Below are 112,196 nucleotides of genomic sequence, written 5' to 3' on the forward strand. Positions count from 1 at the left end.
CCGGCGCACGAAACGGTCCTTCCAAAGGCGGTGCATCCCGCCCGACATCGCGTCGTTCATCACGTCGTACTTGGCAGCGACGGACGAGAAGACGTCGCCGACGCGGCGGGTCTTTTCCTGCGGGTCCACTTCCTCGTAACCGAAGGAAACAGTGTCGCGCGAATTTGCAGCTTCGTTCATGTGACAGCCTCTAGGGCCGGATGGCCTTCAGGAAAAGCAACTTGTGGACCGCAAGCCGGTTCCTAGCGTTGGCAGCGGCGGCAGAAAAAGGTGCTGCGCCCGCCCTGCACCACGCGTTCGACGGTGCCGCCGCAATGGCACGGCTGCCCCTCGCGCCCGTAAACCTGCCACTGCGTCGCGAAATAGCCGAGTTCGCCATCGGGCTTGGCATAATCGCGCATCGACGATCCCCCCGCCGCGATCGATTCGAGAAGCACCTCGCGGATCGCGGGGACCAGCAGCTTCAGCTTGGCATAACTGACCTTGCCGCCCGCCTTGTCCGGCCGGATCCCGGCGCGGTGCAGGGCTTCGCAAACGTAGATATTGCCGAGGCCCGCCACGATCCGCTGATCGAGCAGAAGCACTTTTATCGGCGAGATACGGCCCGCAAAGGCATCGGCCAGGTGGCGCGCCGTCAAGCCTTCGCCCAGCGGTTCCGGCCCCATGTCGGCGAAAGGGCCGAAACCGTCGAGATCAGCCGTCTCCCAAAGATCGACCGAACCGAACCGGCGCGCGTCGTTGAGCGCGAGGACGTGCCCCGCCTTCGTTTCCAGCACGAGGTGATCGTGTTTGCCTAGTTCTTCGGGATCGATCCGCCAGCGCCCGCTCATGCCAAGGTGGAAGATCATCGTCTGCCCGCGATCGAGATCGACAAGCCCGTATTTCGCGCGGCGGCCCAGCCTTTCGACCCGCGCGCCGGTCATCATCTGGACCAGTTCGGGCGGGAACGGGCGGCGCAGGTCCGGGCGGTTGAGCTGAACCCGCGAAACGGTCTCGCCCTCAAGATATCGGGCAAGACCGCGTACGGTTGTTTCGACTTCGGGTAATTCGGGCATCGCGCGGCAATATGGGAACGCGGCGGGATGCCCGAAAGGGGTCTCAGCTTTCCAACTGGCGCAGAAGGCTGCGCACGTCGCCGTCCATGTCGGCATCGCGGGTGCGCAGGTCTTCGATCAGGCGCACCGCGTGGATCACGGTGGAGTGATCGCGCCCGCCGAACTTGCGCCCGATTTCGGGGTACGAACGCGGGGTCAGCACTTTGGCGAGATACATCGCCACCTGACGCGGACGCACGACCGCGCGGGCGCGGCGCTTAGACGCCATTTCGCTGCGGTCGAGCCGGTAGAACTGGCAGACCGTACGCTGAATCTCGTCGATGGTGATGCGGCGGCGGTTGGCCGACAGGATGTCGGTCAGCTGTTCCTCGGCCAGTTGCAGCGACACCGGCTGACCGGTGAGCTGGGCATAGGCGATCAGCTTGTTCAGGCCGCCGACCAGTTCGCGCACGTTGCGGCTGATGGTGCGGGCCAGGAATTCGATCACGTCGCCGGGCACGTCGTTCGAAGTGAAGCGCGCGAGGCGATGTTCGAGAATCTTGCGGCGCAGATCGATGTCGGCAGGCTGAATGTCCGCGACAAGACCCATCGACAGGCGCGAAAGCAGGCGTGGTTCGACACCGTCCAGGGCCTGGGGCGCACGGTCGGCGGCAAAGGCGAGGCGCTTGCCTTCCTGAAGCAGGGCATCGATCGTGTAGAGCAGTTCTTCCTGTGCGGAAGCCTTGCCGATGATGAACTGGATGTCGTCGACCAGAAGCATGTCGAAGCCGCGCAGGCGCGCCTTGAACTCGATCATCTGGTTCTGGCGCAGGGCCTGGACGAATTCGACCATGAACCGTTCGGCCGAACAGTAGAAGATGCGCGCGCCGGCCTTGGCGGCGGCAAACTGGTGGCCGATCGCGTGCAGAAGGTGCGTCTTGCCCTGGCCGGTCGCGGCCTTGAGGTAGAGCGGCGAGAACTGCGGAGCTTCGGTGGCGGCCATACGCTGTGCCGCGTTGTAGGCCAGCACATTGCCTTCACCGGTCACGAACGTGGTGAACGTCAGCGAGGGATCGAGGCCTGCCGAACCCATCTCGGTGATGGCCTCGACCGGGCTCGGCGGGGGAACGTGATCGTTGGCCGCTGCCGGACCGACGCGCAGGTCGACCATCTTGCGGCGACCGGGGTGGACCGAAACGCGGACGTTGCGCACTTCGCTGCGCGCGATCTTCCACGCCAGCGACAGGCGATCGGAAAACCGATCGTTGACCCAGTTGGCGGAAAATTCGGTCGGCAGGAAAAGATCCAGCGTACCGGTTTCCTGGCAGAACGAGCCCAGTTCGATCGGGCGAATCCACTGCGTGTAAAGCTGGTGTCCAAGATCCTTTTTCAGGCCGGTGCAGATATCCGACCAATCCGCTGCCAATGCCTCACGTTCTTCCTCGAACATCTCGCCCGCCTTGTCCTTATGTGGCGTACGCCCAGCAAGCGAGCCGAAACCCCCCGTCCGTGTCATGCGTCCATTGCCTCCGTCCATACCACTCATATAGGTCTCCCGACGCCAGACAAAAGCCGAGCGTCGTCCGCCGAACCCCCTTCGGCAGGAGACTTATTCGCGCTGTTTCATGATGCCGGTCACGACCAATGCCCGACGACTCATTTTGTAGGGCTGTGGATGGCGTACCGGCAAGGGTTGTGGCGTAAAAAAAATGAAATAATGGCGCTTGACTCGGCCAAGCCCGCAGAAAGCCTTCAGTCCTCTTTCAAGTCACTGAAAAGGTTCGATTTTCGCAATCTGCGCTTTCCGAATCGCGGGTTATCCTAGGGTTTACCGCAATCGCAGCATGATCGGCGGCAAATGCTGCAGCGCAACAAAAAGGGCCGCCGGAAACCCGGTCGGCCCTTTTCGTACCCGTGGCCGGGCATCCTGCCGTTGCAGGTCGCCCGAATCGCCCGTCAGGTTCAGCCCAGCGCGGCGACGCGCTTGGTGAGTCGCGAAAGCTTCCGCGACGCGGTGTTCTTGTGCATCACGCCGCGTGCGACGCCGCGAGCCAGTTCGGGCTGCGCGTTGCTCAGCGCGGTCTTGGCCGCGTCCTTGTCGCCGCTTTCGATTGCAGTCTCGACCTGCTTCACGAAAGTGCGGATACGGCTCATGCGGTTGCCGTTGATTTCGGCGCGACGCTCATTGCGGCGGATGCGCTTGCGGGCTTGCGGCGTATTGGCCATGCTCGATCCTTATGCTGCCGCGTCCAGTTGCGGCGAATTACTGTTCAACCTGTTCGTGCTTCCCGCGCAGGCCCTGCGCCGACAAGCAGCGTAGCAGGACCGATTCGGGTGCTAAAATCCCGTGCAGGAGCGCAGCCTTATCGGCACAATCCCGCAAGAAAGCGCGGCGCATAGCGAGCGAAGGGCGAATCGTCAAGCAAACTGAACCACAACGCTGGCGCATTGCCCGGATGCCCGCCTCGTGCCCTCGATCCCCCTTGCCCAAGGCGCCGCGCAAGGGCAAGGCACGCCCCATGCTGGAATCCGACAGGCTTGAGCGTTTTGCCCGCCATATCGTCCTTCCCGAAATCGGCGGCGCGGGCCAGGCGCGCCTTGCCGCATCGCATGTCGTGCTGATCGGTGCGGGTGGCGTCGGTTCGCCCGCGATCCAGTACATGGCGGCGGCGGGCGTCGGGAAACTGACCGTGATCGATTCGGACCGGGTCGACCTCAGCAACCTGCAGCGCCAGACGATCTTCACCCACGACGACATCGGCGTATCGAAAGCAGCGCAGGCGGCCTCCTGGGTCCGCGCCTTCGATCCCGCGATCGAGGTGACCGCGATCGACCGGCGGGTCGATGCCGAAAATGCCCGCGCCGCTGTGACCGGGGCCGACCTCGTTCTGGACGGTTGCGACAACTTTGCCACGCGCCTTGCAGTCTCCGACGCCTGCGTGGCCGAAGGCGTGCCGCTGACCAGCGTGGCCGTGGGCCGCTTTCAGGGACAGGTCGCGAACTTCGCCGGGCACCGCGACGACCAGGCCTGTTATCGCTGCTGGGTCGGCGATGCCTTTGATGCGGACGACTGCGACACTTGCGCCGAACAGGGCGTGCTGGGTGCGTTCGTCGGCATGGCGGCGACGATGGGCGTGATGCAGGGCCTGCGCGTGCTGCTGGACGGCGTATCTACGCTGGGCGACCCGCAGTGGGGCAAGCTCGTCCTGATCGAGGGGCTGAAACCGGCAATGCGCACGATCAATGTCGCCAAGGACCCGGCCTGCAAGGCGTGCTCTTAGGCGCGGCTCGACACATCGGACCACACGCCCCATATCCCTGACATGACGGACAAGCCTGAAATCGAGATGCCGACCGGCCTGGTCGAACAGCTGGAGCCGCTGGTGCGCCGCGTGCTCGCGCCCAATCCCTCGCCCTTCACTTATACCGGCACGCAGACTTATCTTGTCGGCACAGAGGCCGAGGTCGCCGTCATCGATCCCGGCCCGGACGATCCGGACCACATCGCCGCCCTCGTCGCCGCGATTGGCGATGCGAAAGTGACCGCGATCGTGTGCACGCACACCCACCGCGATCACTCGCCCGCCGCCGATCCGCTGCGAGCAGTGACCGGCGCCCCGGTCATCGGCTGCGCGCCGCTGGTCATCGAAAGCGACATCCCACGCGCCGACGCCCCGTTCGACCAGACATATGCGCCGGACCGCGTGCTGCAGGACGCCGAGAGCATTTCGGGCGAAGGCTGGACGCTGACCGCCGTCGCCACGCCGGGCCATACCTCGAACCACTTGTGCTTCGAGCTGGAGGAAACCGGCGCGCTGTTCACCGGCGATCACATCATGGGCTGGTCCACCACGGTCGTCGTACCGCCCGATGGCAACATGGCCGATTACATGGCCTCGATGGAAAAGATCTACGAACGCGAAGATCGCATCTATTACCCCGCGCACGGCCCCGCCGTCGAAAAGCCAAGACAACTGGTACGCGGGATGATCGGCCACCGCCGCCAGCGCGAGCGGCAGATATTGAAGCACCTGTCGGACGGCCCCGCGACGATCCCCGACATGGTGGCCAAGATGTACGTCGGTCTCGATCCCCGGCTGGTGCCCGCGGCGGGGCAGTCGGTTCTGGCCCATCTCCTCGATCTCGAAAGCCGCGACGTGGTGCAGGACACCGGCGAAGGCTGGGGCCTTGCCTGACAGCCTGCCCCATCCGTCGATGGCAATCTGATAGCAGTTGCCTCCCTCTTCCGAACGGCTAATCTGTCGGCCGGGGACGACGAAACAGGGGGGCAACGTGGCCACAACATTCGAAACACCCGAAAAGGCGGATGGCGAACGCCGCTTTTTCCTGATCCTGACCACCATCATCACCGTGGCCATAGTCGCGGGATTTTCGGTCAACCTCGGCATGGGCCGGTCCACGTTCGCGGTGCCGCTGCCCTATCATCTTCACGCGGTCATCTTCTTCACCTGGGTCGTGCTGTTCTTCACGCAGAATGTGCTGATCACGAAGAACCAGGTCGGCCTGCACCGCACGCTGGGCATGGTCAGCATCGTTTGGGTGCCGTTGATGGTTGCGGCGGCGATCTATCTGATGTTCGTCGTCATGCAGCGCACGGGCGGGCCCTTCTTCTTTGCCCAGAACGTGTTCTTCTTCTCCAACCTTACCGAGGTGCTGTGCTTTGCGGGCCTGACCTTTGCCGGGCTTCGCGCGCGGCGTCACACCGGCTGGCACCGGCGCCTGATGCTGTGCGGCTTTGCACTGCTGTCCAATCCGGGCTTTGGACGGCTGCTGCCGCTGCCGCTGCTGATTCCCTATGCATGGCACGTCATGGTGATGGTCGTGCTCGCCTTCCCGGTTGCCGGGATGATCCGCGACAAGGCAAAGCTGGGCCATGTCCATCCCGCGTGGTGGTGGGGCGTGGGCGCGATCGTAGCCTCGCAGATCGTTGCCGACCTCGTGGCGATGAGCGGGTTCGGCATCGGCATCGTCGAACAGCTGGTTGCCGGCACGCCGGGCGGGGAAAGACCGATGGAGGCGTTCCTGCCGCCGGGTTTCTCGCTGTAAAATCTCGATGTATTCGCTTGAACTCCAACCCTGCTGAGGCCATCTGCAGGCGCAGGAATGGAGAACGCTGAATGACCGCGCACGAAAACCTCACCGGCCTCGACCTTCGCGAGGAGATCGAGAAGCTTCGCAAGGAACGCAACGCGGTCATCCTGGCGCACTATTACCAGAAGCCCGAGCTTCAGGACCTGGCCGATTTCGTCGGCGATTCGCTGGAACTGTCGAAAAAGGCCGCAGCCACCGATGCCGACGTCATCGCCTTTTGCGGCGTGAAGTTCATGGCCGACACCGCCAAGATCCTGTCGCCGGAAAAGATCGTGGTCCTGCCCGACATGGACGCCGGGTGCAGCCTCGAAGACAGCTGCCCGCCCGAAAAGTTCAAGGCTTTCCGCGAAGCGCATCCCGATCACATCGCGCTGACCTACATCAACTGCTCGACAGAGGTTAAGGCCCTGTCCGACGTGATCGTCACGTCCTCCAGCGCGGAAACGATCCTGGCGCAGATCCCGGAAGACCAGCCGATCATCTTCGGCCCCGACCGGCACCTTGGCGGCTATCTCAACCGCAAGTTCAACCGCGACATGCTGCTCTGGCCGGGCGTATGCATCGTGCACGAAGCTTTTTCCGAGACCGAGCTGCTAAAGCTTAAGGAGCAGCACCCCGAAGCGCCGGTTGCCGCGCACCCGGAATGCCCGCCGCACATCATCGACCATGCCGATTACGTCGGGTCGACCAGCGGCATCCTGCAGTTCGCAAAGACGATGCCCGGCGACAAGCTGATCGTCGCGACAGAACCGCACATCATCCACCAGATGGAAAAGGCGCTGCCCGAAAAGACCTTCATTGGCGCGCCCGGTGCGGACGGCAACTGCAACTGCAACATCTGCCCGTACATGGCGCTCAACACGATGGAGAAGCTCTACATCGCGCTGCGCGACCTGGAACCACGCATCGAGATCGAGGAAGGCCTTCGCCTGAAGGCGAAGCAGAGCCTCGACAAGATGATCGAGATGGCATCGGGCACGATCGGCAAGGGCGACCTCGGCCGGGCGTGACGTGAGCGGGGCCACAGCGACTAGGCACCAACCCTGCTCCCGCGCGTTGATGCCGCTATGACCGCGCGACTTCTGACAATCTGGAACCGTATCAACGCCAGCTACTGGTTCTGGCCGGCGACGTTCTGCATCATTGCGTTCTTCCTCTCGCTCTTCACCATCTGGCTCGATCGCAACGGTGCGTCGGACTGGCTTTCGAACAGCGATGTGCTGGCGCCTGCGCGGCCGAGCGGTGCGACAACGATGCTGCAGGTCATCGCCGGATCAATGATCGGCGTGGCCGCGACCGTCTTTTCGATCACGATCGCCGCCGTCGCCTATGCCAGCGGCACTTATGGTCCGCGCCTGCTGACCAATTTCATGGAAGACCGCGGCAACCAGCTTTCGCTCGCCACGTTCATCGGCACGTTCGTCTATGCCATCATGGTCTTGCGCGTCGTGCGGCACGAAGACGAACAGGCGAGCACTTTGAAAGGCGCGCTGGCCAGCGATATTCCCGGTTTCGTGCCGCAGTTGTCGCTGCTGGTGGCGACCGCGATGATGCTGATTTCGGTCGCGGTGCTGGTCTTCTTCCTAAACCATATTCCCTCGAAGATCCGCATCAACAAGGTGCTGGAAAACATCGGCCGCCGCCTGATCGCGCAAATCACGGACCGCTTTCCCAAGGAAGGCAACGGCAGAGACGAGGACGAACTGCCCGAAGGCATGCCCGTCACCGCGGGGCGCAGCGGCTATATTGAGGTGATCGATTTCGACGGGCTGGAAGATGCCGCGAAGAAGTTCGAGGGACGTATCGTCCTGATGCAGGAAGCCGGTGATTTCGTCCATCCGCTGATCCCGCTGGCCAAGTTCAGCGACAATGCTTGCGACGATGGCTGCGCCGATGCGATCCGCAACTGTTTCGTCCTGACCGGGCTGCGCACGCCGCAACAGGACTTGCGTTTCCTGATCGACGAGCTGGTCGAGATCGCGCTGCGTGCCCTGTCGCCGGGGATCAACGATCCCTTTACCGCGATGACCGCGCTGCACTGGCTGGGCGCGGCGACGGCGGAACTGGGACGGCGCGAACTCCACGTGTCGCCCAACGACATGGACAAGCACGACAAGCGGCGCGTCTATCCGCTTCATTCCGATTTCGCCGACTACGTCGCACACGGCTTCGGCGCGGCGCGATCCGCGGTAGCGACCAGCCCCAAGGCGACCCTCGCGATGTTCGACGTGCTTCAGGACTGTGCGAGCGCCGTCACCGGTGCCGAACGCGTCGGCGTGCTGCGGTCAGAGGGCGACCGGCTGATGGACCAGTGCGCCACGAACCTCAAAGGGCCGGACCTGTCCGAAGTGCACGACCGGCACCGCGAGTTCCAGTCTGTCGTTCCGCGCTACACGCCCGCCTAGGGCCGCGCCGGACCGGCCCTTGGCCCCTCGATCCGCGCCAGCACCAGGGCGGCGGCCATCAGCACCATGCCCAGCACGTCCCCGGCAGACAACGTTTCGGAAAAGGCGATCCACCCGGTAAGGGCAGCTATCGCAGGCTGGGTCAGCAGGGCAAGGCCGATGACCAGCGGGCGGAACCAGAACAGCGCCCAGATCAACACGCCCTGCCCCACGATCTGGCTGAGCAGCGAGAGCATCACAAGCGGGGTCCAGTTGCCGGGCACAATCCTTTCGCCAAGGCCATAGGCGATGGCGAACAGCACCGGCACACCCGCCAGTACAGACACCGACAGCAGGCTCCACGATCCGACCCGCCCGCGAATGTGGCGCAGCAGCAGGATGTAGATCGCATAAAGAATCCCGGCGAGCAGGGCGAACAAGTCTCCGACGAGGTTTTCCGACCCGATCTCCAGCGAACCGCCCATCAACAGGGCCGCCCCGCACAGGGCGGCGGCGATGGCGGCCAGTTCCGCGCGCAGCGGCATGCGGCGTGCGGCGATCAGGCCCCAGATGACGAGGATGACACTGCCCGAATTGCCGAACACCGCCGCATTACCCAGCCGCGTGCGTTCGATCCCGATGTGCCAGGCCGCAATGTCGAGCGCGAAGAACACGCCCGCCGCGATGGCGAACCAGATGCCGGTGCGCCCGAAGCTGCCTTTTTCCCATCCCCGCCAGCCAAGCACGAGGATCACCGGAAGCGCCAGCGTCAGCCGCCAGAACCCCGCCGCGACCGGCCCCGTATCGGCCAGCCGCACCAGCAGCGGCCCGGTGGCCAGCGCCGCATTCCCGCACAGCAGCAGGCCCAGCCGCCACGGGCCGGCGCGCGGTGCATCGTCTGTCACGGGAGCTGCGATCCTTCCGATCACATTCCGGTCACTGGCTGGGGGCTTCGTCCCCGCCTGCCGCCTCGTCGGGCGATTCGCCTGCGGCGTCGGCAGCCTCGGTTTCGTTCCCGGCACCGTTATCCGCCGCGTCTCCGCCATCCCCTTCGGAATCGCCTTCCGCATCGGCCGACTGGCCCCGGCTCTTGAGCTGGTCGAGCGGGATCATGTCGTCGGTGATCGTGCCTTGCAGCACTTCGCCGCCCGCTTCCCGGTTGTCGTCGACAGGGGCCGCGCTGTCCGAACCGCAAGCCGCAAGCGCGGTTGCAAGGCCGATGGCGACAAGGGTGCGAAAGGCTGCAGGCTTCATGTCGGTAATCATTGCGTTGGTGTTCCTTGCGTGGGGCACGCCGATTCCAGCTTGGCGAAAAAGGCCGGGGCATGCCGCGCAAGCGCGGCGTCCCACTGATCCGCGCTGACCTCATGCCCGAGGCGGGCCATGCTCGTCACGCCATATTCGCTGATCCCGCACGGCACGATGCCGGTGAAATGCGACAGGTCGGGCGACAGGTTGACCGAAAAGCCGTGCATCGTGACCCACTTGCGCACGCGCACGCCGATCGCGCCGATCTTCGCCTCCCGTCCGTCGATGTCGCGGGTCCAGATGCCGATGCGCCCTTCGGCGCGCCATGCCTCCACCCCGAAATCGGCCAGCGAGTCGATCACCCAGCCTTCGATCGCATGAACATATCCGCGCACGTCGCGCGCCCGGTTGCCAAGGTTCACGAGGACATAGCCGATGCGCTGGCCCGGCCCGTGATAGGTGAACTCACCGCCGCGGCCCGCCTCCACCACGTCGAAGCGCGGGTCGAGCAGGTCCTTTTCCTTCGCGCTGGTGCCCGCGGTGTAGACCGGCGGATGTTCAAGCAGCCAGACAAGCTCGTCCGCCTCGCCCGCGTGGATCGCGGCATTGCGGTCCTGCATCGCGGCAAGCGCATCGCGATAGGGCACGAGCGTGCTCTCCCGCCGCCACTCGACGCCCTCGATCAGGGGAAAGTGCGTGTTATCAACTGTCATCGCCACGTTGCGTGGCGGCAAACGTCGTGCCAATCAAGGCCCATGACGAAGATCGAAAGCGATGGGCCCGGTTTGCCCGGCAACGGCGGGCCGATTCCGCCCCGGTTCGACGCCTCTGCCGCGTGGAGCGCGGCTATGAAGTTGATCGGCAAGAACCGCGAGATGCTGCTGGTGCTGGGCGGCCTGTTTTTCCTCGTGCCGCAAATGCTGCTGGGCATGCTGCTGCCCGATGTACCGCAAGGCCTTGAGGAAGAGGCCGCGACTCAGGCGGCGATGGACATCTTCGCGGTCTGGTGGCCACTGGTGCTGGGCGTTGCCGTCGTGCAGGCGGCGGGTATGCTGACGCTCATGGTGCTGCTGTGCGATCAGGGGCGGCCCGTCGTGCGCGATGCGATCCGCACCGGCGTGAAGTCGCTTGCCCCTTATATCGGCGCGACGCTGGTCCTGGTGGCGGGCATGGGCATCCTTGCGCTGCTGATCCTGTTGCCGATCACTTTGGCGATGGGAGAGGCCGCCGCTGCGGTCGCCGTGATCCCGATCCTGGCCGTTGCGCTGTGGATCAACGTGCGCACCCTGACGCTGGCCCCCGTCATTTCGGTGGGCCGTGAACGCAATCCGTTCGAGGCACTGAAAAAGGCATGGGCCCAGACCAGTGGCAGCGGGCCGCGCATCCTGATGATGGTGATCCTGTTCGTGCTGGCCGCGCTCGTCATCTCCATCGTGACGACGGCGGTGCCGGGCACGCTCCTCATCGCGGCGCTGGGGCAGGAAACCGGCCAGGGCATCGTCGGCGTGATCGAGGCGTTCGTGTCCACCATCCTGATGGTCACGTGGTCGGCGATCATCGCGGCAAGCTACCGCCAGCTGGCGGCAACCTGATCGGGGTCAGCCGACAGCGGCGACTTTGGCTGGTTCCACTTCGGCCTGGGCGACGAGCGGCTCTGCATCCTTCCAACCCCAGAACAGGCGGCAGGGCAGGACGTTCAGCGGTTCGAATCCGCAAGAAATCCGCTTGAACCGGCGCGCCATGAAATCGCGCGCCTTGGCCGAGAACTGATATACGAGAAACGCCCCGCCTTCGCGCAGGATGTCATAAGTGCCATCGACGATCGCCGGTCCGACCCCTTCGGGCAGGGTGGAAAACGGCAGGCCTGACAGCACGTAGTCCGCCCCGTCATGCCCGTGGTCGCGCACGATCTTTTCGACATCGGCGGCAGAGCCAAGCACGGCGGTAAAGCGCGGATCGGTGATCGTGCGCTTAAGGTAGTCGATATAGAGCGGGTTGGTGTCGATCACGATCAGCGCGCCATCGGGGCGCAGCTTGTTCAGCACCGGCTGACAGAACGTGCCGACGCCGGGCCCATATTCGACGAACAGGCGGCAGCGGTCCCAGTCGACGGGGCCAAGCATCTTGTCGATGGTAAAGCGTGAGGACGGGATGATCGAGCCGACCATGACCGGATGTTCGACGAACCCGCGAAAGAACACGCCCCACGGGCCCAGCTTGGCAGCAAGGCCGCGTTTCGCTTTCGGCGCGGCAGTGCCCTGCGCCAGATCCGTACCCGTCATTTAGGTCAGCAACCTCTTGATTGTCCCTGTCTAGCCTTGGCGTCGCAAATTGACCGCGGCATTGCAAGGGCGCTGCGGGACTTGTCCGACAAGGTACCGCTCAGAGGATTTCGTGGACCTTTTCCTGCGGACGGCACAGGCGCACGCCCTTGTCCGTTTCCACCAGCGGACGTTCGATCAGGATCGGTTCGGCCTCCATCGCGGCCAGGACGGTCGCGTCGTCGGCGTCGGGAAGGCCGCGTTCAACCGCATCGGTGCCGCGCGTGCGCAGGCCCTCTTGCGGAGTGATTCCCGCATCCTTGTAGAGCTGGGCCAGCTTGTCGGCGCTCGGCGGGGTCTTGAGATATTCGATCACCTCGACCTCGACGCCCGGCGTTTCTTCCAGGATCGCCAGCGTCTTGCGCGACGTGCCGCACTTGGGGTTGTGCCAGATGGTGGCCTTCATTCTTCGCTCTCCTCTGGTGGCAGGGGCGCCGCGATGGCGGGCACGTCCTGCGATGCTTTTGCCGGATCGATCCCCGGAACGGGCAATGCGTCCAGCCGTTCGCGGCTGCGGATGGCCCGGCCCGCGCGTTCGATGGCGCGCAAGATGCGCGGGCCCGCACCGCAGGCGCAGATGTTGGGAATGGCGCTGGCGATGTCTTCACGCCCGGCGCGCGGATTCTGCGCCAGCAGCGCCGCCCCCGCCATGACGAACCCAGGGGTGCAGAAACCGCACTGGATCGCGCCTTCGGCGACCATCGCCTGTTGCAAGGGGTGCGACCGGTCGCCCGACAATGCCTCGATCGTGGTGACGTAACGCCCTTCGACCTCTTCCAAGGTGACAAGGCATGACCGGATCGCCTGCCCGTCGATAATGACGGTGCACGCGCCGCAATCGCCGTTGCCGCAGCCGTATTTCGCCCCCGTAAGGTTCGCCGCATCGCGCAGCGCCCACAAAAGCGGGGTGTCCCCGTCCATGAGGAAGTGTACCGGGCGGTCGTTGACGGTCAGACGGGTCATCGCGCCGCCCTGTTAGCGTGTGTTCGGCCCGCGCGGAAGATCACGCGGACAGCAATCCCCGCTGCACCAGATCCGCCTGCAGCGCGTCGGCCCCGTCGAAATGGTGGACCTGCCAGCCCAGCGCCTCTGCCGCCTTCACGTTGTCAGGGTTGTCGTCGATGAACAGCGAGGTCTCAGGCTTATTGCCGAACCGCTCTTCGGCCAGCTGGAAGATCGCCGGATCGGGCTTTGCAAGTTTTTCGACGCCGGACACGACGATGTCGCGGAAGCGGCCGAATACCGGCCTGGTGGAGCGGAATTCCTCCCAGAACCCGGCGGCAAAATTGGTGATGGCAAACAGCGGTACGCCCGCATCGTCCAGCCGTTCGACCAGTTCGATCGAACCGGGAACGGGGCCGGGGATGCTTTCCTCGAACCGGGTTGCATAGGCCTCGATCAGGTGCGCGTGATCGGGAAAGGCCAGCTTGCGCTCCGCCACCATCTCGCCAAGGTCGCGGCCTGCGTCGTGTTCGAAGTGCCACTTTTCAGTGACGACATTCGACACGAACCATTCCAGTTCGTCCGCATCGGCGATCAGCTTGCGGTACAGATATCGAAAGTCCCAGCGATAGAGCACGCGGCCCACGTCGAAAACGACGGTATCGATCATCTGCGCAAACTCCCGCCTTGCAAACGCGAAAACGCCGCCCGAACGGACGGCGTATCATCACCTAAGTGATTGTGATGTATTTCGGTTCCGGGTGGAGCGAGGATGGTGCCGGTTCGAGCCCCGGCGCGCAGCGACCTTTTCGGTCGTGAGCACCGGAACGTTCAAAACGGTGCCTTCCGCAGCCCTCCCGGGAGCGAAAGACGCCGCGATCAGCCCTGGCGCGCCTTGAAGCGGCGGTTGGTCTTGTTGATGACGTAAGTCCGGCCGCGACGGCGGATCACGCGGTTGTCGCGGTGGCGGTTCTTGAGCGACTTGAGGCTGTTGCGAATCTTCATCTGTCTAAATCCGTCGGCTAAAGGGGTTTCGGGCCGCCGCCGCCAGATGGGGCGCATCCCTGTAAAATCAAGGCTGGCCCGTTACGGTGAGGCACAACCTGAGTCAAGCGATTCACCCTTCCGCGGCGCGAATCCCGGTCAATTTCTTTTCCCAGGCCAGCGCGTGGCCGATGATCTCGGCCAGATCGGCGTGTTTCGGCTGCCACGGCACGGTGGCCAGGATCCGGCTGTTGTCCGATACCAGGCTGGGCACGTCCCCGGCGCGGCGCGGCTCCATCCGGCGGGGCACAGGCTGGCCGACGACCGTGTCTACCGCGTCGAGCACTTCGAGCACCGAGAAACCCCGGCCATAGCCCACGTTCATCGTCAGGCTGCGCTCTGGCTGTTCGATCAGCGCCTCCAGCGCCAGGACGTGCGCCTCGGCAAGGTCGGACACGTGGATGTAGTCGCGCACCCCCGTACCGTCGGGCGTGGCGTAATCGTCGCCAAACACCGCGACCCCGTGCCGCTTGCCCAGCGCCGCTTCGACCGCGACCTTGATGAGGTGTGTCGCCCCTTGCGTCGATTGCCCCGACCGCGTCCGCGGATCGGCGCCCGCGACGTTGAAATACCTTAGGACGCAGTGGTTCATCGGATGGGCCCGGCTGACATCGGCAAGGATGCGCTCGGTCATCAGCTTGCTCATGCCATAGGGGTTTACCGGGACGAGCGGATCGTCCTCGGTCAGCGGCTTGCACTCCGGCTCACCATAGACGGTCGCGGTGGAGGAGAAGATGAAGTGCCCCACCCCCGCGTTCACCGCCGCTTCCATCAGCGTCCGGCTCTTGGCGGTGTTGTTCTCGTAATACTTAAGCGGGTTTTCGACCGATTCGGGCACGATGATCGATCCGGCAAAGTGCAGGATCGCCCCCCTGCCCCCGCCCATGCCGCGTTCGGCGAAGATCCGGCTGAGCAGTTCGGTATCGGCAATATCGCCTTGATAGAGCGGGACGCCATCGGGGATGGCCCATTCGAACCCGGTCGACAGGTTGTCGATGACCGCCACGTCCCAACCGCGATCGACCAGCGCGAGCACCGCGTGGCTGCCGATATATCCTGCCCCGCCCGTCACAAGTACCGGTATAGTCACGTCGATTACGACCCCTTGATGCAACCCTGTATTCTGCCCGGATAACGCCTAGACCCTGTCATGGTAAGACCTGTCAGGCGAACTCTTTGGTATGATCGCTGCCGGAAGCGTGGAGCCTGAATTGCCCGCTTTGTCCGTGCCTCTTGCGATTCAGGGGGAGAAACCCCAAGTTTTGTCGGTAATTGAGCGCCTTGCGCCCACTGCCTACGCCTTTCGGGAGACGATATGATGCTGAACAGGAAAGCGATCCTTGGCGCGGCTTGCCTCGTGCCGTTGATGACGCTGGGCGCATGCGTGACCTCCACCGGCCCGGTGGAGGTCACGCGCTTCCACGCCGAGGACAAGGTCGCCCTGCTGGGCCGCGGGTCCATCGCGGTAGAGGCCGCACCGGGCATGGAAGCAGATTCGCTGGAACTGGGCACTTATCGCGCCGCCGTGGGCCGCGAACTGGCAAGGCTGGGCTATAACGAAGTGCCCGCCGGCGAAGGTTCGCAAGTCGCCGAAGTCCGCATCCGCCGTGCCATCATGTCGCCCGTGCGCGAAGGCGGCCCGGTCAGCGTCGGGGTCGGCGGATCGACCGGAAGCTACGGTTCCGGCGTTGGCGTGGGTGTCGGCATCGACCTGTCAGGCAGGCCCAAGGACGAGGTCATGACCGAATTGGCCGTTGTCATCCGGCAGCGCTTGACCGGAGAGCCGCTTTGGGAAGGCCGCGCGCAGTTCGCGGTGAAGGCCGGTGCGCCGCTTGCCGAAACGCAGCTTGCCGCCGCACACCTTGCCGAAGCACTCTTCGTGGACTTTCCCGGCGAGTCGGGCGAAACCATCGAAGTGAAACAATAGGCAAGCAGCAGGTTCAACGCGTGGCCGACCCGATCCGCATCGACGCCGCTTTCGACAGCGGCAATATTGAAATCCTTGGTATCGACCATGCCGAGGCGATCCTTGCCATCCGCAAGGACCGCGAGAGCGATTTCTACCAGTGGTTCCACTTCCGCGCATCTGGCGTGCGCGGCCGCGAACTGGTGCTGAAGATCACGGGCCTGAACAAGAGCGCCTATCCCGGCGGCTGGCCCGGATACGACGCGCGCGTGTCCGAAGACCGCGCCGACTGGCGCCGCGCGGCGACTTCTTTCGATGCGCAGGAGCGGGATGGCACTTTGACGATCCGGCACCGTCCGGTCGGCGACGTGGCATGGTTCGCCTATTTCGCGCCCTATTCGATGGAGCGTCACCACGACCTCGTCACCCGCGCCGCACAGGCAGAGGGGGCCAGCCACTCGGTCCTGGGTCACAGCCTCGACGGACAGCCCATCGATTGCCTGACATTCGGTTCGGGCGAAAAACAGGTGTGGCTCTACGCACGGCAGCATCCGGGCGAATCGATGGCCGAATGGTGGATGGAAGGCGCGCTGGACGTTCTGGCCGACGGATCGGACGACCTGACGCAGCGGCTGTGCAAGGCGGCGACCGTCCATGTCGTGCCAAACTGTAACCCCGACGGGTCACGGCGCGGTCACCTGCGCACCAATGCAGCGGGCGTGAACCTCAACCGCGAATGGCACGAACCCAGCGCGGAAGGATCGCCCGAAGTGCTGGCGATCCGCAACGCGATGGATGCGACCGGCGTGGATTTCGCCATGGACGTCCACGGGGACGAGGCGATCCCCCACGTCTTCATCGCCGGGTTCGAAGGCATTCCCGACGTGAAAGTCACACAGCTCGACAGCTATGACCGCTTTCTCGCGCTGCTGAACGCCGAAACCCCGGATTTCCAGCGTGAGAAGGGCTATCCCACCGCCGCGCCGGGCAAAGGCAACCTGTCGATGTCGACCAACCAGGTCGCCCATCGCTTCGGCGCAACGGCGATGACGCTGGAAATGCCGTTCAAGGATCATGACGATGCGCCCGATGCGGCGCGCGCTTGGAGCCCGGAGCGATCACAAGCCTTGGGCCGTTCGTGCCTCGCCTCCATCGCCGACTGGCTTGACGGCAAGGACCCGCGTTAACGCCTGGGTAGCAGCCGATAACACGCATTAAGGATTTGGTAGGAAATCGGGTCCATATTGGACCCATGGCAAAGAGAATCGCCCGCGCTGTTTCCTACCCGCTCCACCACGGTGGTGACGTGGCGACGAACACCGTACGCTTCGTGATCGTGGCCGGCTCCGCCGTCGCCGTGATCATGGCCGGTCCGTTCCTGCCCTTCTGAACTTTTCCGACATTTCGGCACCGGCTACCTCGGTAGTTCCCTTGGCGCGCGCCTTGCGCTAACCGCTGCGCATGTCCGATGCATCCCCGCTTGCGCTGGCTCAGCGCCTGATCGCCTGTCCCAGTGTAACACCTGCCACCGGCAGCGTTTTCGATGCGATGGAAGCGATGCTGACGCCGCTGGGCTTCGAAGTCCTGCGCACCATCGATGGCGAAGCGCCCGACGGCCCCGTCGAAAACCTGCTGGCGACGCGCAACGGCCCGGAAGGTTCGCGCCATTTCGCCTTTGCCGGGCACCTTGACGTCGTCCCGCCGGGCGAAGGGTGGACCAGCGATGCCTTCGAACCCGAAATCCGCGGCGACCTTCTTTACGGGCGCGGCGCGGTCGACATGAAGGGTTCGATCGCCTGCATGGTCGCGGCCCTTGCCGACATTCCGGCAGAGGCCGGCACGATCAGCTTCATCATCACCGGGGACGAAGAAGGCCCGGCCCGCCACGGCACGCTGGCGCTGATGGATCACATGGCGACACGCGATATCGTGCCGGACCTGTGCCTTGTCGGCGAACCGACCAGCGTGAACCGGCTGGGCGACATGATGAAGATCGGGCGGCGCGGTTCGGTGAACATCTTCCTCGGCGTCGATGGGGTGCAGGGGCACGTCGCCTATCCGCACCTTGCCGACAATCCGGCTCCGAAACTGGTCGCCATGCTGGCCGAACTCGATGCCCTCGTGCTCGACGAAGGGACCGACTGGTTCCAACCGTCGAACCTGGAAATTACCGAGATGGCCATCGGCAATCCCGCGCACAACGTGATCCCCGCCAAGGCGGAGGCGCGGATCTCCATCCGCTTCAACGACCTGCATTCGGGCGCCAGCCTTTCGGAAAAGGTGATCGCCATTGCCGAAAGCCATGGCGGCTGGGCGCGTCCCGTCATCAGCGGCGAACCATTCCTGACCGCGCCGGGCCGGTTCTCCGACATGCTGGCCGATGCGATCCGCGCCGAGACCGGGGTGGAACCCGAACTGTCGACCGGCGGCGGCACCTCCGATGCCCGTTTCCTGAAGAACGTGTGCCCGGTGATCGAATTCGGCCTCAACAACGCAACGATGCACAAGCGTGACGAGGCCGTGGCCGTGGTCGATCTCGACGTGCTGACCCGCATCTACGCCCGCGTGGCAAAGGCCGCGCTGGCCTGATCCCCGTTCGGGGCTGAGGGCACTCGCCCCGGCCACCCTTGCAGGTCGGGCCCGGTGCGGGCACAACCTGCGCTTCGTCACCTCTGCGCGAAGGGCCCCCGAAATGCTTCGTTTCTGGTTTTCGATTCCCCTGTGGCAACGCGTCATCGGCGCGCTCATCCTCGGCGTTGCGCTGGGGCTGTTCTGGGGGCCGGAGGCAGTGGCGATCAAGTGGATCGGCGACTTCTTCATTGCCTCGATCAAAATGCTGGTCGTACCGCTGATCTTCTTCAGCCTCGTGTCCGGCGTGACTTCGATCGGCAACCTGAAGAAACTCGGCTCGGTCGGCGGGCGGGCGCTGCTCTTCTTCCTCGTCACCAGCCAGATCGCGGTATGGCTCGGCCTGCTGCTCGGCACCCTGTTCATGCCCGGCGTGGGGCTGGACCAGAGCCGGATCGAAATGGGCAACATTCCCGAACCGAAGTCCGAAGGCTGGCGCGAGATGATCCTGTCGATCGTCCCGCAAAGCCCGGTCCAGGTCATGGCCGACGCCAATGTCCTGCCGTTGATCGTCTTTGCGCTGCTGATCGGCATCGGCATCCTGATGGCGAAGGAAGAAGGCCAGCCGCTGACCCGCATTTTCGATGCAGGCTCCATCGTCATGCAGAAGATCACGATCCTGGTCATGGAACTGACCCCCTTCGGCGTCTTTGCGCTGATGGCGTGGGTCGCGGGCAGCTTCGGGGTCGATGCGCTGTTCGCGCTCGCCAAGCTGGTTGCGCTCAATTACGCGGGCTGCCTGATCCTGATCGGCGTGGTCTACGTCGGCATTCTCAAGTTCTTTGCCAAAGTGCCGGTCGGCGATTTCTTCCGCGGCATGATCGACGCGATGGCGGTGGCCTATTCCACCGCATCGTCCAGCGCGACCCTGCCCGTCACGCTGCGCTGCCTGCAGCGCAACATCGGCGTCAGCCCGTCGGTTTCCAGCTTTACCGCATCGCTGGGCGCGACGATCAACATGGACGGCACGGCGATGTACCTTGGCCTTGCCACCGTGTTCGGCGCACAGATCTTCGGGGTGCAGCTCGACATGGTCGACTACCTGATGGTCGCGATCACGGCCACGCTGGGCTCCATCGGCGCGGCGGGCATTCCGGGCACGGGGCTCATCATGATGACCTTGGTCTTCGGTACCGTCGGCGTGCCGCTGGAAACGATCGCCTTCGTGGCGGGCGTGGACCGGTTGATGGACATGATGCGCACAGTGACCAACGTGACCAGCGATTCGACCGTCGCAACGGCGGTTGCCGCCTCGCTCGACGAACTCGACCGCGCGGAACTGGTCAGCCACGACGACGTCTGATCGATGGCGTAGCGGTTCAAATCGCGCCCGATCTTCCTAGATAGGCGGGCATGAACGAGCCTGAACTTCCCGCCATCCAGCGTTTCAAATCGAGCGACGGGCTGTCGCTGGCCTATCGCCATGCGCCGGGCACGGGACCGCTGATCGTGTTCCTGCCGGGGTATATGTCCGACATGGCGGGCGGCAAGGCGACTGCCGCGATGGCCGACGCGATGGCACGGGGTCAGGCCTGCCTGTTGCTCGACTACTCCGGCTGCGGCGAGAGCGAGGGCGACTTCGCCAACGGCACGCTGACCCGTTGGCGTGACGAAGTGCTGTCACTGATCGAGCATGTCGGCGCGGGCACGGCAGACGATCCCGTCGTCATCGTCGGGTCCTCCATGGGCGGATGGCTGATGTTCCTGGTGGCAGAGGCGCTTTGCGAGCGCGCCGGGCCGGCGGCGCTGGCGGCGCTGGTCGGCATCGCGCCCGCGCCCGATTTCACCGACTGGGGCTATTCGGCAGAGCAGAAGGCGACGCTGGAAAAAGGCGAGATCTGGTTCGAGGACAACATCTACGGCCCCGAACCCACGCCCTATCACCCCGCGTTCTATACCGATTCCGCCCGTCACCGGATGCTGTCACGCGGAATAGCCGTGAACTGCCCGGTGCGCGTGCTTCAGGGGCAGCGCGACCCCGACGTGCCGTGGGAACTGTCGCTGAAGATCGCCGATGCGCTGGCGGCGCAGGACGTGCGCCTGCAGATCATCAAGGACGGCGATCACCGCCTGTCGCGTGAGGGAGACATCGCGCTTCTTCTATCCACCATCGCGGAGGTTTCGGCATGAAGCTCTCGGTACTCGATTTCGTCTCGATCCCCGAAGGTGGGACGGCGACGCGCGCACTGGCCGATACGGCGGCCTATGCGAAACTGGCCGAAGATCTTGCCTGTCACCGTTTCTGGATGGCCGAACACCACGGCATGCCCGGCATCGCCAGTTCGGCGGTTTCCGTGTGCCTTGCCCATGTCGGCAGCGCGACGTCGAAGATCCGCATCGGTTCGGGCGGCATCATGCTACCCAACCACAGCCCGCTGGTCATCGCCGAACAGTTCGGCACGCTGGACGCGCTGTTCCCCGGCCGGATCGACCTGGGCCTTGGCCGCGCGCCGGGTGCGGATTCGCGGATCGGCCAGATGCTGCGCAAGGATCTGCATTCGGCCGCTGAACGCTTTCCGCAGGACGTGACCGAACTGCGTGCGCTGCTTTCGGGCGATGGCCGCATGCCGCTGCCCGCCGTTCCGGGCCAGGGCGCGAATGTCGAGATGTGGATCCTGGGTTCCAGCCTGTTCGGCGCGCAGCTTGCCGCCCTGCTGGGCCTGCCCTACGCCTTTGCCTCGCACTTCGCACCGGCCGCGCTGGACGAGGCGTTGGCGCTTTACCGCGAAAATTTCCGGCCGTCCGAAGACTGCGAAAAGCCGCATGTCATGGTCGCGGCGAACTGCTTTGCCGCGGACACGCGCGAAGAGGCCGAACTGATCGCATCGTCGATGGACCAGTCCTTCGTCGCGCTGCGCACCGGCACACCGGGCAAACTGCCCCCGCCGGTCCCCGGATATCGCGAAAGCCTGCCGCCGCAGCTTCTGGCCGGGCTTCGCGGCCTTCGCCGGGTCAGCGCCATCGGCACGCGCGAGGACGTGCGCGAAACGCTGACCGATCTTGCCGCCCGTACCGGCGCCGACGAGATCGTGCTGTCGGGGTCAACTTTTGATCCCGCAGCCCGGCGATATTCGCTGGAACTGGCGATGGATGCGATGTCGGCCAGCATTGCTGCCGCCAATTGATCTTCTCCGGCCAAATTCGGCAGCGCGCGGTTTTGTGACTTGAACCGCTCGCCCCACGCCTATAGCGCGTGGGGTCCGGATCAAGGGAGATGATATGGAACACGCCGACGTACTCATCGTGGGTGCAGGTCATGGCGGCGCCGCGGCTGCAGTCGCGCTCCGCCAGCAGGGCTTCGAGGGCAGCATCGTCATGGTGGGCCGCGAAAAGGAACCCCCGTACGAGCGTCCCCCGCTCTCCAAGGAATATCTCGCGCGCGAAAAGGAGTTCGAGCGCCTTTATATCCGCCCGCCGCAGTTCTGGGCGGACAAGGACGTCGCCCTGCGGCTTGGCACCGAAGTGATCGCCGTCGAACCGATGGGCAAGGTCGCGACGCTGACCGGCGGTGACGAGATCAGCTACACCAACCTCATCTGGGCCGCCGGCGGCGATGCGCGCCGCCTGTCCTGTTCGGGCGCGGACCTGAAGGGCGTTCACTCCGTTCGCACCCGCGCCGACGTCGACCGGATGATGGCCGAAATCGATGCGGGCGCGAAAAAGGCCGTGATCGTCGGTGGCGGCTACATCGGGCTTGAGGCCGCGGCCGTCCTGCGCAAGCTGGGCGTCGAAGTCGTTCTGCTCGAAATGCTCGACCGCGTCCTGGCGCGCGTCGCCGGAGAGGAGCTTTCGCGCTTCTACGAAAAGGAACACCGCGAACACGGCGTCGACCTGCGCCTTGAAACCGGGGTCGATTGCATCGAGGGCGACGGTGAAAAAGTCACCGGCGTAAAGCTGGCCGACGGCAGCATCGTCGCTGCCGACATGGTGATCGTCGGCATCGGCATCGTGCCCAGCATCGGTCCGCTGATCGTTGCGGGCGCTTCTGGTGCGAACGGCGTCGACGTTGACGAATATTGCCGTACCTCGCTCGACGACGTCTATGCGATCGGCGACTGTGCGGCCCACGCCAACGGCTATGCCGACGGCGCGGTCATCCGCCTCGAATCGGTGCAGAACGCCAACGACATGGCCAAGACGGTCGCGATGAAGATCGCGGGCGACAAACAGCCCTATCAGTCGACGCCGTGGTTCTGGTCCAACCAGTATGACCTGAAGCTTCAGACCGTGGGCCTGTCGATCGGGCACGACGACACCGTGCTGCGCGGCAATCCCGACGATCGCAGTTTCTCGATCATCTATCTCAAGGAAGGTCGGATCATCGCGCTCGACTGCGTGAACAAGGTCAAGGACTACGTCCAGGGCAAGAAGCTGGTCGAGAGTCAGGCCGTGATCGACCGCGACGTGCTGGCCGACGATACGCTGGCGCTCAAGGAGATGGCTTCGGCCTGACGCCCGCTGGGGCCTGAAGCCGGGCGAAAGCCCACTCCGCCGCTTCGGCAACGGTTCCGTCGGGGTCCTGCAACAGGGCCCCGACCGGGGCGCGCAGGTTCGAATCCCCGCTGTTGCCCGCCGCGATCAGGCAGTTGCGCACGAACCGGTCGCGCCCGATTCGCTTGATCGGAGAGCCGGAGAAAAGCGAGCGGAAGCCCGCATCGTCGAGCGCCAGCAGCTCGGCAAGGCGCGGCGCGGCCAGTTCCGCGCGCGGCAGGAACGCTTTGTTCGCCGCCGCCTGAGCCGCAAAGCTGTTCCACGGACAGACGGCAAGGCAATCGTCGCAGCCATAGATCCGGTTGCCCATCGCCTCGCGGAATTCGTGCGGGATCGGGCCCTTGTGTTCGATGGTAAGGTACGAAATGCACCGCCGCGCATCGACCACGCGCGGGCTTGGAAAGGCATCGGTCGGACAGGCATCGAGACAGCGGGTGCAGGAACCGCAACGGTCGGCGTGCGGATCGTCCACCTCCAGCGGCAACGTCGTGTAGATCGCGCCAAGGAACAGCCACGAACCTTGGCTTCGGCTGACAAGGTTGGAATGCTTGCCCTGCCAGCCGATGCCCGCCGCCGCGCCCAGCGGTTTTTCCATAACCGGCGCGGTATCGACGAAAACCTTGACCCCCGCATCGACGCCCATCTTGCGCGCCTCTTCCACCAGCCAGCGGGCCAGCCGCTTCAGCGCCTTTTTGACGACATCGTGATAGTCGCGCCCCTGCGCATAGACCGAAATGCGGCCCACCCCGCCCTCGTCCGCCAGCGACAACGGATCGGTTGCGGGCGCATAGCTCATGCCCAGCGCGATCACCCGCTGCGCCTCCTCCCACAAGACCTGCGGCGCGGCGCGCTGGTCTTTGCGGTCCTCCATCCACTGCATCGATCCGTGACGGCCTTCGTCCAGCCATTGATCCAGCCGAACCGCACGCGCAGGATCGGTCCCGGCATCGGCGATTCCGGCCGCGACGAAACCTTCCTCGCCCGCCCGTTCGAGCAGTCGGCGGCGCAGGTCGGTCAGGTCATCGGGCCGGATTTCTCGCATTCGGCGTTAACTCTATCTTGCAGTATGGCGGCGCATGGGGCGATTGTAGAAACGGATGGATATGACCAAAAGCCCCGACAAGGCGGAATTCGACCGCGCAGTGCAAGCAGACAGCGGCACTCTCGCGATAGAAGCGCGCGATCTCGTGAAGCGTTTCGACGGCACCATTGCGGTGGACGGGGTGGACATATCGGTCCCTGCGGGCACGATCTACGGAATTCTTGGGCCCAACGGCGCGGGCAAGACCACGACGCTGCGCATGCTGCTGGGTATCATCGACCCCGATAGCGGAACCCGGCAGGTACTGGGCAGCGACAACCCGCACGCCATCGCGCACCGAATCGGCTATCTGCCCGAAGAACGCGGCCTCTATCCCGCGATGAAGGCGGTGGACGCCATCGCCTTTGTCGGATCGCTGCGCGGATTGCCGCGGGCAGAAGGGCGCGAACGCGGGCGCAAGCTGATGGAAGACTACGGCTTCGGCCATATCGCCGACCGCCAGATTCGCCAGATGTCGAAAGGGCAGGCCCAGACGGTGCAACTGCTGTCCACGCTGGTGCACAAGCCCGATCTCGTCGTGCTGGACGAACCGTTTTCGGGCCTCGACGCGATCAGCCAGGGCCGCCTCGAAAAACTGATTCGCGGCCTTGCGACCGACGGGACGACGGTGATCTTCTCTACCCACGTCCTCGCCCATGCCGAACGCCTGTGCGAACGGATCGCCATCATCGCGGGCGGCAAAGTGCCGTTCGAAGGGCTCGTCTCGACGGCAAGGGATCGCCTGCCGCCGCAGGTTCACCTGGAAACACGCAACGTTGACGGCCCGTGGCGCAGCGCCCTGCCCGCCGATGCGGAACCGCAGGTCAAGTCGTCGGGCGGCGCGCTGTTCGATTTCAGCCTGACCGGAGAGGTCGAGCCGCTGCTGACCGCCCTCATCGAAGGGGGCGCCGGGATCGAGGCTCTGTCCATCGAACGGGCCGGGCTGCACGATGCCTTCGTCGCCATCGCGGGCGAGGCTGCGGCCCGCGCGCTTGAACAGGGGACGAGCGAGGGAGACGTCAAATGACCAGCCGGACCTCGCGCTTCTGGCGCTCCATCTTCGTCATCGCGCGGCGCGATTACAGCGCGATCCTGTTCAGCCGCTCGTTCATATTCTTCCTTCTGGGCCCGCTGTTCCCGATCTTCGTCGTCGCCATGGCGGGCGGCATCGGTGCCAGCGTCAGCGGCCAGTTACAGAACCCCAAGCTGGGCATTGCCATGCAGGCCGAAGACGTCGACGCCTTCGTCGCGGCGCGTGACCGGCTGGCGAAAACGGTGCCGAACACGCCCGAAGTCGTCGTGGTCCTGCGCCTGAAGCCGGGCGAGAACGTAATGACCCGGTCGCTGCTCGATCGCGTCAAGGACGGAAGCCCGATCGTCGCGATCCTGAGCGGTCCGCTGAAAAATCCCAAACTGACGGGTGCGGGCGGCCAGATCGACCGTTGGGAAGGCCCCGTCACCCTGATCGCGGCAGAGGCGATGCGCGGCGATACCGGCGCGCTGCCGGTCGTGAACATGGAACGCACGATCACCGCCAAGGCCGATATCGCGCGCAAACGCATCCGCACGGCACAGGCGTCGCAAACGCTGCTGTTCCTGCTCACCATGCTGCTGGCCGGGATGGTCATGTCGAACATGGTCGAGGAAAAGGCCAACAAGATCATCGAGGTGCTGGCCGCTGCCGTTCCCATGGATGCGGTGTTCTATGGCAAGCTGATCGCGATGCTGGGGGTCAGCCTGACCGGCCTTGCGGTCTGGGGCGTGTTCCTGTCGCCGATTGCCATCGTCGGCGCAGCGCTACCGACATTCGCGGCCCCTGCCGTGGGCTGGCCGTTGTTCCTGCTGTTCGGGCTGATCTATTTCTCGTTTGCCTACCTTTTGCTGGGCTCGCTGTTCCTCACCATCGGCGGTCTTGCCGCAACGGTGCGCGAAGTTCAGACGCTTTCGATGCCGGCGACGATGCTGCAGCTGATCGTGTTCTTTTTCGCCAGCTACGCACTTGGCGCGCAGGGAGAGCCGATCGAGTGGGTCGCCATCATCTTCCCCCTGTCGTCGCCTTACATCATGCTGGCGAGATCGGCGGTGGACGCGACGCTGTGGCCGCATTTCCTCGCGATCCTGTGGCAGGCGTTCTGCGTCGCTCTCATCATCAAGGGCGGGTCGACCCTGTTCCGCAAGACGGTGATGAAATCGGGGCCTGCGCCCGCGAAGAAAAGCCTGCTGCAACGCATCCGGGGCAAGCGCAAACCGGCCTGAAACCGGCCTGAAACCGGCCTGAAACCGGATTCTTGTGAAACCGGTTGCCCTTGTCGAGCGTATATCGTTCATCCCCGCCTAAGCGGCGGCGCGGTAGGACGGAACGTATGGGACTACTCACGCGACGCAATACACTCGCCCTCTTGTGCGCAAGCGCCATCACGCCGATCATCGGCGCTTGCGGATCGCGCCCGGCAGAGGCGCGCACTTATCCGCTGCAATTGTCCGAAGACGAATGGCGCAAGCGGTTGAGCCGCGAAGAATTCCGCATCCTGCGCCAGGCCGGGACCGAACGTGCCTATTCCAGCCCGCTCAACGATGAAAAGCGCAAGGGCAAGTTCGTTTGCGCCGGTTGCGGACATGCACTTTTCTCGTCCGCGACCAAGTACGATTCGGGCACCGGTTGGCCTTCGTTCTATGCCCCGCTCAAGGGCGCGATCGACACGGACAAGGACTACAAGCTGGGCTATCCGCGCATCGAAGTGCTTTGCTCCAACTGCGGCGGGCACCTGGGCCACGTCTTCAACGACGGGCCGAAACCCACGGGCAAGCGCTATTGCATGAACGGCGTCGCGCTCGACTTCAAACCGGCATGACGAAAGCGTCATTCTTGGGTTCGACAGACGCGTTCTATCTGGCTAAGACAGCCCCATGACTGCCGAACCGGCCACCCCCCTGCTCGATACCGTCAACACGCCTGACGACCTGCGGAAGCTGACGCGCGAGGACTTGCGCCAGCTTGCCGATGAACTGCGTTCCGAAATGATCTCTGCCGTCGGACAGACGGGCGGGCATCTCGGGTCCGGTCTGGGCGTCGTGGAATTGACGACGGCCCTCCACTACGTCTTCAACACACCGGAAGACCGGCTGGTCTGGGACGTCGGCCACCAGGCCTATCCGCACAAGATCCTGACCGGGCGGCGCGACCGTATCCGCACCCTGCGCCAGGGCGGCGGCCTGTCGGGCTTCACCAAGCGGACCGAGAGCGAGTACGACCCCTTCGGCACCGCGCACTCGTCCACCTCGATCAGTGCGGCGCTGGGCTTTGCCATCGCCAACAAGCTGACCGGAAAACCGGGCAAGGGCATTGCCGTGATCGGCGACGGCGCGATGAGCGCGGGGATGGCCTACGAGGCGATGAACAATGCCGAACAGGCCGGCAACCGGCTTGTCGTCATTCTGAACGACAACGACATGTCGATCGCACCGCCGGTCGGCGGGCTTTCGTCCTATCTCGCGCGGCTGGTGTCCAGCGGCCAGTTCCTGGGCCTGCGCGAACTGGCCAAGAAATTTGCCCGCAAGCTGCCGCGCCCGCTGCACAATGCCGCGCGCAAGACCGACGAATTCGCCCGCGGCATGGCCATGGGCGGCACCCTGTTCGAGGAACTGGGCTTCTACTACGTCGGCCCTATCGACGGGCATGATCTCGACGCGCTGGTGCCCGTGCTGGAAAACGTGCGCGATGCCGCCGAAGGGCCGTGCCTGATCCATGTCGTGACGACCAAGGGCAAGGGCTATGCCCCGGCCGAGGAATCGGCAGACAAGTATCACGGCGTTGCCAAGTTCGACGTCGTCACCGGCAAGCAAAGCAAGAGCAGCGGCGGACCGCCGAACTATCAGAATGTCTTCGGCGACACGCTGGCAAAGCTGGCCGAAACCGATGACCGCATCTGCGCCATCACCGCCGCCATGCCGAGCGGGACGGGCGTTGACCGTTTTGCCAAGGCGCACCCCGAACGTTCATTCGACGTCGGCATCGCCGAACAGCACGCAGTGACTTTCGCGGCCGGGCTTGCAGCACAGGGAATGCGGCCTTTCGCCGCGATCTATTCCACGTTCCTGCAGCGCGCCTTCGACCAGGTCGTCCATGACGTCGCGATCCAGAACCTTCCCGTCCGCTTCGCGATCGACCGCGCCGGTCTGGTCGGCGCGGACGGCGCGACGCACGCCGGTTCGTTCGATGTGACGTATCTTGCAACGCTGCCCAACTTCGTCGTGATGGCCGCAGCGGACGAGGCAGAACTGGTCCACATGACTTATACCGCCGCGTGCCACGACAGCGGGCCCATCGCGTTCCGCTATCCGCGCGGCGCGGGCATCGGCATCGACTTGCCCGAGGTTCCGGAGCAGCTGGAAATCGGCAAGGGCCGCGTGGTGCGCGAAGGCACGAAGGTCGCGATCCTTTCGCTCGGCACCCGCCTTGCAGAGGCGTTGAAGGCCGCCGACCAGCTTGAGGCGAAGGGCCTGTCGACGACGGTCGCCGACATGCGTTTCGCGAAGCCGCTGGACGAAGACCTGATCCGCAAGCTGGCCGCCAGCCACGAAGTCGTCGTGACGATCGAGGAAGGCTCCATCGGTGGTCTGGGCGCGCACATCCTGACGATGGCGAGCGATGACGGATTGCTGGATGCGGGCCTCAAGATCCGCACCATGCGCCTGCCCGACATGTTCCAGGACCATGACGCGCCCGAGAAACAATATGACGAGGCTGGCCTCAACGCCCCTCAGATCGTTGATACGGTTCTGAAAGCTTTGCGCCACAATAGCGCGGGCGTGGAGGAAGCGCGGGCCTGACCATGCCGGACTGGCTGCTGCCGACCGGTTTCGTTGTCGGCGGTCTGTCTATCTGGTTTGCCATCGCATACCGGAACACCCGACGAAAGATCGCCGCGACAAGGGCGCGTCGTCCCAATCCTTCGCGCGCGGGGTTCATGGCGATGATGGCACCAGACTGCTCTGAAGCTGCAGCGGCATTTTCCCTGGGAAACGGCGTTATTCTACCTGGCGCCGGATCTCACGCCTCATCCCGACGATGATTTGGTTCGCGACCTCCCGATCGACGAGGATGACTGGTCATTGGACTGGCCGCGCGACTTTGCGCGCCACCACGGGTTCGATGAGAGCGATTTGCCCGACTGGCCCGAAGGTTGGCCGGTCACGATCCGAAACTACGGTCGCTGGCTGAACATGCGGCCGCGCTAACCCAGCCAGCGCCAGACACCCGCCGGAATTCCGCCCAGCGGCATGTGTGCGAACGTGATCGCCAGCCAGAGCGCAACCGCGACAAGCCACGTGACCACGCTCGCCGCCGTTAATCCGGACAATCTGGGCCAGTAACTCGTCTTCGCCTCCCACTCGGGCCATGCCGGGTCGAGCCGTTCCTTCTTCTTGTCCTGAAACGCCGCGCCGACCAGCGCGAGGACGATAAAGGCGCCCATGAAAACGAACGTCCGCGCATCGGGCATGACGAGGATATGCGCCGCGCCCCAGATCGCGATGCCCCACATCATCGGGTGGCGCGTGACGCGGAACACGCCTGCTGGCTCCTTGCCCGCCGCTGTCCCTTCCGCTCCCGGCAGCGCCGGATTGCCGCGAAAGCTGCCGACGAGGAGGACGAGCGCGGCGATAGTCAGCACGCTGGCGACGATCCATGCCCAATCGCTCATCGGTTCGAACAGCCACGGCCCGCGCGGCGCCTTGCCGAACGCATGGCCCATCCCGCCAAGCGTGATCAGCGCGACCAGCGAGTAGAGAGCGAGAAAGCCCTTCTCACCCAGCTTTGCGACCAGAGGCGCGCGGGCCGGATGAGAGAGGATGAAATGCGTACCGACGAAAAGGACGGCGGCGGAAACCAGTGCGGAAAGTCCCAAGGGCATCGCTGCCTCCCGACGTTGATGGCACGTCGCGGCAGGCTAGCGACAAGGGGGCGGCGCGCAAGACCCCGCCCACCGGACCCGCGTTATTTTCGTTCGGGATGGATGCCCGCCGCCTGCGGCTCGCCCAGTTCGGCATCGCCTGCCAGTTCCTCGTGCGCCTCGTGATCGCCCAAAGTGTCGAGGTGCATCCACTTCTTCACGATGGGGCTCAGCAGCAGGACGATGCCGCCTATGCCAATCGTCCACCAACCGATCTCGTTATAGATCGACAGCGTGAGCTCCTTGCTCATCTCGCCCGATTCGCCGCCGGTCGCTTCACCGATCTTGCCCGCGACGAAGCTGCCGACCGCGGTCATGTAGAACCACGCGCCCATGATGAAGCTGCCCAGATGCAGCGGGGCAAGGCGCGTCATGGCCGAAAGACCCACGGGCGAAAGGCAAAGCTCGCCCGTGGTGTGCAGCAGGTAGATCAGGAAGACGAACACGACGCCCGTCATCACCGCCGGATCGCCGGTGCCCGCACCCCAGACGAAGACGAGAAAGCCCGCGCCGACCTGAAACAGGGCAAGGGCGAACTTGGCCGGGGCCGAAGGTTCGAGCCCCCGCTTGCCCAGGAACTGCCACAGCGCTGCGAACAGCGGGGCAAAGATGACGATGTAGATCGGGTTGATCGACTGGAACAGCGAGGTCGGCACCCCGCCCTTGTCGACGAACTTGTCGGTGTAGAGGTTCAGCGAACCGCCGGCCTGTTCGAACAGGCCCCAGAACACCGGGTTCAATGCGATCAGGAACAGGATCGCGAAAATGCGTTCGCGCGGCTGCTTGGGCAGCTTGAACGCCTCGTACAGCGTGTAGGTCAGCATCACGATGCCGCACACGATCAGAAGGCCCTGAATGACGTCCTGGTACTGGATCAGGAACCAGATCACCGCGACCGATGCAGCACCCACGACGTAGAGCGTGGTTTCGACGCGCTTGGCCAGCGGCTTGGGCGGCTCGCCCTGCCCCTTCAGCGCGGGCTTGCCGAGGACGAAGATGATGAGGCCCAGCACCATGCCAATACCCGCAAGGCCAAAGCCCCACGACCAGCCGATCGTTTCACCCAGGTAGCCGACGAGAATCGTGCCCAGCGCCGCACCGACGTTCACGCCCATGTAGAAGATCGTGTAGGCCGCATCGCGGCGCGTGTCGGTCCGCTTGTAGAGCTGGCCGACGATGACGGAGATGTTGGCCTTCAGAAAGCCCGAGCCAACGATGATCAGCGCCAGCGCCAGCCAGAACACGTTGATCGCGAAATCGGCCTGCTTCACCGCCGCGTCGGTCACGCCCTGCATGCCTTCATAGGCCATGGCCAAGTGACCCAGCGCCAGAACCGCCCCGCCGAACAGGACCGCCTTGCGCTGGCCCAGCCAGCGGTCGGCCAGATAGCCGCCCAGCACGGGCGTGATGTAGACTAGGCTGCCATAGGCACCATAGATCAGGCTGGCCTTACCATCTGAAAACAGCCAGAATTTCGTGAGATACAGGATCAGCAGGGCACGCATGCCGTAGAAGGAGAACCGCTCCCACATCTCTGCATAGAACAGCACGAAGAGCCCGCGGGGATGGCCGATGACCTCCTCGCTCTTGCGCATGGAGATGACGCCGCCGACGGCGAGCACGGCAAACAGGGCGACGGCGGCGATGGCCGCGATCCAGTCGCCCTCGGTCCAAAGGGTGATGTCCTTCATGTCAGCTCGTCTTCCCCGGTATCTTCATTGTCTCGTTTCGTGGTGCAGAGCCTTAAAGCGCTTTGCCGCATTGTGAAGGGTTTTGTTGCAATTGAGACCATCTTGCCCGACCGGAATACGACCGTGCCGCAAGCTTGACCCGACACGCTGTATTATGGCACTAGACCACCTATGCCACGCCCCACCGGAACCCAGGCCACGCGCCCCGTTTACCTGCGATTGCGGGACCTGATCGCCGCCGCGATCATCGACGGAAGTTATCGGGAAGGCGAACTGCTGCCATCGGTCCGCGCCTTCGCCGCCGAACAGGGGGCCAACCCGCTTACCGTGGCCAAGGCCTATCAGCAGTTCCAGGACGACGGCCTGCTCGAAGTGCGCAGGGGTATCGGTATCGCGGTGGTTCCCGGCGCGCGCTCGCGCCTGCTCAAGGCAGAGCGTGACCAGTTCCTGACGGAGGAATGGCCCGCCGTTGCTGAGCGGATCCGGCTGCTCGATCTCGATCTCGACATGCTGATGGCCGGGTCCTGACATTCCGGCCCGCCCGCCCGGACACAAAACTGTCCCGGAATATTATCAATTTTAATAGATATTGCGCGTTCCCCGCCGCGATGGCACACTTGCGCCAAGTGGTTGTGGGGTAACGGATGTTCATTTTCCGGCTCCACGGTCTCTGACTCCCCGCGGCAAAGGGGCGCTGCGGGTTTTGGCAATGTTACCGTCGTCCTTGGCGGTATCTGTCGCAAGGGGGTCGCGATCTCTTCGACAGGCGGGGTAAAAATGATCAGATCGGAACTCATCGAAGCGTTGGCACAGGAAAATCCCGAACTTCGACCGGAAGAGGTCGAGGCCGTGGTCACCTGTTTCTTCGACACGATCGCCGAACGGCTGGCCAGTGGCGGCCGGGTGGAACTTCGCGGCTTCGGTGCCTTCTCGACCCGTGAACGCGCCGCGCGCACGGGCCGCAACCCGCGCACGGGCGAAACGGTCGAGGTTCCCGGCAAGCGTGTGCCCTATTTCAAGGCCGGCAAGGACATGCGCGACCGCCTGAATTCGGACTGATCCGAACGCGGCGATTTCGTCTGGCGGCGTCTCCGCGCCGGACAGGAATTTCACAACCTGCCGATTTCTCGCCATTGCATGCCGCCTTTGCGGCCCCTAACGCTGCGCCGAGTGCGGACGTGGCGGAATGGTAGACGCCGGGGACTTAAAATCCCCTGATCCTTGATCGTGCGGGTTCGAGTCCCGCCGTCCGCACCACCTTCCCGCATCCGTCGGACACGCCTCGTGCGTTAACGTATCCCACTGGAGATACGCGAAAACTACGCAAGTACGCCCTGCCGCCGCCGCACGCTAACTTAACGAATTGGTTGCATCTTTCCGGGTATCAGGGACCCGTAAGCAGCGCCGGTTCGGATCCCCTCAGAAACCGTGGGCGGCGCGAAAGGAAGATCGGGCAGCGTGAACGACCTCAGTCCCTCGCATTTCGACGGCCACCCCGCCGGTGGTGATCAGGCGAGCCGCAATCCCGAACGCATTCCGATCATCCGCACGGCAAAACTGGTCTTTCCCGATGCCGAATACCCCTGCGTCCTGCGCGATATTTCCGGCAGCGCCCTTCGCGTGAAGCTCTATGGCGCCCCGATCGAGGAAGGGGCCAGCGGCTTTCACCTCGAATTCGGCGACGGGGACCGTTTCGAAGTCAGCGCCATCTGGGTCAAGGACGACCAGGCCGGCCTGTCCTTTGCCAAGCACAACGACCTCATGTCCCTGATCGGCGAACATGGCCCGTTTCGAAAGCGCGCCATCCGCATCGCGGTGGAGCTTCCCTCCGCCGTGAAGTCGCTGGGCGGCCGGGTCGACGTGGTGATCCGCGACCTCTCGCACGAAGGGGCGCAGATCAGCAGCGACAAGATGTTCTCGATGGATCAGCAGGTCCGGATCGAAATCCCCTGTCTTGGCGAAGTCTATGCCAAGGTCCGCTGGCGTCAGCATCCTGCCTATGGTCTCGCCTTCGTCGAAACCTTCCAGTTCGGCCAGATCGCCGCGGTGGCAGGCGACCTGCAGGCGCTTTCGCGTGAATGGCGACAGGAAAGGCAAAAGACCGCCGGCACCGGCCCCCGCCCCGACGACATCGCGGCCTGATCGGCGCGGCCCACCCACCGCGCGTTCGAAAATCCGCAAAAAGAGGCCGCGAGAGCACCGCGTTAACGTCCTCTTAGCCATTTTCCTGCACGAATTGCCTTGGGTCGCCGCTTGGCGGCCGAAGTTTTGCACAAGGGGGCACCGTGCAGCAGGGCACCGAAATGAAGCAGGCCAAAGCCGACCTGGATGTAGATGTCGTGATCATCGGCGCGGGACCGGCCGGGCTGACGGCAGGATACCTGCTGACGAAGGCCGGAAAATCGGTCGCCGTGATCGAGAAGGATGAAACCTACGTCGGCGGCATCAGCCGCACGGTCGAACACGAAGGTTATCGCTTCGACATCGGCGGCCACCGCTTCTTTTCGAAATCGAAAGCCGTGGTGGACCTGTGGAACGAGATCCTGCCCGACGACTTCATCTCGCGCCCGCGGATGAGCCGCATTTATTACGAGGGCAAGTTCTACTCCTACCCGCTGCGCGCGTTCGAGGCGCTGCGCAACCTGGGCTTCTGGCGCTCCACCTTGTGCATGATGAGCTTTGCCAAGGCGCAGGTTTTCCCGCGCAAGAACGTGAAGAGCTTCGAGGACTGGACCGTGAACCAGTTCGGCCACAAGCTGTTCTCGATCTTCTTCAAGACCTACACCGAAAAGGTCTGGGGCATGCCCTGCGATGAAATGAGCGCCGACTGGGCCGCGCAGCGCATCAAGGGCCTCTCGCTCTGGGGTGCGGTGACCGACGGGCTCAAGCGTTCGCTCGGACTCAACAAGCGCCCGAACAACGGGATGCAGGCCAAGACGCTGCTCGAGGAATTCCGTTATCCGCGCCTTGGCCCCGGCATGATGTGGGAAGCCGCGCGCGACAAGGTCCGCGAAGGCGGCAACACGGTCCTGATGGGTCATGCCCTGCGTCAGCTTGCCGCCGACAACAATGGCGGCTGGCGATTGAGCGCGACGCTGGCCGACGGCAGCGAGCGCGTGATCCGCGCCCGCCACGCGATCTCCAGCGCGCCGATGCGCGAACTGGCCGCACGCCTTGCGCCGGTCCCGGCCTCGGTTCTGGATGCCAGCGGCCTGAAGTATCGCGACTTCCTGACCGTGGCGCTGAAGGTCCGGTCGAAAGACCTTTTCCCCGACAACTGGATCTACATCCACGACAGCAAGGTGCAGGTCGGACGTATCCAGAACTTCCGTTCGTGGTCGCCCGAAATGGTGCCTGACAGCGACGTCGCCTGCGTCGGCCTCGAATACTTCTGCTTCGAAGGTGACGGCCTATGGGCTACGTCCGACGACGAACTGGTCGAACTGGCGACGAAGGAAATGGAAATCCTCGGCCTTTGCGATCCGGCGGACGTCATCGGCGGTTCAGTCGTGCGGCAGGAGAAGGCCTACCCCGTCTATGACGAGGATTACGCCGAACGCGTCGATGCGATGCGCCGCGAACTGGAAGCCAAGCATCCCACGCTGCACCTCGTCGGGCGCAACGGCATGCACCGCTACAACAACCAGGACCACGCGATGATGACCGCGATGCTGACGGTCGAGAACATCATGGCGGGCGAACGCATCTACGACACCTGGTGCGTGAACGAGGACGCGGAATACCACGAGGCCGGAAACGAGGGCGACGAGATCGAACTGCCCCGCTATTCCGCCGATGACCGCGCCGCCGCCCTGTCCAGCATGCGCGACGTTCCCGAACAGGTCGTCGCCGAAAAGAAGGACGCGGCATGATCGAGCCCGCGGCCATCCGGCGCTTTGTCGCCTACGGCTTTGCCAGCGTCGCGGCGCTGGGCGTGGACCTTGCCTGCTTCTTCGCGCTGATGGCCGTTCACGTCGCGGCACCGGCCGCGGCGGCGGGCGGCTATGCGGCGGGCATCCTGGCCCACTGGTTTGCATCCAGCCGCTTCGTCTTTACCGGGCGCGTGGCAAGCGAGGGCAAGGCGCGCACGGCGCAGCAAGGGCTGTTCGTCGCCTCCGCACTTGTCGGACTTGCGCTGACATGGGCGATCGTCTCCGCAGCGACCGCGATGGGCCTCGACCCCCGCATTGCCAAGCTGATCGCCATCGGCGCCAGCTTCTTCGCCACGTTCCTTCTGCGCCTGCGCTTCGTCTTCACCGAAGACCAGGCCGCTCCGGCCGGCACAAGCTGACGCGGTGGTGGAGGGGACCATGATCGGAGAGCGCCGCCGCCACGGATTCGAACGGGCCATGATTGCCCGGATCACGCTGGTCTGGGCGATCGTCTCGGCTCTCCTCCTCGCCACGCAATTCCGCAATATCGCGGCGGTCATCTATCCCGACGGCGACGATATCCTGCGCCTCCTGCAAGTGCGTGACTGGCTGGCCGGGCAAAGCTGGTTCGACGTCACGCAATATCGCGTCGATCCGCCCGAAGGCACACCGATGCACTGGACGCGGCTGGTCGATCTTCCGCTTGCCGCCGTCATCGTGATCCTGACGCCGATCATCGGCAGCGCGGGGGCGGAAATCGCGGCATCGGTCATCGTGCCTCTCGTCACGCTGTGGCTTGTCCTCATGCTGATCGGGCGGATCAGCTTCAAGATATTCGACGAGGAAGCGACCGGACTTGCCTGTCTCGTCGCGGCCATGTCGACATCGCTGCTCAACCAGATCCGCCCGATGCGGATCGATCATCACGGCTGGCAGGTCGTCTGCGCACTGGTCGCGGTCAACGCGCTGATGGCGCGCAATGCACGACAGGGCGGCTGGATCGCAGGGCTTGCCATGGCGGCCTGGCTGTCGATCAGTCTCGAGGCGATCCCGATGGTCGCGGCGATCATGGCGGTCGGCCTGTGGCGCTGGATGCGCTGCTGGCACGAACGCACCTGGTTGGTGTCGATGTTGCAGTCCACGTTCGTCAGCTCGCTCGTGATCTTCGTCGCCACCAAGGGCCTGCCCTTCGGCCCGTCGGTCTGCGATGCGATGGCCCCGGCCCCGCTTGCCGCGATGGGAATCCTCGCGATCGGCGCTACCGGGCTCGACCGCGCCACGCACCGCCCGTTCAGCTTCGTCCTGATGGCATTCGGCGCGCTGGGCGTGGCCGCCATCGCGGTGGAATTCACGCTGGCGCCGCAATGCACCGGCGGCACGTTCGCCGAACTCGACCCGCTGACGCGGTCGCTCTGGCTGGGCAATGTGGCCGAAGGTCGCCCGATCTGGGAAGGCGGGATAAAGCTGGCCTTGTTGAAGGTGATCCCGCCGCTGATCGCGTTGGTCACCATGTGGAACCTCATCCGCACCACCAACGACTGGCTGGGCCGCTGGCATCAGGAATATGCCTTCCTGCTGGTCGTCGCGCTGGTCATCGGCTGCCTTGTCGCGCGCACCAGCGTCTATTCCGCCGCGCTCGCCGCCGTACCGCTGGGCTGGCAGCTGAAAGTCTGGCTACGCTCGGTCCGCACCTTGAAGGAACCGGGCAAGCAGGCCGCCGCCGCCGCGGGCATCATCACCGCGCTGGCCCCGGCCGTGCCCATATCGCTGCTGATGGCGGCTGCACCGACGCAGGCATCGACCACCACGTCATCGCCGGTCGTCGCGGTTGCCGATTGCGACGTGCGCGCGGCGCTGCCCGCACTCGGCACGACGCCAGCACGCGTCTTCGCACCCATCGACCTTGGTCCGCGCATCCTGCTCGACAGTCGGCATTCCGTCCTGTCGACCGCGCACCACCGGGCCGATGTCGCCATCGCCGATACGATGCGCGCCTTCATGGGATCGCCCGAGGACACCCACGCCATGCTGCAGCGGCGCGATTATGATTACATGATGCTCTGCACCAGCATGAACGAAGTGAACGCCTATGCCGCGATGGAGCCTGACGGCTTTGCCGCCGATCTTCAGAAAGGCGAGATTCCCGATTGGCTTGAACCGGTCGAGAACGAGAGCCAGAACGTCCTCGTCCTCAAGATCAGGGACTGATCAGCCGCGACAGGCGGCGCAGACGCCCCGCAATTCGACGACCGTTTTGAGATCCGCAAATCCGGCCGCTCCCGCCGCGCCGCGCAACCCTTCTGTCAGGCGGTCGTCGTCGATGTGTTCGGCAATGCCGCACTTGTCGCAGATCAGGAAGATACAGTCGTGGCGGCAACCGGGGTGCCGGTTCACCAGATAGGCGTTCGCGCTTTCGATCCGGTTGGCAAGGTTCGTGCGGACGAACAGGTCCAGAATGCGATAGACGCTGTTGGGCGCAACCCGCTTGCCGCGCTGTGCAGACAGGGCATCGGCAATGTCATAGGCCGATGCCGGAGCCTCGTGCACGGCCAGCGCGTTGAATACGTCGGCGCGCATGTCGGTCCACTGCTCCCCCGCATCGGTCAACGCCCCGCGCGCCGCGCGGACGAGTGCTGCGCCTTCGTGTTCGGCGTGGGAATGGTCGTGCGTGTCCGTGCAGGTCATGCCTGCGATATAGGACGCCCGAGCGCGCAAGTCATCCCGCCCGTCATGCAGGCAAGCATCAGCCCTTGCGGAACGTCGCGGAATAGTCGGCGGGGAACAGGGTCTTCAGCGCCTGAACCTTGGGCCGGTCCCAGCGCAGGATGTAGCCGTGGTTCGGGTTCTTCACCATGAAGTCCTGGTGATAGGCCTCTGCGGGATAGAATCGGTCCTGCTTCTCGATTTTCGTGACGATCGGCCTGTCCCACAGCTTCGCCTTGCCCAGCTGCGCAAGATAAGCCTTGGCCACGCGGGCCTGTTCCGCGCTGGTGGGGACAAGAGCGCTGCGATACTGGCTGCCGTGATCCGGCCCCTGCCGGTTCAGCGTCGTGGGATCGGCGACAACTGCGAAAAAGATGCGCAGCAGTTCGTCATAACGCACGACATCGGGATCGTAAGTGACCTTCACCGCTTCGGCATGGCCGGTCGATCCGGTGGTCACCATGCGGTAATTGGCATTGCGCTTGCTGCCGCCGTGATAGCCGGAAACCGCGCTCTTCACGCCCTTCACGTGGCTGAACACGCCCTCGACGCCCCAAAAGCAGCCTCCTGCGAAGATCGCGGTCTTCAGACCGCCGTCTTCCTTGGCGCGAATCGCGGCAGCAGGGGTCGCCACCGCCTTCTCACCCGAAGCGGCAAGCGCGGGCTGCTGGCACGCGCTCAACACCGCGGCGCCAGCCAATGTTACGACGATGGAGCGGAAAGCGTTCAGCCCAGGACCGAGGCGATCGCCTGCGATTCGACCGGAAAGCCCGACACCGCGAAAAGCCCGGCTGCACCCAGCACGAATCCGATCGCGAAATTGCGCACGAGGCTGCTGTCGATGAGTTTCATGGCGATGGTTTTCCTTGCCGGCGTCGGCGGGACTAGCGTTTCTGAACTTGGTAATCACAGTGTTAACCCTGGTCCGCTGAAGAAAGAATGAATCCTACATCATGCTTTCGTTCAGAAACCTGAACCGGTTACACCGTGCTGCCAGAAAATCAGTGGCGGAAGTGCCGCATCCCGGTGAAGACCATGGCCAGACCCGCATCGTCAGCGGCCTTGATCACGTCGTCGTCGCGAATCGAACCGCCCGGCTGGATCACCGCGGTCGCGCCCGCTTCGGCAGCGGACAGCAGCCCGTCGGCAAACGGGAAGAAGGCGTCGGATGCGACCGCGCTGCCCACCGTCTTCGCCTCGGACCAGCCGTAGGTTTCGGCAGCTTCAGCCGCCTTGGCCGCGGCGATGCGCGCCGAATCGCGGCGGTTCATCTGGCCCGCGCCTATACCGGCGGTCTGGCCGTCCTTGGCATAGACGATGGCGTTCGATTTCACGTGGCGGGCGACCGTCCACGCGAACAGGCAGTCCTTCAACTCCTGCTCGGTCGGTGCACGCTTGGTCACGACCTTGAGATCCGCCTCTGTCACAGCGGCGCTGTCGCGGTCCTGCACCAGCAGGCCGCCTGCGATGACGACCTGGTTGACGCCCGCGCGGCGCGGATCGGGCAGGCCGTCGGCCAGCAGCAGGAGGCGCAGGTTCTTCTTGCGCGCAAAGACCGCCTTGGCCTCGTCCGTCGCGTCGGGCGCGACGACGACTTCGGTGAAGATCTTCGTGATCGCCTCTGCCGTTGCGGCATTGAGCGGGCGGTTCACGGCGACGATGCCGCCGAACGCGGAAACCGAATCGCAGGCCAGCGCCTTGTCCCACGCCTCTTCCAGCGAGTTGGCAGTCGCGACACCGCAAGGGTTGGCGTGTTTCACGATGACGACGGTGGGCGGTCCGTCACGGAATTCGGCGCACAGTTCCAGCGCCGCGTTCGCATCGTTGTAATTGTTGTAGGACAGCTCCTTGCCCTGCACCTGCACCGCCTGCGGCAGGCCCGATACGTGCGGGCCTTCGGGCAGGTACAGCGCTGCTTCCTGGTGCGGGTTTTCGCCGTAACGCAGGGTACCCGCGATCTTGCTGGCCATCGAACGGCGCGGCGGGAATTTCTGGCCCTGATCGGCATGGGCGAACCACTGGCTGATCGCGCTGTCGTATGCGGCGGTGGCGGCGAACGCCTTGGCGGCCAGCATCTTGCGGAAATCGTATCCGGTCGCGCCGACGCCTGCGTCCATTTCGGTCACCAGCGCGGCATAGTCGGCAGGGTCGGTGACGATGGCGACATATTCGTGATTCTTCGCGGCGGAACGGACCATCGAGGGGCCGCCGATGTCGATGTTTTCAATCACGTCGTCACGGCCCGCGCCCTTCTTCACCGTTTCGACGAAGGGATAGAGGTTCACTACCACCAGATCGATCGCGCCGATGCCGTGTTCTTCCATCGCGGCGGCGTGTTCGGGATTGTCGCGCACCGACAGCAGCCCGCCGTGGACCATCGGGTGCAGCGTCTTGACCCGGCCGTCCATCATTTCGGGAAAGCCGGTGATGTCGGACACGTCCTTCACCACAAGCCCAGCCTCGCGCAGCGTGCGAGCCGTGCCCCCGGTCGAAACCAGTTCAACCTTGCGATCGGCCAGCGCCTGACCCAGTTCGACGAGACCGGTCTTGTCCGAAACGGACAGGAGCGCACGACGAATTGTGATCGGTTTATCCATGAAAAGCGGCCTTTCGCGAGGGAAACGGTAGTGAGTCCGCTGCGCCTCTAGGCCGTGGGCCTGCGGTCTGCAAGCACCCGGGGGACCGATTGTGTGCCTGCAGCGCCCGGCATCAGCCCATTCGCTTGAAGGACCAGAAAACCTTGCCCCCATCGCGCCCGACCGAACCGGTCAGGACCAGCTGGTGAATCCCGCGCGGATGGCCGCCCGCATCGATCCATAGCGATTCTTCGACCGTCAGGCCCGGCGCGCCAGTACGGAACTGCCAGTACGACCCGTCGGGCAGGGCCAGGGCAAAGCCCTTTCCCCCTTCGGATTCGAGCTGGTGGCCGATCTCTATCCCCTGTCCCAGGTGGAAACGGATCGCATATCCGTGATCCCCGCGCTTCGCCTTGCGCCCGCGCGGCAGCAGGACGTCGGCCCCTTCCAGCAAGGTTCCGTCCGCCGACAGGGCAAGGCGGCGTTCGTGGTACAGCCCGTGGCGCGAAACATAACCGTCGTGCGACGCCGTCAGGACCGAGGCGCTGCCGTCCTTCGACCGATCGAGCGTCACCGCCTTCACCCCCGAACCAAGCCGCCCGCCTTGTTCGATCGGGGTGGAATCGTGTTCGCCCAGCATCAGCGTGCTGTGCGCCGCCGTGCTGCGCAAACCGTCTTCGATCCGGCGCGGCACGGCCGTACCTGCCAGCGCCGCACCGCCGCAATTGACGACGATGCGCTGGTCCTTGTGGCTGAATTCGAAAGCCAGCGTCGATGCGCAGCCGCCATGCGCCTGCCGTCCCGAAGGCGGCGGCGCCGCATCGAGCTGCACCACCGATTGCCGCACGGCCAGCCGCTGAAAACCCCAGTGCCGTACCTCGTGCAGCGGACGGGCGCGCGGGTCCGCCGCCTCGACCAGCATGGCAAGCCGGTCGGCCGAAAGCGGCGCGCTGCCCTGCCAGCTGCCGAGCGTGCCGTCCGAATGGGTCAGCGTCAGCAGCGCGGGCATCATCAGCGACAGCATGACCTGTATCTGCGCAGGCGGATCGCGGCGGCAGGCGCGATAACAGGCCGAAAGGCGCAACAGAACCGCGATCGTTTCCACCTGATCGAGCGGAGAGCGCGAGAGCATGCCTCCATCCTCGCCCACCGTATCGCCCAGTGCCGCGATCAGCCCCGCCTCTCCATAGAGACGGCGCGGCTTGCCATCGGGCAGCAGCAGTCCGGCAGCCGTGATCGCGGCCCATGCGGGGATGACTTCGTGCGCTGCGCCGCCGCGCGTCGCGTGCTTGTCCAGCCAGAGCGCGGTTTTCGACAAGTGACGCAGGACGCTGGCGCGGAAGGAACGGTCATTGCCCGACAGGATCAACGGCGCATGAACCAGCCAGTTCAGCACCCTGAGCCCGACATGACCGAGATTCCATGCAGGCCCGGTGCCGATCTCCGAATTGGCCAGCATCCAGCGGCGCATGATGTCATCAGCCACCGGCGCGACCTTGTCCCGCGTGCCCGCCGCCTCAAGGTCCGCCAGCCAGGTGAAACCGTGCACCGTCCGCGCGATCGGCTGGGCAAGCGACGTGCTGCCATAATCGGCCGCCTCGACACCCAGCCGCTTGCCGGACACGAGGAAATGTCCCGCCCGCAGCGCCATGCCCGCAGACCGTTCGCCCGGCAGCGGTTCATCCACCGTGGCAAGGATGCGCAGGCGCGACGGTTTGTGAAACGGGCGGACCAGATTGCGCGCCGACACGCCCCGCGCATAGAGAAAGCGCATCGTGCCATCGATCACGCCAAGACGGGGCGGCGACAGGTCGGCAAGCTCCGGCTCACCCGAAAGCGTTGGCTCAGGCGTCAGCGGCGCCGGTTCGACCAGCCCGTTATCGGTTTCGCTGTCATTCAACGGCAGTGCCCGGTTCCGGGGTTCGATCCGGACCGGCTCGTCAGGGAGGCGGGACGGTTCGAAGCCCATGGAAGCATCAGCCTCCCGCCGCCTTCAGGGCGGCGATGTTATCGGCATACTTGCCGGGCCCGCCCTTGAAGGTCGCAGAGCCCGCGACCAGCACGTCGGCACCTGCCTCCACACAAAGTTTCGCGGTTTCGGCGTTGACGCCGCCGTCCACTTCCAGATGGATGTCGCGGCCGGTCTTGTCGATCATCTTGCGCACCGCCTCGATCTTGCGAAGCTGCGAATGGATGAAGCTTTGCCCGCCGAAACCGGGATTGACGCTCATCACCAGGACAAGGTCGATGTCGTCGATGAGGTAGTCCAGCATCTTGGCAGGCGTTGCCGGGTTCAACGAAATGCCCGCCTTGCAGCCCAGCGCCTTGATCGCCTGAACCGTGCGATGGACGTGCGCCCCGGCCTCAGGATGAACAGTGATGATGTCCGCGCCCGCCTTGGCGAAATCTTCGAGGTAGAGATCCACCGGACTGATCATCAGGTGCACGTCGAACGTCTTTTCGGTGTGCGGGCGCAGCGCCTTCACCACGGCGGGGCCGATCGTGATGTTGGGCACGAAGTGGCCGTCCATGACGTCGACATGGATCCAGTCGGCGCCCGCTGCGTCGATGGCGCGCACTTCTTCGCCAAGCGCGGCGAAATCTGCAGAAAGGATGGAAGGCGATATAAGAGGTGTGGGCATGAGAGCCGAATTACTCCACCCGGGATAAAGGCCACAAGGCGCATTGGCAGCTTTATTCACATCGCTGAGAAAAAAGGACCACGAGAAGGTCGTGAATGACCTGCAAGGTTAACACGGCCCTGTACCGGATCGCGCCAGAGCCGATGCGCGCGCTTGAACGCGGGGAAGCGCTTGGTTAAGCGCAGATATCCCGTAAAACAGGGCGCACCCCCAGCGCCATGAGACGGGCCGGAACCACGATGCCCCAACCCGACGCCATGACCGTGATGCAGCGCGAAAGCCGCGTAAGGCATGGCGTGGTCGATCCCGTGATCGGCGGCGAAGAGGTCGCGGCCGGCTTCAACCGCATCGAAGGCGATGAATTCGTCCTGCGCGATGAAGGGTTCGCCTGTCGCTATCGCAAGGGCGAAGGCATTACGGTGCAACTGGACGATCCTACCAAGGCGGGTCTTCTCGATCTTTTCCTTGCCGGATCGATCCACAGCGCGGTCGCGGCGATCAACGGGTACACGGCGCTCCATGCTTCTGCGGTCGAGGTGGACGGCAAGGCCATCGCCTTCACCGGCCCGCCGGGTGCGGGGAAATCGACCACCGCCGCCGCGATGCGCGCGAGGGGCCTCGCAATCGTTGCCGACGATACGCTGGTCGTCGACATGGCCGGGCCGCATCCCATGTGCCTGCCGGGACACAAGCGATTGAAGCTATGGCCGGATTCGGTGGCCATGACCGGAACGCCCGCCTTCGAACAGGTGTCGGAAGATTATCCGAAGATCTTCGCCGCAGAAGAGCCGAGCGAGATCGACATGCCCTTGCCGCTGGGCGCGATCGTCACGGTCGAGGCGGGCGATGAACTTGCTTTCGATCCCGTCCGCGGGGCCGCGCGCATCGCCGTGCTGGACGACGATCACTATACCGCGCAGCACCGCGTGATGGCGCAGGGGCAGGACCGGGCACGCCGCCTGACCGATCTGGCCCGGCTGGCTAATGCCGTGCCCGTCTACCGCTTCGTCCGGCCGCTCGACGCCGGGCGCTTCGGGCCGACCCACGACTTTCTCGCCGCGCAACTGGCACGGATCGAACAGGACACAAGATGATCAGCAAGTGTGAAGCCAGGTTCGTCGAAACCGAGGTCGACGGCGAAGTCGTCCTGATGAACATCGACAGCGGCCTGTTCTATTCGCTCGACGGAACTGCCCTTGCCATTTGGCGCGCGATCGACGGCACGCGCGACGAAGCGGCCATCGTCGCCGTTCTCGCCCCCGGTTTCGACGAGAGCGAGGCGCAAATCGCGGCTCATGTGCGCGAATTCATCGCCTCTTTGGCCGACGCCGGGCTGGTGGAGACCGCCAAGGCATGATGCAGGTGCGCCTTCGCACGCTGGAGGCGATGGCGCTGCTGCTTGCGGCGCGTTTCCTGGTGAGGTTCGTGCCGCTGCGCCGCTGGAACCGGCTGCTCGGCAAGTCGTCGCCCTATTCGCCCGCGACAGGGAAGGAGATGACCGATCCGGCAGAGGAAGAACCCGTGCGCCAATGCGCCGCGGCCGTGCGGCGGGCCACCTTTCGGCTTCCTGCCACGCTCTGCCTGCCGCAAGCGATCGGGCTGCACTGGATGCTGCGGCGGCGCGGAATTGCCAATGCCGTCATCGTCGGCATCCGCCCGGCGAGCGAGCGTGGAACCCTGCACGACCTGCATGCATGGGTCGAGTGGCGCGGCCGGACCATCCTTGGCGACAGCGGCGGAAACCATGCCAGTCTGTTACAATTTCTGAGTTAATTTGCGGCGACGATTGCATTTATGCCGCGTCGCAATATAGTCGCGCCGCACACGTTCAGGAAGGTTAATGGTCGCCAACCCGAACTAGACAGAAATGTACCACGGGAATTTTTACGGACATGTCGCAGAACGAACGCACTTGGGCAAAGCCTGAACTGAAGCTGGTGGGCACCCTTCGCGATGTCGCCGGTTCCATGAACCCCGCCGACCAGAGCGGTGGCAACCAGCAGGGCGTCGGCAACGGCCGTAGCTGAGCGGGTGCCTTGCAGGGCACTCCCGAAAATCTGAACTGACATGATCGCGGCGGGAATCATCTGGGGAGGCAATCCCCGGTATGACCTGTCGCGCCTGTCGTTCGGCGATGCGGCTGCGTCGCGGGGCGAACAGACATTGATACGGGCCGGGAACGGTGTAGCTCTGCTGCGCCATCCGGCCCGACAGGCCAATGGCCTCATCGCGCGGATGCCGTCGGGCGCTGTAGTCCTGTTCAACGGCTGGATCGACAACGCCTGCGAAATCGCAGGCGAATTGTCCCTCTCGGCTGAGTGCGACAACGCGGCTCTTTATGGTGCCGCGGTCGAGGCCTGGGGACTTGCCGCCGATCGCAGGATCATCGGCGACTATGCCGCGATCGTGATCCCAGCCGATGGCGCAGCCCGCCTGTCCCGCGCGCCCTGGTCGAAACACGGGCTGTTCTACACTATCGCCGATGGCTGCGCGGTCGCGGCATCGGTTCCGCGCGTTCTTTTCGAACTGGGGCTGCCGCGCAAAGTCGATCCCGTCCGCTATGCCGAAATGCTCTATGGCCTCGCGCCGACCTGGGGCGGTGAGACCTATTACGACGACGTCTGCCAGGTCGAACAGGGCAGCATCGTCACGATCGAGCAGGGCCGGGTGGCCAGGACGCAGTGGTACGATCCGCACGCCCTGCCCCCGACACGGCTTTCAAGCGACGAGGAGTATGTCGATAAGGCCAATTCGCTTTTGGCCGATGCGGTGCGCCACGCGCTGGCCCCCGCAAAGCGGCCCGGCATCCTGCTTTCGGGCGGGCTCGATTCGCCGATAGTCGCCGCCGAAATCCTGCACCAGCTTCCACCCGGCCAGGGCCTGAAGAGCTTTACGTTCGAGCCGATGCAAGACGGGAGGGAGCCCGTCCTTCCCGCGCACTTCCATTCGGACCGACCGGCGGTAGAGGCCTTTGCCGCGATGTACCCCGCGCTCGACCCGCAGTTCGTGGACAATCGCGGCATCGCCTTCGGGCACATGCTGGACGACACCTTCCGCGCCAGCGACGGGGCCTATCCCGCGCTCGTCTCGACCGAATTTCACGGGCCGTGGCAGGCCGCATCGGACGCGGGATGCGACTGGGTCTTCACCGCCGACATGGGGAATCAGACCTTCAGCTGCGAAGGCAACTGGGCCTTTGTCGAATACTTGCGCACCGGACGGTTCGGCGAACTGATGCACTTGCTGCGCGATGTGCCGGGCGACGATCGGCCGATGTGGCGGCGGCTTGCCGCGCGATCGCTGCTGCCCAACTTGCCGGGCACGCTCCGCGCCGCGCTGCGCACACTGGTTCATGGCGAAATGGCGCGTCCGCTGGTCCGCAAGGATGTGCGCGACAGGCTCGACCTCGACGCCCGATATCGCGCCCATTACGGAGAGCGGGAATGGGTTCGGACCCGCCGTGATTTCATCGACGATGCCTGGTCCATGACGTCTGCCGGCACCGAGATGACTGCGGCGGCGGAAGACCTTTACGGCTTTCGTTTTCGCACCATCCCGCAGTACCGGCCTCTGATCGAATTCTGCCTGACGATCCCGACCGAGCAGTTCGTCCGGCGCGGCGAACAACGCTATCTCGCGCGGCGCATGGCGATCGGCCGCCTGCCAGAGGAACAGCGCACCAACCGGCGCTATGGCCGCCACGGTGTCGACTGGCACGCGCGCGAAACGCCGCGCCTGGGCTTCATGCGCGAGGAACTGGAACGGATCGCCGACGATCCGGTGATGGCGCAGGTCATCGACATCGACCGCGCGATCGACATGCTGGACAACTGGCCCGAAACGCCCGGCTATCGCGCCAAACTGGACGTTTTCATGCCGCTGGCCGCCGCCATCGTGGCGGGACGCTTCGCCCGCTATGTCGAAGGGCGCAATTGATTTTGCATTGCCTGTTCGCAGCAGGTGACGCGGTGCCGGCGGGGCAGTAGGACGAGCGCAATGAAAGGCATGTCCGTCACACTCTTGCGCAGCGTTCCTGCACCGCGGCTGCTGGCACTGCTCGCGGTCATGCTGGGCAGCGCGCTGACCGAGGGCGCCGGAATCATCGCGCTCGTCCCGATGCTGGCGCTGCTGTCCGCCGATGCGGGCGCTATTCCTGCCTGGGCGCAGCCTTTTGTCGAAACCCTGACATTGCCGGTCCTGCTGGCCTTTTTCGTCGCGCTCGTCGCGCTTCGCGCCGTGCTGCAATATGCGGTCAACGTGCTGCAACGCCGCCTTCAACTTGACGTGATCGATCTGTGGCGCGGCCGGATCTTTGCCGCGCTGGTGCGCGCGGACTGGCGCACGCTTTCGGGCTTGCGCAATTCGGACCATGCCAGCCTGATCGTCACCGGGGTGGACCGGATCGGTTTCGGGTTCGCCAACCTGCTGATCCTGATTTCGGGCGGGGCGACGCTGGGCGCGATCTGGATTGCCGCGCTCTGGCTTTCGCCTCTCCTCGCCGCCGTTGCTGTCATCGGCGGGCTTTTCGTCCTTGTCGCCTTCGTGCCCTTGCGCCGAAGAGCGCATCGTCTGGGCGAGCGGCTGGGCGACGACTACCGCCGCGTTCAGGCCGTACTGGACGATACACTGCGCGCGATCCGGCTGGTGAAAAGCCACGGGCGCGAAAGCGCCGCCAAGGCCGAAATGAACCGCTCCATGCGCGAACTGCGCGACGCACAGATCGCCTTCGCAAGGGCCGCGGGGCGCAGCCGGGTCCTGCTGCATACCGGCGCGGCGCTACTGCTGGCCCTGATCGTGGCGCTCGCCTCGGCACGCGGGATCGCCCCGGCAGTCCTGCTGCCGCTGATCGTCCTGTTTGCGCGGTCGGTTCCGTTGCTCGATTCGCTGCAGCAGGCCGCGCAGCAATGGGTCCATGCCGCACCCGCGCTTGGCGAGGCGCAATCGCTCTTGCGCACGATGCAGGAGGGTGCGGAAAGCACGGTTTCGGATGCTCCGCGCCTGCATCCGGCGCGTGCCGTTTCGCTCGACGGCGTCACGATCCGCCATCCGGGGCGGGACCACGCCGCGATCGAGGGTGTCTCGCTTGAACTTCGCGTCAATACCACCACCGCCCTGCTCGGCCCGTCGGGCGCGGGGAAGAGTACCCTGGCCGATCTGCTGGGCGGCTTGCTGCAACCCGATGCGGGCGCGGTCTGCATCGACGGGACCCCGCTGGCGCCTGAAGAACTCGTCGGCTGGCGCGCATCGGTCGCCTATGTTCACCAGGAACCGGTCCTGTTTCACGGATCGGTGCGCGACAATCTGCTCTGGGCCCAACCGGACGCGGACGAGACTGCTATCGACGCTGCGCTGCGGGCGGCCAGTGCCCGGTTCGTTTTCGACCTTCCCGACGGAATCGATACCGTCGTCGGCGACGCCGGACGCCAGCTTTCGGGCGGAGAACGTCAGCGCATCGCGCTGGCCCGTGCCCTGCTGCGCGACCCGGCGCTGCTTATCCTGGACGAGGCGACAAGCGCGCTCGACACCGCGAACGAGGCCGCGATCAGCGATGCGATCGAGAGCATGGCAGGGTCGCGCACGATCCTCGTCATCGCCCATCGCGGCAGGCTGGCCGAAACGGCGGACAGGCTGGTCCACATGCACGGCGGGCGGATCGAACGAATAGAGGAGCGGTCGTGACCGGCGATCTCGACCGTCAGAAGTCGGTACTGCTGTCGCTGATCGGTCCGGCGCGCACGCTTTCGCCCGCCGATTGGGAGGCGCTGGACGATGCCGACTGGCAGGCGATCTTGGCAATGGCCCGGCAGCACCGGCTCGAACCATGGCTGCACCACCGACTCCGTTCGGCGGGGGCCGGGTGGCCGGTGCCTGCACCCGTTTCCGCAGAGTGGAAGGAGGCCTATCGCAATGCCTCGTTCGGGGCGCTGACCGCGCAGGCCGCGCTGACCCGCCTCGCGCGCGCCTTTGCCGAAGCGGATGTGCCGATGGTCGCATTGAAGGGTGCGCGCCTCGCCTTCTTCGACTATCCCGAAGCGGCCCTGCGCCCGATGCGCGATATCGACCTGCTCGTCGCCGCGGAAGACCTGCCCCGCGCGGTGGAGGCTATGGCGAATGCGGGATGCGACGTGCCTGCCGACCGTGCGGGCGCCATCACAAGGGCGCTCGACGGGGACAAGCACCTTGACCCTATCCTGCTGCCCGATTGCGAGCGTTACGTGGAACTGCACCACCGCATCGCCGAACCGGGCCTGCCCTGCATCGAGACCGAGGCGATCCTGTCGGGCGCGAAGGTATCGCAGCTTGGCGGCACAAAAATCGCGTTTCCGGGCGACGAGGATATGCTGGGCCATCAGATCCTGCACGCCGCGTACAACCACCGCTTCGATTGCGGCCCGCTGGCGCTGGTCGACATCGCACAGATGCTGTCGCGCACCCGGATCGATGCCGCGCGCTTTGCCGCCATGGCGGAAGCAGGCGGCTGGCTGGCGGGGGCAAGGCTGGTGATCGCGCTGGTCGACAAGGTCATGGGCGAAACCAGCCTCCATATCGGGCAGGAGCAGGTTCCCGCCGATGTGCTGTCCGAGGCGGAGCGGCTGCTGCTGCAGGATTTCGACCAGAGAGCGCAAGTTGTCCTGGCATCGCAGAGCGCACGGCAGGGCTTGTTCGCGACCCTCGCCGCGCGGCTGAAACAGGGGCTTGCCCGCCAGCACGACGAAGGGCTGCCCCGCTGGCTGTTCAGCCGCGCGCTTCGCACGGTGCGGCAGGGCAGCAATGCGCGCTCGCGCTCAGAGGCGGCATCGGGCGCGGTCGTGGCGCGTTGGCTGGACCGTTCGTAACACGGCTGCAAACTCTTCGATTAAGAAGGAATTCAGCGCCTATTCACCCCTCCGCCACTAGTTCGGCATGTGAAATTGCCGTTATTGCCGCGAACCTGTAGGGCGTCACGGAACGGCTTTCGGGGGCGATACGTGGGGGTTGAAAGCGCAAGTCGGCGCGTCCACCTTCACGTCATCTTCCCCACAGACATGAATTCTTACGTATCGGAGATACCGATGAGTGCACTTAAACTCGGCCTTGGCAAAAAGAGCCTTCTTGTCGCTCCCGTCGCCGCGATGGCGGGGCTTGGCGCGCTTGCCGCAGCCCCTGCCCCCGCGATGGCCGCACCGGCGCAGTGCGAGGGCGATCTTTCCGGCGCGTCCTGGCTCAACGTCGAAGTTACCGGCGTCAGAAATTCGTCCGGCATCATGGCCGTCACGATCTATGCCGACGATTCGCGCCGTTTTCTGGCCAGCAAGGGTTCGCTCGACGTCGTGCGTTTCCCGGCAAAGCAGGGCACCTGGCGCGGCTGTGTGAAGCTGCCGAAGAACGGCGTCTATGCCATCGCGATCTATCACGACGAAGATGGCAGCCGGAAGATCAACCGCAGCGGGCTGGGCCTGCCGACCGAAGGGTTCGGCTTTTCCAACAACCCAAGCACGCTGGCCGGCATCCCTGCGTTCCGTTCGGTTCGCCTGAACGTGCCGAAGCCGGGTCTGACCACCCGGATCAACATCACTTACCCCTAAGGCTTTTACGCCTTTGATACGGGACTTGCGCCCCGGCCGCTCGACATGGCGGCCGGGGCGCTTATCTTGGGGGCCATGAACCGCATCACCAACGACGAACTGACCGCCGCCGCAGAGGCCATCGGCCCCGAAATCACCGCCCTGCGCCGCGCGATCCATGCAGAGCCCGAGCTGGGCCTCGAAACCCCCAGAACGATGGCCAAAGTGCGCGAGGCGCTGGCCGACCTGCCGCTGGAATGGCGCGAAGGCCCGCAAACTACCGGACAGGTGGCGATCCTGAAAGGCGGCGCGGGCGAAGGGCGCCGGGTCCTGCTGCGCGGCGATATGGACGCCCTGCCCATGGGCGAGGAAACGGGTCTCGAATTCTCCTCCACCATTCCCGGCCGGATGCATGCCTGCGGCCACGATACGCATACCGCGATGCTGGTGGGCGCGGTGAAGCTCCTGGCCGAACGCGCGGACAGCATCCGGGGCGAAGTCATGTTCATGTTCCAGCCGGGCGAGGAAGGCTTTGGCGGCGGACGCATGATGATCGAGGACGGTCTGATCGATCCCCTGCCCGAGGCCGCCTTTGCCTATCACGTCATTCCGAACGCGCCGCACGGGTTGTTCGTGTGCCGCGAAGGCCCGCTGATGGCCGCGTCGGACGCGATGGAGATTCGCGTGAAGGGGCGCGGCGGTCATGCCTCCATGCCGCATTTTTCCGCCGACCCGCTGCCCGTCGCGTGCGAGATCGTCACCGCGCTTCAAGCGATGGTCACGCGCCGTTTCAACGCCGCCGATCCGGTCGTCGTCACCGTGACGCAGTTCCGCGCCAGCGATGCCGACAACATCATTCCCGACACCTGCATCCTGCGCGGCACGATCCGCACGCTTTCTGCCGAAACGCGGCAGCGCGTCCATGCCTCGTGCCAGGAACTGGTCGAAGGCATCGCCTCTGCCCACGGAATGGCGGGCGAATTCATCGTCGAGCACGGCTTTCCCGTGACCAGCAACGATGCCCGCGCCGTCGCCCTTGCGCGCGAAGTGGTGAAGGACCGCTTCGGCGAAGAAGCATGGTACGAGCTGCCCGACCCGCTGATGACGGCAGAGGACTTCTCATACGTCCTCGACGCGGTGCCGGGCGCGATGATCCTGCTGGGCGTCGCGAAACCCGATGCCGACTGGCAGAAAGCGCCGGGCCTGCACAGTTCGCGCATGCACGTCGACGAGAGCGTGCTGCCGCGCGGTTCGGCGCTGCTGGCGGCGCTGGCGATGGAAACGCTGGAACGCGGATTGCCTGCCTGATCGCTGGCCCGATCATCACTGGCCGGACAGGATTTTCAGCAGTTTCCTGAACATCGCTGGACCCCGCCCCGCCCGTCGGTTAAGGCGAGCGCGCCATGAGAATCCCCCGCTTCACCATCCCGATTCCCCAGCGACTGGGCGAGGAAATGGGGGACTGGCGCCGCCGCGTGGCGACCTTGCTGGGGGCCGTTGCCATCGGCCTCGTCGCGCTGGTTTTCGCCAAGGCGGGCGACATCGCGCTCGACATGTTCCACGCGCTTGAAGCCCGATGGTTCTGGCTGCCCGCGATCCTGACGCCCGCGATCTTCGTGATCTGCGCATGGCTGACCCGGTTGCTGGCGGCAGAGGCGGCGGGATCGGGCATTCCGCAAGTTATCGCCGCCGTGCGCGACGAACGCGCGACGGAGCGCCTTTTTTCGCTGAAAGCCGGTTTTGCCAAGATTTCTCTGACCGTGCTTGCCCTGCTGGGCGGCGCATCGGTCGGGCGCGAAGGTCCGACGGTGCAGGTCGGTGCGGCAATCATGACCGCGACCCACCGCTGGACCCAGGCCGCCGTGCGCCGCAGCGTCCTGATCGCAGGCGGCGCGGCGGGCGTTTCGGCCGCGTTCAACACGCCGCTTGCCGGGATTGCCTTTGCCATCGAGGAACTGGCCATCGCCTATGAACAACGCATGGCAGCGCTTGTCATGGGTGCGGTCATCATCGCGGGTATGACCGCGCAGGGCATTGCCGGCGACTATACCTATTTCGGTTCGATCGATGCGACGCTGCCACTGCACACCGTTCTGATCGCGGCGCCCGTCGCGGGCCTGCTGGGCGGCGCGCTGGGCGGGATTTTCGCACGCACGCTGATCGCGTCGCGACAGGCCGCACGGCAAAGCCGGATGTTCGGCAAGCGCCCTATCCTGCTCGCCCTCGTTTGCGGCGCGGCCGTCGCCGCGGTCGGCATCGCCTCGGGCGGGCTGACCTGGGGCACGGGATACGAACCGGCCAAGATGGCGCTCGAAGGTCAGATGATGAGCGAATGGCTGGGCCCGGCAAAGTTCGCCGCCACGCTGGCAACTTCGCTCAGCGGGATTCCCGGCGGGATCTTTGCCCCCTCGCTCGCGGTGGGTGCAGGCTTCGGGCAGTGGCTGACCTGGCTGTTCCCCGGATCGACGACGGGCGCGATCGTCATGCTGGGCATGGTGTCCTATTTCACCGGCGTCGTGCGCGCGCCGCTGACGGCCGTGATCATCCTGACCGAAACGACCGGCAATATCGGCCTGCTGCTGCCGCTGTTCGCCGCTGCGCTGTTCGCCGACTGGGCCGGGGCCATGGTCTGCCGCGAGAGGCTTTACCACGCGCTGGCCAAGGATTTCATGCCGCCGGCCGAGGGTGAGGCAACGCCGCCGGACCAGCCGCCTGCCGACAAGCCTGCCTGAACGCTTTATCGCCGACGCGCGCTCGCCTATGCGTGGCGGCATGAAAGACAAATGGGTCATCGGCATTATCGGCGGGTCCGGTCTCTACGAGATCGACGCGATCGAGGATGCGCAGTGGATCGCGGTGCGATCGCCGTTCGGAACGCCGTCCGATGAAATCCTGTTCGGCAGGATCGGCGACGTCGAAGTGCGCTTCCTGCCGCGCCATGGCCGGGGCCATCCGGTTTCTCCCACAGAACTGAATTCGCGCGCCAACATCGACGCGATGAAACGCGCGGGCTGCACCGACATCCTTGCGATCAGCGCGATCGGGTCGCTGCGCGAAGAGCTGGAGCCGGGGCGCTTCGTCGTGGTCGACCAGTTCATCGACCGCACGGTAAACCGCGCTTCCACTTTCTTCACCAGCGGCATGGTCGCGCACGTTTCGATGGCGGATCCGGTTTGCGAACGGCTCTCGGGCCTTGCCGGAGCGGCGGTGAAGGCTGCGGGCGGCAAAGTCGCCAACGGCGGCACCTATCTCGCGATGGAAGGTCCCCAGTTTTCCAGCCGCGCCGAAAGCCACATGTACCGGCAGTGGGGCGCCGACGTCATCGGCATGACCGCCATGCCCGAGGCGAAGCTGGCGCGCGAGGCGGAGCTTCCCTACGCGCTGGTCGGCATGGTCACCGATTATGACTGCTGGCGCGAGGACGAGGCCGCGGTCGACGTCGCTACCGTGCTCGGCCAGATGCGCGCCAATTCCGAAGTGGCCCGCCGCGCGGTCGTCGAACTGGCCCGTTCGCTGCCCAAAACACGCACCGCCTCACCCATCGACACGACGCTCGACACCGCGCTTATCACAGCCCCTTCGGCGCGCGATCCGGCGCTTCTGGCGCGGCTCGATGCGGTGGCGGGGCGTATCCTGAAAGACCGGCAGGGCGACACATGACAGAAAATGTCATCCTCGTGACGCCATCTTTGCCTGTGTCAGGGCAAGATTTGGCGTAGCATCCGGCAGGGGCCCCGTGCGGACGCGCCGGGCATATAGGGGGAAAGTGCATGGCGGATGGCCTCGACATCCTGCACATCGAAGACGATTCACGCACCGCGTCGGACCTGCAACAACTGGTCCGCGCCACGGGTGATCGCATCACCTGGGAAGCGAACGGCGCCGACGGCCTTCGCCGCGCCGGGATCGGCGATTTCGACGTCATCATTCTTGATCGCATGTTGCCCGATATCGACGGGCTGACCGTGGTGAAGCGCATGCGCGAAAGCGGGATCGGCACTCCGGTCCTGATGCTTTCAGCGCTGGGCCGCACGGTCGACCGGGCCGAAGGGCTGGACGCGGGCGCGGACGATTACCTGGCAAAGCCGTTCGAGGCGACGGAACTGCTCGCCCGCCTGCGCGCCCTGCATCGCCGGGCGGCGGGCCATGCGCACAGCGCGGTGATCATCCACGGCGTGTTCGAATGTCACGTAAAGGCCCGCACCGCTTTTCGCGGGGACAAGCACTTGGCGCTCAGCCCCAAGGAGTTCGAGCTTTTCCGATACCTGATGGAAAACGCGGGCGAGGTCGTGACCCGCGAAATGCTGCTGCGCGATGTCTGGAAGATGAGCTTCGACCCGCAGACCAATGTCGTCGACGTCAACATCGGCCGCCTTCGCCGCAAGCTGGAGGACGGTTTCAATTCTCCCGCGCTGGAAACCATCTGGGGGACCGGCTATCGCCTGCTCGACGGCAAGTGATCGCGCCTGACGGCGTGACCCGCCCGTCGCTTGCGGGGGATAGCGTGGCGTGACCCAGGTCAGACTGTTCGATTCGATCTTCACCAGGCTTGTCGCCTGGTCGATCGCGGTCTGCATCGTCGTCGTGCTGGTGCTGGGCGCGCTGGTCGGTGCGAAATTCGAACAGCTTTCCACCGCGACGCAGGAAGCGGCCGTCAACGCCGACGTCGCGACCCTAGCAGAAGCCTATCGCGCGAACGGCGTCACCGGCCTTGGCCGCCGCATCAACGAACGCCTCGCCTTCAGCGCTCCTGCGGGTGCGGCACCCCACTACCTCCTCGTTGACGCCGACGGCGCGACTGTCACCGGCAACGTGCCCGCCTGGCCCGAAGCGATGGAGATCGGCGAAGAACCGACTCCCATGGTCCTGTCAGACGGCACACGGGTCTATGCCCGCGCGCTGATGCTGGCCGAGGGCAAGCTGTTCGTGGCGCGCGAATCCAGCCTCGACGAAATGATCCTGAACGAGATCGGCTTCGCCTTCGTCGCGGGCGGCCTGTTCGTCGTTTTCGCCGTGGGCGTTGCCGGTCGGATCACCACCGCGCGCCTGTCCCGCCGCGTGGACCACATCATCGAGGCCTTTCAGAACCCCGATGAAAGACGGCTCGAACGGCTGAGCAAGGACCGCAAGGCCGAGGACGAGATCGGCGAGCTGACCCGGCGGACGAGCGAGACGCTGACCCGGCTCAACCATCTCGTCGATTCGCAGCGCGAGACGACCGACCTGATCGCCCACGAGATGCGCACGCCGCTGATGCATCTCGACAGCCGCATTCTCAAATCGCTCAAGACCGCGCCCGACGACACCACGGCACAGGGGTTGAGCGAGGCGCGGGCCGACATTCGCGGCGTGATCACCATGCTCGAATCGCTGCTCGACATCTCGCACAGCGAAGCACACCGCGGCGATCCGCGCGGCCTTCACCCGGTGGACCTGTCGGACCTGCTTCAGCACGTGGCGGAAATCTACGAGGCGAGCGCGGAGGAGACCGGCCACCATTTCGAGTGGGACATCGCCCCCAACATCACCTTTCCGGGCGAGGAGATGCAACTCACCCGCCTCGTCACCAACCTGCTCGACAATGCGTTCAAGTACGTGCCCACGGGCGGAACCGTGATCCTTTCCCTGGCAGAGGGGCCGGAAATCACCGTGTCCGACACCGGGCCCGGCATCCCGCCGGAGGACCGCGACGCGATCTTCGACCGCTTTCGCCGCGCCAAGGGCAACGACGGCAGCAGCGGCGGATCGGGTCTCGGCCTCGCGCTTGCCCGCGCCATCGCGCGCCGCCACGGGCTCGACATCCGGCTGAAACCGACGCTGCGCGGTGCGACTTTCATTGTCGGGCGCGAGAAGGAAAACGGCGAAAACGTTTCTTGATCAGAGGGTAGGCTGATCAGATGGGAAGCCGTGTCGTGACCTTGACCCGGCGCAGCGCAAAGCTGGAATTGACCGCGGCCACCCCCGGCATGTGGACCAGCTCTTTCTTCAGGAAACGCTCGTACTCCTCGATCGAACCGGCGACGACACGCAGCAGGTAGTCGCTGTCCCCGCCGACCAGGAAACATTCGACGATATGCGGATGGCCTTCCACCGCATTGGCAAAGGTTTCCAGCGTATCCTCGTCGTGCCGGGTCAGGCGCACATTGGCGAAAACGTCCACGCCAAGGCCGACCTTGCGCTGGTCCAGCACGATTTCGCGGCTGGCGATCACGCCGTCTTCTTCCAGCTTCTTCAGCCGCCGCCAGCATGGCGTGTGCGACAGGCCGATCTTGTCGGCCAGCGCGTTGATCGAAAGCTCAGGCTCTGCTTGCAGGGTGCGCAGGATTTTCCAGTCGGTGTCGTCCATGCCATTTCGCAATTGCATCATTTGGGAAAATGAATCTTATCCCAGGGACGCATAAAAAGGAAATTCTTCCTAACAGACCCTTTGACAGGCCAGATTCAGGGAAAACATTCCTCTACATCTGCGTTACAATGGGGCGAGCGGCAAAAGCCCGCCGCGAGAGGATGCCAGCGTGACGAAATCGAACCTTCCCCGCCTAGAGCTTCACATCCCGGAGCCGCCTGCCCGTCCCGATACGGAAGTCAGCTTCACGCACGTCAATCGCGGAGAGGCAGGCGCCGTGCGCCGCCCCGACATTGCAGAGCATGAAAGCAACATGCGCGATCTGCCTTACGAGCTGATCCGCGTGCTGGACGACGATGACAAAGCCGTCGGCCCATGGGACCCGAAGCTCTCGCCCGAAACGCTGATCAAGGGCCTTCGCGCGATGGTCCTGACCCGCATGTTCGACGAGCGCCTGTTCCGCGCCCACCGCCAGGGGAAGACCAGCTTCTACATGAAGTCCACCGGCGAGGAGGCCATTGCCGCCGCGCAGTCGCTGGCGCTGGACAAGGGGGACATGTTCTTTCCCACCTATCGCGCATCGGCATGGCTGCACGCGCGCAATTATCCGCTGACCACGATGTGCAACCAGATTTTCTCCAACGCGGAAGACCCGCTGGCGGGCAAGCAGTTGCCGATCCTCTATTCGGCGCGCGATTATGATTTCTATTCGATCTCAGGCAACCTGGGCGTCCGCTTCGTCCATGCCGTGGGCTGGGCGATGGCGTCGGCCTACAAGAACGACACCAAGATTTCCCTCGCCTATGTCGGTGATGGCACGACGGCCGAAGGCGATTTTCACGAAGCGATGACGTTTGCCGCCGCCTACCGCGCGCCGACGATCCTGTGCGTGACCAACAACCAGTACGCGATTTCCAGCTTTGCCGGTTTCGCCGCGCCAGAACGCCTGCCGTTCGCGGCCAAGGCGCTGGCCTATGGCTTCCCCGGCCTCAAGGTCGACGGCAACGATTTCCTCGCCGTCTGGGGCGCGACGCAGTGGGCCGCCGAACGCGCGCGCACCAACAACGGCCCGACCCTGATCGAATTCTACACCTACCGCGCCGAGGGGCACTCCACTTCCGACGATCCCAGCGCCTATCGCCCCAAGGACGAGGCGAAGCACTGGCCGCTGGGCGATCCGGTCGAGCGTCTGAAGGACCATCTTATCGCGCTTGGCGCATGGGACGAGGAGCGCCACGCCGCATTGGAAGCCGAACTCAAGGAAAAGGTCAAAGTCGCCGTCAAGGAGGCCGAGGCCATCGGCACGCTGGGCCAGTCGAAGCCCCCGATCGAGGAAATGTTCGAGGACGTCTTCGCCGAAAAGGACTGGCGCCTGAAGGAACAGCTGCGCGAGCTGAAGCATCGCCGCGCCGGAGAAGGCGCATGACCGAGACCCAGAACCAGACCATGACCGAGACAAAGCGCATGAACATGATCCAGGCGCTGAACAGCGCGCTGGACGTGAAGATGAGCCAGGACGAGGACGTTCTCGTCTTTGGTGAGGACGTCGGCTATTTCGGCGGCGTCTTCCGCGTGACCGAGGGGCTGCAGGCCAAGCACGGGCTGAAACGCTGTTTCGATGCGCCGCTGACCGAAGGCGGCATCATCGGCAGCGCCATCGGCATGGCGGCATACGGGTTGAAACCCGTGCCGGAAATCCAGTTCGCAGACTATATCCTGCCCGCGTACGACCAGCTCGTGTCCGAAGCGGCGCGCCTGCGCTATCGCTCGAACGGCGAATTCTGCTCGCCGGTCACGGTCCGAACACCCTATGGCGGCGGCATCTTCGGCGGCCAGACCCACAGCCAGAGCCCGGAGGCGCTGTTCGCCCACGTGACGGGCCTGAAAACGGTGATCCCTTCGAACCCTTACGATGCCAAGGGGATGCTCATCGCCTCGATCGAGTGCGAGGACCCGGTCATCTTCCTTGAGCCCAAGCGCCTTTACAACGGCCCGTTCTACGGCCGCCCGGACGACGAGCTGAAGACTTGGGCCAATTCGGGCCTTGCCACTGCCGACGTGCCCGTGGGTCATTACGAAGTCCCGCTGGGCCGCGCCTCGCTGGTGCGCGAAGGCAGCGAAGTGACCGTGCTGGCCTATGGCACGATGGTCCACGTGGCAGAGGCGGGCATCGCCGACGCCGGTGTCGATGCCGAACTGCTCGACTTACGCTCCATCGTCCCGCTCGACATCGATGCGATCACCGCTTCGGTGCGCAAGACGGGCCGCTGCGTCATCCTGCACGAGGCGACCCGATTTGGCGGCTTCGGCGGAGAGCTTTCCGCGCTCGTCCAGGAACGCTGCTTCGACTACTTGCGCGCGCCGATCGAACGCGTCGCCGGTTACGACATGCCCTACCCCCACGCCTTCGAATGGGATTACTTCCCCGGGCCGATCCGGCTTGCCGAGGCGATCAAGAAAGCCGTGGAGTACCGCTGATGGGTACGTACAAGTTCCGCCTGCCCGACATCGGTGAAGGTGTCGCCGAAGCAGAAGTCACCGCATGGCACGTGAAAGTCGGCGATCGGATCGAGGAAGACGATCCCCTCTGCGACGTCATGACCGACAAGGCGACGGTCGACATGACCAGCCCGGTCGGCGGCACGATCAGTGCGCTGCACGGCGAAGTGGGCGAGATGAAGCCCGTCGGCTCGGTCCTGGTCGAGCTTGAGGTCGAGGGAGACGGCAACTCGGTAGACGAAGTGCCCGCCCCGGCCACCGCCCCGAACGAAGCGCCCGAAGGCCCGACCCCGCCGCCTGCCGAAGACAAGGCTGCTGCGCCCACGCCTGCTCCGGCAGCCCCCAAGCCTGCACCTGCACCCGCGGCGCGCCGCCCTGCACCCGCGCCGACCGGCGAAGTCGATCACGCCGGTTTCCCGCTGGCCGCCCCTGCCACGCGCCGCCGTGCGGCGAAGCTGGGCATCGATCTTGCCAAAGTGCCCGGCACCGGCCGCAACGGCCGTGTTACGCCCGACGACATCGAGAATTATCTCGGCGGCGGCGACCCGCGTTACGCCACGCGCGGCGGTGTCGAGGAGATCAAGGTCATCGGCCTCAGGCGCAAGATTTCGGAGCGGATGGAGGAAACCTGGCGCCGCATCCCGCACATTACCTACGTCGAGGAATTCGACGTCACCGCGCTCGAAGACTTGCGCGCCGTGCTCAACGCCTCGCGCGAAGAGGGTCAGCCCAAGCTCACTTTCCTGCCGTTCCTCGTGCGCGCCATCGTCAAGACGGTGCCCGATTTCCCGCACATCAACGCGCATTACGACGACGATACCGGCGTCCTGCGCCAGCACGGTGCGGTCCATGTCGGCATCGCCACGGCAACGCCAGCGGGCCTGATGGTCCCTGTCGTGCGCCATGCCGAACAGATGGACGCATGGGCCACCGCCGATGAAATCACCCGCCTGTCCAAGGCCGCGCGCGATGGCGGGGCCAGCCGCGAGGAGCTTTCCGGCTCCACGATCACGATCACTTCGCTCGGCCCGATCGGCGGCGTTGCCACCACGCCGATCATCAATCGCCCCGAAACGGCGATCGTCGGCCCGAACAAGATCATCGAGCGTCTGGAACGTCGCAACGGCGAAATCGTGACCCGCAAGATCATGCCGGTTTCCTCCAGCTTCGATCACCGGATCGTCGACGGATACGAAGCCGCGCAGTTCATGCAGGCGCTGAAGCGGCTGATCGAAAACCCGGCGCTTCTCTACATGACGTGAGGTTGCCCGAACGCGGCTTTCCCAACCGACACTTTCCAAAACGGAATGGTCACGCTAGGGGCCGTGGCTTCCAGTCAAAGGGAGCCGCGTACCCATCATGTCCGCCACCAACCTGATCCTCGTCCGCCACGGCCAGTCGCAGTGGAACCTGGAAAACCGTTTTACCGGATGGTGGGACGTCGACCTCACCGAAAAGGGCGAGGTCGAGGCCAAGGCAGCCGGTGAGCTTCTGGCCGCCAAGGGCATGCTTCCCGACGTTGCCTTCACCTCGTTCCAGACCCGCGCGATCCGCACGCTGCACTTTGCGCTCTATGCCGCGAACCGCCTGTGGATTCCCGAAACCAAGGACTGGCGTTTGAACGAGCGTCACTATGGCGGGCTGACCGGCCTCGACAAGCAGGAAACCCGCGAAAAGCACGGCGACGATCAGGTCCACATCTGGCGCCGCAGCTTCGACACGCCGCCCCCCGTCATGGACAAGGGCAGCACCTTCGACCTGTCGGCGGACCCGCGCTATGCCGGGATCGACGTGCCGATGACCGAAAGCCTGAAGGACACCATCGCGCGCGTGCTTCCCTATTACCAGGCGGAGATCGAGCCGGTCCTCGCATCGGGCAAGACGGTCATCGTCTCGGCCCACGGCAATTCGCTGCGCGCCCTGGTAAAGCACCTGTCGGGCATTTCGGACGATGAAATCACCGGTCTTGAAATCCCGACCGGCCAGCCGATCGTCTATCCGTTCGAAGGCGGCAAGCCGTCGGGCGAACGCTATTACCTCTCGGACGCCTGAGGAGACAACAGCGATGAGCGCACCTGTCGCGATCGTCATGGGCAGCCAGTCCGACTGGCCCACCATGCGCCATGCCCGTGATGTCCTGGCCGATCTTGGCGTCGAAACCGACTGCCGGATCGTGTCGGCCCACCGCACGCCCGAACGCATGTTCGATTTCGCCAAGGGCGCGGCCGATGCCGGATTCAAGGTCGTGATCGCAGGTGCCGGCGGCGCGGCGCATCTGCCGGGCATGATCGCGTCGATGACGCACTTGCCCGTGCTGGGCGTGCCGGTGAAGTCGAAGGCGCTTTCGGGCAACGATTCGCTGCTCTCCATCGTCCAGATGCCGGGCGGCGTTCCGGTCGGCACGCTGGCCATCGGCGATGCCGGCGCGAAGAACGCAGGGCTTCTGGCCGCATCCATTCTTGCCACCAACGACGATGCCTTGGCCCAGCGGCTGAAGGCATGGCGCGCCGCGCAAAGCGACAGCGTCGCCGAGCGCCCCTCCGACGAGGCCTGAAGAAAGACATTTTGAGATGAGCGACAAGCCGGTCATCCCACCGGGCAGCACGATCGGTATCCTGGGCGGCGGACAGCTGGGCCGGATGATGGCGATGGCCGCGGCGCAGCTGGGCTATCGCTGCCACATCTTCGCGCCCGAAGACCACAGCGTCGCCGCCGAAGTCTCGGCCGCCTTCACCAAGGCCTCGTTCGAGGACGAAAGCGCGCTGGCAGCCTTTGCCGCCGATTGCGACGTCGTGACTTACGAGTTCGAGAACGTGCCCGTCGCGCCGCTGGCCGCGCTGGGCGACGTGCCGCTGCGCGCTCCTTCGCGCGCACTGGAAATCGCGCAGGACCGGCTGGCCGAAAAGGATTTCGTAACCGATCTGGGCGGCACGCCCGCACCCTATTTCACGTTGGAAGACGAAGCCGGACTTTGCGCCGCGATCGAGAAGATCGGCACCCCCGGCATCCTCAAGACCCGCCGCGACGGATACGACGGCAAGGGTCAGTGGCGCATCAAGCGGCCAAGCGATGCGGAAGAACTGACCGTTCCGCCCCTGCCGCTGATCTACGAAGGGTTCGTGACGTTCGAGGCGGAGTTTTCCGTGATCCTCGTGCGTGCGCTCGACGGGCAAATCCGTTTCTGGGACAGCGCGCGCAACGACCATTCGGGCGGCATCCTGTCACGCTCCACCGTGCCGGGCGGCGACATCGTGGAAGCGCAAGTGCCCGAAGCCCGCGAGCTTGCCGCCAAGGTCGCGCAGGCGCTGGACTATGTCGGTGTCCTCACGCTCGAATTCTTCGCCACCGCCGATGGCCCCGTGTTCAACGAAATGGCACCGCGCGTGCACAATTCGGGGCACTGGACGATCGAGGGGGCGACCACCAGCCAGTTCGAAAACCACGTCCGCGCCATCTGCGGATTGCCGCTGGGCGATTGCGGATTGCGCGTTCCGGGCGCGGTCATGGACAATCTTGTCGGCACCACTGCACAAGAATGCCTTCCCGTGCTTGACGATCCGAGCGCACACCTGCACCTCTACGGGAAGGGAGAGGCGCGCGAGGGGCGCAAGATGGGTCATGTGACCCGCCTGATCCTGCATGAGGAAACCGAATGAAGGGGCCGGAACTGTTCATCGTCGTCGCGCGGGCTGCCAATGGCACCATCGGCGCCGACAATCGCCTGCCCTGGCACATTCCGGCCGACCTTGCCCATTTCAAGCGCCTGACCATGGGTGCCCCGATGATCATGGGGCGCAAGACGTTCGAATCGCTGCCGGGCACGTTGCCGGGCCGCCGCCACATCGTGCTGACCCGCAATCCCGAATGGATGCCGCCCAAAAGCGACGAGGATGATGACGAGGACGAGGACATCGAAGTCGCAGTCAGCCTTGACGATGCGATGCACCGTGCCAACGGCGCGCGGATCGCGGTGATCGGCGGGGCAGCCGTCTTTGCAGAAGCCCTGCCCCGCGCCCGCCGGATCGAGCTGACCGAGATTCACCGTGACTATGACGGCGATGTCGCCATGCCCGCAATCGATCCTGCCGAGTGGGAGGAGATCGCGCGCGAGGATCATCCCGAGAGCGGCAAGCACCCGGCTTTCAGCTTCGTCACCCTGCGACGCAAGGGTTGAGGATCGGATTACCCGGGGCCTAAGGCCAAGCCAACGATGATTCGCCTCACCTCTCTCGATCCCGTGCCCGATGCCTTGCGCGGCGCCGTCATGGCGCTGGGCAATTTCGATGGCATCCACCGCGGACACCAGTCCGTGATCGGCAAGGCGGTCGAACTGGGCCGGGCGCAGGGCCGCCCCGTCATCGTCGCCACGTTCGATCCGCACCCGGTGCGCTTTTTCAAACCCGATGCCCAGCCGTTCCGCCTGACTTCGCTCGACCAGCGCGAGGCCCGCTTCGCCGAACTGGGCGCAGATGCGATGATGGTCTTCGAATTCGGCGCAAGGCTTGCTGGCACAACCGCGCAGGAATTCGTGGCCGACCTTCTGGCGCGCGACATGGGCGTGAGCGCGGTCGTGACCGGCACCGACTTCACTTTCGGCAAGGGCAAGCAGGGCGATGTCGCCATGCTCGGCACGCTGGGCCGCGAAGTCGGGATCGAGGCGATCGGCGTCGCCCCGATCGAGGAAAACGGCGATGTCGTGTCCTCCAGCCGCATCCGCGACGCGCTGTGGTCGGGCGACCCGCAGACGGCGGCGCGCCTGCTGACCCGCCCTTTCGCGATTCGCGGCAAGGTCCAGCACGGCGACAAGGTGGGCCGCACGATCGGCTATCCCACCGCCAATATCGATCTCGGCAGCTATATTCGCCCGAAGTACGGCATCTACGCCGTGACCGGCCTGCTGCCCGACGGGCGTTTGCTGAAAGGTGCGGCCAACCTTGGCATTCGCCCCACGTTCGACCCGCCCAAGGAACTGCTGGAGCCCTATTTCTTCGATTTTTCCGAAGATCTCTACGATCAGGAAATCGAGGTCGCGTTCCATCACTTCATCCGGCCCGAGGCAAAGTTCGACAGCCTCGACGCGCTTGTCGCGCAGATGGAAAAAGACTGTGACGAGGCGCGCAGGCTTTTAGACGCTTAAGGGCGCTTTATCCGCGCGCCGCTTTGTTCTAGGTGCGCCGGTCATGACCGAAAAGCACAGCGCCAAAGACAGAGATTTCAAAGACACGGTTTTCCTGCCGAAGACCGACTTTCCCATGAAGGCCGGGCTTCCTGCGAAGGAACCGGGCATTCTGGCGCGCTGGCAGGACATGAACCTCTATGAAAAGCTGCGCGAGGCGCGCGCAGATCGTGAAAAGTTCATCCTGCACGACGGCCCCCCGTACGCGAACGGCGACATGCATATCGGCCACGCGCTGAACCACGTGCTGAAGGACATGGTTGTCCGCACGCAGAGCCTGCTTGGCAAGAACGCGCCCTACGTTCCGGGCTGGGACTGTCACGGCCTTCCGATCGAGTGGAAGGTGGAGGAGCAGTATCGCAAGAAAAAGAAGAACAAGGACGAGGTTCCGGCAAAGGAATTCCGCGCCGAATGCCGCGCCTATGCGCAGCATTGGGTGGACGTTCAGCGCGAACAGCTGAAGCGGCTTGGCATCAACGGCGACTGGGACCATCCGTACCTGACGATGCAGTTCGAGAGCGAGGCGACGATCGTTGCCGAACTGCTGAAGTTTGCCGAATCCGGCCAACTCTATCGCGGCGCGAAGCCAGTGATGTGGTCGCCGGTCGAAAAGACCGCGCTGGCGGAAGCCGAGGTCGAATACGAGGACATCACCTCGACCCAGATCGACGTGGCGTTCGAGATCACCGACGCCCCTGCCGAGGATCTCGTCGGAGCCTATGCGGTCATCTGGACGACTACCCCATGGACGATCCCGGTGAACCAGGCGCTCGCCTATGGGCCGGACGTCGATTATGTCCTGCTCACCATCGGCGATCTGCCCGAAGATGCCCCCGACACGGCATTGACGCTGGTATGGCGCGCGCTGGCGCAAGATGGCACCCGCATTCTTGCTGCCGAGCAGCTCGTAGCTCCGTTTGCACAGCGCCTCGGCAAGATGCTGGGCGCCACGCCGACGTTTGATGTCGTTCGCTCGCTCAAAGGCTCCGACCTCGCCGGCACCGTCGCCCGCCATCCGATGCACGAACTCGGCGGGTTCTACGCCGCGCCGCGTCCGCTGTTGCCCGGCGATTTCGTCACAACCGAGTCCGGCACCGGTCTCGTCCACATGGCGCCCGATCATGGCGAGGACGACTTCGACCTCTGCAAGGCGCACGGCATCGAACCCAAGTTCGTGGTCGAGGGCGATGGACGCTACCGCGAGGACTGGCTCTGGCTGCCGCGCACCGATGAACGGTCGATGTCGGTCATCCATCCCAAGTTCAACGCGCCTGATGGCCCGGTCTGTTCGGACTTGCGTGAAGTCGGCGCTCTCCTCAGCGCGTCCACCGACTATCAACACTCTTATCCACATAGCTGGCGGTCGAAGGCCAAGGTCATCTTCCGCTGCACGCCGCAGTGGTTCGTGCCGATGGACCAGAAAGAGGGTGACGAGCGCACGTTGCGTGAAAAGGCGCTCTCCGCGCTCGACGAAACCCGCTTCGTCCCCGCCAAGGGCCGCAACCGCATCGGTTCGATGGTCGAAGGCCGTCCCGACTGGGTCCTCTCGCGCCAGCGTGCGTGGGGCGTGCCGATCACGCTCTTTGTCGACCGCAAGACCGGCCAGTACCTTGTCGATCCGGCGGTCAATGCCCGGATCGTCGAATCCATCCGCACGCACGGCGTCGACGGGTGGGACGAGGAGCATGCCGCCGCGATCCTCGGCCCCGACTATAATCTCGACGATTACGAGCGGGTCACCGACATCCTCGACGTCTGGTTCGATTCGGGTTCGACGCACGCCTTCGTGCTCGAATCGGGTCGCTGGCCAGACCTCACGTGGCCAGCCGATCTCTATCTGGAAGGCAGCGACCAGCATCGCGGCTGGTTCCAGTCTTCGCTGCTCGAAAGCTGCGGCACGCGCGGCCGCGCGCCTTACAAGGCAGTGCTGACCCATGGCTTCACCATGGACGCCAAGGGCATGAAGATGTCGAAGTCGCTGGGCAACACGATCAGCCCGCTCGACACGATGCGCGACTATGGCGCGGACATCATCCGCCTGTGGGCGCTCTCGGTCGACTATACCGAGGATCACCGCATCGGGCCGGAAATCCTGAAGGGCGTTGCCGACAACTATCGCAAGCTGCGCAACACGTTCCGCTATCTGCTCGGCGCGCTGGACGGTTTCACTGAGGCGGAGCGTCTGCCGGTTGCCGAAATGCCGGAGCTGGAACGCTACGTTCTCTCGCTGCTGGGCGATCTGGATGCGAAGCTGAAGGCTTGTGTCGACGATTTCGACTTCAACACATACACCCGCGCGCTGTCGGATTTCTGCAACGAGGACTTGTCCGCGTTCTTCTTCGACATCCGCAAGGACAACCTCTACTGCGACGCGCCCACCGACACGGGCCGCCGCGCATATCGCACCGTGCTCGACACGCTGTTCCACGCGCTGGTCCGCTATGCCGCGCCGGTTCTGGTCTTCACCAGCGAAGAGGTATGGGGCACGCGTTATCCCGATGAAGGTAGCGTCCACCTCCTCGAATGGCCCGAAGTTCCCGCTGCCGATGCAAACAACGCACGCTGGGACGCGCTGCGCGATCTGCGCGAGAAAGTGACCGAGGCGATCGAGCCCTATCGCCGCGAAAAGACCATCCGATCGAGCCTCCAGGCCGAAGTCGAAGTGCCCGCAAGTGCGGTGCCCGAAGGCTTCAGCGATGAGGATCTGGCCAACCTGTTCATCACCGCGACAGTCACGCGCGGGCAAGGCGACGCCGTGATCGTGAAGCCTACCGACATGGCCAAGTGCGGCCGCTGCTGGCGCCATCTTCCCGAAGTGGCCGAAGACGGCGACGCCTGTCACCGCTGCGAAGCCGTGCTCGAAGGAATGGAAGCGGCCTGATGGGCATCGTCACGCCCAAACGGGTGCAGGGCCTGATCATCGCGGCTGCCGTGGTGATCGTGGACCAGTTCGTGAAATGGTTCGTGCTGTCGATCCTAAAACTGCGCGAGGTCGGCGTTGTCGACCTGCTGCCGTTCTTCGACCTGCGCTATGCCGAAAACCGCGGTATTTCGTACGGATTGCTGACCGCGGACAGCCTTGAGGGGCGCATCGGCCTGTTCCTGCTCACCGGGATCATCGCGCTGGGCGTGCTGATCTGGATGTTCCGCGAAAACAAGATGGGCGATATCGTCGCGCTGGCACTGGTGCTGGGCGGCGCGCTGGGCAATATCATCGACAGGGTGCGGTTCACGTACGTCGTGGACTACGCCGACTTTCACCTTGGAACATGGCGGCCCTTCGCCGTGTTCAACGTCGCCGACGCGGCAATATCGGCAGGCGTCGTCTTGCTGCTTGCCCGTTCGCTCTTCATAAGCGACAAGCCTTCCGACGAAGGCAAAGACTATCAGGCCGGTGCGGCCACGGAGAACAAATGATGCGTCTGAAATCCGCCATGCTCGTACTGGCTTCCTCGGCGATGCTGGCCGGGTGCACCAGCGGGCTCAACATCTTTGGCCGCGACCGTCCCGATGAAATGGCCGTGTCGCGTCAGGCTCCGCTCGCCGTCCCGCCGGACTTCGCGCTGACCCCGCCGGAACCGGGCGCCCCGCGTCCGCAGGAACCCACCGCCAGCCAGCAGGCACTGGAAGCCCTTTTCGGCGGCCCTGCTGCCCGCAGCGGCGTCGAAACCAGCGCGGTGATGAAGGCCGGCAGCGCCGATGCGGGCATCCGCTCCGCCGTCGGCGATCCCGACACGCACACCGTCGACAAAGGTGTCGTCACCCGCGACATCGTGGCCGCGCCCGAAGGCGATGGCCGCAACGCGCAGGCCGTGATCCCCGGCTGATCGTCGGGGTCAAAGGCCCTTAAAATTCAGGAATTTCAGTCGGCGTCCGGGTCAGTCTCGGGCGCCGACTTTTCACGTATGGCCAGCAGCTTGTCGATGCGGCGACCGTCCATGTCGACGATCTCGATCCGCCAGCCCTGGTCGATGAAGTATTCGCCCTCCACCGGCAGCTTTTTCAGCACCCAGAGCACGTAACCCGCCGCCGTTGCGAAATCGCGCGGTTCGGGCATGTCGATGGCCAGCCCCTCGGCCAGCCGGTCCACCGGCAGCGCACCCGACAAAAGGAGCGAGCCGTCCTCACGCTCCACGATCAGCGGATCGTCGCCATCGTCGCTATGCGCGGCAAACTGGCCGACCAGCGCATCGAGCAGGTCGGCAGGCGTCACGATCCCTTCGAAGTGCCCGTATTCGTCGTGGACCATCGCCATCGCCACATCGCCGCCCCGCATGATGCGCAGCGCGTCGAGCGCGTCGATCTGGTCGGGGATGATCTCGGCCTTCTTCATCAGGCGCGTCACGCTGGGCTTGCGCCCCTTCATCAGCGCGGCAAGCAGTTCGCGGACCTTGACCACGCCGATGATATTCTCGACCGAACCGTGGCCCACCGGCAGCAGCGAATGGGGCGAGGACGCGATGGCCTTGCGCATGTCCGCCTCGCTCGCGCGGCGTTCGATCCAGTCGATCTCGGTGCGCGGGGTCATCAATTCGCGCACGGGACGTTCGGCCAGTTTCAGCACTTCGGCCATGATCGTGCGTTCGGCTTCCTCGATCGCGCCGGACCGGGTCGCCTCGGTCATGATCAGCTTCAGCTCTTCGGCGGTCATGCCTGCATCGCCGGTCTTGCGCATGCCGATCAGGCGCAACAGCAGGCTCGTGCTCTTGTCTAGCAACCAGACCAGCGGGGCGGCCATGCGCGACAACATCTTCATCGGCGGGGCGGCAAAAACCGCGATTTTCTCACGCGAGCGGAGGGCGATCTGCTTTGGCGCCAGTTCACCCACGACGAGCGAGACATAAGTGGTCAGGACGATCACCAGCGCAAAACCCGCGGTCTGCGCAGTGTCTGGGTCAAGCCCGAGCAGGGCGAGCCGTTCGCCCACCGGCTTGCCAAGGCTTGCGCCCGAATAGGCGCCCGCGATGATCCCGATAAGCGTGATGCCGATCTGCACGGTGGACAGGAACTTGCCGCTGTCTGCGACGAGTTCGAGCGCGATCTTCGCGCGCTTCGATCCGTCTTCGGCCATGTGCCGCAGGCGCGCCGTGCGCGAGGAAACTATCGCGAGTTCGGAAAGCGAGAACAATCCATTGAGCAGGATCAGGCCAACGATGATGAGGACGTCGGTCCACGGAAAGGGTGACAAGCTTAAAAGCCTCGCCCAGGAATATTTTTCATAGCCCAGCCAGATAGCGGCATAGGACCGCTTCTAGCAAGAGAGCGCGCAAGGCCTGAAGCATGTCGCCAGCCCGTCGCGCGAAAACAATTCGCCGTCTTCGTCTCGTCACATGGAACAACGATGCCATGTTGCGCGTTTGGAAATTCGAACGCCGGGCATGGCGTGATTGCCTCTGCCCGGTCAAAGAACAACTTCGGAGGAAAAACCTCATGGCACGTCGCCGTTATCTTACTGCTGCAATCGCAACCGTCTCGCTGCTGGGCGTGTCCGCCTGCGTCACCGACCCGAACACGGGTGAAAAGAAGGTGTCGCGCACCGTCCTCGGTTCTGCCGGCGGCGCGGCCGCAGGTTACCTGCTGGGCGGCATCATCGGCGGCAAGACCGCCCGTATCGTCGGCGCAGGCGTCGGCGGTGTTGCCGGCGGTGTCGTCGGTTACAAGATGGACCAGCAGATCAAGGAACTGAAGGAACAGACCGCCGGTTCGGGCATCGATGTCACCGACGAAGGCGACTACATCAAGGTCAACCTTCCCGACGGCGTGACTTTCGCCACCGACAGTTCGACGATCTCGCCCTCGTTCAAGGCGGTTCTCGACGATATCGCCGCGTCGCTGATCCAGTATCCGGACAGCCTCGTCGACGTTTACGGTTTCACCGACAACACCGGCTCGGAAGCGTACAATCTTCAACTTTCGGAACGCCGCGCCAAGGCGGTTGCCGATTACCTGATCTATCAGGGCGTTCCGGCGGCCCGCCTCGCCACCAAGGGCTTCGGTGAAGATCCGAACTACTTCGTAGCTAGCAACGACACGGCCGAAGGCCGCGCGATGAACCGCCGCGTCGAGATCAAGATCGTTCCGATCAGCCAGGAAGACGTCCAGGCCGCACAGGGGAACTAAGCCCCTCCTGCGATCGGGCTCTTCGTCCAGATTTTCGGCGACGGCCGGAAAGCACGGGTCAGGCGGACAACCGCCTGGCCCGTTCGCTTATCCGCTCGACAGCCGCTTCGTGGATCGCCGGCGCGCTGACCAGCAGGCCGAAGGCACGCGGATCGCGCTTGTTGTAGGCCAGCGCCCTGCCGAACGCGTCGGTCACCGCCGCCCCCGCCTCGCGCGCGATCAGGCCCGCGGCACCGATATCCCATTCATACCCCCAGCGCAGCGTTGCCAGCAGGTCCGCTTCATCGGCGGCGACCATTGCGATGCGCAGCGCGATCGAATTGGGCTTGTCCACGCAAGTCAGGTCGCTGTCTTCCTTGGGCAGAGCATCGGCCGGGGTCCGCGCGCCGGACAGCTGGGTCCGCCGACTCGATACGAGCCGCTTTCCGTTGCGGTAAGAACCCTGCCCTGCCTGCGCCGTCCAATATTCGTGCCGTGCCGGTGCGTTGAGCCCCGCGATCAGCGGCCGATTGGCACTGACCAGCGCGACCGAAATCGACCATCCCGTACGCCCGCGCAGAAAGTCCCGCGTCCCGTCGATCGGATCGACTAGCCAGATCAGCCCACCCTCCAGCCTGTCGGGCGCGTCGACGGTCTCTTCCGAAAGCCAGCCCGCAGACGGCAGAAGGTCTGTCAGCGCGTCCTTCAGATAGCTGTTCACGGCAAGGTCGGCGGCGCAGACCGGGCTGTTGTCGTCCTTCTGCCAGGTCTTGGGTTCATGACCCATGCCGGGCCACTGGGCGAGAGCGATTCGCCCAGCCTCGGCCATGATCGAGTCGAATCTTGCGCGGTTCAGCATGATTACGGTCCGCTGTTGCAAATGATTTGCAAAGTCAAAGATAAACTGGCGGAATGTTCAGTTTCCGCGCGTCAAGGTGCACATGTAGACGATAGCAGCCCTTTTCAACAGGCCCCCGCTATGCTTTACGCACGTGCGAAACGGGCGCACAGGCCCGGCAGACAACAAGGATTGGCGATGAACATTCACGAATATCAGGCGAAGGAACTGCTCGCGAAATTCGGAGTGGGCGTTCCGGCCGGCCACGCCGCGCTGACGGTCGAAGAAGCTGTCGAAGCCGCGAAGAAGCTGCCCGGACCGCTCTACGTCGTGAAGGCCCAGATCCACGCAGGTGGCCGCGGCAAGGGCAAGTTCAAGGAACTCGGCCCCGACGCCAAGGGCGGTGTCCGCCTCGCCAAGACCCTCGACGACGTCAAGCAGGACGCCGAGGACATGCTCGGCAACACGCTGGTCACCGTGCAGACCGGCGATGCCGGCAAGCAGGTCAACCGCCTCTACGTCACCGACGGCGTGGACATCGCCGAGGAATACTACCTCTCGATGCTGGTCGACCGCGCCACTGGCCGCGTTGCCCTGATCGTGTCGACCGAAGGCGGCATGGACATCGAGGAAGTCGCCCACTCGACGCCCGAAAAGATCACCACGATCACCATCGACCCGGCCGAAGGCTTCATGCCACACCATGGCCGCGCGGTCGCTTTCGCTCTCAACCTCGACGGCGAACTCAACAAGCAGGCGCAGAAGCTGTCGAAGCAGCTTTACGAAGCGTTCATGGCGCTCGACTGCGAAATGCTCGAAATCAACCCGCTCGTCGAAACCAAGGACGGTAACCTGCTCGTCCTCGACACCAAGATGAGCTTCGACGGCAACGCCCTGTTCCGTCACCCCGACGTTGCCGCCCTGCGCGACGAAACCGAGGAAGACCCGGCCGAAGTCGAAGCTTCGGAATACGATCTTGCCTACATCAAGCTCGACGGCAACATCGGCTGCATGGTCAACGGCGCGGGCCTTGCCATGGCGACGATGGACATCATCAAGCTCAATGGCGCCTTCCCGGCCAACTTCCTCGACGTCGGCGGCGGTGCCACGACCGAAAAGGTGACCGCGGCCTTCAAGATCATCCTGTCGGACCCGGCTGTCGAGGGCATCCTTGTCAACATCTTCGGCGGCATCATGAAGTGCGACATCATCGCCGACGGCATCGTCGCAGCGGCCAAGGAAGTGAACCTCTCGGTTCCCCTCGTCGTCCGCCTCGAAGGCACCAACGTGGAGAAGGGCAAGGAAATCCTGGCCAACTCGGGCCTGCCGATCGTGCCCGCCGATGACCTTGGCGATGCTGCGAAGAAGATCGTGGCACAGGTCAAGGAAGCGGCCTGAACCTGATTACGGAAGGGCCGGTGCCGCAAGGTTCCGGCCCTTTTTCTTGTGTCTCATGGCGGCAGAAGACCGCAGACGGGACACGGCAGAACGCCTCAGCGATAAATCGCAGTGTCAGGCCTGCCAAAAAACCCAGCTTGCCGTAGCGTCCTTGACCTAGTTAGCGCTCATCCCCACACGCATACCTGCAAATATTCGCATCCCGGTCAGGCGCGCCCGATGGCAAAGCGCCAAACCGCATTGCAACCACAGAGAGGACCACTCTTATGAAAGCCCTCGTACCCGTAAAGCGGGTGATCGATTACAACGTTAAGCCCCGCGTGAAAGCGGATGGCTCGGGCGTCGATCTCTCCAACGTGAAGATGAGCATGAACCCCTTCGACGAAATTGCCGTCGAAGAAGCGATCCGTCTGAAGGAAGCCGGCAAGGTCGAAGAGATCATCGCCGTTTCCGTAGGCCCGGCAAAGGCGCAGGAAACCCTGCGCACCGCGCTCGCCATGGGCGCGGACAGCGCGATCCTCGTCGAAACCGACGAAGAGGTCGAACCGCTGGCCGTCGCCAAGATTCTGAAGGCCGTGGCTGCAGAGGTCGAACCCGGCCTCGTGATCCTGGGCAAGCAGGCCATCGACGATGACAGCAACCAGACCGGCCAGATGCTGGCCGCGCTGATGGACCTGCCCCAGGGCACCTTCGCATCGAAGGTCGAAGTGGACGGGGACAGCGTCAGCGTCACGCGCGAAGTCGACGGCGGCCTTGAAACCGTGAAGCTTTCGCTTCCGGCCATCGTCACCACCGACCTTCGCCTGAACGAGCCGCGCTACGCTTCGCTGCCCAACATCATGAAGGCGAAGAAGAAGCCGCTCGAAACCAAGACGCCTGCTGACTACGGCGTGGACATTACCCCGCGCCTGAAGACGACGAACGTATCCGAACCGCCGGTCCGCCAAGCGGGCGTGAAGGTCGCCGACGTCGATGAACTGGTTGCCAAGCTCAAAGCCATGGGAGTCGCCTGATGAAGACGCTCGTCTGGGTCGAACACGACAATTCGAACATGGCCGACGCTACGCTGGCCGCCGTTACTGCCGCATCGAAGCTGGGTGAAGTCCACCTGCTGGTCGCCGGTTCGGGCTGCCGCGCAGTGGCCGAACAGGCCGCCGCAATCGCGGGCGTGGGCAAAGTTCACCTTGCCGACGATGCCGCCTATGCCAATGCACTGGCGGAAAACGTCGCACCGCTGGTCGTCGGCCTGATGGCCGATCACGACGCCTTCGTGTGCCCGGCCACCACCACCGGCAAGAACATCGCGCCGCGCGTCGCCGCGCTGCTCGACGTGATGCAGATCTCCGACATCCTTTCGGTCGAGGGTGAGAAGACCTTCACGCGTCCGATCTACGCCGGCAACGCCATCGCGACGGTCGAATCGACCGATGCGAAGCTGGTCATCACCGTGCGCGGCACCGCCTTCGACAAGGCCGAGGCCACCGGCGGTTCGGCCGCAATCGAGGACGTCGCCAGCACCGGCGATGCAGGCAAGTCCAGCTTCGTGAGCGCCGAACTCGCCGAGAGCGAGCGCCCCGAACTGACCAGCGCGAAGATCATCGTGTCGGGCGGCCGTGCGCTGAAGGATGCCGAGACCTTCGAACAGGTCATCATGCCGCTGGCCGACAAGCTGGGCGCAGGCGTCGGCGCAAGCCGCGCGGCGGTCGACGCGGGCTATGTCCCGAACGACTACCAGGTCGGCCAGACCGGCAAGATCGTGGCACCGGAAGTCTACATCGCCATCGGTATTTCGGGCGCGATCCAGCACCTTGCCGGCATGAAGGATTCCAAGACCATCATCGCCATCAACAAGGACGAGGACGCCCCGATTTTCCAGGTCGCGGACATCGGCCTTGTCGCCGATCTCTACAAGGCCGTGCCGGAGCTGACCGAAAAGCTCTGAGCCACAGCTTTACCTGACAAGCGAAGGGCGGTGCGTTTCACGCGCCGCCCTTTCTTTTTGTGCGCAGCATAGGTGCATCTCGGGTCTGGCCTTTGACTTGTCACCACTCCTGCCTATGTCTGACGTAATCATCCGCGCGATCCCTCGCGCAAAGCCCCCCTGGGAGAGATATGACCGAACGTAAGGATCCGCCGGTGGAGCCCGGCCAGCCCGGCCCGCACGGCAAACCCGAAGCTGCCGACCGCGCGCTGACGCCGCGCAAGTTCTACAAGGCCGAACAGGAAGCCGCCTTTTCCGAGGGGTCGCCGCTCCACACGCCTCAGACGAGCCACCCGGCCTATAGCCTCGCGTTCCGCGATACCGATTTCCTGCTGCGCGACGACTTGCGCCCGGTGCGCTTTCAGCTCGAACTGCTGAAGGCGGAAACGATGCTGGAAGAAGCCGGCGTCGGCTCGATGCTGGTCATCTACGGGTCTGCTCGCATCCCTTCGCCAGAAAAGGCGGAGGAGCTTCTCGCCAAGGCGGACACCGATCCGCGCGGACGCGACGTGATCGAAAGCCTTGTCGCCAAGACGAAGTATTACGAGGAAGCCCGCAAGCTGGCCTACATGGCAAGCGCGGCCGCCATCGTCGAAAATGGAGAGCGTCAGTTCGTCGTGTGTTCGGGCGGCGGCCCATCCATCATGGAAGCGGCCAATCGCGGCGCGCACGAAGCAGGTGCGGAAAGCGTCGGGCTCAACATCGTGCTGCCGCATGAACAGGCGCCCAACGAATACGTGACGCCGCGCCTGTCGCTGCAATTCCATTACTTCGCGCTGCGCAAGATGCACTTCCTGATGCGGGCGCGGGCGCTGGCGGTCTTCCCCGGCGGTTTCGGCACGTTCGACGAGTTTTTCGAGACGCTGACCCTGGTCCAGACCGGCAAGATGAAGCCGATCCCGATCTTCCTGTTCGGGCGCGAGTTCTGGGAAAAGGTCGTCAACTTCAAGGCGCTGGCCGACGAAGGCGTGATCAGCCACGAGGACCTGAAACTTTTCCGCATCGTCGACACCGCCGACGAAGCCTGGGAAAAAATCGTGAAATTCTACAACCTGAACCCGGCTACCCGGATCAAGTGATACGCACGGCCTGATGGCCGAGAGGGCCGTGCCCGGCACCAAAACCGGGCGCGGCCAAAAGTGCGGCGCGCACGAAAGCGCGCGCCTGTTCGATGGCGGGCACCAGTCCCAGTCCTGAACCAAGGCCGGTGGCAATCGCGCTGGCCATGGTGCAGCCGGTGCCATGTGTGTGCTGCGTATCTATGCGCGGCGCGGACCATTCCAGCTTATCTTCGCCCGGACGATAGAGCCGGTCGGTAACGACCTCGCCAGGCGCATCGCCGCCCTTGGCAAGAAACGTCACGCCCCTTGCGCACAGCCCCTCGATCCCGCCCAGGGCGTCGGTTTCGGGAACATTGGGCGTGGTGAGCGTGGCCATCGTCATCAGCCGCTCGAAACCCGCGATGGTTTCCGCATCGGCCAGAACCGAACCGCTGGTCGCGACCATGACGGGGTCGAACACGATGGGCGCGTCGACGCTTTCCAGAAGGTCGGCGACGGCATGGGCAATCGCGGGGCTGCCAAGCATCCCGATCTTCACCGCATCCACGCCGATGTCGTCGATGCAGGACTGCGCCTGCGCCGCGACCAATTCGGGCGACAGCACTTCGACCGCCTGGACCCCGGTCGTATTCTGCGCGGTGATGGCGGTGATCGCGGTCATCGCATAACCGCCCAGCATCGTGATCGTCTTGATGTCGGCCTGAATGCCTGCGCCGCCCGAACTGTCCGAACCGGCGATGACCAGAATGCGCGGCGGCGTGCTCACCCTTGCGCGTCTTTCATTTTCGCGGCCTTCAATTGGCTCGATGCCGAACGCGTGGGCCGATCGACCAGTTCGCCGCCGCACTTGGGACAAAGGTCGTCCATGTCTTCGGCACATTCGGCGCAGTAGGTGCATTCGAAGCTGCAGATGAACGCGCCGGGCGCTTCTGCCGGTAGGTCAGCTTCGCAGCGTTCGCAGTGGGGGCGCATTTCCAGCATCAGGAACTGGCCTCCTTGACCGCATCGCAAATCGCATCGACGACCTGTTCGACTTCGGCGGCATCGTCGCCCTCGGCCATGACGCGCACGACGGGTTCGGTGCCCGACTTGCGAATGACGACACGGCCCTTGCCTGCCAGCACGCCCTCGCCATTGGCGATCGCGTCCTTGACCAGCGTGGTTTCGAGCGGATTGCCCGTGAAGCGCACGTTCTTCAAGATCTGCGGCACCGGGTCGAAGAGGTGGAGCAGCTCGCTCGCCTTCTTGCCCGACTTTACCAGCGCGGCCAGCACTTGCAGCGCCGCGACAGTGCCGTCGCCAGTGGTGGCGTGGTCGAGCAGGATCATGTGCCCCGACTGTTCGCCGCCGACGTTGAAATCGCCCGTGCGCATGGCTTCAAGGACATAGCGGTCGCCCACCGCCGTGCGCACGAGGTTCAGCCCCTCGCCTTCGAGGAAGCGTTCAAGGCCAAGGTTGCTCATTACCGTGGCGACCACGCCTCCGCCGCGCAACCGGCCTTGCCGGTGCCAGTCGCGCCCGATCAGCGCCATGATCTGGTCGCCGTCGACCGTCTTGCCCTTTTCGTCCACGACGATCAGGCGGTCCGCATCCCCGTCGAGCGCGATGCCGATGTCGGCCCCTTCCTCGACGACGCGCTTTTTGATCGCGTCCACCGCGGTCGATCCGACGTCGCGGTTGATGTTGAGACCGTCGGGCGAGACGCCCATCTCGATCACTTCGGCGCCCAGTTCCCACAAGGCAGGCGGCGTCACGTCATAGGCCGCGCCATTCGCGCAATCGATCACGATCTTCAGGCCGTCCAGACGCACCGTGTTGGGGAGCGACGCCTTGACCGCGTGGATATAGCGGCCCCGCGCGTCCTCGATCCGGCGGGCGCGGCCGATATCCTGCGGGGGGACGAGGAGCTGTTCCTGGTCGATCATCATCTCGACCGCCAGTTCGTCCTCGTCCGAAAGCTTGAACCCGTCCGGGCCGAACAGCTTGATGCCGTTATCCTCGAACGGGTTGTGGCTGGCACTGATCATGACGCCCAGATCGGCGCGCATCGACCGCGCCAGCAGCGCGACCGCCGGAGTTGGCATCGGGCCGAGCAGGACCACGTCCATCCCCACGCTGGTGAACCCTGCCACCATGGCGCTTTCCATCATGTAGCCCGACAGGCGCGTATCCTTGCCGATGACGACGCGGTGCTTGTGCCCGCCGCGCAGAAAGTAGGTTCCCGCGGCCTGGCCGACCTTCATCGCCATCGACGCGGTCATGTTGCCGGAATTGGTGCGCCCCCTGATCCCGTCGGTGCCGAAATACTTGCGTCCCAAGTCGCGTCCTTCTTTTTCTCGATCCTGATGGAAAGCCAATGAGCGAGCCTGATGGCGGTTCCTTTTGTGTAATGGCACCCCCGATGCCACACGTGAAGGCGGATGGTGCACGCCCGAACGCGAAATATACCCGAAACTGCAACTTGAACCTGCGCAATGCGTTTACACATATGAACGCGAGACAACAAAAAGCGACCTTCCAAGGAGTTTCAAAATGGCCATTGCCTTTCCCGACCTTCCCTATGCCCACGATGCGCTGAGCCCGGCGATCGGTTCGGAAACGCTGAAGACCCACCACGGCAAGCACCACAAGGCCTACGTCGACAAGACGAACGCCGCGGTCGAGGGCACCGACCTTGCCGACGCTTCGCTGGAATCGATCATCGCCAAGGCGGACGAAACCGGCAACTCAGGCCTGTTCAACAACTCGGCACAGAGCTGGAACCACGCCTTCTACTGGCACTCGATGGCCCCTTCTAGCGAAGGACCGAGCGGTGACCTGCTCGACGCGATCAACGCCGCGTTCGGTTCGGTCGACGCGCTGGTCGAAAAGCTGCAGTCGGCAGGCGCCGGCCACTTCGCATCGGGCTGGGTCTGGCTCGCCGCCGACGCGGACGGCAAGCTTTCGGTCGAAGAAACGCACGATGCCGGCACGCTGGCCATTGGCGGCAAGAACCCGCTTCTCACGCTCGACGTGTGGGAACACGCTTACTACCTCGACCACAAGAACGTGCGTCCCGACTATCTCAAGGCGGTCAGCACCGGCCACCTGAACTGGGACTTCGCGGCAGAGAACTACAAGCGTGGTTCGATCTGGTCGTATCCTTCGGCCTGAGCCCAAAACCAACTGAACAAACAAACACCTGAACAAGCGAAAGGCCGGGATAACCTCCCGGCCTTTTTCTTTTGCCCCGACGATGTTCGCCTAGTCAGGCGGCGGCTTCGTCGTCCTCGCTTCGTCGCTGGAACAAGGGCTCTCCGAACAGGAAGCCGATAATGTTGGGATGCCCCAGGTGTTCGAACAGGGCCATGAGCGTAATCAGGATCGGCATCGACAAAACCGCGCCCAGCACGCCCCAGACCCATGTAAAATAGCTGATCCCGATCAGGATGATCACCGGGTTCATCGTGAACCGCGCGCCCAGGATCGCCGGGGTCACGGCATTGGCCTCGATCGTGTGGAGGCCAAGATAGGCGGCGGCCGGAACCAGCCCCATCAGGATCGTGTCCGCCGTCCCCATGCCGACCAGAAGCAGGATCGCCGTCATCGCGAAGGGGCCGATATAGGGCAGGAAGTTCAAGAGAGCGGCCAGACCGCCCCACATGATCGGCGCATCCAGCCCGATCGCCCATGCGCCCAGTGCCGCGACGACACCAACGCCCAGGTTGATGAGACCGACGGTGAGGATATAGCTCGCCACGCGGTCCTGCACTTCACGCAGGGCACGCGCCGCCTTCAGCGAAGCGCCGAATTCGGTACGCTCCAGAAGGAGCCTGTGCCGCATCCTGACGCGCGCCTCGATCATGAAGAACGCCATCAGGAAGGTCAGCAGCGTCTCGATAATGACGGTGGGCGTGGCAAGTGCGACCCGTTCGATCATCGATGGCGTGGCGACGACGACTTCCTGACCCGATTTCGGACCACTTAGTTCGCCCAGCCGCTTGCCAAGGTCGTTGATCCAGTCGAGCTGACCCCGCAGTTGCCCGAACGACTTGTCGATCGAGGCGATCATCTGCGGGACCTGTTCGAACAGGTCGGCAGCAGGCTGCAGAATGGCCGTCGCGGCAATGACCAGGACGGCGATGAAGATCACCACCGACAGCAAGGACGCGATGACGTTGGGAATGCCGATTGAATTGATTCTGTCCGCCAGCGGCGAAAGCAGGATCGTCAACACGACCGCCGTCACCAGCGGCAGGAAGACGATTGATCCGATCGACAGGACGAAAGGCAGGGCCAGAAACAGCCCCAGCCCGATCATCAGCAACAATGCAGAAGCAAGACGCCCCAGATCGAGGTCGGCACCCTCGCCACGGGCACCGGCTTCCTCGCCCGCGGCGTTGCCGGCCAGCCGTTCGATACGTTGTGCGCGGGTTTCGTCCCGGTCCGGTGTCTCATCCGCCATGACAGCCCCCCAGGCCGCCCCTAGCGGTTCACGTTAGCCTGCGGCTCGGCCATGTCGTCGAGCTCACCCATGATCGCACCATGCGCGACCGCGTCGTCCACCGAACGCTGCGGCACGTCACCATCTTCCAGCATCGAGGTCAGCGCAGCGCGGGCACGGCCCACGCGGCTCTTGATCGTGCCGACGGCGCAATCGCAGATCTGGGCCGCTTCTTCGTAGCTGAAGCCGCCTGCCCCGACGAGCAGCAGCGCTTCACGCCTTTCGGGCGGAAGGGTCAGCAGAGCGCGGTGCATGTCGGATAAGTGCAACGGACCTTCCTGCGATGCAGGTGCGGTCAGGATACGCTCGGCCACGGTTTCGTCGTAGTCGGCGCGGAAACGGTTGCGACGCATATCGGTGAGATAGGCATTGCGCAGGATCACGAAGGTCCATGCCCGCATCGAAGTGCCGGGCTGGAAACGCTCCTGCGCGGCCCACGCCTTCATCAAGGCTTCCTGCACGAGATCGTCGGCCACGTCGGGCCGGCCGCACAGGCCGCGTGCGAAAGCACGCAAGTGCGGGATCACGTCGGTCAGCTCTTTCTTGAATTCGGACGCGCGTGCGCGTTCCTCGGCCTCAGAACGTACGGTTACCGCCTCGGGCTCAGCCTGGCTGGTCATGTCCTTGGCCATTACTCCTCCGAGTCAAACTTGGAGAGGAGATCGTTGAATGTATCCGGAAGCGGTTCCTCCACCACCGAGTCATAGAGCTGACGCAGACCCGCCGCCCATTCGGGGCGTTTCTCGGGCTTCTTCTGCCGCGCTGTCTCGTCGTCCTTTTTCTTCACGTCCCTCATTCGCCTGTCTGTCATGTTGAGCACTGCGACCCCTTGCCGGTCTTCCAAGGCATAAGCCGAACCGGCAACAGCTGCCCGCTGACGTTTCAGAAATATATCAAACACACTGGCGGGAACGAAACGTGGTGCGATTGGTTCCCGCGGATGAACGTAATAATAATCGAGGCCAGATTTGCCTGTTTGCCAGTCGATGCTGCCACAAGGTTATCCGCGTGAAGATATCAGTACCCCATGCCCCCTTCCGGACAGTCGTTTGACGTGAGCAATTCTTGGAAATTCAGCCCAATCCCCTCAAAAGCGCCGCACATGTGAAAGAGCGTCGCGGTCGCCGGGCAGACCCCCGGCTTGGCCGCGTGCTGCGCGGTTTCGCGCGCTTTCCGCGTGCGCTGCCGATCGGCATTTTCATCGCCATCGCGGTGCTCACCGCCGTGGGCGTTTGGGCGATCGAAATGGCGCAAAAGGACGCACGCAGCGTCGAACTGAGCCAGATCGCCACGGGCGCTACCGCCGCGCTTGAACGCCGCGCCAATGCCAATGCCGCCTATCTGCGATCGGGTGCGGCTCTGCTCGCGACACAGGACGACGTACCGGCGTCGCTTTTCCGGACTTTCGTAGGGCAACTGAGGCTAGACGCCAATTTCCGCGGCGCGGAAGGTATCGGCTGGGCCGCCCGCGTCGACAGCAATGACATCCCGGCTTTCGAGGCCGAGCAACAGAAACTGGGAACCACCGGTTTCGCCGTCCATCCCCTGCCGCGCCCGGACCAAGCCTATGCCGTGCCGGTCACCTACATTCAGCCGCTGACAGACCGCAATCGCCGTGCCATCGGCTTCAACATGTTCTCCGAAGCGACGCGCCGGGCTGCGATGCTGGAAGCTGAACGTCTCGCCCGGCCGACCGCATCGGGGCGCGTCGTGCTGGTGCAGGAAACAGAACAAAGGACTGCTCCGGGCTTTCTTATCTACATGCCGGTGTTCAAGATCGACCCGGCCGGCACCCGCCGCCTCGAAGGCTATGTCTATAGCCCGTTCAACGCGCAGGACTTCGTGGAATCGGCCCTGGAGGGTGAACTGCCCACTCGTGCCCGGATCGGCCTCTATGATGGCGCGGTCGCGCCCGAGAACCTGCTGGCAGAGCTTTCGACCGGAGAGACCGGCGGCGAAAGCCGGACTCGGCAGATTGTCATCGGCAACCGCACTTTCACCATGGAAGTGCACTCGCTCAAGAAATCGATGTTGAGCGACATCGCCGTCATCGTCCTTCTCTCCGGGCTTGTCGTGGCCAGCCTTGCCCTTGCCATCGCGTGGCTGCTGACGCGTCAGGCGGCGGAAGCGCGACAAGTCATCGGCATTCTCGAAGAACAGGCCGCGATCCGCAATTCGCTGACCCGCGAGCTCAACCACCGCGTGAAGAACACACTGGCCAATGTCCTGTCGATCGTGTCGCTGACGCGCAGGCGAGCCAGTTCGCTCGACGCCTTTGCCACGTCGCTCGACGGCCGCATCCGCGCGCTTTCGGCGACGCACGACCTGCTCACGCAGTCGGAATGGGGCACGACACCGGTGAGATCGGTGATCGAGGTCGAAATGGCGCCCTACGCGTTGGGTCGCGATTCCACTGTCGAGATGGACGGCCCCGATGTCGAACTGGCGCCCAACGATGCCTTGTCGCTGGGCCTCGCCATTCACGAACTGGCGACCAACGCGGCCAAGTTCGGCGCGCTTAGTGTGCCGGGCGGGAACGTCACGGTCGATTGGGATCTCGTTTCGGAAAACCTGGTGCGCGTCCGCTGGAAGGAAAGTGGCGGGCCGACCGTATCGGAAACGCGTCCGCGCGGTTTCGGCACCGAACTGATCGAGAAGATCGTCGCGCACGAATTGCGCAATCCGGTGGACCTCGTGTTCGAATCGAGCGGTGTGCGCTGCACGATGCTGATCCCGGTCCGCACGCCGAGCGAATTCCTGATCCGCGCAAAGCGGGATAGCGAAGCCGAGGAAGACTGAAACCGAGCCGGCTGAGGGGCAACAGGCTTAGCGCTATCGAAGCGGTGGCGACGCGCGAGTGGCTCCCGGCGCCACGGTACGGATTGCTTGTAAGCACGCTCCACAGCTTCTGACAGAGCCGCATACGAAAAGGCCCGCCGCTCATGATGGAGCGGCGGGCCTTTCGCTAGTCTTTGCCGATATGCCTTACGGCAGCGGGCGGCTCGATCCGAAGAACAGCGCCTGGCTGATCGCGGCACGCACCGTCGATTCCTGGAACGGCTTGGTGACGAGGTAGGTCGGCTCAGGCCGGTCACCCGTCAGCAGGCGTTCGGGATAGGCGGTGATGAAGATCACCGGCACCGAACCGATCGTGAGAATGTCGTCGACCGCGTCGAGACCCGAGCTGCCGTCGGCAAGCTGGATATCGGCCAGAACGAGACCGGGCATCTTGTCGGCGATGACGTCCTGAGCCTGCGTGCGCGTGGCCGCAGTGCCGCAGATGTCGTGACCCAGCGAGCGGACGAGGTCCTCCAGCTGCATCGAGATCAGCGGCTCGTCCTCGATGATGAGGACATTGGTGGTGGATTCCTTGTCGATCTCCGACACCGCATCCTGGACGAGGTTTTCGACCTCTTCCTCGGAAAGGTCCATGATCTCGGCCGCTTGCCCGATGGAGAAATCCTCCAGCGTGGTCAGCAGCAGCGCCTGTCGGTTCATCGGCGTGATGGCCGAAAGGCGTTCCTGTGCGGCAGCCTCGTGGTCGATGGCACCGGAATCGATGTCGGCAACTTCGAGGTAAGCACTGGACCAGAGCTTGTTGAAAGCGCGGTAAAGCGGCACCCGGCCGCCTTCACCAAGGCTGGCCTTCAGTTCCGGGTCGGCGAGAACCGCCTCCAGAGTAGCGCGGACGAAAGCGTCGCCAGTGCTTTGCGAACCCGAAAGCGCGCGAGCGTAGCGACGAAGATATGGCAGATTGGCGGCAACCTTGGCCCCGAGAGACATGCAAGCCCTTCCCGTAATTTGAATCAGCTGCCGTAACGCGCGTGCGCGAGGTCAGTTCCCAGATATTTGCCGAATTGTTCACACCGTTGCAATCGCGTAACGTTCGGGGCACGGGACTGCCATTCACGAAGCAGCACGGTTGGATGAGGGTTTGCATGACTTCTGGCTCTGAGCATTTTGCCTGCACGCAATGTCCGCTGCTGTCGTGCCCCGGCCTGCGCAAGCAGGATCAGGAGCGCCTGGCCCTGATCCAGGAATTCAAGCACGGAGAGCTTGGCGCCGACCGGGGTGAGCAGGTGCTGATCCAGGACACGAAGAGCGAACACCTCTACACCGTTCTGAAAGGCGTCCTGATCCGTTATCGCCTGATGGACGACGGCCGGCGGCAGATCATCAATTTCCTCTTCCCCGGCGATCTCATCGGCCTTCAGGCCACTCTGGACGAGCCTATGACCCACGGGGTCGAGGCGTTGACCGATGCGCGCCTGTGCGTGTTTCCCCGCGCCGACTTCCGCAAGTTCGTCAGCCAGTTTCCCGATCTCAACTATGACATCGTATGGCTGGCCGCGAAAGAAGAAGCGGCGCTTGAGGAACACCTCGTCGCTCTGGGCCAGCGCAATGCGCGCGAACGCATCGCCTATCTCGCCCTGTTCCTGATCGAACGGGCGGAACAGACCTGCCTGACCAGCGGCCCGCACAAGATTTCTCTGGCCGTGACGCAAAGCCAGATCGCCGACATGCTTGGCCTTTCGCTCGTTCACACCAACCGGTCGCTACAGTCGCTGCGCAGGGACGGACTGGTCCGCTGGACCCTGACCGAGATCGAGATCCCCGACATGGAAGCGGTGCGAGATCTGGTCCAGGTGGAGAGCGCGAACAGCAAAAAGCGGCCCTTCATATAAATAATTACTTCTAATAATCAGTATCTTGTGCATTTTTTTGGGCAGGAGGCAGATTCTTTCGAGTGGCGCAGGAACCACTTCTTCGGCCGTGCATTTTCACTATATCACCGCCGAGACCCCCCTCCCGTCCAAGCGGCCGGTGATACGATCCCGAAAGGCCTTCGCTCCCTAACAGGGGGAGCGGAGGCCTTTTTTTCATGACTGTTGCCTAGGGCGCGCGACCAAGTGGCATGGACGAGGTGGAACGTCCGAATGCCCCCCGTTGCGGACGTTCTAGTTCGACGATCTCAATGTCCGAAATTGGGCTGGGAATTGATATTAGGTTGTCGCCATTGAAGCCCATGCAAAAAACATCGTCGAGGTGAGCCCTAGCAGGGTTCTCACACCGTGAAGCTGCCCCCAATGCAGGAGTAGGGTTCTTGTATCGGGACCCGCTTGCTCGGGCCGGATGGCTTTCAGTCGCTTGTTCGTCGGCATAATCGCTATGATCGTGAATGGCCAGTTGGCGAGCAGCGCGGTGCTTCCAGCGATCCACAACAATTGGCCCGATAAATACCAAGCCGCCAAGCCGAATGCCCCGCCAACGATAGCTAGACCGGACTGTATCGGCAGCGCTTTCGCGTAGCTTGGTTGCCATTGTGCGAGAAGCGGTTCGTCCGTCAAAAGCAGGCGTGCGGGGTGTTCGACCAGACTGATATAGCCCGCCGCACCGGCAAACAGAGCGGCAGACGTGAGTGCAATGACAGCGAAAAGCAACATGGGGATTCCTCGGCATGAGCCGGGGAGACGCGAAACATAGAGCCAGCGTCTCCCCAAGCAAGTTGGATCAACGCCGCGGCTAAGAAGAACCCACGGTGTGGGTGCAGGAGCTACCGACCTGCCACTCTATTTTCGGCTGTCATATGCTGCACCAAGGTTCGTGATCGATCAAGCTCAATGTCCGCATTGGTGTCTCAAGCGGACATTGGTCGACAACTGCAGGGTAATCCGCTTCCCACCGTTGCTGTCGGTGGTGAATTTGTTCCCGCCACTTGGCCGTCAGCGACATCAAAAAAGGCCCGCCGACTGGCGAGCCCCAATGATGCGCGAATTGACCGAAGGCGATCAGTCGGAGGAAATTGCGCCCTTGAGGCGCGAGAACAGGCCTGTGCGGCGGCTGTCCGAAACGGCCGAGATCAGCGCCTCGGGGGCGTAAGGCTTGGTCAGGACCGTGCCCAGTTCCTTGATGTCGGCGGGGATTGCGTCGGGATTGCCGGTCGAGAACACGATGCGCGGGGGCCTGGGGCCGAGTTCATTGACGAGTTCGGCGACGGCCCAGCCATCGTCCCGATCGACCAGGTGCACGTCGAGCACGATCACGTCGGGCTTGTGCTTTTCAAGAGCGGCCAGCGCCTGCTTCGTGCTGGAACACACGGTTACGGCAGGGGAGCCCGCGCCAAGCAGGATATCTTCGATAGAGAGGGCCAGGATCGGATCGTCTTCCACGACGAGAGCCGTGCCGACGTTACGATCGGTTCCCTCCGGCTTCGGCTGTGTGGACATGGACTGCGACTTCCCCATCGGGTGTTCATTCACCCTTGTCTGCAAACGCGAGGAAGGCAGGCGAAGTTCCCGCTTTGTCGCCGCAATTGCGAAAAGATTTGCCGGATCGGTCAGAGCGGCTTGGAATAGATCGTGTATTCGCGGTTCACATCGGCATCGATGGCCTCCGCGATCGCGTTCATCCCCTGGTTGTCATCGAGGATCCAGCCGATCTCGCCGCGCTTGGCATTGTAGTCCTCTACCGCGGCGCGGCGGATGTATTCGATCATCATGAAAGCCAGCTGGCTGGCAAGGCGCGAGCTTTGCAGATGCTTGCGCACCCCCATAAGCGGCACGCGCATGTCGGCGTTCTTCGGCTTGCGGATCCAGTTCAGCAGCTTGAACCAGCCGAAGGGGAACAGCTTGCCGTTTATCGCCTTGATCGGCTGATTGACGTCGGGAAGCGTCATCATGAAGGCCACCGGCTCGCCGTCGTATTCGGCGATCATGATAAGGTCCTCGCGCACCAGCGGGCGCAGCTTCTTGCCGGTATGGGCGACCTCGCGGTCGGTGATGGGGACAAAGCCCCAGTTGCCCGACCATGCGTCGTTGAGGATCTCGAGGATGATCGCCGCTTCCTCGTCGAATTTCGACTTGTCGACGCGGCGCACGGTGATCCGCTCGTTCTTCTCGCCCGAGGATATGATCCGCTGGATCAGTTTCGGAAACTCCTGCGTCACGTCTAGGTCGAAGGTCCGCAGGGTCTTGGCAGGCGTATAGCCCATCGCCTCAACCCAAGGCTGATACTTTGCCGGGTGGTGGCCCATCATCACCGTCGGCGAATGGTCGTGGCCCAGCGTCAAGAGGCCCGGTTCTTCCCAGATCGACAGCGAGATCGGCGCGAGGATACAGGTCATGCCCTTTTCGCGCAGCCAGTCCTCGGCCCGCAGGATCAGCGCCTGTGCAACGGCCTCGTCCTCGGCATCGAGCAGGCCCCAGTTGCCGGTGCCCGGACCCATGCCCTGTTCGGGCGGCATGGTGTGGGCCAGCCTGTCGAAGTGAGCGGAGATGCGACCCACAGGCCTCCCATCGCGCCTGGCGATGAACAGCTGGACTTCGGCATGGTCGAAGAAGGGGTTCTTCTTCGGGTCGATGACTTCGGCCGCCTCGGCGCGCAGGGGCGGCACCCAGTGGGGATCGTCGCGGTTCAGCGCATAGCCGATGTCGAGAAAGACCTTGCGCCCGGCGCGATCGACGACCGGCTCGACGACGATGCCGTTACCTTGTGCCCCCATGTCCGTGATCCTGCTTCAGGCCGCAGTCTTGTTGCGGTTGGGGTCGAACCCCTCCTTGCCCATCGCGCGGCGGCGCGGGTGGCCAGAGGCGATGCCGCCCGACAGGTCCTTCACCCAAGGCCAGCGCTTGGCCACTTCCTCGTCATAGCCGAGGTTGAACACGGTCGGCGAACGCTTGGGCCGGTCCTTCTTCTCGTAATACGTGCCCAGGACGCGGTCCCAGACGTAGTTCGTGATGCCGAAGTTGCCGTCCTCGTCGAAGTAGTGATGTTCGACGTGGCGCTGCTTCATCGTCTGCACCCACTTCCACTTCGGCTTGAAGGCCAGATGCTGGATGCAGTGCATGAATTCGTAATAGCAGGTGGTCAGCAGGCCCGCGGCAAAGGCCGCAGCCAGACCGCCGATGCCGCCGATGGCATAGCCGATGGGCGCGGTGGCGATGAAGATCGTGGGCACCGTCGTGTGCAGCGCGCCGAACAGCACCTCGAGGTGGTTCGGGTCCTGGTGGTGATCGTAGTGAATACGCTTCCACGTGCTCGCCAGCGGCTTGATCTTGTACATCCACTGTCCGTGCAGGACGTACTGGTGCAACAGGTGCCAGACCAGCGGATAGACGATCGTGGCGGCCAGGAACGCGGCCACCGCGCGCAGCGGCGTGGTCGGCCAGACCGCGAAGGCCACGACACACAGCGCCGTCAAGCCCAGGTACGCGATGATCGTGTAGTGCTGAAAATAGGCAACGATCAGCTGCTTCAGCGTCATCCGGTCGAGATAGTGCGAACGCTTCCAGAACGGGAGCTTCGCCTCGTCGGCGGCGGCAGGGGTTGATGTCGTCTGAGTCATCGTGGTCGGCTTCTTCGTTGATCTCTGGGCGCGGCCCTTAGCATCTGCATCCCGCGCGGGCCAGACGCGCGAGGCGGCCCGCATCATTTGGCGGGTCGGCGTGCTTATAGCGCAACGGGTGAACCGCGCCTGAGCAGGACGTGTGCGACCCAATTGCCCCTACGGAAAAGGGCCGCACCGACAATGCCGGCGCGGCCCTTTCCTTACCCCTTGGCGTCAAAGACCGATCAGTTGGTCTCGACAGTCATCGACGGATTGCCGTCGATGTCGGCGGTGACGGAGGTGTCGCCATCGTTGATGTCGGCGTTCACGCCGTCTTCGCTGATGGTGACCGAATCGCCGCCATCGGCTTCCATGACGGGTTCGGTCATTGCCGGATCGGTGCCGACTTCCTCGGTCACGACTTCGGTTTCGGTTGCAGCCGGAGCATCGGCGGTGCTGTCACAGGCGGCAAGGCCCAGAGCGGACACGGCGACGAGGGCGGGCAGGATGATCTTCTTCATGTAGCGTCTCCAATTTGTGGCGCAATTGTGGCAACTACGTCTCAAATGGGGCAACGGTTCCCGAAAAAATCTATTCCTCGGTCCGCAGCAGCACGAGTTCGCCGATGAGCGCGAACAGGAAGAAAGGCGCCCAGGCAGCCAGAAACGGCGGATATCCGCCGAAATTGCCGATGGCGAGCGCGGCATTGTCGACCACGAAATAGGCAAAGCCCAAAGCCATGCCGATGACGGCGCGCACGAACAATTGCCCCGAACGCGCCAGCCCGAAAGCTGCAACCGCGCCCAGAAGCGGCATCAGCGCCGCCGACAGCGGCCCCGAAATCTTGTGCCACCAGCGGCCCTTCAACTCCTCCGTCCGGCGGCCCGCCGCATCGAGATCCCTGATCGATTCGCGCAGCTTGAAGATGTCCTGCCCGTCGGCGTTGACCGAACTGATCGAAATCTCGCGCGGGGTGATCCCCTGTCCGACGACGGTGTCGGGCGGATAGTCGACCGTGGCGATATCGACCGCAAAGCGCGTCGGGTCCTTGAGCACCCAGCCTTCACCGTTCCACGTCGCCGTATCGGCGCGCCACTGTTCGGTGAGCATGAGATTGGGATCGCGGCGATACCATGTCACGCCGCCCAGCGTCATCGCATCGCCCTCGCCCGCGGCAGTGCGCGCGGCAAGGATCGCGTCGCCTTCGGCCATGTAGATATCGGTTCGCACGTCCGATCCGGGCGGTATCGGCCCGAAATCGGCCTTTTCCCACGCGCTAAGCGTTGCCGTCGCCCGCGTCACGACGCGTTCGTTGAAAGCGAAGCTAAGCACTGAGACGAGCGTCGCGGTAAGCACCAGCGGAGCAAGAATCTGGTGCGCCGAAAGCCCGGCGGCCTTCATCGCGATGACTTCGCTGTTCTGGTTCAACGTTGCCAGTGTCAGGATGGTGGCCAGCAGGACCGAATAGGGCAGAAACCTTGCCACGAGCTGCGGCGCGCGCAGCGACACGTAAGTCCACAGCGCGCCTTCGCCATTGCCATCCACGGCCAGGATGTCGCCGCTGGTCCCCAGCAGGTCGAGGATCTGCAGGACAAGCACAAGCATCGCCAGCACCGCGAAGATGCGGACGACGAAAGTTTTCGCCAGATAGATCGTCAGCCGTTTGGACGGGAAGAAATCAAGCCGCATGGTTTTGCTCCGCCATGCGCTTCAACTCCTTGCGCCCGGTGAACCGCATAAGGCGGAAAAGGGCGGTGATCTTCTTGCCCACGACCGAGGCCCCGCGTTCGAGCCAGCCGATCGCCTGACCGCCCGGGACATGGGCAACGCGCCAATACATCCACAGGATCAGCGCGGCGAAAAGCACGAATGGCACCCAGAGAGATATCAGCGGGCTGACCAGGCCAAGTGCGGCGACGTCTTCGCCGTACTGGTTTATCTTGTGATAGGCCACGACCATCACGATCGACACGAACACGCCCAGCGCGCTGGTCGATCGTTTGGGCGGTATCGCCAGCGACACGGCCAGAAGCGGCAAGAGCAGCATCATCACCACTTCGACAAGGCGGAAGTTGAGGCTGGCCAAAGTCTCGTTCCTGACGTCCTGGTCCACCTGGTCGTTCCAGCCCAGTTGCAGCAGTTCGGGCAGGATATATTCGCGGTCCTCGCCCCCGCGCTGGCGGAACTGTTCGATCTCCGGCAGGTCGATCGGCAGGTCGTAGCTGGAGAATGACAGCACGCGCGGCGCGTTGAGGTTCGGCTGGTCCTGAATGATCGTGCCGTCAGTCAGGCGCAGGATGATCGTGTTCTGATCGTCCGCATTGGCAAGGAACCGCCCGCCCCGCGCAGAGATGGAGAGCATGTCCCCTTTCTCGTCCGTAAGTCGGGCGAAAATCCCGCTCAATTCGCGGCCGTTGTCGCGGCTTTCCTCGATCCGAAGGGCGGTCTTGTCCTGGATCGTGTTGAATTCGCCGACCTCTATCGACGCGCCCAGCGCGCCCGACGACAGTTCGAAGGCCAGCCGCTGATAATCGTAGCGCGAAACCGGTTGTACCCAATAGACCAGCACGAAGTTCAGCGCGACCAGCGCCAGCGTGATCATGTAGGGCACTTTGAGCAGGCGGGTATAGCCCATGCCCACGGCGCGCAGCACGTCCAGTTCCGACGTCGTCGCCAGTTTCCGGAACGCGAACAGGATGCCCAGCATCAGGCCCAGCGGGATCGCCAGGCTCATATATTCGGGCAGCAGGTTCGCCAGCATCTGGAAGACGACACCGATCGGCCCGCCCTCGTTCGCGACGACTTCGAACAGGCGCAGCATCTTGTCGAGAATCAGCAGCGACGCCGCCAGCGCCAGCGTGCCCAGCATCGGCATCAGCGTCAGCCGGAAGATATAACGGTCGATGGCGGAAAAGAACTTCAAGGTGCTCGCATTCGGTCCTTTGGGGCGGATCGGCTTGGCGACACCCCTTCGTTTCGAGGGGTCATAACGGCAACTAACGCCAACGTCACCCGTTTCAGATGGGGTTCATTAAACCTGAAGTCTATTCCCGTTGAAAAGGAGAGGGTCGATGCGTTTCCTTATAGTTGCAGGGCTTGCGGCAACGGTTGCCGCCTGCGCCCCGCCCCCGCCCGAGAAGGGTTCCGCTTCCAGCGAGGCCGATTTGCCCACCGGCGCGACGCTGGGGCAGGACGGTTTCTGGTCCATCGGCGAGGTTCCGGCCATCGCCTGGCCCGAAGTCGTGCCCGAAGATCCGTCGATCGGACAGGAAGACATGTTCGACAAATACGCCCGCGAAAACGGCATCACGCGGGAGCAGGCGATGGGCCAGATCAACGGCCCGCAGAGTTTGCAGGAAGAGCTGGATCGCATTTCGCAAAAGATAAAGCGGGAGGAAGCGGGCAACTTCGTACAGTTCGTGATGGTCCGCGATCCGTCGGTCCGGATGGAGGTCTGGTTCAAGCGCGATGCCGCCGAAACGCTGGCAAAATACACGCGCGACCCGCTGTTCGTCCCGCGCGAAGGCGGGCTCTCGCAAGTAGAGCGCGAGCAGGTGCAGACCGAATGGAACAACCGGCTGCATCAAGCAGGCCTGCAGTTCAGCAGCTATGGCATGGAACGCGAAGGCGTGGTCCGGTTCGATCTGGGCGTGACCGAAGATCAGTTCCGGGAAATTGCGAAGGAGCGTGGCTGGGATCTCAGCGGACCGGTCCAGTTCGAATTCGCCTCACCCCAGCCGGCTGCATTCGCGGACGAGGCTCTGGCCGGCGGCGTGCGCGTCTTCGCGCGCGAAAACATGGAGCCCGGCGCGCGTCATATGGCGCTCTATCACGATACCATCGTGTTGAAGGACGGGTGTTTCCGGACAAAGAAAGGCAATCAGCTCGTCATGTTCGCCTATGATACGCAGCTTGCCTTGGACGATCAGGGCTATCTGGCGGTGGTAAGCACTCGCGGGCGGGAACCCTACCGGATCGGCGAGCCCGGAAACTGGGGCGGTCCGAACGGATACGACGAAAAGAACCCGGACGTGATCGCGCTGCGCAAGGCATGCGGTGAAGGCGAGATCATGAACGTCGCCAACCCGTCGAGCGCGCGGCTGTTTGCACTCCCCGCGCCGCAGTGGGTGACGAACTATGCCGATGCAAAGGGTCTGACCCGCCAGAAAGCGTGGGAAAACGTCACCGATTGCATGAAGGCAGAGGAAGCCGAAGGACGCACCGGGCTGAACGCACGGGACGTGTGCATCAAGCAGTTCAACTAGGGAGGGTCAGGCCTTTTCGAGCGTGCACTGCAGCGGGTGCTGGTTCTGCCGGGCGAAGTCCATCACCTGGTTCACCTTGGTCTCCGCGATTTCATAGGGGTAGATGCCGCAGACGCCGACCCCGCGCTGATGGACGTGGAGCATGACCTGCGTGGCCTGCTCCATGTCCATGCGGAAGAACCGCTTGAGGACCAACACGACGAATTCCATCGGCGTGTAGTCGTCGTTGAGCATGAGAACCTTGAACTGGCTCGGCTTCTTGGGTTTGGCACGCGTGCGGGTGGCGAGGCTTACCTGCCCTTCGCCACCGTTGCCGCCATCGGGTTCGTCGCCGCGTTCCCCGTCGTCGGGCCCTGCATGAACCGGCGGGGCGGCGATCACCGCCGGGCCGGAATTAATCGGGCACGCGCCATCGGGGGCCATGAAGGCCGCGCGGCAACCCTGTTCGGAATCGTCGTGAACCTTCGCCATATTCCTCGAGAATATCGTATCGGGGGCGCCTTCTACAAGGGGCGGGCGCGCAATTGGTTCAATCAAAGACGAAAACGGGGCTGGCAGAGGTTAACCTGCCGGCCCCGTCGTCTGATCCGGATCGCCGTCGCCTGGCGGGGCGGCGGCGTTCCCGATGCTTAATCGGTTAGACCTGCGCTTAGGCGGCCTTCACCTTTTCCATCGCGAGCGAAACGCGGCTCGAGAGCGGCTGAGCGGCGTCGTTGGCCAGCTTCAGCATCGCTTCGGTGTTCTTCGACGCGGCAGCAACCGACTTGTCGAAGTACTTGCGCATCATCGCGCTCTGCAGCTGGAAGAAGTCGGTCGGCGACTTCACGGCAGCCAGTTCCTTGACTTCAGCAGTCAGGGCTTCGAACTCAGCCTTCGAATCGGCGAGGAGGCCGCGGCCCATTTCCTGCATGCCGCCGGCAAAGATCTTGCCCGATTCGACCATGGCTTCGAAGTTGCCCTTGGTGAATTCGGTGGCTTCGCCCATCATCGCGGTGCTCTTTTCGTAAGCTTCCTTCGACTTGGTCTGCATGTCGGCCATCGCGGTCTGGATGCCCTTGGTGAGTGCTTCGGGGGTAGTCATTTTGCTAAACTCCTGAGTGATCTTGGTCGTGATTTCAGCGGGCTTGGATGCCACCGCAGCGACCTTCGCGGCGGGGGCGGCAACGGTCTTCTTAACCGCGGCCTTGGCAGCTGCCGGCTTGGCAACCCGGGCCTTGGCGGCCTTGGGCTTGCTTGCAGCCTTCTTGGCCGGGGTCTTCCTTGCCGTGCGCTTCGCCACCGCGGCCTTGGCCGTCGACGTCTTCAACGCAGGCTTGGAAACCGATTTCGCCGGTGCTGGCTTTGCCGCCGGCGCAGGCTTCTCTTCGACCTTTGCCGCAACCGCGGGTTCGGTCTTCGGCTCGACCTTTGCTTCAGGCTCTGCCTTCGGCTTGGCCGGTGCTTTGGGCTTTTTCGGAGCGGCTTTGGGCTTGTCGGCGGTTACACCACCGGCAGTCGCCTCATTAGCCTTTTCAGCTCCGTCGTCCTTGCTCGCCATCGAGATTACCTCGTCTGCTTATCCATTCAGTAACGGAGGCCGAAACGAATCGGACCGCCCGCCACAGACCCGCCAATCGGGTCATGCTGCAGTGCACAATAAGTGCTGAGGTAACGAGAGTCAAGGATTTATGTTGCACTGCAACAAAAGTCTAACATTTCGACTTTGCCGCTTATGCAATTCCTCGCAAGTCGTTCATTTCATTCGGACATATCGCCCCGGTGCGTCCTCGATAACGGTGTCGCCCCGGCCGCCCGGCTTGCGTTTTCCGGTCGCTTTTACGCGTGTCGCGTCGAAAGATTCGATCCAGCGGATCCAGTCCGGCCACCACGATCCGGGTGTCTCGACCGCCTGTTCGCGGAAATCGTCCAGCGTGTCGGGGACGGCGGGCTGGTCGCTATCGGGCTCACCGATGGACCAGTACTGGTACTTGCCCGAGGACGGCGGATTGACGACCCCGGCGATGTGCCCCGACCCGGCCAGCAGGAAGCGCATCGGCCCGGAAAGATGCCGCGTCATCTTCCACACGCTGTTCAGCGGGGCGATGTGATCCTCGACCCCCGCCTGGATATAGGACGGGGTGACATTGCGGCGCAGGTCGATCGGCGTACCATGCGCCTTCAGCGCGTCGGGCACGACCAGCAGGTTGTCGTGGTAGAGGTTCTTCAGATACTCGCGGTGGAAGCGGGCGGGCAGGTTCGTGCTGTCCCCGTTCCAGTAGAGCAGGTCGAAGGCGGTGTAGTCCTCTCCCAGCAGGTAGTTGTTGATCACGTAGTTCCAGATCAGGTCCGGGCTGCGCAACAGGTTGAACGCCAGGGCCAGATAACGCCCGTCGAGGTATCCTTCGCCAGCAAGCGAATCGACCATCGCCATCTGCTGTTCGTCAATGAAGGCCTTGAGCTCTCCGGCCTCGGTAAAGTCTACCTGCGCGGTGAAATAGGTCGCGCTGGCGACCTTGTCCGCCTCGCCCCGACGGCCCAGCACGGCCAGCGTCGCGGCCAGCGTCGTGCCGCCCACGCAGTAACCGATGGTGTGGATTGCGGGCACCTTGAAGCGTTCGCGCGTGACGTCGATCGCCTCGATCTGTGCGGCGATATAGTCTTCCCAGCCCACGTCGGCCATCGATGCGTCGGCAGAGCGCCACGAGACGAGGCAGACCGTCAGCCCCTGCTCGACCGCCCATTTGACGAAGCTCTTCTTCGCGCCGAGGTCGAGGATGTAGAAGCGGTTGATCCACGGCGGGAAAATCAACAGCGGGGTCTCGATCACCGTGTCGGTGACGGGGGTGTACTGGATGATCTGGAACAGGCGGCTTTCGTAAATGACCTTGCCCGGCGTCGCGGCGATGTTCTCGCCCAGCGTAAAGGCATCCTTGTCGGTATGGGTCAGCTTTCCGGCTTCCAGATCGGCAATCAGGTGTTCCAATCCTTTCACCAGGTTCTCGCCGCCGGTTTCCAGCGTGCGTTCGATCACCAGAGGATTGGTCAGCGGGAAATGGGCCGGGCTCATCGCCTCGCAGAAGATGCGGGTGAAGAATTTCAGCTGCTCGCGCCGCTCGTTCGTAAGGCCCTGCGCTGCATCGGCCGCATCGATCATCTGCTCGGCCGCCATCAGATAGGCCTGGTGCAGCACGGCGAAGGCGGGATTTTCCTGCCACTTGGGATCGCGGAAACGGCGGTCCTTGCGGGGCAGCGCCACTTCGGCCCCATCGGCCGCTTGCGCCATGCCACACTGGGCCAGCACCGCGTCCCACAACTTCATCGAATCGGCGAACAGCTGGTCCTGTCCGTTTTCGCCGCCAACCGGCCACTGCTGCATCCAGCGGCCCGCCATGGTGAACCAGCGCGCCGGATCGACGATACCGCTGGCCGCGATGCCGGGATGGGTCTTCAGGAAATCGCGCCAGACATCGTTCATGTTCTGCGCGATGGCCGGCCAGTCGACTTCATCCGCAGACGCGGTACTGCCCTCGGCCTTTTCAGGGCCATCGAGAAACGCGGAGAACATCGCCCTGGTGGCCGCATTTTGCATTTCCATCATGTCGCGCATGGGGCCGTCCATCATGCCCACGAAGGGTCCGGCCATAAGCGAGGCCAAAAAGGGCATTTCGCCCGAACCGGTTAGCGTCGCATCCGCCGCCATCTTGTCGCCTTTGCCTTTGTCTTTCGTTTTCGTGGCCATCTTCGTCTCCAGTCGCGAGGGAGATAGTGCAGCGCGTCACGACAAAGATCAACGCTGCCAAAAGGTCGGACGTGCAACAAGATTGCTCTTGCGCGGGCTTGCGGGACATCGCAATGCGCCCCATGCTTTAGAAGGTAACGCCTTATAACAGCCGCGAAAGCGGCACAGACCCGCAACGGCCTTTGGCCCATTGGATTAAGCCGAGAGATGGACACCGAGTTCTACCGCATCAAGCGCCTGCCGCCCTATGTCATCGCCGAAGTCAACGCGATGCGGGCCGAGGCGCGCCGCGCGGGACGCGACATCATCGACCTCGGCATGGGCAATCCCGACTTGCCGCCACCGCCGCACGTCATCGACAAGCTTTGCGAGGTGGCGCAAAAGCCCGACGCCCACGGCTATTCACAGTCGAAGGGCATTCCCGGCCTGCGCCGCGCCCAGGCGAACTATTACGCCCGCCGCTTCAACGTCGAGCTTGATCCCGAGAGTGAGATCGTCGTCACGATGGGTTCGAAGGAAGGGCTGGCCAGTCTCGCCACCGCGATCACCGCGCCCGGCGACGTCATCATGGCGCCCAACCCCAGCTACCCGATCCACACGTTCGGCTTCATCCTTGCAGGCGCGACGATTCGCGAAGTGCCGACGACGCCAGACGAGCGCTATTTCGAGGCGCTCGAAAACGCGATGCGCCATTCGGTGCCGCGTCCCACGGTGCTGATCGTGAATTATCCGTCGAACCCGACGGCAGAGACGGTCGACATCTCGTTCTACGAACGGCTGGTTCCATGGGCGAAGGAAAACAACGTCTGGATCCTGTCCGACCTTGCCTATTCCGAACTTTATTACGACGGCAAGCCGACCCGCTCGATCCTTGAGGTTCCGGGCGCAAAGGACGTCGCTGTCGAATTCACCTCGATGAGCAAGACTTACTCGATGGCCGGTTGGCGCATGGGCTTTGCCGTGGGCAACCAGAAGCTGATCTCCGCGCTGACCCGCGTTAAGTCCTACCTCGACTATGGCGCGTTCACGCCGATCCAGGCCGCGGCCTGCGCGGCATTGAACGGCCCGCAGGACATCGTCGAGATGAACCGCAACCTCTATCAAAAACGCCGCGACGTGATGGTCGATGCCTTCGCCCGCGCCGGATGGGACATTCCCAGCCCGCCCGCGTCGATGTTCGCATGGGCTCCGCTGCCCCCCGCGCTCAAGCACATGGGTAGCCTCGAGTTTTCCAAGCAGATGCTTTCCGAAGCCGAAGTCGCCGTCGCGCCGGGCGTCGGTTATGGCGAACAGGGCGAAGGTTTCGTGCGTATCGCCATGGTCGAAAACGAACAGCGCCTGCGCCAGGCGGCGCGCAACGTGAAGCGCTGGTTCAAGTCGATGGGAATCAATACCTGACCAACGTTTGATCGCGACTAGCGAAAACCCGATTGCACCGCGCGTAAAGACTCGCTAGGTGCGCCCCTCACCCGTGGTGAGGCCCGATGGCGGAGTGGTTACGCACCGGACTGCAAATCCGTTTACGCCGGTTCGATTCCGGCTCGGGCCTCCACGGTTGAAAAAAGATGGTCGGCCGCTTTAGCTCAGTTGGTAGAGCACATCATTCGTAATGATGGGGTCACGTGTTCGAGTCACGTAAGCGGCACCATCCTCCTAAAGGCACATAACCTAGGAAACACCGGCAGTTGCCGGTGAGAAGCCGTTGGCCTTGGGTCCGGTTTGGGTTGCGGCTGGCGTTCCTTGGACGGGGAAATACAGCTGCACCCACAAAAACCATGTTTCGTATGTCAGCAGGTGGGCCGATTGCGGACTGTCCGGTTTAGGAAAGCACACTGCGAAACCGGCCGCAGCGTTTGGTCAGTAACTACCTCGCTGGCCTTGGTTGGCTCGGGAGCGCCATCGCTACCACACGCCAAGAAATTAGAAAACCGCTTCAATCTTGAATTAGCCAAGCAACATCTAAGCCGTTACCAACTTGCCCGTACCATTTTTGGATCAGGACCTCTTCGCTGCCCCTTGAGGAGGACGTGTCATAGGTCAAAATTAAGTCGAAAGCCCCAGATTTCGATGAATTTTCGCTATCAAATCTACTTCTTTTCGATTGAGCCCCTTCTCTTTGGTGCCTTCGTGGGCCCAGTTATTTCTAAGAGTATTAAACATTGATAACCATTTAAGCTTTTCGGTCTTTGAGTTGAAGCCATAGCCAATATCGATGGCGAAGTGATCTGCGAATGTCTCAAAGCTGTCATCTGAACCTTCTGGTCTTCGTGTCCAGTATTTCTCGATGATCGTCTTGTACTGATTAATGGTAAACATCTCGGTCCAATCAATTTCTCTTCGCCCTAGCCCCTCTTTGTAAGCCTTTTCCATCTCCTCGCCTGCCAGTTCCTCGCACTTCCGCTTGATCGAGCCGATTTCAAGGTCCCAATCATCCCCAAAAAGAGTTTGAAGTTGATTGATCAAAAACGACTTCATGTGTCGTTCAATATCCGTCCCAAGTTTACGCCCTTGGTCCTGCAATTGCTTGTCTTGACGTTCTTTCCAGTCTTGTAGTTCTGGAGGATCATATTTTGGGAATTTCGCATTGACGTAAGTTTGGAATGTGCGAAGCCATATCGTCTCGGCTCCGCTTCCGAGTTTGCCTGTGAGCCCTGCGGTTTGCTCCTTGTCTAAATTCTTGAGCTGAGCGAACAGTGCGTTCAAATACTTCTTGATCCCGTCAAGCCTGTCCTCTGTGCTGCTCTTTATCGAGAGGTTTCCCGCTTCGGTTTCGAACCGATGCAGGCTCCCAACAAGGCTTATGAAAGCGAACGTTCCACGATTTGAAAGGACAAATTCGCCAAGCGCGGCGACATCACTCTCCAGCGCCTCTTCGGCGGCTTCGTAGCAAGCGTTAATGAAGCTCACCACACGCGTGCGGGTGGCAAGCATTTCGTCCTCATGCTCTGTATTCGAGGTATCGTATAGCGCGCACTTAGTTGTACCATCTGCGAATTTGTTCCCTCTAGCTTCCGGCAGCAATCCACACCTCAGCAACGCGTCGGCAAAGGGCTTGGCTTGAAGCTCTGCCTTGTCCTCACCCAATGAGATTTTGCTATAGAGGGGGCCGCTCTGGTCTCCCCCAAGCTGTCGAATAATCGACGATCTAAGCGCCTTCATTCTACTATCGAGGCGCGGCGAATTCCAAAAAAGGTCTTCCTCTAAGGTAATGCGAAGGGTGGGACTCACAGCCTTCTGGTTCTGGTTGATATCCATGAACAATTCCAATTGTTCGCTGGCTGCCAGCCCGACTAGAGCTACCACAGGAATCGTATTTGAATCCTTGAACTCTGAGTTCGCATATCCGTAGATGCGATGCTGCCCATCAATGATGTAAGCGATGCCATAGGCATTAGGAATTTTGAGTATGCCGGTCCGCGACCCTGTAACTTCGCCGCGCTTATGCGCCTGAAACTCTAGTTTAGCGTCCTTCTCGCTGAAGTTAACGATGGCCGAGTTTGGGAAGTATCCACCCCCATCGATAAACTTGGTAATACCTTTTAGACGGCTAGGAACCAGTAGTCTTTGATACGTGGGCATTTCACTTTCGTTTGCCCTAGTTCGATGGAGAACGAAGCCTAGCTTGAGTAGTAGTGATGGCTCGATCGAAAACATGTAATACGTTTTCGCTCCCATCTTCCCTTCGATAGCCGGGACTTCGATCCGCTCTCTGTTGATGTTCTGGCCTTTGAACATCAGCCCCATGAACTGATAGTGAGCAGCGTCCTTATATGTCCGGACTAGTCGTTCGATATAGTCATACGTATTGTCATTATAGAAGAAGCCATTGGCCGCTTCGAGTCGCTGTATGTCTGCGCTTTCGCGGCTTACCCTGAGATTTCGCGTCGCAAAAATGTACTTCACGCGTCGCCCCTTCCCAAAGAGTTGGTCGAGAGCTTTTGAATGACCATGCAGTCGCTGCTTGAGCGCCTCAAACTCGGTTTTAAACGAAGGCGCTTTCTTTGGACTTGCGCTTGATTTGCATTCGATGATCAGGATCGTGTCATCGTTTGCCGCGATAACGTCGATCTGCTTCTTCTCAGTAGGCTGTGGACCGAAAGGCAGTTTGAAGTTTTGGTCAATGTTCAAATGGCGATACCCAAGGTCGTAGACCTGACACCAAATGTCGTCCTCAAACTGCTTGTCGTGATCTTTGCGCTTCCTAAGCTTTGTTTTCGTCTTCAGGGGTTCGCCAAACTCCTCCCAGCCATCAGCAATGAGATCCTCGGCTAAACTATGGTCAACACTACGAACCATATATTCCGATTTCTTTGCCTTGTAGAGTTTACCCAAACCTGATGGGTCTGCGCTCAACTTCTCATGGAGGGCAGCGGCTTCGGCTGGATCGATGAACGGCAATTGTCGGACCCTTCGAAAGTGGAGTGACTCTGTTTGACTACATCAAAGAACGTATAAAATTTCCGAAGCTTTCCCCCGTGAAGAATTGCTCCCCGATATTACCGATGAACGATGGACTGTGGTGGGGGCGCCAAAATCGGAATAAAGCTCTCGAACACTATCATGATCAGCGTTGGTAACGATTACGCGGGCTCCGCGAGCTACGGCCTTTGCGATAGCGCGTTGAAGGCGCTCCTGATCATGCCAGGAAAAAATGCTTTGATTGTACTTCAGGAACCCGTTGTTGTTGTGGGCAATAGTATATGGCGGGTCCACAAAAACTAGGTCGCCTTTTTCGGCTCTATCAATTGTGACCTCAAAGTCGCAGCATTGCAGCTGCGCACCCGATAGCAGTTGGCTTACCTGACCGAAGTCATCATCATCCATGACAACCTTAGTCTTTGTGCCGATTGGCACATTGAATACGCCGTTTAGGTTCTCCCGGTAGAGACCATTGAAGCAAGTTCGGTTGAGGTAGAGAAACTGGGCGGCGCGGGTATGCGGCTTGCGCCGCAACCTGCCCCTTTCCTCATAATAAAAGTCTTTGGAGTGTAGGGCCTGGAACGCCTTGAGCGCTTTCTCGACGCGTTCCCAATCATCCCTTATTGCTTGATAAGTCTCGATCAAACGCGGATTAACATCAGACAGGACCGCGCGGCTTGGGGCCAAATGAAAGAAAACTGCACCACCGCCTAAGAACGGTTCAATGTAAGTGCCTTCAAACTCTGGGAGCTTTAGCTGTAGGCTCTCAACAAGCCAACGCTTTCCACCAGCCCATTTTAGAAACGGTTTCAAGGATTGCCTCTCGCAAGAATACGGTTTGTTTTGCAGCCTTTATGCTGTGTGCGCAACCTTGATGCAACGCAGGTGCCATAGTGTTTCTGAGTTATGCCCGAAGTTCAGAAGTGTTACTGCAAGTGGCACCGGCCGCGGGAACGGCAGCTATTGCAAGAAGGCTGAAGACCCTCGAACGACCGGGATTAAGGCGCAAACCGGACAATCTGAGCCAAACTGGCAACCCCAACGCGAACGGGCGGACCGTCGCGATCATCGAGAGATGTGAGGCGCGGGATCGGGCGGCGCTAAACGTTTGCGTGTGGTGGCAACCGATATCTTGGCTGCGCAACGCTTGAGCGAGCCGCGCAGCCAAGAGTTTTTTAGAGGTAGAGTCTTCCAATTTGACCTGGGAACGCAGCATCATCTTGCTGCTGCCAGCGGAATTCAACTTCAACTTGAAAGTCCGCAAGTTTGGCCATTGCGTCGATTTGTTTCCACGCATTGTCGCTGTTCTGTCCTTGAATTGATATTCCCGCCTCGGATATGAATTTAAAGCCATTGTCTGAACGCTCTCCTAGCGAAACATTGGCGGTGGAATGTTCAAAAATCTCCTCAGTAGACTTGCCAGTTTTAGCTGCCTGCCGGGTGGCTTCATGCATTACGTTATTCCAATAGTTTTGACCTCGCGGCATCGAAGTGCCGTTTACTTGGGCTGACAGGATTGTCGTATGCTTAAGACTCGGGGGTGAGCTTGAATCGCAATCTCGCAACCGGACCTCTCCCGAACTTTCTACAGAATCTGACAGCCTCGTCGTAGAGTGGCAATCACAGCTTTCAGCGATCCCAAGCACGGCTTCGATCGCGTCATCGGCGGTTTTACCAAAGCCCGTCACAAAAGCGCCAAGTCGCTCCAAATTTCGGCGCTTTACCGAAATATCAGTCATGCTTTCCTTCATGAAAATTCCCTCTGGGTCTAAGCCTCATCATTGAGGTCGCAACCTCTTTGGCTGATTCTCAATGGCCTGTCAACTCTGGCAGAGTCTATAGATTATCTGTATTCTGGGTGCAGGTATATCGCGTATCGTGGACAAGAACGGACTTTTGCCATTCTGCTGGTCACAAGCCCGGCGCCCGAGGATAAAAGTCTGAGGGCTTCTCTATTGAAGAATGAGATGAACAGCATCACAGATATAGACGAGGGAGAGAAGAGTAGGGCGCACAGATTGATCGTTGCGTCCTTGCCGCTCGTGAGGCCGACAATATAAGCCCATTCGCCTGTTAGGAAGGACAGGACGATGAATTTATCGCGACCTTTCAATCCATTCTGAGAAATGGTGGATGTATTATGGCCCAGCTTCGACATGGATGGCGATCGTGTCGTTAACGTCAACAGGATACGCAGAACTTCCGCCGGATCGTTTTTGCGTTAGAACCGAAAAGGCTGTGGGCGAGGCCGAGACAAGTGAACTGCAGTAGCGAGGCAGAAAATAACGATGGCGAAGAAGCGCAAATCAGAGCTTACTCCTGATGAGATTAGAAACACCTCAATCGGTTGCAAGACAGTCGCCGAGTGGGAAAAACTCTGGGAACCGCTACCAAACGCCTTCTCGGATGACCACTCAGACTTAAGGAACATTGTTGGTTTGTTTCGCATTATTCTTAATGGGGAAACCAAGTACATCGTGAGGGCGACGGAACCAAAGGGTGGCATCGCAAAAGGGCTGAGGCGCATTTCCGGTCCAGACCAGACTGGAAACCGCGGATACGGAGCGCGGAAGGTCCGCGAACACTTGGATGAGGTCACCGTCGAAATATTGCGCGTCGGAAGTGTAGGAAATTCGTCTGAAATTGCAAAAGAACTCAAGCGAGAGCTGAACAGGTTGCACAATCCTGTTTGGGGAATACCGCACAAAAGAAGAATGAAAATGATCCAAGATGGCGTCCTTCCACCGGACTGACGATACGATGTGTGCGTGAGCGCTCTTGCTTCGCACAGAAGCTCCATGAAGTTGGGATTACGACCACCGTAAGGACGGCGGAGCCTTCAATCTTATCCATTCAATAATTTAGGCGTAAATCCAAACGCGCAAATCTGGCCATCTTATATGAAATGGCGGCGCTTCAGCCGCCCCTTCCCCACCAAGCCCTCGGATCACCTCCGGGGGCTTTTTTTTGATTCCAACATAAGGAGAAGTCCATGCACTACATCCGCACGGCGGAGGCGATGGCACGCGCCCTCGAAACCCCGCTTGAACCCGAGCTGCATAAAATCTTGGCCGAACATCAGGAGCGGCTTGCCGGTTACTATGGCTTCAGCTTCGAAGAGCTGGCTGAGTTCCTCATCATAGGACGCGGCGACACGTTGGCCGACTGCGAACACACTTACGGGCGGCAGCTAATCGAGAACGGCACGTTCGTCATGCCGACCGAACTGTCCTTTCGGCACAGCATCTGGATCGAAGTGATCTTCATTCTGTCTGACGACGGCTTCGGCCTGGTCCTGTTGGTCGAAACAGGAGAGGGCACCGATCCCTCGCTGCTGTCGGCCTGCACGCAGGCTCTGGTCGAACGCGAGAACTTCGATCCGGGCCATGACGGCTGATCCAGCTTCGTGCCTGCGGCCTCCCTGCTGACCGGCTCTTCAATCGCAAACCCATGCGGCGCCTTCACAGGGCGCCTTTTTTCGTATGGAAGGAAGACACTCATGCTTTCCCTACCCGACGCGGCCTCGATAGAAGCCGCTCTGCACCAGCCGCTCGACAGCGCCCTTCATCTCATCCTGTCCGAAAGGCTTCAACAGATAGACGCCCAGGGCCTGGGCTATCTGACACACATCGTCGTCATCCAGAACGGTGATAACGAAGCCAGTGTCATAGAAGCCTGCGGCTGGTCACCGCTGGTCCACCCCATCGACGGCATACGCTACGGCCACAGCGGGTTCGTCCCGTACTGGGCATGGCTCCGTGATCTAGGTGATTGGCACGAACTGATCCATCCGATCGGCAACGATGGCTTCGCCTACGTGCTGCTAATCGAGAAGGGCGACACCGCCTTCAGCGCCATGTGCAAGGAAGGTCTGTCATGCGACTTCTAGGTTATATCGCGCTTGGCTGCGTCGTCCTGGCTGCACTCAAGGCAGCGGTCGTTGCCTTGGTAGCTCTCTTCGCCCTTACCATCATCATTTCCGCAATTGCGGAACCGGCGGCGACATTCGCGTGGCTGCTCGGCTTAACCTTGTTGCTGATGATGCAGGCCCAACCGCTGGCCGGTCTAATCGTGCTGGGATTCTTAGGCATGGCAGCTCTTGCGGAACGTGTACGTTGACCCCGCCGAATATCTCTGCGCCTGCAGAGGAGTAGATACGGCCAAATGAACGCGAACGCGATCCGACGAGCATTGACTACGGAAGGTCGGCGCGACTGTTTTTCAATTGATCGACGATCTGCCGGGCGACCAGGAGGAACGCTTCTCCATCGGCAGTTAACGTTGGCGATTCACCGCCCGTGATCACGACCTTCCTGAGCCATCTCTGAAGGTGATCGATATACCGGCTCATCGATGGCTGGCTTACTCCCAGGTTCCCCGCGGCGACAGTGAAACTTCCGTGCTCCGCCAGCGCGATGAAGGCCTCGATCCAGACCAAACGCAGGGTTTTAACGCGGTGCGACGACATCGAAGCATCCTTTCGGGCTCAGGCATGAGCAGTCCGTTGCCTGAGTCGCGTGTCAAATTTGCAACACATGGAGGGCGCTACCGACCCTCAATCGGCGGGACCGCCTATGCAAAAACTGCATGCCTAAGGCAAGGACCATTCTTGATAGGGTCATTCATTTTCTGCATAACCAAATTAAATCATAGATTTATTTGGTAGATTTCGTGCTTGCTGCCTTTTAGAAAGGTCCTGCAACCGCGAGGTCGCAACAACGAGAACAACGCCGGGAAAGCCGGCCAATAAGAGAAAAGACGTATGACAAAGCACCCTTCCGTCGGCGCATGGATTGCCGAAGTTTGGCGAGACCTGATCGCCCACCTCCACGCCGCGAGCCTCGAATCCAACCGCCCGCCGGACCCGATCGAAATGCCGGAAGATGGCGACATGTGATGGGGGCGGCCCGATCACGAGCGGACTACCGCCGCATGCACTTGGCCTTCCGCCGCACCTTTAACCGCCAACCCCACCACCGCCCCAGGCACGCGCCCGGCACCACCGGAAAGCTGGCATCCTGGGCACCTGCCCACCGAACGTCATTGCCCATCCCGAAAACCCTGCGGCACAGCAGACCCTGAGTTTAAAATGAACAACGAAAACAAGAAAAAACCGAATCCTCTTCAAGCGTATTCGCTCGCCGGCATGGGCAACGCCCTTGCCGAAAACGCCGAAGCAGCCGAACCTCTTCTCGGAACGCTCTGTCTCCGCGGTGAGGTCAGCGTCTGGTACGCCCCACCAAACACCGGCAAGACGCTTATTATACTGGCCCTCGTCATCGACGCGGTGACGGCCGGCCTGATGGAAGGCGAAGACGTCTTTTACGTCAATGCGGACGACAGCGCTCAAGGCCTGGCAGCCAAGGTTCAGGTCGCAGATGACTTCGGCATCAATTGCCTGGCGCCAGGACAGCAGGGGTTCGAGCTTAACCGGCTCGTGCCTGCGATGCAGCAGATGGCCAGGGACGGAACGGCCAAAGGCAAACTAGTCGTCGTCGACACGCTCAAGAAGGTGGCTGACCTGATGAGCAAGAGCGAATGCCGGGAATTCGGCAAGGCTGCTCGAGCGTTCTCCTTGGCCGGCGGTACGTTCATCGGCCTTGCCCATACGAACAAGGCCAGATCGTCGAGTCAGAAGCTCATCTACGCCGGCACTACCGATGTACTGGAGGACTTCGACAGCGCATATCTTATCGACCCCGAGGGTACCGACAGCGCCAAGCTCCAAAAGGTGGTGCGGTTCGAGTGCATCAAGAGTCGGGGGCCTAACACGCAAGAAGCCTACTACCGGTACAGCACGGTAAAGGATCTCGCCTACCATCAGCGCCTCTCGACGGTCGAAGAGACCGAACCGGTCTACGGGATGAATGAGCCGTCTGATGACGGTCCTGACCCGTTAATCAGTGCGGCGGTCGAACAAGCGATCCGCGAAGGCGTCACGACCAAAATGAGGATCGCAGCCGAAGTCCAGAGGCGCACCAACATCAGCCGCGGCAAGGTCCTTGCCTTCATCGAGGCGCACACCGGCCCAGATCCGGCCGTCCACAGGTGGCATTTCAGGCGGGTCGATCGCGGCGCGCACCAGTACGAGCTGCACCGGCCGTCAGCCGCGAACGACAAAGCCGGTACCGAGTAAGTGACGCGAAGTAGCTTTCCAAGATTCCAGCTTCCCGCTGCCTTCCCGGAAAGCGGGGGCAGTTTCCCAGAATTCCAGCATGCTGCGGGTTCCGACGAGGCTGCCCCTTACCCGCCCTCAGACCCAAAACCTGCTGTCGAGCGCAGCTTGCCTCGCGTTGCCCCAGAGTGGGCCGCTGAGGGACGTTTCGTTGCGCCCGATGGCTGCCCCCATCCCCGCCCGCCGTCATCGCCCTCGGCGCCCTGAGCGGCTGGGCGCGAATACCACATTCGAAAGGATACCCTACCATGCCCAAGCGAAAGCTTGACGCCGCGTTCTGCGCGAACGCAACCTGTCCACCGCCCCGAAAGCGCGTGGACTACTACGACACCCAGACAACGGGCTTCGTTCTCGAAGTCCGAGCCACCGGCGGGAAGACATATTACCTGCGCTATCAAGACGCATCAGACCGCCAAAAGCAGATGAAGATAGCCGCGTATGGCGACATCACGTTCGACCAGGCCCGGAAGCGTGCGAAAACCCTGCGATCCGAAGTCGTGCTCGGTCAGGACCCAGCCGCGAAAAAGGCGAAGCTGAAGGCCGTACCGCTGTACGGCGACTTGGCTAAGCAGCACCTGGCCGACGCGAAGACGTATCAGAAAAGCTACGCCACGACCGAGATGATCATGCGGGTGCACATCCTCCCGCGCTGGTCGAAGCTGCGGCTGGACGAAATCAAACCGCAGGCCATCAGTCAGTGGCTTGCGGAGAAAGGACAAACGCTGGCCCCGGCCACGGTCGAGAAGATGCGGGTCTTCTTCAGCCGAACGTTCGAACTCGGCCTGAAATGGAACGTGCCGGGCTGCGAGATCAATCCGGTGAAAGCCGTCTCAAAGCGAAAGTTCAACAACAAGCGCGAACGCTTCCTGACATCCGAAGAAGCCGAGAGACTGCTGAACGCGGCCGGACAGTCGGCCAACCCGCAAATGCGAAATATCGTGGCCCTACTGCTGTTGACCGGGGCAAGGCGCAATGAGCTGCTGACGGCCGAATGGTCGAACGTGGACCTTGAAAGCCGGACCTGGTTCATCCCCGACAGCAAGACCGGTCAACCTCGGTACGTACCTCTCTCGCAGACCGCCATGGAAGTCATCGAGGCCCTGCCTCGCTTTAAGGACTGCCCTTACCTACTTCCGAACCCGAAAACGCTGAAGCCCTACGTCGGGCTGAAGACAGCCTGGGACACCGTGCGGAAGGAAGCAGGACTGCCGGACGTACGCCTGCACGACCTCAGGCACTCAGCAGCGTCCTTCATGATCAATGCCGGGGTGAACCTCTTTGCAGTCGGCAAGGTCCTCGGTCACGCCGATCATCAATCGACGATGCGGTACAGCCACCTCGCCAACGACACTCTAAGGGCGGCCGTAGAGGCAGGGGCCGCGAAGCTGCGCGGTGACCAGCCGCCGTCACTCTAACCTTACTTACCGGTCCGGGCCCCCACGACGGGGGTTCGGACCGCTCCTTTTCATTCTTTTTTTTTTGGAAATTCGAAATGACCACCACAAGAAGCAAGCAGGCCGAAGAACTACGCCCCTCTACAACGCACTGGAAGGAGCGGTCAGCAAGCACGACCTCGCAATCGTCTTGATTAAAGCATGCCTGGATGCAGGCATCGACACGGGCCCCGCAATGGTAACCACCCTCGGGGAGCTGGGCCTTAATCGTCAGCATGTCGGGATGATGCTTTCAAAGCATTGCGGCCCCCGCGCCAGCCGGAGCTTTTGGCACAAAACCGTGGAAGGAACTTATGCGCTGCACCCCGAAGAATAAGCGGATTTGATAATGCACAGTATGTAAAGGGATGCATGGTAGACCGTTGTGAATCTAACGGTTTCGGGGGGAACCACTAATGCGACAGATCACCATCCATCTTCTTTCGGCAACGCTCATCAGTGCATCCGCTTTGGGGGCTCCTACAGCCTACGCTCACGGTGGTGGGCTAGCGGCCGATGGTTGCCATAACGATCGTAAGAATGGCGGTAGGCACTGTCATCGCGCTCCGAGCCAGCAAACCAGCCGCTCGGGACAATCTGCACCTATGACCAGCCGCGGAGGTGCCTACCGGAACTGCACTGAGGCGCGGGCTGCTGGAGTTGCACCAGTTTTACGCGGGCAGCCAGGTTACGGCCCACACCTTGACCGGGACAATGACGGCATTGGTTGCGAGTAGCCCCCTCCGGAGAGCTTGGCCACTGACGGCCAACGCTGCCAAACGGGCTACCTCCGGACGCAGCGAATTCGCTGAAGCTTGAAGTCGAACGCATAGCGAAGGGCATCAAGATCACAGACGATATGCGTGCCTACTTTGCCGAAAGAAGAATCAATAACGTCATTCCGGGCCCATCAAATCGCCGTGCGAAAGTCGAGCATGGTCGGGCGCTCTAAAAAGTAGCGAAAACGCATCGAGCGCACGTTCGGTCATCTCAGGATCAACCGCGCCATCGCCACACGCTAGGACTAACTGAAAGACAGCTTCCTAAGAATGGTCCATCTCGCCACCGCTAATTACTGGCTCAGATTTGTCCACGCCGCTTAGTGCAATTCGTTACCGAAAAAGCCCTCCCTCAGAAAAACTCTTCGTGCTCCAGATGGCTAAGATAAAACTCATTGATTTTCATAATGCCGAGATGTGTGATGCTCACGTTTGTGATGCGGAAGTCGGTCATGGAAGGATGCCGGCGCAAAAGGCTTTGCTGCTCTAGGATCGAGATGTAGCGAGCTCCGATTGAGATTGGTACCGAAGCACTTGAGCAGATATCAGTCGTCGATACGCTACTCCGCTCTGCTTCGGCGATATAGGCATGGAGCAAGATCTCGAACGCAGGTTCGCCGAACATTTCGCTTTCGGAAAAGATCTTTCTCTTTCTTTGCCGTGCACTGAGATCGCTGCGCGCCATTGCGACAAGCACGTCGCTCGGCCGCAATGACGGATCTTTTGAATTGGGTAGGGCGGTCTTTGCAGCACTTTTAAGCATGTGGTACCTTTGATCTACGAGTGCGCTGAGGTCGCTGATTTTCATGAGAAGACCACCTTGCCGTGACGAATGCTGAAGACGGCTCGCCGGCCGACGATCAAGTGATCATCGAGGATCAGATCAAGTGCATTGGTCAAAGCAACCAGCGACTTGGTGGTTCTAAGATCCTCCGCACTCGGCCTGGGATCACCCGACGGATGGTTATGAACGAGGACCATCCTTTGTGCGCCGGATTTCAGTGCAGGTTCGATGACAGATCGATAGCTGCTACGGACTAACGCAAGTGGACCGACCGCAACGAGGAAATCGGCAAGATAGCCCGCTCTTTTGTCGAGCATAACTGCGCGGAGCTGTTCGTTATGCGCTTGGCCCATCAGGTCCACCAAGCACTGAGTGAAGGAAGCAGAAATCTCGCCGTCGGGATCGAAAACAGATCTAGTTCTGCCGGCTAGAATTTCTTTTTTGCAGTTCGCCTTCGGCTGATGGCAGAGATTGTCGCGTAGACGAGCATCAGGATAATGATCCCACTCGGCGCCGATTTCATCACGGCGTAAACCAAGCCCTCGATCTGCGGCTGAACTGCTCTTGCAAATTGAGCGGAACAGCTCAGGAGCTGAAGGGATGTTGCCCATAAAGGCCAAAACCTTGCTGACGTCAGTGCGATGGCTCCGAAGCCCACGACACCGATCATGTCGGTCACGAGACTTGCCACATCCACTGTATGATAGATTGGCGATACGACGATCGAGAGGGGGTATTGCGCTAACGCCATCAGGCATAAGACGACCGCCCCCTGCTTCTCTGCTCTTTCGCCCAGGAGAAGGGCGAAGAGGATCGCACCGGCGAGTATAAAGAGGTAAATTGCGAAGGCGGCTGTCATGCAGCCGCCTTCACGACATTACGCTGCTATATCAAGTCCGATGTTTCCTTCTGCCGGCGGGCAGTCGCCCGTCCACAGATCGCCGCGCTCTTCCGAAATCTTCCGCAATTCTGCGTGGGTACGGATCAGGTCGCTACGCACATCAAGTAATTTACGATGAGCTTCTGAGGTCTTGATGAGGGCGCGCTGAGCGGTATGCGCCGGGAGCTCGAGCTCGCTGTTAGCAGTCATCATGCTAACGTTCAGCTTGGCAACGTTAGCGAGCATCTGGTCCAGCTGTGTCTCGATCTCAATCAGCTGACGACCGACCCGTTCTGCGCTCAAATTGGTCATCTCGTAATCCTTGGTCTCGGCCTTTGGCCGTGTTTGAACAAGAAGACAGATGAC

General features: G+C 62.9%; 116 protein-coding genes and 3 tRNA genes (1 of these 119 cut by a window edge). 70 read left to right on the plus strand and 49 right to left on the minus strand.

The features are described from left to right. The 4 genes from FAX90_RS07525 to rpsT all read right to left on the minus strand — a co-directional run. Positions 1-180 carry the beginning of a class I SAM-dependent methyltransferase gene (locus tag FAX90_RS07525; protein ID WP_144096645.1) on the minus strand. It extends 570 nt beyond the left edge of the window, so only the first 180 of its 750 coding nucleotides appear in the window; the start codon lies at positions 178-180; its stop codon lies beyond the left edge, outside the window. 62 nt (positions 181-242) lie between these two features. Then, positions 243-1,055: a bifunctional DNA-formamidopyrimidine glycosylase/DNA-(apurinic or apyrimidinic site) lyase gene (gene mutM / locus FAX90_RS07530; protein WP_144096646.1), complete on the minus strand. Its 813-nt coding sequence runs from the start codon at positions 1,053-1,055 to the stop codon at positions 243-245. Positions 1,056-1,098: 43 nt separating this feature from the next. Next, a complete protein-coding gene (dnaA, locus tag FAX90_RS07535) occupies positions 1,099-2,484 on the minus strand; it encodes a chromosomal replication initiator protein DnaA (protein ID WP_240704800.1) in 1,386 nt (461 codons plus the stop codon). A 512-nt stretch (positions 2,485-2,996) separates the two neighbouring features. After that, positions 2,997-3,260, minus strand: a complete 264-nt coding sequence (gene rpsT / locus FAX90_RS07540) for a 30S ribosomal protein S20 (protein WP_144096648.1) — start codon at positions 3,258-3,260, stop codon at positions 2,997-2,999. A gap of 293 nt (positions 3,261-3,553) precedes the next feature. Here rpsT and FAX90_RS07545 point away from each other — a divergent pair, with 293 nt between their 5' ends. The 5 genes from FAX90_RS07545 to FAX90_RS07565 all read left to right on the plus strand — a co-directional run bounded on the left by FAX90_RS07545 (position 3,554) and on the right by FAX90_RS07565 (position 8,551). Further along, complete coding sequence (locus FAX90_RS07545; protein WP_205700652.1) at positions 3,554-4,315, plus strand: HesA/MoeB/ThiF family protein; 762 nt, start codon at positions 3,554-3,556, stop codon at positions 4,313-4,315. A gap of 42 nt (positions 4,316-4,357) precedes the next feature. After that, positions 4,358-5,230 carry an MBL fold metallo-hydrolase gene (locus FAX90_RS07550; RefSeq protein WP_144096649.1) on the plus strand — a complete coding sequence of 291 codons (873 nt, stop codon included), beginning with the start codon at positions 4,358-4,360 and terminating at the stop codon, positions 5,228-5,230. Positions 5,231-5,327: 97 nt separating this feature from the next. Beyond that, the gene (locus tag FAX90_RS07555; RefSeq protein ID WP_144096650.1) at positions 5,328-6,101 is read left to right on the plus strand and encodes a hypothetical protein; all 774 of its coding nucleotides are present in this window, start codon (positions 5,328-5,330) and stop codon (positions 6,099-6,101) included. Positions 6,102-6,172: 71 nt separating this feature from the next. Then, positions 6,173-7,156, plus strand: a complete 984-nt coding sequence (gene nadA, locus FAX90_RS07560) for a quinolinate synthase NadA (protein ID WP_144096651.1) — start codon at positions 6,173-6,175, stop codon at positions 7,154-7,156. Positions 7,157-7,213: 57 nt separating this feature from the next. Further along, entirely contained in the window at positions 7,214-8,551 is a 1,338-nt protein-coding gene (locus FAX90_RS07565) for a DUF2254 domain-containing protein (RefSeq protein ID WP_144096652.1), read from the plus strand. On the opposite strand, the gene FAX90_RS07570 is transcribed toward FAX90_RS07565, so the two are convergent. Genes FAX90_RS07570 through lipB form a run of 3 tightly spaced genes read right to left on the minus strand, consistent with a single transcriptional unit; the run spans position 8,548 to position 10,491 of the window. After that, positions 8,548-9,435, minus strand: a complete 888-nt coding sequence (locus tag FAX90_RS07570; protein WP_240704767.1) for a DMT family transporter — start codon at positions 9,433-9,435, stop codon at positions 8,548-8,550. The two genes, FAX90_RS07565 and FAX90_RS07570, sit on opposite strands and share 4 nt — an antisense overlap. A gap of 31 nt (positions 9,436-9,466) precedes the next feature. Then, entirely contained in the window at positions 9,467-9,796 is a 330-nt protein-coding gene (locus FAX90_RS07575; RefSeq protein WP_144096654.1) for a hypothetical protein, read from the minus strand. Further along, positions 9,793-10,491: a lipoyl(octanoyl) transferase LipB gene (gene lipB, locus FAX90_RS07580; protein WP_144096655.1), complete on the minus strand. Its 699-nt coding sequence runs from the start codon at positions 10,489-10,491 to the stop codon at positions 9,793-9,795. The genes FAX90_RS07575 and lipB overlap by 4 nt, the downstream gene beginning before the upstream one ends. 42 nt (positions 10,492-10,533) lie before the next feature. On the opposite strand from lipB, the gene FAX90_RS07585 reads away from it, so the two are divergent. Then, positions 10,534-11,370: a hypothetical protein gene (locus tag FAX90_RS07585; RefSeq protein WP_144096656.1), complete on the plus strand. Its 837-nt coding sequence runs from the start codon at positions 10,534-10,536 to the stop codon at positions 11,368-11,370. 6 nt (positions 11,371-11,376) lie between these two features. On the opposite strand, the gene FAX90_RS07590 is transcribed toward FAX90_RS07585, so the two are convergent. From FAX90_RS07590 to galE, 6 genes are all read right to left on the minus strand, one after another. Then, complete coding sequence (locus tag FAX90_RS07590; protein WP_144096657.1) at positions 11,377-12,060, minus strand: class I SAM-dependent methyltransferase; 684 nt, start codon at positions 12,058-12,060, stop codon at positions 11,377-11,379. 100 nt (positions 12,061-12,160) lie between these two features. After that, a complete protein-coding gene (arsC, locus tag FAX90_RS07595) occupies positions 12,161-12,505 on the minus strand; it encodes an arsenate reductase (glutaredoxin) (protein WP_144096658.1) in 345 nt (114 codons plus the stop codon). Continuing rightward, complete coding sequence (locus FAX90_RS07600; RefSeq protein WP_144096659.1) at positions 12,502-13,062, minus strand: (2Fe-2S)-binding protein; 561 nt, start codon at positions 13,060-13,062, stop codon at positions 12,502-12,504. The genes arsC and FAX90_RS07600 overlap by 4 nt, the downstream gene beginning before the upstream one ends. A 40-nt stretch (positions 13,063-13,102) precedes the next feature. Then, positions 13,103-13,711, minus strand: a complete 609-nt coding sequence (locus FAX90_RS07605) for an HAD family hydrolase (RefSeq protein WP_144096660.1) — start codon at positions 13,709-13,711, stop codon at positions 13,103-13,105. 209 nt (positions 13,712-13,920) lie between these two features. Further along, positions 13,921-14,046 (minus strand): type B 50S ribosomal protein L36, encoded by a 126-nt coding sequence (ykgO, locus tag FAX90_RS07610; RefSeq protein WP_066763420.1) that lies wholly within the window; start codon positions 14,044-14,046, stop codon positions 13,921-13,923. A gap of 112 nt (positions 14,047-14,158) precedes the next feature. Continuing rightward, positions 14,159-15,175, minus strand: coding sequence for a UDP-glucose 4-epimerase GalE (gene galE / locus FAX90_RS07615; protein WP_420810959.1), 1,017 nt, complete (start codon positions 15,173-15,175; stop codon positions 14,159-14,161). Between the two features lie 228 nt (positions 15,176-15,403). On the opposite strand from galE, the gene FAX90_RS07620 reads away from it, so the two are divergent. The 8 genes from FAX90_RS07620 (at position 15,404) to FAX90_RS07650 (ending at position 23,071) form a co-directional block, all read left to right on the plus strand. Then, positions 15,404-16,012 (plus strand): DUF4136 domain-containing protein, encoded by a 609-nt coding sequence (locus FAX90_RS07620; RefSeq protein ID WP_240704768.1) that lies wholly within the window; start codon positions 15,404-15,406, stop codon positions 16,010-16,012. Positions 16,013-16,032: 20 nt separating this feature from the next. Then, a complete protein-coding gene (locus tag FAX90_RS07625) occupies positions 16,033-17,178 on the plus strand; it encodes a M14 family metallopeptidase (protein WP_144096662.1) in 1,146 nt (381 codons plus the stop codon). Positions 17,179-17,243: 65 nt separating this feature from the next. Continuing rightward, a complete protein-coding gene (locus FAX90_RS16560; protein WP_170234894.1) occupies positions 17,244-17,381 on the plus strand; it encodes a hypothetical protein in 138 nt (45 codons plus the stop codon). A 71-nt stretch (positions 17,382-17,452) separates the two neighbouring features. Beyond that, complete coding sequence (gene dapE / locus FAX90_RS07630) at positions 17,453-18,580, plus strand: succinyl-diaminopimelate desuccinylase (protein ID WP_144096663.1); 1,128 nt, start codon at positions 17,453-17,455, stop codon at positions 18,578-18,580. 103 nt (positions 18,581-18,683) lie between these two features. Then, positions 18,684-19,922 (plus strand): dicarboxylate/amino acid:cation symporter, encoded by a 1,239-nt coding sequence (locus FAX90_RS07635; RefSeq protein WP_144096664.1) that lies wholly within the window; start codon positions 18,684-18,686, stop codon positions 19,920-19,922. Between the two features lie 50 nt (positions 19,923-19,972). Beyond that, positions 19,973-20,749: an alpha/beta hydrolase gene (locus tag FAX90_RS07640; protein ID WP_144096665.1), complete on the plus strand. Its 777-nt coding sequence runs from the start codon at positions 19,973-19,975 to the stop codon at positions 20,747-20,749. Continuing rightward, complete coding sequence (locus tag FAX90_RS07645; protein ID WP_144096666.1) at positions 20,746-21,744, plus strand: LLM class flavin-dependent oxidoreductase; 999 nt, start codon at positions 20,746-20,748, stop codon at positions 21,742-21,744. The genes FAX90_RS07640 and FAX90_RS07645 overlap by 4 nt, the downstream gene beginning before the upstream one ends. A gap of 94 nt (positions 21,745-21,838) precedes the next feature. Next, positions 21,839-23,071: an NAD(P)/FAD-dependent oxidoreductase gene (locus FAX90_RS07650; protein WP_144096667.1), complete on the plus strand. Its 1,233-nt coding sequence runs from the start codon at positions 21,839-21,841 to the stop codon at positions 23,069-23,071. Here FAX90_RS07650 and queG read toward each other — a convergent pair. Then, a complete protein-coding gene (gene queG / locus FAX90_RS07655; RefSeq protein WP_144096668.1) occupies positions 23,049-24,152 on the minus strand; it encodes a tRNA epoxyqueuosine(34) reductase QueG in 1,104 nt (367 codons plus the stop codon). The two genes, FAX90_RS07650 and queG, sit on opposite strands and share 23 nt — an antisense overlap. 61 nt (positions 24,153-24,213) lie before the next feature. On the opposite strand from queG, the gene FAX90_RS07660 reads away from it, so the two are divergent. From FAX90_RS07660 to FAX90_RS16565, 5 genes are all read left to right on the plus strand, one after another. Next, complete coding sequence (locus tag FAX90_RS07660) at positions 24,214-25,218, plus strand: ABC transporter ATP-binding protein (RefSeq protein ID WP_144096912.1); 1,005 nt, start codon at positions 24,214-24,216, stop codon at positions 25,216-25,218. Next, positions 25,215-26,447, plus strand: coding sequence for an ABC transporter permease (locus tag FAX90_RS07665; RefSeq protein WP_144096669.1), 1,233 nt, complete (start codon positions 25,215-25,217; stop codon positions 26,445-26,447). The genes FAX90_RS07660 and FAX90_RS07665 overlap by 4 nt, the downstream gene beginning before the upstream one ends. A 107-nt stretch (positions 26,448-26,554) precedes the next feature. Beyond that, positions 26,555-27,043, plus strand: a complete 489-nt coding sequence (gene msrB / locus FAX90_RS07670) for a peptide-methionine (R)-S-oxide reductase MsrB (RefSeq protein ID WP_144096670.1) — start codon at positions 26,555-26,557, stop codon at positions 27,041-27,043. A 55-nt stretch (positions 27,044-27,098) separates the two neighbouring features. Further along, positions 27,099-29,021, plus strand: coding sequence for a 1-deoxy-D-xylulose-5-phosphate synthase (dxs, locus tag FAX90_RS07675; protein WP_144096671.1), 1,923 nt, complete (start codon positions 27,099-27,101; stop codon positions 29,019-29,021). A 243-nt stretch (positions 29,022-29,264) separates the two neighbouring features. Further along, positions 29,265-29,429 carry a hypothetical protein gene (locus FAX90_RS16565; RefSeq protein WP_170234895.1) on the plus strand — a complete coding sequence of 55 codons (165 nt, stop codon included), beginning with the start codon at positions 29,265-29,267 and terminating at the stop codon, positions 29,427-29,429. Here the strand turns inward: FAX90_RS16565 and FAX90_RS07680 are convergent. Both FAX90_RS07680 and FAX90_RS07685 read right to left on the minus strand, forming a co-directional pair. After that, positions 29,426-30,103: an NnrU family protein gene (locus tag FAX90_RS07680; protein ID WP_144096672.1), complete on the minus strand. Its 678-nt coding sequence runs from the start codon at positions 30,101-30,103 to the stop codon at positions 29,426-29,428. The genes FAX90_RS16565 and FAX90_RS07680 overlap by 4 nt on opposite strands. Positions 30,104-30,186: 83 nt before the next feature. Then, positions 30,187-31,833 carry a peptide MFS transporter gene (locus FAX90_RS07685; RefSeq protein ID WP_144096673.1) on the minus strand — a complete coding sequence of 549 codons (1,647 nt, stop codon included), beginning with the start codon at positions 31,831-31,833 and terminating at the stop codon, positions 30,187-30,189. Positions 31,834-32,004: 171 nt separating this feature from the next. On the opposite strand from FAX90_RS07685, the gene FAX90_RS07690 reads away from it, so the two are divergent. From FAX90_RS07690 to FAX90_RS07720, 7 genes are all read left to right on the plus strand, one after another. Continuing rightward, positions 32,005-32,361: a GntR family transcriptional regulator gene (locus FAX90_RS07690; RefSeq protein ID WP_144096674.1), complete on the plus strand. Its 357-nt coding sequence runs from the start codon at positions 32,005-32,007 to the stop codon at positions 32,359-32,361. Between the two features lie 249 nt (positions 32,362-32,610). Then, positions 32,611-32,892, plus strand: a complete 282-nt coding sequence (locus FAX90_RS07695; RefSeq protein ID WP_144096675.1) for an integration host factor subunit beta — start codon at positions 32,611-32,613, stop codon at positions 32,890-32,892. A gap of 113 nt (positions 32,893-33,005) precedes the next feature. After that, a tRNA-Leu gene (locus FAX90_RS07700) sits at positions 33,006-33,090 on the plus strand. Positions 33,091-33,291: 201 nt separating this feature from the next. Next, positions 33,292-33,975, plus strand: a complete 684-nt coding sequence (locus FAX90_RS07705; protein WP_144096676.1) for a PilZ domain-containing protein — start codon at positions 33,292-33,294, stop codon at positions 33,973-33,975. A gap of 161 nt (positions 33,976-34,136) precedes the next feature. After that, on the plus strand, positions 34,137-35,705 hold the full coding sequence (locus FAX90_RS07710; protein ID WP_144096677.1) for an NAD(P)/FAD-dependent oxidoreductase: 1,569 nt from the start codon (positions 34,137-34,139) through the stop codon (positions 35,703-35,705). Next, entirely contained in the window at positions 35,702-36,124 is a 423-nt protein-coding gene (locus tag FAX90_RS07715; protein ID WP_144096678.1) for a GtrA family protein, read from the plus strand. The genes FAX90_RS07710 and FAX90_RS07715 overlap by 4 nt, the downstream gene beginning before the upstream one ends. Before the next feature lie 19 nt (positions 36,125-36,143). Continuing rightward, positions 36,144-37,913 carry a hypothetical protein gene (locus FAX90_RS07720; protein ID WP_144096679.1) on the plus strand — a complete coding sequence of 590 codons (1,770 nt, stop codon included), beginning with the start codon at positions 36,144-36,146 and terminating at the stop codon, positions 37,911-37,913. Here FAX90_RS07720 and FAX90_RS07725 read toward each other — a convergent pair whose 3' ends face one another. The 6 genes from FAX90_RS07725 to rpe form a co-directional block, all read right to left on the minus strand. Continuing rightward, positions 37,914-38,390: a Fur family transcriptional regulator gene (locus FAX90_RS07725; protein ID WP_144096680.1), complete on the minus strand. Its 477-nt coding sequence runs from the start codon at positions 38,388-38,390 to the stop codon at positions 37,914-37,916. Between the two features lie 58 nt (positions 38,391-38,448). Further along, positions 38,449-39,090, minus strand: a complete 642-nt coding sequence (msrA, locus tag FAX90_RS07730) for a peptide-methionine (S)-S-oxide reductase MsrA (protein WP_240704769.1) — start codon at positions 39,088-39,090, stop codon at positions 38,449-38,451. Between the two features lie 44 nt (positions 39,091-39,134). Beyond that, complete coding sequence (locus FAX90_RS16895; RefSeq protein WP_276612240.1) at positions 39,135-39,260, minus strand: hypothetical protein; 126 nt, start codon at positions 39,258-39,260, stop codon at positions 39,135-39,137. A 149-nt stretch (positions 39,261-39,409) separates the two neighbouring features. Then, a complete protein-coding gene (gene purH / locus FAX90_RS07735) occupies positions 39,410-41,005 on the minus strand; it encodes a bifunctional phosphoribosylaminoimidazolecarboxamide formyltransferase/IMP cyclohydrolase (protein WP_144096681.1) in 1,596 nt (531 codons plus the stop codon). A gap of 112 nt (positions 41,006-41,117) precedes the next feature. After that, complete coding sequence (locus tag FAX90_RS07740; RefSeq protein ID WP_240704770.1) at positions 41,118-42,884, minus strand: heparinase II/III family protein; 1,767 nt, start codon at positions 42,882-42,884, stop codon at positions 41,118-41,120. Positions 42,885-42,960: 76 nt separating this feature from the next. After that, positions 42,961-43,626: a ribulose-phosphate 3-epimerase gene (gene rpe / locus FAX90_RS07745; protein ID WP_144096683.1), complete on the minus strand. Its 666-nt coding sequence runs from the start codon at positions 43,624-43,626 to the stop codon at positions 42,961-42,963. Positions 43,627-43,865: 239 nt separating this feature from the next. On the opposite strand from rpe, the gene FAX90_RS07750 reads away from it, so the two are divergent. From FAX90_RS07750 to FAX90_RS07805, 13 genes are all read left to right on the plus strand, one after another. Next, positions 43,866-44,720 (plus strand): hypothetical protein, encoded by an 855-nt coding sequence (locus FAX90_RS07750; protein WP_144096684.1) that lies wholly within the window; start codon positions 43,866-43,868, stop codon positions 44,718-44,720. Further along, complete coding sequence (locus FAX90_RS07755) at positions 44,717-44,983, plus strand: PqqD family protein (protein ID WP_144096685.1); 267 nt, start codon at positions 44,717-44,719, stop codon at positions 44,981-44,983. The genes FAX90_RS07750 and FAX90_RS07755 overlap by 4 nt, the downstream gene beginning before the upstream one ends. Then, on the plus strand, positions 44,980-45,399 hold the full coding sequence (locus FAX90_RS07760; RefSeq protein WP_144096686.1) for a lasso peptide biosynthesis B2 protein: 420 nt from the start codon (positions 44,980-44,982) through the stop codon (positions 45,397-45,399). Before FAX90_RS07755 ends, FAX90_RS07760 begins: the two co-directional genes overlap by 4 nt. A 119-nt stretch (positions 45,400-45,518) precedes the next feature. Continuing rightward, positions 45,519-45,653 (plus strand): hypothetical protein, encoded by a 135-nt coding sequence (locus FAX90_RS16900; RefSeq protein ID WP_276612242.1) that lies wholly within the window; start codon positions 45,519-45,521, stop codon positions 45,651-45,653. A gap of 40 nt (positions 45,654-45,693) precedes the next feature. Further along, positions 45,694-47,562: an asparagine synthase-related protein gene (locus tag FAX90_RS07765; protein WP_144096687.1), complete on the plus strand. Its 1,869-nt coding sequence runs from the start codon at positions 45,694-45,696 to the stop codon at positions 47,560-47,562. A 60-nt stretch (positions 47,563-47,622) separates the two neighbouring features. Further along, positions 47,623-49,305 (plus strand): ABC transporter ATP-binding protein, encoded by a 1,683-nt coding sequence (locus FAX90_RS07770; protein WP_144096688.1) that lies wholly within the window; start codon positions 47,623-47,625, stop codon positions 49,303-49,305. Beyond that, positions 49,302-50,462, plus strand: coding sequence for a nucleotidyltransferase domain-containing protein (locus FAX90_RS07775; RefSeq protein WP_144096689.1), 1,161 nt, complete (start codon positions 49,302-49,304; stop codon positions 50,460-50,462). Before FAX90_RS07770 ends, FAX90_RS07775 begins: the two co-directional genes overlap by 4 nt. Before the next feature lie 216 nt (positions 50,463-50,678). Beyond that, on the plus strand, positions 50,679-51,191 hold the full coding sequence (locus tag FAX90_RS07780; RefSeq protein ID WP_240704771.1) for a DUF2141 domain-containing protein: 513 nt from the start codon (positions 50,679-50,681) through the stop codon (positions 51,189-51,191). 75 nt (positions 51,192-51,266) lie between these two features. Then, positions 51,267-52,478 (plus strand): M20 metallopeptidase family protein, encoded by a 1,212-nt coding sequence (locus FAX90_RS07785; protein WP_144096690.1) that lies wholly within the window; start codon positions 51,267-51,269, stop codon positions 52,476-52,478. A 95-nt stretch (positions 52,479-52,573) separates the two neighbouring features. Then, complete coding sequence (locus tag FAX90_RS07790; RefSeq protein ID WP_144096691.1) at positions 52,574-53,902, plus strand: chloride channel protein; 1,329 nt, start codon at positions 52,574-52,576, stop codon at positions 53,900-53,902. 40 nt (positions 53,903-53,942) lie between these two features. Continuing rightward, positions 53,943-54,830 (plus strand): S-methyl-5'-thioadenosine phosphorylase, encoded by an 888-nt coding sequence (gene mtnP, locus FAX90_RS07795; RefSeq protein WP_144096692.1) that lies wholly within the window; start codon positions 53,943-53,945, stop codon positions 54,828-54,830. 110 nt (positions 54,831-54,940) lie between these two features. After that, complete coding sequence (locus FAX90_RS07800; protein WP_144096693.1) at positions 54,941-55,630, plus strand: response regulator transcription factor; 690 nt, start codon at positions 54,941-54,943, stop codon at positions 55,628-55,630. Between the two features lie 49 nt (positions 55,631-55,679). Further along, positions 55,680-57,047, plus strand: a complete 1,368-nt coding sequence (locus tag FAX90_RS07805; protein ID WP_144096694.1) for a sensor histidine kinase — start codon at positions 55,680-55,682, stop codon at positions 57,045-57,047. A gap of 16 nt (positions 57,048-57,063) precedes the next feature. Here the strand turns inward: FAX90_RS07805 and FAX90_RS07810 are convergent, their stop codons facing one another. After that, positions 57,064-57,516: an Lrp/AsnC family transcriptional regulator gene (locus tag FAX90_RS07810; protein WP_144096695.1), complete on the minus strand. Its 453-nt coding sequence runs from the start codon at positions 57,514-57,516 to the stop codon at positions 57,064-57,066. A 169-nt stretch (positions 57,517-57,685) separates the two neighbouring features. On the opposite strand from FAX90_RS07810, the gene FAX90_RS07815 reads away from it, so the two are divergent. The 11 genes from FAX90_RS07815 (at position 57,686) to FAX90_RS07865 (ending at position 69,018) form a co-directional block, all read left to right on the plus strand. Then, entirely contained in the window at positions 57,686-58,942 is a 1,257-nt protein-coding gene (locus FAX90_RS07815) for a thiamine pyrophosphate-dependent enzyme (RefSeq protein WP_144096696.1), read from the plus strand. Continuing rightward, positions 58,939-59,994 carry an alpha-ketoacid dehydrogenase subunit beta gene (locus FAX90_RS07820; RefSeq protein ID WP_144096697.1) on the plus strand — a complete coding sequence of 352 codons (1,056 nt, stop codon included), beginning with the start codon at positions 58,939-58,941 and terminating at the stop codon, positions 59,992-59,994. The genes FAX90_RS07815 and FAX90_RS07820 overlap by 4 nt, the downstream gene beginning before the upstream one ends. Next, positions 59,994-61,277, plus strand: coding sequence for a dihydrolipoamide acetyltransferase family protein (locus FAX90_RS07825; RefSeq protein WP_144096698.1), 1,284 nt, complete (start codon positions 59,994-59,996; stop codon positions 61,275-61,277). The genes FAX90_RS07820 and FAX90_RS07825 overlap by 1 nt, the downstream gene beginning before the upstream one ends. A gap of 97 nt (positions 61,278-61,374) precedes the next feature. After that, the gene (gene gpmA / locus FAX90_RS07830) at positions 61,375-62,067 is read left to right on the plus strand and encodes a 2,3-diphosphoglycerate-dependent phosphoglycerate mutase (protein ID WP_144096699.1); all 693 of its coding nucleotides are present in this window, start codon (positions 61,375-61,377) and stop codon (positions 62,065-62,067) included. A gap of 13 nt (positions 62,068-62,080) precedes the next feature. Further along, positions 62,081-62,569, plus strand: coding sequence for a 5-(carboxyamino)imidazole ribonucleotide mutase (gene purE, locus FAX90_RS07835; protein WP_144096700.1), 489 nt, complete (start codon positions 62,081-62,083; stop codon positions 62,567-62,569). Positions 62,570-62,585: 16 nt separating this feature from the next. After that, the gene (locus FAX90_RS07840; protein WP_144096701.1) at positions 62,586-63,671 is read left to right on the plus strand and encodes a 5-(carboxyamino)imidazole ribonucleotide synthase; all 1,086 of its coding nucleotides are present in this window, start codon (positions 62,586-62,588) and stop codon (positions 63,669-63,671) included. Beyond that, the gene (locus FAX90_RS07845) at positions 63,668-64,189 is read left to right on the plus strand and encodes a dihydrofolate reductase (protein ID WP_144096702.1); all 522 of its coding nucleotides are present in this window, start codon (positions 63,668-63,670) and stop codon (positions 64,187-64,189) included. The genes FAX90_RS07840 and FAX90_RS07845 overlap by 4 nt, the downstream gene beginning before the upstream one ends. Before the next feature lie 36 nt (positions 64,190-64,225). After that, positions 64,226-65,152, plus strand: a complete 927-nt coding sequence (locus tag FAX90_RS07850) for a bifunctional riboflavin kinase/FAD synthetase (protein ID WP_144096703.1) — start codon at positions 64,226-64,228, stop codon at positions 65,150-65,152. 43 nt (positions 65,153-65,195) lie between these two features. Then, positions 65,196-68,072 carry an isoleucine--tRNA ligase gene (gene ileS / locus FAX90_RS07855; RefSeq protein WP_144096704.1) on the plus strand — a complete coding sequence of 959 codons (2,877 nt, stop codon included), beginning with the start codon at positions 65,196-65,198 and terminating at the stop codon, positions 68,070-68,072. Then, positions 68,072-68,608: a signal peptidase II gene (lspA, locus tag FAX90_RS07860; protein WP_144096705.1), complete on the plus strand. Its 537-nt coding sequence runs from the start codon at positions 68,072-68,074 to the stop codon at positions 68,606-68,608. The genes ileS and lspA overlap by 1 nt, the downstream gene beginning before the upstream one ends. Beyond that, positions 68,608-69,018 (plus strand): DUF3035 domain-containing protein, encoded by a 411-nt coding sequence (locus tag FAX90_RS07865; protein WP_144096915.1) that lies wholly within the window; start codon positions 68,608-68,610, stop codon positions 69,016-69,018. The genes lspA and FAX90_RS07865 overlap by 1 nt, the downstream gene beginning before the upstream one ends. Positions 69,019-69,053: 35 nt before the next feature. On the opposite strand, the gene FAX90_RS07870 is transcribed toward FAX90_RS07865, so the two are convergent. Next, positions 69,054-70,379: a hemolysin family protein gene (locus FAX90_RS07870; protein WP_144096706.1), complete on the minus strand. Its 1,326-nt coding sequence runs from the start codon at positions 70,377-70,379 to the stop codon at positions 69,054-69,056. A gap of 242 nt (positions 70,380-70,621) precedes the next feature. Here FAX90_RS07870 and FAX90_RS07875 point away from each other — a divergent pair, with 242 nt between their 5' ends. After that, entirely contained in the window at positions 70,622-71,311 is a 690-nt protein-coding gene (locus FAX90_RS07875; RefSeq protein WP_144096707.1) for a YiaD family glycine zipper/OmpA-like lipoprotein, read from the plus strand. Between the two features lie 58 nt (positions 71,312-71,369). On the opposite strand, the gene FAX90_RS07880 is transcribed toward FAX90_RS07875, so the two are convergent. Next, the gene (locus FAX90_RS07880) at positions 71,370-72,149 is read right to left on the minus strand and encodes a 3'(2'),5'-bisphosphate nucleotidase CysQ (protein ID WP_144096708.1); all 780 of its coding nucleotides are present in this window, start codon (positions 72,147-72,149) and stop codon (positions 71,370-71,372) included. Between the two features lie 177 nt (positions 72,150-72,326). On the opposite strand from FAX90_RS07880, the gene sucC reads away from it, so the two are divergent. From sucC to FAX90_RS07900, 4 genes are all read left to right on the plus strand, one after another. Beyond that, on the plus strand, positions 72,327-73,526 hold the full coding sequence (gene sucC / locus FAX90_RS07885) for an ADP-forming succinate--CoA ligase subunit beta (RefSeq protein ID WP_144096709.1): 1,200 nt from the start codon (positions 72,327-72,329) through the stop codon (positions 73,524-73,526). 266 nt (positions 73,527-73,792) lie between these two features. Continuing rightward, positions 73,793-74,539, plus strand: coding sequence for an electron transfer flavoprotein subunit beta/FixA family protein (locus FAX90_RS07890; protein ID WP_144096710.1), 747 nt, complete (start codon positions 73,793-73,795; stop codon positions 74,537-74,539). Continuing rightward, the gene (locus tag FAX90_RS07895) at positions 74,539-75,468 is read left to right on the plus strand and encodes an electron transfer flavoprotein subunit alpha/FixB family protein (RefSeq protein WP_144096711.1); all 930 of its coding nucleotides are present in this window, start codon (positions 74,539-74,541) and stop codon (positions 75,466-75,468) included. The genes FAX90_RS07890 and FAX90_RS07895 overlap by 1 nt, the downstream gene beginning before the upstream one ends. Positions 75,469-75,638: 170 nt before the next feature. Further along, positions 75,639-76,586, plus strand: a complete 948-nt coding sequence (locus FAX90_RS07900) for an LOG family protein (RefSeq protein ID WP_144096712.1) — start codon at positions 75,639-75,641, stop codon at positions 76,584-76,586. On the opposite strand, the gene thiD is transcribed toward FAX90_RS07900, so the two are convergent. The 3 genes from thiD to glmM are packed head-to-tail and all read right to left on the minus strand — an operon-like array spanning position 76,579 to position 78,886. Further along, entirely contained in the window at positions 76,579-77,334 is a 756-nt protein-coding gene (gene thiD / locus FAX90_RS07905) for a bifunctional hydroxymethylpyrimidine kinase/phosphomethylpyrimidine kinase (RefSeq protein WP_144096713.1), read from the minus strand. The two genes, FAX90_RS07900 and thiD, sit on opposite strands and share 8 nt — an antisense overlap. After that, a complete protein-coding gene (locus tag FAX90_RS07910; protein ID WP_144096714.1) occupies positions 77,331-77,549 on the minus strand; it encodes a DUF1272 domain-containing protein in 219 nt (72 codons plus the stop codon). Before FAX90_RS07910 ends, thiD begins: the two co-directional genes overlap by 4 nt. After that, positions 77,549-78,886, minus strand: coding sequence for a phosphoglucosamine mutase (gene glmM / locus FAX90_RS07915; RefSeq protein ID WP_144096715.1), 1,338 nt, complete (start codon positions 78,884-78,886; stop codon positions 77,549-77,551). The genes FAX90_RS07910 and glmM overlap by 1 nt, the downstream gene beginning before the upstream one ends. Positions 78,887-79,100: 214 nt before the next feature. Here glmM and FAX90_RS07920 point away from each other — a divergent pair, with 214 nt between their 5' ends. Continuing rightward, positions 79,101-79,721: a superoxide dismutase gene (locus FAX90_RS07920; RefSeq protein WP_144096716.1), complete on the plus strand. Its 621-nt coding sequence runs from the start codon at positions 79,101-79,103 to the stop codon at positions 79,719-79,721. A gap of 94 nt (positions 79,722-79,815) precedes the next feature. On the opposite strand, the gene FAX90_RS07925 is transcribed toward FAX90_RS07920, so the two are convergent. From FAX90_RS07925 to FAX90_RS16815, 3 genes are read right to left on the minus strand one after another with little or no spacing between them, the layout of a single operon-like run. Next, positions 79,816-81,012 carry an AI-2E family transporter gene (locus FAX90_RS07925; RefSeq protein WP_144096717.1) on the minus strand — a complete coding sequence of 399 codons (1,197 nt, stop codon included), beginning with the start codon at positions 81,010-81,012 and terminating at the stop codon, positions 79,816-79,818. A gap of 20 nt (positions 81,013-81,032) precedes the next feature. After that, a complete protein-coding gene (locus tag FAX90_RS07930; protein ID WP_144096718.1) occupies positions 81,033-81,671 on the minus strand; it encodes a sigma-70 family RNA polymerase sigma factor in 639 nt (212 codons plus the stop codon). Positions 81,672-81,682: 11 nt separating this feature from the next. Further along, positions 81,683-81,952 carry a NepR family anti-sigma factor gene (locus tag FAX90_RS16815; RefSeq protein ID WP_240704772.1) on the minus strand — a complete coding sequence of 90 codons (270 nt, stop codon included), beginning with the start codon at positions 81,950-81,952 and terminating at the stop codon, positions 81,683-81,685. A gap of 203 nt (positions 81,953-82,155) precedes the next feature. Between FAX90_RS16815 and FAX90_RS07935 the strand changes: the two genes are divergently transcribed. Further along, on the plus strand, positions 82,156-83,850 hold the full coding sequence (locus tag FAX90_RS07935; RefSeq protein ID WP_240704773.1) for a CHASE domain-containing protein: 1,695 nt from the start codon (positions 82,156-82,158) through the stop codon (positions 83,848-83,850). Positions 83,851-84,036: 186 nt separating this feature from the next. On the opposite strand, the gene FAX90_RS07940 is transcribed toward FAX90_RS07935, so the two are convergent. Beyond that, a complete protein-coding gene (locus tag FAX90_RS07940) occupies positions 84,037-84,834 on the minus strand; it encodes a response regulator (protein ID WP_144096719.1) in 798 nt (265 codons plus the stop codon). A 155-nt stretch (positions 84,835-84,989) separates the two neighbouring features. Here FAX90_RS07940 and FAX90_RS07945 point away from each other — a divergent pair, with 155 nt between their 5' ends. Further along, complete coding sequence (locus FAX90_RS07945; protein WP_170234897.1) at positions 84,990-85,736, plus strand: Crp/Fnr family transcriptional regulator; 747 nt, start codon at positions 84,990-84,992, stop codon at positions 85,734-85,736. Positions 85,737-86,054: 318 nt separating this feature from the next. On the opposite strand, the gene FAX90_RS07950 is transcribed toward FAX90_RS07945, so the two are convergent. From FAX90_RS07950 to lptF, 7 genes are all read right to left on the minus strand, one after another. After that, complete coding sequence (locus FAX90_RS07950) at positions 86,055-86,495, minus strand: anthrone oxygenase family protein (protein ID WP_144096721.1); 441 nt, start codon at positions 86,493-86,495, stop codon at positions 86,055-86,057. Between the two features lie 345 nt (positions 86,496-86,840). Further along, positions 86,841-87,278, minus strand: a complete 438-nt coding sequence (locus FAX90_RS07955) for a response regulator (RefSeq protein ID WP_144096722.1) — start codon at positions 87,276-87,278, stop codon at positions 86,841-86,843. A 110-nt stretch (positions 87,279-87,388) separates the two neighbouring features. Continuing rightward, a complete protein-coding gene (locus FAX90_RS07960) occupies positions 87,389-88,552 on the minus strand; it encodes an N-acetyltransferase (RefSeq protein WP_144096723.1) in 1,164 nt (387 codons plus the stop codon). A 15-nt stretch (positions 88,553-88,567) separates the two neighbouring features. Next, positions 88,568-89,395, minus strand: coding sequence for a sterol desaturase family protein (locus tag FAX90_RS07965; protein WP_144096724.1), 828 nt, complete (start codon positions 89,393-89,395; stop codon positions 88,568-88,570). A gap of 227 nt (positions 89,396-89,622) precedes the next feature. Next, positions 89,623-89,898, minus strand: a complete 276-nt coding sequence (locus tag FAX90_RS07970; protein ID WP_144096725.1) for a hypothetical protein — start codon at positions 89,896-89,898, stop codon at positions 89,623-89,625. Between the two features lie 70 nt (positions 89,899-89,968). Then, entirely contained in the window at positions 89,969-91,066 is a 1,098-nt protein-coding gene (gene lptG, locus FAX90_RS07975) for an LPS export ABC transporter permease LptG (RefSeq protein WP_144096726.1), read from the minus strand. Continuing rightward, a complete protein-coding gene (gene lptF / locus FAX90_RS07980) occupies positions 91,056-92,300 on the minus strand; it encodes an LPS export ABC transporter permease LptF (RefSeq protein WP_144096727.1) in 1,245 nt (414 codons plus the stop codon). Before lptF ends, lptG begins: the two co-directional genes overlap by 11 nt. A gap of 148 nt (positions 92,301-92,448) precedes the next feature. On the opposite strand from lptF, the gene FAX90_RS07985 reads away from it, so the two are divergent. Further along, entirely contained in the window at positions 92,449-93,642 is a 1,194-nt protein-coding gene (locus FAX90_RS07985) for a hypothetical protein (protein ID WP_144096728.1), read from the plus strand. 6 nt (positions 93,643-93,648) lie between these two features. Here the strand turns inward: FAX90_RS07985 and clpS are convergent, their stop codons facing one another. From clpS to FAX90_RS08000, 3 genes are all read right to left on the minus strand, one after another. Beyond that, entirely contained in the window at positions 93,649-94,065 is a 417-nt protein-coding gene (clpS, locus tag FAX90_RS07990; protein WP_420810968.1) for an ATP-dependent Clp protease adapter ClpS, read from the minus strand. Positions 94,066-94,291: 226 nt separating this feature from the next. Then, entirely contained in the window at positions 94,292-95,179 is an 888-nt protein-coding gene (locus FAX90_RS07995; protein ID WP_144096729.1) for a phasin family protein, read from the minus strand. A gap of 195 nt (positions 95,180-95,374) precedes the next feature. Next, the gene (locus FAX90_RS08000) at positions 95,375-97,360 is read right to left on the minus strand and encodes a PHA/PHB synthase family protein (RefSeq protein WP_240704775.1); all 1,986 of its coding nucleotides are present in this window, start codon (positions 97,358-97,360) and stop codon (positions 95,375-95,377) included. Positions 97,361-97,567: 207 nt separating this feature from the next. Here FAX90_RS08000 and FAX90_RS08005 point away from each other — a divergent pair, with 207 nt between their 5' ends. The 3 genes from FAX90_RS08005 to FAX90_RS08015 all read left to right on the plus strand — a co-directional run bounded on the left by FAX90_RS08005 (position 97,568) and on the right by FAX90_RS08015 (position 99,008). Further along, complete coding sequence (locus tag FAX90_RS08005) at positions 97,568-98,758, plus strand: LL-diaminopimelate aminotransferase (RefSeq protein WP_144096730.1); 1,191 nt, start codon at positions 97,568-97,570, stop codon at positions 98,756-98,758. Between the two features lie 80 nt (positions 98,759-98,838). Continuing rightward, a tRNA-Cys gene (locus tag FAX90_RS08010) sits at positions 98,839-98,912 on the plus strand. A 20-nt stretch (positions 98,913-98,932) separates the two neighbouring features. Next, positions 98,933-99,008, plus strand: a tRNA-Thr gene (locus tag FAX90_RS08015). 395 nt (positions 99,009-99,403) lie between these two features. Here the strand turns inward: FAX90_RS08015 and FAX90_RS08020 are convergent. The 3 genes from FAX90_RS08020 to FAX90_RS08030 form a co-directional block, all read right to left on the minus strand. Next, positions 99,404-101,758 carry a DGQHR domain-containing protein gene (locus tag FAX90_RS08020; RefSeq protein WP_144096731.1) on the minus strand — a complete coding sequence of 785 codons (2,355 nt, stop codon included), beginning with the start codon at positions 101,756-101,758 and terminating at the stop codon, positions 99,404-99,406. Between the two features lie 42 nt (positions 101,759-101,800). Further along, positions 101,801-102,592: a DNA adenine methylase gene (locus tag FAX90_RS08025; protein ID WP_144096732.1), complete on the minus strand. Its 792-nt coding sequence runs from the start codon at positions 102,590-102,592 to the stop codon at positions 101,801-101,803. A gap of 362 nt (positions 102,593-102,954) precedes the next feature. Continuing rightward, positions 102,955-103,530 (minus strand): T4SS efffector SepA family protein, encoded by a 576-nt coding sequence (locus FAX90_RS08030; RefSeq protein ID WP_144096733.1) that lies wholly within the window; start codon positions 103,528-103,530, stop codon positions 102,955-102,957. 537 nt (positions 103,531-104,067) lie between these two features. On the opposite strand from FAX90_RS08030, the gene FAX90_RS08035 reads away from it, so the two are divergent. From FAX90_RS08035 to FAX90_RS08050, 4 genes are all read left to right on the plus strand, one after another. Continuing rightward, positions 104,068-104,532: a hypothetical protein gene (locus tag FAX90_RS08035; RefSeq protein WP_144096734.1), complete on the plus strand. Its 465-nt coding sequence runs from the start codon at positions 104,068-104,070 to the stop codon at positions 104,530-104,532. 239 nt (positions 104,533-104,771) lie between these two features. Next, positions 104,772-105,176 (plus strand): hypothetical protein, encoded by a 405-nt coding sequence (locus FAX90_RS08040; RefSeq protein ID WP_144096735.1) that lies wholly within the window; start codon positions 104,772-104,774, stop codon positions 105,174-105,176. 102 nt (positions 105,177-105,278) lie between these two features. Beyond that, positions 105,279-105,668, plus strand: a complete 390-nt coding sequence (locus FAX90_RS08045) for a hypothetical protein (protein WP_144096736.1) — start codon at positions 105,279-105,281, stop codon at positions 105,666-105,668. Beyond that, positions 105,656-105,898: a hypothetical protein gene (locus tag FAX90_RS08050; RefSeq protein ID WP_144096737.1), complete on the plus strand. Its 243-nt coding sequence runs from the start codon at positions 105,656-105,658 to the stop codon at positions 105,896-105,898. The genes FAX90_RS08045 and FAX90_RS08050 overlap by 13 nt, the downstream gene beginning before the upstream one ends. Positions 105,899-105,974: 76 nt before the next feature. Here the strand turns inward: FAX90_RS08050 and FAX90_RS08055 are convergent, their stop codons facing one another. Then, positions 105,975-106,247: a helix-turn-helix domain-containing protein gene (locus FAX90_RS08055; protein ID WP_144096738.1), complete on the minus strand. Its 273-nt coding sequence runs from the start codon at positions 106,245-106,247 to the stop codon at positions 105,975-105,977. A 294-nt stretch (positions 106,248-106,541) separates the two neighbouring features. Between FAX90_RS08055 and FAX90_RS16905 the strand changes: the two genes are divergently transcribed. The 4 genes from FAX90_RS16905 (at position 106,542) to FAX90_RS08070 (ending at position 110,124) form a co-directional block, all read left to right on the plus strand. Next, positions 106,542-106,676, plus strand: a complete 135-nt coding sequence (locus tag FAX90_RS16905) for a hypothetical protein (protein ID WP_276612249.1) — start codon at positions 106,542-106,544, stop codon at positions 106,674-106,676. A 192-nt stretch (positions 106,677-106,868) separates the two neighbouring features. Further along, a complete protein-coding gene (locus FAX90_RS08060; RefSeq protein ID WP_144096739.1) occupies positions 106,869-107,915 on the plus strand; it encodes an AAA family ATPase in 1,047 nt (348 codons plus the stop codon). 287 nt (positions 107,916-108,202) lie between these two features. Then, positions 108,203-109,369: a site-specific integrase gene (locus tag FAX90_RS08065; RefSeq protein WP_144096740.1), complete on the plus strand. Its 1,167-nt coding sequence runs from the start codon at positions 108,203-108,205 to the stop codon at positions 109,367-109,369. A gap of 434 nt (positions 109,370-109,803) precedes the next feature. Continuing rightward, positions 109,804-110,124: an excalibur calcium-binding domain-containing protein gene (locus FAX90_RS08070; RefSeq protein WP_144096741.1), complete on the plus strand. Its 321-nt coding sequence runs from the start codon at positions 109,804-109,806 to the stop codon at positions 110,122-110,124. 394 nt (positions 110,125-110,518) lie between these two features. Here FAX90_RS08070 and FAX90_RS08075 read toward each other — a convergent pair whose 3' ends face one another. The 3 genes from FAX90_RS08075 to FAX90_RS08085 form a co-directional block, all read right to left on the minus strand. Beyond that, on the minus strand, positions 110,519-110,974 hold the full coding sequence (locus FAX90_RS08075) for a hypothetical protein (RefSeq protein ID WP_144096742.1): 456 nt from the start codon (positions 110,972-110,974) through the stop codon (positions 110,519-110,521). Continuing rightward, a complete protein-coding gene (locus FAX90_RS08080) occupies positions 110,971-111,561 on the minus strand; it encodes a JAB domain-containing protein (RefSeq protein ID WP_170234899.1) in 591 nt (196 codons plus the stop codon). The genes FAX90_RS08075 and FAX90_RS08080 overlap by 4 nt, the downstream gene beginning before the upstream one ends. Before the next feature lie 266 nt (positions 111,562-111,827). Continuing rightward, the gene (locus FAX90_RS08085) at positions 111,828-112,142 is read right to left on the minus strand and encodes a hypothetical protein (RefSeq protein WP_144096744.1); all 315 of its coding nucleotides are present in this window, start codon (positions 112,140-112,142) and stop codon (positions 111,828-111,830) included. Positions 112,143-112,196 lie beyond the last annotated feature (54 nt).

It is taken from the genome of Croceicoccus sediminis (assembly GCF_007570835.1).
Taxonomy (GTDB): domain Bacteria; phylum Pseudomonadota; class Alphaproteobacteria; order Sphingomonadales; family Sphingomonadaceae; genus Croceicoccus; species Croceicoccus sediminis.

Bases quoted from the DNA above. Each gene is read 5' to 3' on its own strand.
- FAX90_RS07660 (WP_144096912.1), top strand. From the start codon at position 24,214: ATGACCAAAAGCCCCGACAAGGCGGAATTCGACCGCGCAGTGCAAGCA.
- sucC (WP_144096709.1), top strand. From the start codon at position 72,327: ATGAACATTCACGAATATCAGGCGAAGGAACTGCTCGCGAAATTCGGA.
- FAX90_RS07645 (WP_144096666.1), top strand. From the start codon at position 20,746: ATGAAGCTCTCGGTACTCGATTTCGTCTCGATCCCCGAAGGTGGGACG.
- lptG (WP_144096726.1), bottom strand. From the start codon at position 91,066: ATGCGGCTTGATTTCTTCCCGTCCAAACGGCTGACGATCTATCTGGCG.
- FAX90_RS08005 (WP_144096730.1), top strand. From the start codon at position 97,568: ATGGACACCGAGTTCTACCGCATCAAGCGCCTGCCGCCCTATGTCATC.
- FAX90_RS16900 (WP_276612242.1), top strand. From the start codon at position 45,519: ATGTCGCAGAACGAACGCACTTGGGCAAAGCCTGAACTGAAGCTGGTG.
- FAX90_RS07695 (WP_144096675.1), top strand. From the start codon at position 32,611: ATGATCAGATCGGAACTCATCGAAGCGTTGGCACAGGAAAATCCCGAA.
- FAX90_RS08045 (WP_144096736.1), top strand. From the start codon at position 105,279: ATGCTTTCCCTACCCGACGCGGCCTCGATAGAAGCCGCTCTGCACCAG.
- FAX90_RS07880 (WP_144096708.1), bottom strand. From the start codon at position 72,149: ATGCTGAACCGCGCAAGATTCGACTCGATCATGGCCGAGGCTGGGCGA.
- FAX90_RS07635 (WP_144096664.1), top strand. From the start codon at position 18,684: ATGCTTCGTTTCTGGTTTTCGATTCCCCTGTGGCAACGCGTCATCGGC.
- FAX90_RS07970 (WP_144096725.1), bottom strand. From the start codon at position 89,898: ATGAAGAAGATCATCCTGCCCGCCCTCGTCGCCGTGTCCGCTCTGGGC.
- FAX90_RS08000 (WP_240704775.1), bottom strand. From the start codon at position 97,360: ATGGCCACGAAAACGAAAGACAAAGGCAAAGGCGACAAGATGGCGGCG.
- FAX90_RS07550 (WP_144096649.1), top strand. From the start codon at position 4,358: ATGACGGACAAGCCTGAAATCGAGATGCCGACCGGCCTGGTCGAACAG.
- queG (WP_144096668.1), bottom strand. From the start codon at position 24,152: ATGCGAGAAATCCGGCCCGATGACCTGACCGACCTGCGCCGCCGACTG.
- FAX90_RS07920 (WP_144096716.1), top strand. From the start codon at position 79,101: ATGGCCATTGCCTTTCCCGACCTTCCCTATGCCCACGATGCGCTGAGC.
- FAX90_RS08055 (WP_144096738.1), bottom strand. From the start codon at position 106,247: ATGTCGTCGCACCGCGTTAAAACCCTGCGTTTGGTCTGGATCGAGGCC.
- FAX90_RS07965 (WP_144096724.1), bottom strand. From the start codon at position 89,395: ATGACTCAGACGACATCAACCCCTGCCGCCGCCGACGAGGCGAAGCTC.
- FAX90_RS07780 (WP_240704771.1), top strand. From the start codon at position 50,679: ATGAGTGCACTTAAACTCGGCCTTGGCAAAAAGAGCCTTCTTGTCGCT.
- FAX90_RS07865 (WP_144096915.1), top strand. From the start codon at position 68,608: ATGCGTCTGAAATCCGCCATGCTCGTACTGGCTTCCTCGGCGATGCTG.
- FAX90_RS07665 (WP_144096669.1), top strand. From the start codon at position 25,215: ATGACCAGCCGGACCTCGCGCTTCTGGCGCTCCATCTTCGTCATCGCG.
- FAX90_RS08070 (WP_144096741.1), top strand. From the start codon at position 109,804: ATGCGACAGATCACCATCCATCTTCTTTCGGCAACGCTCATCAGTGCA.
- FAX90_RS07995 (WP_144096729.1), bottom strand. From the start codon at position 95,179: ATGGCGAGCAAGGACGACGGAGCTGAAAAGGCTAATGAGGCGACTGCC.
- FAX90_RS08065 (WP_144096740.1), top strand. From the start codon at position 108,203: ATGCCCAAGCGAAAGCTTGACGCCGCGTTCTGCGCGAACGCAACCTGT.
- FAX90_RS07875 (WP_144096707.1), top strand. From the start codon at position 70,622: ATGGCACGTCGCCGTTATCTTACTGCTGCAATCGCAACCGTCTCGCTG.
- FAX90_RS16560 (WP_170234894.1), top strand. From the start codon at position 17,244: ATGGCAAAGAGAATCGCCCGCGCTGTTTCCTACCCGCTCCACCACGGT.
- FAX90_RS08060 (WP_144096739.1), top strand. From the start codon at position 106,869: ATGAACAACGAAAACAAGAAAAAACCGAATCCTCTTCAAGCGTATTCG.
- FAX90_RS07760 (WP_144096686.1), top strand. From the start codon at position 44,980: ATGATGCAGGTGCGCCTTCGCACGCTGGAGGCGATGGCGCTGCTGCTT.
- FAX90_RS07845 (WP_144096702.1), top strand. From the start codon at position 63,668: ATGAAGGGGCCGGAACTGTTCATCGTCGTCGCGCGGGCTGCCAATGGC.
- rpe (WP_144096683.1), bottom strand. From the start codon at position 43,626: ATGCCCACACCTCTTATATCGCCTTCCATCCTTTCTGCAGATTTCGCC.
- lspA (WP_144096705.1), top strand. From the start codon at position 68,072: ATGGGCATCGTCACGCCCAAACGGGTGCAGGGCCTGATCATCGCGGCT.
- FAX90_RS07685 (WP_144096673.1), bottom strand. From the start codon at position 31,833: ATGAAGGACATCACCCTTTGGACCGAGGGCGACTGGATCGCGGCCATC.
- mtnP (WP_144096692.1), top strand. From the start codon at position 53,943: ATGAAAGACAAATGGGTCATCGGCATTATCGGCGGGTCCGGTCTCTAC.
- FAX90_RS07585 (WP_144096656.1), top strand. From the start codon at position 10,534: ATGACGAAGATCGAAAGCGATGGGCCCGGTTTGCCCGGCAACGGCGGG.
- FAX90_RS07955 (WP_144096722.1), bottom strand. From the start codon at position 87,278: ATGTCCACACAGCCGAAGCCGGAGGGAACCGATCGTAACGTCGGCACG.
- FAX90_RS08050 (WP_144096737.1), top strand. From the start codon at position 105,656: ATGCGACTTCTAGGTTATATCGCGCTTGGCTGCGTCGTCCTGGCTGCA.
- FAX90_RS07605 (WP_144096660.1), bottom strand. From the start codon at position 13,711: ATGATCGATACCGTCGTTTTCGACGTGGGCCGCGTGCTCTATCGCTGG.
- FAX90_RS07680 (WP_144096672.1), bottom strand. From the start codon at position 30,103: ATGCCCTTGGGACTTTCCGCACTGGTTTCCGCCGCCGTCCTTTTCGTC.
- FAX90_RS07690 (WP_144096674.1), top strand. From the start codon at position 32,005: ATGCCACGCCCCACCGGAACCCAGGCCACGCGCCCCGTTTACCTGCGA.
- arsC (WP_144096658.1), bottom strand. From the start codon at position 12,505: ATGAAGGCCACCATCTGGCACAACCCCAAGTGCGGCACGTCGCGCAAG.
- FAX90_RS07910 (WP_144096714.1), bottom strand. From the start codon at position 77,549: ATGCTGGAAATGCGCCCCCACTGCGAACGCTGCGAAGCTGACCTACCG.
- FAX90_RS07810 (WP_144096695.1), bottom strand. From the start codon at position 57,516: ATGGACGACACCGACTGGAAAATCCTGCGCACCCTGCAAGCAGAGCCT.
- FAX90_RS16905 (WP_276612249.1), top strand. From the start codon at position 106,542: ATGACAAAGCACCCTTCCGTCGGCGCATGGATTGCCGAAGTTTGGCGA.
- FAX90_RS07765 (WP_144096687.1), top strand. From the start codon at position 45,694: ATGATCGCGGCGGGAATCATCTGGGGAGGCAATCCCCGGTATGACCTG.
- dapE (WP_144096663.1), top strand. From the start codon at position 17,453: ATGTCCGATGCATCCCCGCTTGCGCTGGCTCAGCGCCTGATCGCCTGT.
- FAX90_RS07750 (WP_144096684.1), top strand. From the start codon at position 43,866: ATGCCCCAACCCGACGCCATGACCGTGATGCAGCGCGAAAGCCGCGTA.
- FAX90_RS07565 (WP_144096652.1), top strand. From the start codon at position 7,214: ATGACCGCGCGACTTCTGACAATCTGGAACCGTATCAACGCCAGCTAC.
- clpS (WP_420810968.1), bottom strand. From the start codon at position 94,065: ATGGCCCCCGATGGCGCGTGCCCGATTAATTCCGGCCCGGCGGTGATC.
- ileS (WP_144096704.1), top strand. From the start codon at position 65,196: ATGACCGAAAAGCACAGCGCCAAAGACAGAGATTTCAAAGACACGGTT.
- FAX90_RS07895 (WP_144096711.1), top strand. From the start codon at position 74,539: ATGAAGACGCTCGTCTGGGTCGAACACGACAATTCGAACATGGCCGAC.
- FAX90_RS08040 (WP_144096735.1), top strand. From the start codon at position 104,772: ATGCACTACATCCGCACGGCGGAGGCGATGGCACGCGCCCTCGAAACC.
- rpsT (WP_144096648.1), bottom strand. From the start codon at position 3,260: ATGGCCAATACGCCGCAAGCCCGCAAGCGCATCCGCCGCAATGAGCGT.
- nadA (WP_144096651.1), top strand. From the start codon at position 6,173: ATGACCGCGCACGAAAACCTCACCGGCCTCGACCTTCGCGAGGAGATC.
- purH (WP_144096681.1), bottom strand. From the start codon at position 41,005: ATGGATAAACCGATCACAATTCGTCGTGCGCTCCTGTCCGTTTCGGAC.
- mutM (WP_144096646.1), bottom strand. From the start codon at position 1,055: ATGCCCGAATTACCCGAAGTCGAAACAACCGTACGCGGTCTTGCCCGA.
- FAX90_RS07715 (WP_144096678.1), top strand. From the start codon at position 35,702: ATGATCGAGCCCGCGGCCATCCGGCGCTTTGTCGCCTACGGCTTTGCC.
- FAX90_RS07930 (WP_144096718.1), bottom strand. From the start codon at position 81,671: ATGACCAGCCAGGCTGAGCCCGAGGCGGTAACCGTACGTTCTGAGGCC.
- FAX90_RS07945 (WP_170234897.1), top strand. From the start codon at position 84,990: ATGACTTCTGGCTCTGAGCATTTTGCCTGCACGCAATGTCCGCTGCTG.
- FAX90_RS07985 (WP_144096728.1), top strand. From the start codon at position 92,449: ATGCGTTTCCTTATAGTTGCAGGGCTTGCGGCAACGGTTGCCGCCTGC.
- FAX90_RS07600 (WP_144096659.1), bottom strand. From the start codon at position 13,062: ATGACCCGTCTGACCGTCAACGACCGCCCGGTACACTTCCTCATGGAC.
- FAX90_RS07820 (WP_144096697.1), top strand. From the start codon at position 58,939: ATGACCGAGACCCAGAACCAGACCATGACCGAGACAAAGCGCATGAAC.
- FAX90_RS07755 (WP_144096685.1), top strand. From the start codon at position 44,717: ATGATCAGCAAGTGTGAAGCCAGGTTCGTCGAAACCGAGGTCGACGGC.
- FAX90_RS07785 (WP_144096690.1), top strand. From the start codon at position 51,267: ATGAACCGCATCACCAACGACGAACTGACCGCCGCCGCAGAGGCCATC.
- FAX90_RS07790 (WP_144096691.1), top strand. From the start codon at position 52,574: ATGAGAATCCCCCGCTTCACCATCCCGATTCCCCAGCGACTGGGCGAG.
- FAX90_RS07575 (WP_144096654.1), bottom strand. From the start codon at position 9,796: ATGATTACCGACATGAAGCCTGCAGCCTTTCGCACCCTTGTCGCCATC.
- msrB (WP_144096670.1), top strand. From the start codon at position 26,555: ATGGGACTACTCACGCGACGCAATACACTCGCCCTCTTGTGCGCAAGC.
- FAX90_RS07545 (WP_205700652.1), top strand. From the start codon at position 3,554: ATGCTGGAATCCGACAGGCTTGAGCGTTTTGCCCGCCATATCGTCCTT.
- FAX90_RS07650 (WP_144096667.1), top strand. From the start codon at position 21,839: ATGGAACACGCCGACGTACTCATCGTGGGTGCAGGTCATGGCGGCGCC.
- ykgO (WP_066763420.1), bottom strand. From the start codon at position 14,046: ATGAAGATTCGCAACAGCCTCAAGTCGCTCAAGAACCGCCACCGCGAC.
- FAX90_RS08035 (WP_144096734.1), top strand. From the start codon at position 104,068: ATGGCGAAGAAGCGCAAATCAGAGCTTACTCCTGATGAGATTAGAAAC.
- FAX90_RS07840 (WP_144096701.1), top strand. From the start codon at position 62,586: ATGAGCGACAAGCCGGTCATCCCACCGGGCAGCACGATCGGTATCCTG.
- FAX90_RS08085 (WP_144096744.1), bottom strand. From the start codon at position 112,142: ATGACCAATTTGAGCGCAGAACGGGTCGGTCGTCAGCTGATTGAGATC.
- FAX90_RS07825 (WP_144096698.1), top strand. From the start codon at position 59,994: ATGGGTACGTACAAGTTCCGCCTGCCCGACATCGGTGAAGGTGTCGCC.
- FAX90_RS07770 (WP_144096688.1), top strand. From the start codon at position 47,623: ATGAAAGGCATGTCCGTCACACTCTTGCGCAGCGTTCCTGCACCGCGG.
- FAX90_RS07720 (WP_144096679.1), top strand. From the start codon at position 36,144: ATGATCGGAGAGCGCCGCCGCCACGGATTCGAACGGGCCATGATTGCC.
- FAX90_RS07800 (WP_144096693.1), top strand. From the start codon at position 54,941: ATGGCGGATGGCCTCGACATCCTGCACATCGAAGACGATTCACGCACC.
- dxs (WP_144096671.1), top strand. From the start codon at position 27,099: ATGACTGCCGAACCGGCCACCCCCCTGCTCGATACCGTCAACACGCCT.
- FAX90_RS07900 (WP_144096712.1), top strand. From the start codon at position 75,639: ATGACCGAACGTAAGGATCCGCCGGTGGAGCCCGGCCAGCCCGGCCCG.
- FAX90_RS07590 (WP_144096657.1), bottom strand. From the start codon at position 12,060: ATGACGGGTACGGATCTGGCGCAGGGCACTGCCGCGCCGAAAGCGAAA.
- FAX90_RS07620 (WP_240704768.1), top strand. From the start codon at position 15,404: ATGCTGAACAGGAAAGCGATCCTTGGCGCGGCTTGCCTCGTGCCGTTG.
- FAX90_RS07940 (WP_144096719.1), bottom strand. From the start codon at position 84,834: ATGTCTCTCGGGGCCAAGGTTGCCGCCAATCTGCCATATCTTCGTCGC.
- FAX90_RS08030 (WP_144096733.1), bottom strand. From the start codon at position 103,530: ATGAAGGAAAGCATGACTGATATTTCGGTAAAGCGCCGAAATTTGGAG.
- FAX90_RS07950 (WP_144096721.1), bottom strand. From the start codon at position 86,495: ATGTTGCTTTTCGCTGTCATTGCACTCACGTCTGCCGCTCTGTTTGCC.
- FAX90_RS08075 (WP_144096742.1), bottom strand. From the start codon at position 110,974: ATGAAAATCAGCGACCTCAGCGCACTCGTAGATCAAAGGTACCACATG.
- dnaA (WP_240704800.1), bottom strand. From the start codon at position 2,484: ATGTTCGAGGAAGAACGTGAGGCATTGGCAGCGGATTGGTCGGATATC.
- FAX90_RS07960 (WP_144096723.1), bottom strand. From the start codon at position 88,552: ATGGGGGCACAAGGTAACGGCATCGTCGTCGAGCCGGTCGTCGATCGC.
- FAX90_RS08080 (WP_170234899.1), bottom strand. From the start codon at position 111,561: ATGGGCAACATCCCTTCAGCTCCTGAGCTGTTCCGCTCAATTTGCAAG.
- gpmA (WP_144096699.1), top strand. From the start codon at position 61,375: ATGTCCGCCACCAACCTGATCCTCGTCCGCCACGGCCAGTCGCAGTGG.
- FAX90_RS16895 (WP_276612240.1), bottom strand. From the start codon at position 39,260: ATGAAACTCATCGACAGCAGCCTCGTGCGCAATTTCGCGATCGGATTC.
- FAX90_RS07710 (WP_144096677.1), top strand. From the start codon at position 34,137: ATGAAGCAGGCCAAAGCCGACCTGGATGTAGATGTCGTGATCATCGGC.
- lipB (WP_144096655.1), bottom strand. From the start codon at position 10,491: ATGACAGTTGATAACACGCACTTTCCCCTGATCGAGGGCGTCGAGTGG.
- FAX90_RS07850 (WP_144096703.1), top strand. From the start codon at position 64,226: ATGATTCGCCTCACCTCTCTCGATCCCGTGCCCGATGCCTTGCGCGGC.
- FAX90_RS07890 (WP_144096710.1), top strand. From the start codon at position 73,793: ATGAAAGCCCTCGTACCCGTAAAGCGGGTGATCGATTACAACGTTAAG.
- purE (WP_144096700.1), top strand. From the start codon at position 62,081: ATGAGCGCACCTGTCGCGATCGTCATGGGCAGCCAGTCCGACTGGCCC.
- FAX90_RS07725 (WP_144096680.1), bottom strand. From the start codon at position 38,390: ATGACCTGCACGGACACGCACGACCATTCCCACGCCGAACACGAAGGC.
- FAX90_RS07640 (WP_144096665.1), top strand. From the start codon at position 19,973: ATGAACGAGCCTGAACTTCCCGCCATCCAGCGTTTCAAATCGAGCGAC.
- FAX90_RS07925 (WP_144096717.1), bottom strand. From the start codon at position 81,012: ATGGCGGATGAGACACCGGACCGGGACGAAACCCGCGCACAACGTATC.